The sequence below is a fragment of the Pseudomonas sp. FW305-E2 genome (assembly GCF_058782925.1).
Genome location: NZ_JBYSYE010000001.1, coordinates 404,103 through 517,678, shown reverse-complemented (window position 1 = coordinate 517,678; position 113,576 = coordinate 404,103). Strand labels below are relative to the sequence as shown.

Sequence of the window (113,576 nt, the reverse complement as noted above, 5' to 3'; positions counted from 1 at the left end):
GCACGACAGCCTGAACCCGCTGACCGGTATGGTGGCGATGATCAACATGATGGTCGGCGAGGTGATATTCGGCGGCGTCGGCGCGGGCCTCTACGGCATGCTGCTGTTCGTCCTTATCGCGGTGTTCCTGGCCGGGCTGATGATTGGCCGTACCCCGGAATACCTGGGCAAGAAGCTGCAGGCCCGTGAAGTGCAGCTTCTGGTGGCAACCCTGCTGGTGATGCCGGTCGGCGTGCTGGTACTTGGCGCCATCGCCGCCAGCCTGCCCGGCCCGGCCGGGGCGGTCACCAACCCGGGGGCGCATGGTTTCAGCCAGTTGCTGTACGCCTATACCTCGGGCTCGGCCAACAACGGCTCGGCCTTTGCCGGGTTTGGCGCCAACACCGTGTACCACAACCTGATGATCGGCCTGGCCATGCTCATCGGCCGCTTCGGCTACATCCTGCCGATACTGGCGTTGGCCGGCAGCCTGGCGGCGAAAAAAAGCGCGCCGCTGGGGCAGAACAGCTTCCCGACTCACGGCCCGCTGTTCACCGGCTTGCTGCTGGTGACCATCCTGCTGGTCGGTGGCCTGACCTTCCTGCCGACCCTGGCCCTTGGGCCAATCGCCGAACACCTTAGCCTGGGTTTTTGAGGACCGATCATGAACATGCCCATTCCTGAAGTGAATAGCCGGCACAATGCCAAGGACCAGACCCGCTTCGCCGCGCTGTGGCGCCCGGCGCTGGTGCAGGCGTTCGTCAAGCTCGACCCGCGTCAGCTCAAACGCTCCCCGGTAATGCTGGTGGTGGCCCTGACCGCGGTGCTGACCACCGTGCTGTGTTTCGCCCCCGGCGGCGGCGTGAGCACCGGCGTTGCGGTGCAGATTGCCCTGTGGCTGTGGTTCACCGTGTTGTTCGCCAACTTCGCCGAGGCGTTGGCCGAAGGCCGTGGCAAGGCCCGCGCCGACAGCCTCAAGGCCGGCAGCCAGGGCCTGACCGCCCAGCGTCGTCTGCGTGATGGCCGCTACGAGACGGTAGCTGCCAGCGCGCTGCGCAAGGACGACGTGGTACGCGTGGTCGCCGGCGAAATGATCCCCGGCGACGGCGAGGTGATTGAAGGCATTGCGGCCGTCAACGAGGCGGCCATTACCGGCGAGTCCGCGCCGGTCATACGCGAATCAGGTGGCGACCGCTCGGCGGTGACCGGCAATACGCGGCTGGTCTCCGACTGGCTGCTTGTCCGCATCACCAGCAACCCGGGCGAGTCGACCCTGGACCGCATGATCGCCCTGGTTGAAGGGGCCAAGCGGCAGAAGACCCCGAACGAAATCGCCCTCGACATCCTGCTGATCGGCCTGACCCTGATTTTCCTGATCGTGGTGGTGACCTTGCAGCCGTTCGCCCACTTCGTGGGTGGCAGCCTGCCGCTGATCTTCCTGGCCGCGCTGCTGGTGACGCTGATCCCGACTACCATCGGCGGCCTGCTGTCGGCCATCGGTATCGCCGGCATGGACAGGCTGGTACGGCTGAATGTCATTGCCCGCTCGGGCCGCGCCGTCGAGGCGGCCGGGGACGTGCATACGCTGATGCTCGACAAGACCGGCACCATCACCTTCGGTAACCGCCGCTGCAGCGCACTGCATGCTGCACCGGGCATTACCGCCAAGGAACTGGGGGAGGGCGCCTTGCTGGCGTCGCTGGCCGACGACACCGCTGAAGGCAAATCGATTGTCGAATACCTGCGCCAGTTGCACGACTTTGTCGACCCGCCTGCCGGGCAGTTCGAAGCGGTGGCGTTCAGTGCCGAGACACGCCTGTCGGGCATCGACTTCCAGCAGCACCGCTACCGCAAGGGCGCCGTCGATGCGGTGCTGGCATTCGTCGGTATGCAACGCCTGGAAATGCCGGCGGCGCTGGCCCGTGAAGTCGAACGCATCGCGCAGAGTGGCGGCACACCGTTGCTGGTGTGCGTCGACAAGCGTTTGCTGGGTGTGATCCACCTCAAGGACGTGGTCAAGCCTGGTATCCGCGAGCGCTTCGCCGAGCTGCGCAAGCTGGGCATCCGCACGGTCATGGTGACCGGCGACAACCCGTTGACTGCGGCCGCCATCGCCGCCGAAGCGGGGGTCGATGACGTGCTGGCCGAGGCCACGCCCGAGAAGAAGCTGGCGCGTATTCGCCAGGAGCAGAATGACGGCCGCCTGGTTGCCATGTGTGGCGACGGTGCCAACGACGCCCCGGCACTGGCCCAGGCTGACGTAGGCATGGCCATGAACGACGGCACTCAGGCTGCGCGGGAGGCCGCCAACATGGTCGACCTGGACAGCGACCCGACCAAGCTGCTGGACGTAGTCCAGGTCGGCAAGGAGCTGCTGGTCACCCGCGGTGCGTTGACAACGTTCTCCATTGCCAACGACGTGGCCAAATACTTCGCCATCCTGCCGGCGCTGTTCGCTGCCATCTACCCGCAACTGGGTGTGCTCAACCTGATGCAACTGGCCAGCCCGCAGAGCGCCATCCTGTCGGCGATCGTGTTCAACGCGCTGATCATCATCGTGCTGATCCCGCTGGCGCTGCGTGGGGTGCGCGTGCAGGCGGCCAGTGCGGCGCACCTGTTGCGGCGCAACCTGCTGATCTACGGGCTGGGCGGCATTGTGGTGCCGTTTGCCGGGATCAAGCTGATCGACCTGCTGCTCAACGCCCTGAACCTGGTCTGAGGAGGCCGCCATGACTGCTTATCTACGCCCGGCATTGAGCCTGGCTTTGTTGATGACCCTGGTGACGGGCGCCCTGTATCCGCTGGCGGTGACCGGTATTGCCCAAGTCGCTTTCCCGAACCAGGCCAACGGTAGCCTGGTACGCGATGCGCAAGGCCAGGTGCGGGGTTCGGCATTGATCGCCCAGGACTTCCAGGGCGATGGCTGGTTCCACTCGCGGCCCTCGGCAGGTGCCTACGCGACCGTGGCCAGCGGCGCCAGCAACCTGTCGCCGAGCAACCCGGCGCTGGCTGAGCGGGTAAAGGGCGATGCGGCTGCGTTGTATCAGGCGCAGCAGGGGCCAGTGCCGCAGGCGCTGCTGACCACCTCGGGCAGCGGCCTGGACCCGCACCTGCCACCGGAGGCGTTGGCCTATCAGATCCCGCGGGTGGCGGCGGCACGGCAGCTGCCGGTCGAGCGCTTGCAAGCCTTGCTGGAACAGGCCACCCTCCACCCATTGATCGGCCCGCCGGTGGTCAACGTGCTGGCGTTGAACCAGGCCTTGGAAAAGCTCGCCATTGTCAGGTAATCGAAGCGCTGGCAGGAAGCCTGTAGGAGCGGGTTCACCCGCGAATGCGGTGGTGGTGCCACTGACGTATTCGCGGGTAAACCCGCTCCTACACGTTAAGGGGGCTTTCCCTGAAGTGGCCGACTGCTGGAAAAAGCAAAGGATGAAACATGAGTGACTCCGCCCGCGCCGATGCGCTGTTGGCCAACCTTCCACGCACCGGCCGGGGCCGGCTGAAGGTGTTCCTCGGCGCTGCCCCCGGCGTCGGCAAGACCTTCGCCATGCTCCAGGCTGCACACGCCCAGCAACGCCAGGGCGTGCAGGTGTTGGCCGGGGTGGTCGAAACCCATGGCCGCGCCGAAACCGAAGCGTTGCTCGGAGGGCTGCATCAGCAGCCCTTACTGCGCAGCCAGTACCGTGGCGTCACCCTCGAGGAAATGGACCTTGACGGCCTGCTGCGTGCCGCGCCGGCGTTGGCCCTGGTGGACGAACTGGCCCACACGAACGCCCCCGGCAGCCGCCACGCCAAACGCTGGCAGGACGTACAAGAACTCTTGGCCGCGGGCATCGACGTGTACACCACGGTCAACGTCCAGCACCTGGAAAGCCTCAACGACAAGGTCCGTGACATTACCGGCGTACAAGTGCGCGAGACCCTGCCGGACTGGGTGCTGCAGGAGGCGTTCGAGCTGGTGCTGATCGACCTGCCTCCGCGAGAGCTGCTCGAACGCCTGCGTGAAGGCAAGGTGTACGTGCCCGAGCAGGCTCGGGCGGCCATCGATGCGTATTTTTCGCAAACCAACCTCACCGCCCTGCGCGAGCTGGCCATGCAGACCGCCGCTGCTCAGGTCGATGCCGACCTGGCCCACGGCTATCGTCAGCGCGGCCAGGAGGCGCCGGCCTTGCGCGGCCGGTTGCTGGTGGGCATAGACGGTGACGACCAGGCCGAACGCCTGGTGCGCCATGCCAGCCGCGTGGCCCAGCGCCGCCACCTGCCCTGGAGCCTGGTGCATGTGGACAACGGCCGCCTGCGTGACGAAACCGCACGGCATCGTTTGCAAGCCGCGCAGCAACTGGCCGAGCGACTGGGCGGGGAGGTGGTGCTGCTGCGGGCTGGGGAAGTGGCCCGCACGCTGATCCAGCATGCTGTCGAGCGGCGGGCCAGCCTGGTGCTGGTCGGGCAATCCCGCAACCGCCTGCGTCGGCGTTTGTTCGGCGCGGGTGTGGCGGCGCGGCTGCTGCGCGAAAGCCGTGGCCTGGAAATCAACGTGCTGGACCGCGACGTGCAGCCGCCAGCGCCGCGTTCAGCCGTGCGGCGGGTGTGGGTGTGGCGTCATTACCTGCTGGCGCTGCTGGCCACCGTGTTGGCTGCGGGTCTGGCCTGGGCGGTGTCCAGTGTGCTGGCGCTGCCCAATATCTCGCTGGTGTTCCTGGCGGCGGTGTTGCTGGTCGCAGTGCGCAGTAGCCTGGGACCTGCGCTGGCTTGCGCCGCGCTGTCGTTCCTGGCCTATGACTTCCTGTTCATACCGCCCAACTTCTCGTTCACCATCCAGCGCGAAGAAGACGTGCTGACCCTGGTGTTCTTTCTGTTGATGGCTGCGCTCACCGGCAACCTGGCCGCGCGCCAGCGTCGCCAGTTGCAGGCGCTGCGCGAGACCCAGGCGCAGACCAGCCAGTTGCTCGACCTGTCTCGCCGCTTGACGGTAGCCACCGACCGCCAAGCCATATTCAAGGCTGCCGGCCAGCACCTGGACGGCTGGCAGGACACCCAGGTGTGCTTGCTGGAGCGCAACGCCGAAGGCCAGTTGCAAGTGGCCAGCGGGGAAGCCTGCACCTTCAGCGACACCGAACGGGCGGCTGCCGATTGGGCCTGGCAGCACGGGCAGGCCGCCGGCCACGGCAGCGATACCCTGCCTAATGGCCGCTGGTGGTGGTGGCCATTGGCGGTGGACGATCAGCCGCTGGCGCTGCTGGGCGTGCGCCCGCGCAACGGGCAGCCGCTCAGCGACCCACGGCGGCGCCTGCTCACCGCCCTGGGCCAGCCCCTGGCCCAGGCCCTGGCCCGCGCACGCCTGGCCGAACAGCTGGAAGCCGCACGCCTGCACGGCGAAACCGAGCAACTGCGCAGCGCCCTGCTGGCTTCCGTATCCCATGACTTGCGCACGCCGTTGACCGCCATGCGTGGCAGCATCGACAGCCTGTTGGCGTTGGGCGATGCGATCCCGGCTGAAGACCGCCGCGAGCTGCTGGAGGGCACCCGAAACGAAGCCGAACGCCTCGATCGCTACATCCAGAACCTGCTGGACATGACCCGCCTGGGCCATGGCGGCCTCAAGCTGGCCCGCGACTGGGTGGCCCCGGCGGATATCGTCGGCAGTGCGCTCAACCGCCTGCGGGTGGTGCTGGCGCCGCTGCGTGTGCACACGGACGTGCCGGCCGAGCTGCCATTGCTGTTCGTGCATGCGGCGTTGATCGAGCAGGCACTGGTCAACGTGCTGGAAAACGCCGCACGCTTTTCGCCGGCCAATGGTCGGCTTGAGCTGCAGGTGGCGGTGCATGACGACCAGCTGCGCTTGACCGTCAGCGACCAGGGCCCCGGCATTCCCGAAGCCGACCGCGAGAAAATCTTCGACATGTTCTACACCGCCGCCCGTGGCGACCGCGGCGGGCAGGGTACCGGGCTGGGCCTGGCGATCTGCCAGGGCATGATCGGTGCCCATGGCGGGCAGATTCTGGTGGGCGAAGGCATTGATGGCCAAGGCACCAGCATCACTCTATGCTTGCCGCTGCCTCCTCAACCTGAAGCCGAAAGCGAAACCCCATGAGCCAGTCCGCCACCCTGTTGGTCATCGACGATGAACCGCAGATCCGCAAGTTCCTGCGTATCAGCCTGGCCTCGCAAGGCTACAAGGTGCTGGAGGCCGCCACCGGTGCCGAAGGGTTGGCCCAGGCGGCACTGGGCAAGCCGGACCTGGTGGTGCTCGACCTGGGGCTGCCGGACATGGACGGCCAGCAGGTACTGCGTGAGTTGCGCGAATGGAGTGCAGTGCCGGTGATGGTGTTGTCGGTGCGTGCCAGTGAAGTGCAGAAGGTCGATGCGCTGGATGGTGGTGCCAATGACTATGTGACCAAGCCGTTCGGTATCCAGGAGTTTCTCGCGCGCGTGCGGGCGTTGCTGCGCCAGGTGCCCCAAGCCGGCGGCTCGGAAGTGGCGGCCAGCTTTGGGCCGCTGACGGTGGATTTTGCCTTCCGCCGGGTGACGCTCGAGGGTGTTGAGGTGGCATTGACACGCAAGGAGTATGCTTTGCTGGCGCTGTTGGCCGGGCATCCCGGGCGGGTGATTACCCAGCAGCAGCTGCTCAAGGATATCTGGGGGCCGACCCATGCGGAGGATACCCACTACCTGCGCATCGTGGTCGGGCATCTGCGACAGAAGCTGGGCGATGACCCCACGGCGCCGCGGTTCATCATTACCGAGGCGGGGGTTGGCTACAGGCTGGTAGCGCCGACAGCATAACCCTCCCAAAGGCGATCGGCAGGGCCTGGACGTGCGCAAGGGTGTCAGGCCCTGGGGGGCTCCTTCTCGAACAGCTGGCGCATGACTTCCAGGTAGCGTCGCGCGCCCAGGCCCAACGGGCGCGACTTGATCCAGATGATGTCTACCCACAAGCGCAGGCGGCTGGCCATGTTGTCGAAGCGCACCTCGGCCAGTGCGCCCGAGGCAATCAGCGGTTCGACCAATGGCTGCGGCAGGTAGGCCCAGCCCAGCCCGGACTGCACCAGGTCCAGCGTGGCCAGGTAGCTGTCGGTCAGCCAGATGCGCCGGGACAGCACCATGCGTGGGTCCGATCCGGTGGCCTTGCCCGAAGCCACGATGATCTGCCGTTGTTCGGCAAAGGCCTCTTCAGGCAATGGCGTACCGCTGTTCTGCCCGGCCGGATGGCGCGGTGAGGCAACGGCCACCAGCAGTTGGCTGCCGGCTTCGAGGAAGGATTCGCGCTCATCGATGCCGGGCCGTTCGAACACCAATGCCAATTGCACACTGCCGTCATGCAGCAGGCGAATGGCCTCGGTCTGGGTGGCCGAACGTACCTCGACTTCCAGGCTGGGAAATGCCTGGGCGAGGATTTCCAACGGCTGGCTCCAGCGGCCGGTCTGCAACTCGGGCGCCATGGCGATGGTCAGGCGCTTTTCCAGGCCTTTGTGCAATTGCAGGGCCTGGGCATCCAGCAGGTTGAGTTGGCAGATGACCTGCCTGGCCTGAGGTTCCAGCGCCAGGGCGGCGTTGGTGGGCAAGGCTTTGCGCGTGGCCCGGTCGAACAGGGGCAGGTCCAGTTCCGCTTCCAGTTGGGCGATTGCCATGCTCACGGCTGAAGGCACACGGCCCAGCTTGCGGGCGGCGGCGGAGAACGAGCCGGCATCGAGCACCGCGAGGAAAATCGCCAGGGAGTCGCTGGTAAAGGCCATTGTCGAAAACCTGCTGACGGGAGCGTTGTGGCCGAAAAGTATGAACACTCATCGGCCAGCTTCACAATCCCTACAGCCCTTCACCCAGTACCTGATCAATACAATCGACAAAGTAGTCCACGCTCGCCCGGCTGGTGCACATCGGTGGCTTGATCTTGAGGATGTTCAGGTAGTCGCCGGTCGGCTGCATGAAGATGCCCAGGTCACGCAGGCGATCGCACAGCATCATGGTTTCTTCGGTGGCCGGCTCCAGGGTGGTGCGGTCGCGCACCAGTTCCAGCCCCAGGTAGAAGCCCGAACCATGTGCCGCTCCGGCCAGCGGGTGCTTGTCGACCAGCGCCTGCAGGCGTGCCTTGAAGTAGCGCCCGGTGTCACGGGCGTTGTCCCACAGGCCTTCCTCCTGCATGACATCCAGCACCGCCATGCCGATGCGGCAACTGACCGGGCTGCCACCGGCCGAGGAGAAGAAGTAGCCCTCGGCCTCCAGCGCCTCGGCGATTTCGCGACGGGTGATGACCACGCCCAGTGGCTGGCCGTTACCCATGCCCTTGGCCATGGTAATGATGTCCGGCACCACGCCCTGTTCCTCGAAGCCCCAGAAGTACTCGCCCAGGCGGCCATAGCCCACCTGCACTTCGTCGGCGATGCACACCCCGCCGCGGGCGCGGACTTTGGCATAGGCTGCACGCAGGTAGCCTGCGGGCAGTGAGATACCGCCGGCATTGCCGTACACCGGTTCGCAGATGATGCCCGCCAGCTGACGGCCACGGGCGTCGAGGTCAGCCAGCTTGGCGTCGACGTCTTGCAGGTAGTCGGCGGCGCTGTCGGCCCCGCGGAAGCGGCCGCGGAAGGTGTTCGGTGCTTCGACCGGGTGTACCCAGTCTGGGCGGGTTTCCAGGGCTTGCGGGTTGTCGGCGATCGACGTGGAGATGGCATCGGTGGCCACCGACCAGCCGTGGTAGGCCTCCAGCACACTGAGCAGATCGCGCCCGCCACTGTAGGCCCAGGCCAGACGAATCGCCAGGTCGTTGGCCTCGGTGCCGCTGTTGACCATGAACACCCGGTCGAAACCTTCGGGGGCCAGGTCCAGCAGGCGCTCGGAGAATTCGGTGATTGCTGCGTAATGGAAGCGCGAGTTGGTGTTCAGCAGCGACCACTGCCGCGCCGACTCGGCAACCATGCGTGGATGGCCATGGCCCAGCACCGCGACGTTGTTGAGCATGTCCAGATAGGAACGGCCCTGCATGTCGATCAGGTAGTTGCGCCAGCCACGTTCAATGTGCGGCGGTTGCGCGTAGTAGTGCTTCTGCGAGCGGGCGAAGCTGGCATCGCGGCGGGCCAGCAGCGCTTGCGGATCGGGTAGCGGCTCGGCATCGCAATCGAAGCCCAGCAGGGCGGCCGGTGACGGGCACAGGGCCAGCCAGGCGGCGGCTTGTGAAGGCGTGGCGAAGCGCGGCGGATGGATGCCATTGTCCAGGCACAACTGCACGCTGAGGAAGCCGCAGCTGCTGCCCAGGAACTGGCCCTTTTCCACGGCCTGGCCGTCTGCCGGTGCGTCTTCCAGGCCTTGCAGCCACAAAGCCCAATGCGGGGTGCGCAGGCAGCCCCGGCCGTCGCCGCGGTGCTGCCAGGTGCCGGCTGCCGGCGCTTGCACCGGGCTGCCGTTGGGCACATGCAGCTCGACGCCAAGGGCGCAGGTGGCGGGTTCGTCGGGGCGGTCGATATGGGTTTGCGACAGGCGATACTGCCCGTGCAGGCTGCAGGCCGGGGCAGGGTGCAGGGTTAATAGACGTTGGTCGAAGCCGGGTTGCTCCCAGTTGCCCGCTTCACAATGCTCGCTGAGCACGCCGAGGTCCACGCGCGTCACCGGTTGCCCCGCAAGTTCGGGCAGCAGCGGCGCGCAGCCGGTCAGGTCTGGCGTGGCGGGCTGCAGGCCGGCAGCTTGCAGGATGGCCGCTTGCATTAGCGCGAAAGGCACGGCGGTGGCGGTATCGAAGATTTCCCACTCATGGGCGACGTTGTCGCGGGTGTACTGGTTGCCCGGGTCCACGGCCAGTTGCTGCGCACTGCTCAGCACCAGCACTGCCGCGCGGTTCAGTACCAGAGGCCACAACGCACGCAGCTCGGCGTCGGTCAGCGGGTTGAGCGCCTGGTAGGCGCTGATCGCCGGCAGGATCCGCAGCGGGTCGCCTTCGGCGTGATGCAGCAGCGCCGCGCAGGTCACCGACAGGTCGGCGATGCGCCACGTGCGCAGCAGGTCGCCGAAGTCGATCACCCCTTGCAACTGCCACTGGCGCTCGCCATCACGGGCCCAGACGGTGTTGTCGTCGGTAATGTCCAGGTGCACGGCCTGGCTTGGCAGCCGATCAACCAGCGGTGCGAGGTGTTCGTCGGCGACGCGGGTGGCGTGTTCGATGCGGACGCGTTGCTCGGTGTTGTGCAGGACGGGCAGCAGATGCTGGATCAACGCCTGGGCGTGTTGCGGGTCCCACTGCAGGGTGCGCGCAAGGCCGGGGTGGTCGAAATCGGCCAGGGCGCTGTCGAGCCGCGCGCACAGCCTGCCCATTTCGGCCATCACCTGCGCTGGCATGTACTTGAGACGCGTCAACGGTTGACCGTCAATGTAGTCGAGCAGGCGTACCCGCAGCGGTTGGCCATCAACCTCCACGGCCAGCAAGTTTTCGCCGCTGTGCGCCGCACGTACTGCGGGCACCGACAGGCCGTGCTCACGCAGGTAGGCGAGGGCGGCATGCTGCGCCTCCAGCTCCACCTTGGCGTAGCTGTCATGACAGGCCTTGAGCACGAACTGCCCTCCAGCCGTGTCGACCCGGAAGTTCAGGTCCTGCTGACTGCCCAATGCCGACAACCCACCGGCAAGGCCGTAGTGCATCTGCAGCAAGGCATGCGCCTGGGCTTCGCTGAGCGTGGGGCCTGGCAGGCCGGCGCGCTGGATGAGCTGCTCGAGGGCAGGGGAGACGTTTTTTTGTTGTTGACTGGGCATGGGCTCTACCGTTGGAGCAGGGGTGACAGCAGCGACTGTATGCCCGATCTGGCTGATGATGAAAGACGATCGTGATCAGAAATCCTGATAAATGGCAGCCCTTTGCCACGTACCTGGGTTGATGTTTGTTTTTAGTAAGCATTACCATTTACATTTAGTTTCACTTCCTCAGCGCTGTCAGGAATTTACCAATGCCTTCCCGTATTCCCTCACGCCCCGCATTACTGGCGATCTGCTGTTCCGTAACTCTGATGGCGCAGGCTGCCGAGCCGATCCAGCTGGAGGCGACCGATGTCAGCGCCGATGCCTTGAAAGCGCGGCCCGACGCGTTACCGGACGAGTTTGCCGGAGGCCAGGTTGCCCGTGGCGGGCGAATGGGCGTGCTGGGTAACCAGGACTACATGGATGTGCCGTTTACCATGACCAGTTATACCGCCAAGGTGATCGAGGACCAGCAGGCGGAGGATATCGGTGACGTCTTGGCCAACGATCCTTCGGTGCGTGAATCATTCGGCTTCGGCAACCAGTCCAAGGTGTTCGTGATCCGTGGTTTGCCGTTGGCGGGCGACGATATTTCATTCAATGGCCTGTACGGCATCTTGCCGCGACAGATCATGTCCACCGACGGCGTCGAGCGGGTCGAAGTGTTCAAGGGGCCCAATGCCTTCCTCAATGGCGTAAGCCCGACTGGCACCGGCCTGGGCGGCAACGTCAACCTGCAGCCCAAGCGCGCCGGCGATGAGCCGACCCGCCGCTATACCCAGGACATCAGCTCTGATGGCCGCATTGGCGAGCACCTGGATATCGGCCAGCGCTTCGGTGAGGACAACCGCTTCGGCGCTCGCCTGAATCTCAGCCAGCGTGAAGGTGAAACCGCCGTCGACGACCAGGACCAGCGCACCAAGCTGTTCACCGCTGGCCTGGACTACCGCGGCGACAACTTCCGCGTGTCGGCTGATATCGGCTACCAGAAACAGCGCATCAACCACCTGCGCAATTCGGTGCGCCTGGGCAGCACCGCGACCAAGGCGCCGACCGCACCGGATGCCAGTCACAACTATGGCCAGAACTGGAGTTACAGTGAGTCGGAAGATACCTTCGGCATGGTGCGTGGCGACTGGGACCTGAGCGACAACTGGACCGCCTACCTCGCCGGCGGCGCCCGTCACACGCGCGAGCAGGGTACCTACGGCACGCCGGTACTGGTCGGCAACAGCGGCGCAGCGACGATGACCGCTTCGGACATCGTGCACGGCGAAGACAACACCAGCTTCAGTACCGGCCTGAATGGGCGGCTGCAGACCGGGCCGATCAGCCACCAGATCGCCGTGGGAGCCAATACCATGTGGACCCAGGCGGAAAACGCCTACATCTTCTATTCGCCAATCAACACCAACATTTACGACACCGTGCAGCAGGCCAAGCCGGGCACGGTCACCAGCACGGGTGGCGACATGGGTGACCCTGGTGTCACCGGCAAGACTCGCGCGCGGAGCATCGCCATTTCCGACACCATTGGCGTCTTCGATGACCGCCTGCTGCTGACTTACGGCTTGCGACGGCAGCAACTGCGGGTGGAAAGCTACACCTACGATGGCACTGTCTCCCAAGGGCAGCCCAACCTGGCGAATGACGGCAGCCGCAAAGGCGACCCGTACGAGGAGTCGATCACCACACCGGTCTATGGCATCGTTTTCAAGGCTACCGACAGCATTTCCTTGTATGCCAACCGCATCGAAGGCCTGGCGCAGGGGCCGACGGCGCCAGCCAATGTGTCGAACGCCAGCGAGATGTTCCCGCCAGGCCGCACCAAGCAGCTTGAGGCTGGTATCAAGTTCGACCGACAGACCTTTGGTGCGAACCTGGCCGTGTTCCGTATCGAGAAGCCTTCGGACGGCTACACCTTGAACAACGTCTTCGTTCGCGACGGCGAGCAGGTCAACAAAGGCCTGGAGTTGAGTCTGTTCGGCGAGCCAGTCCAGGGCTTGCGCCTGATGGCCGGCGGCACGCGCATGACCTCGGAACAGAAAAATACCGCCAACGGCAGCAACGATGGCAACCATGCCATCGGCGTGCCGACGTTCCAGCTCAATGCCAGCGTCGACTGGGACGTGCCCGGCGTGCCGGGGCTGGCGCTGAATGCGAGGATGCTGCGCACCGGTGGCCAGTTCGTCGATGCGGCGAACAATGTCAGCCTGCCGACCTGGAACCGTTTCGATGCCGGTGCCCGTTACAAGTTGAAGGTAGCGGAGAAAGACCTGACCTTGCGGGTGAACGTGGAGAACTTGACCGACAAGAACTACTGGGCCTCGGCTAACGGCGGTTACCTGACCCAGGGTGACCCGCGACTGGTGAAGTTCTCCGGGACCATTGATTTCTGATAACCCCGGACGTACGCAATCTCATCATTCCAGGTGTCCTACGCCCGATTGCGTCAGGGCGGCAGGGCGCCTGCCTTGGGTTTTGCGGTGTTGCGTAGATCGAGCGCCGCCCGCGCGGCGCTCGATCTCAAACACGCCGCAAGAATCAAGGCGAACACACACCCTTTCCCTAAGAAGCCTCAACCTCCAAAAACGCCGCCTCCAGCAACTGCCGCGTATAGGGATGCTGCGGCGCATGGAAGATTGCCTGCGCGTCCCCTTGCTCTACCACATGCCCATGCTTGATCACCATCAATTGATGGCTCAACGCCTTGACCACTGCCAGGTCATGGCTGATGAACAAGTAGGTCAGATTGTACTTTTGCTGCAGATTACGCAGCAGCTCGACCACTTGCCGCTGCACGGTACGGTCCAGCGCCGAGGTGGGCTCATCCAGCAGAATCAGCGCCGGCTTCAGCACCAGCGCCCGGGCAATCGCTATGCGCTGGCGCTGGCCACCCGAAAACTCATGGGGGTAGCGATGGCGCGTGCGGGGGTCCAGGCCTACTTCCTCCAGGGCCGCGATGATCGCCGCTTCCTGTTCCTGCGCGGTGCCAATGCCGTGGATGCGCAGCCCTTCGCCGACGATATCCGCTACGCACATGCGCGGGCTAAGGCTGCCAAACGGGTCCTGGAACACCACCTGCATTTCCCGCCGCAGGGGGCGCACGGCTTTCTGGTTCAGCCCTTCGAGGTTCTGCCCATGAAAGCGAATGCCGCCTTGGCTGGAAATCAGCCGCAAGATCGCCAGGCCCAATGTGGACTTGCCCGACCCGGATTCGCCCACAATGCCCAGCGTCTGGCCCTGGGGCAAGCTGAAGTTGACCCCGTCCACCGCCTTCACATGGTCGACCGTGCGCTGCAGAAAGCCCTTCTTGATCGGGAACCACACCTTGAGGTCATCCACCTCCAGCAACGGCGCGCCCACCGGATTGTGCGCCGGCAGCCCGCTAGGTTCGGCATTGATCAGCATCTGGGTGTAGTGGTGCTGTGGCGAGCTGAACAGCGTGGCGCATTCGGCTTGCTCGACAATTTGCCCGCGCTGCATCACGCACACGCGGTGGGCGATGCGGCGCACCAGGTTCAGGTCATGGCTGATCAGCAGCAGGGCCATGCCCATACGCGCCTGCAATTCCTTGAGCAGCTCGAGGATCTTCAGCTGCACGGTCACATCCAGCGCCGTGGTCGGCTCGTCGGCAATCAGCAGCTCGGGCTCGTTGGCCAGCGCCATGGCGATCATTACCCGCTGGCGCTGGCCGCCCGACAATTCGTGGGGCAGGGCCTTGAGGCGCTTGCGCGGCTCTGGAATGCCGACCATATCCAGCAACTCCAGGGTGCGCGCAGTCGCTTCCTTGCCCGTCAGGCCCTTGTGCAGCAGGAGGATTTCGTTGATCTGCTTCTCGATGCAATGCAGCGGGTTGAGCGAGGTCATCGGCTCCTGGAAGATCATCGCAATGCGGTTGCCGCGAATGCGCTGCAGGGTCTTCTCGCTCTGCTGCAGCAGGTCCTTGCCTTCGTAGCGAATGCTGCCGCCGGGGTGCCTGGCCAGGGGATAGGGCAGCAGGCGCAGGATCGAGTGCGCGGTGACCGATTTGCCCGAGCCACTTTCGCCCACCAGGGCCAGTGTCTCGCCTTTGCGAATATCGAAGCTGACGCCGTCCACCACCCGGTTGACCTGGTCCCCGGTCACGAACTCCACGGCCAGGTCCCGCACTTCGATCAGGTTCTGTTCACTCATGTCACTTCCTCGGGTCGAAGGCGTCGCGGGCGGATTCGCCGATGAACACCAGCAGGCTCAGCATCAGCGCCAGCACGGCAAAGGCGCTGATGCCCAGCCATGGCGCTTGCAGGTTGGACTTGCCCTGCGCCACCAGTTCGCCCAGCGAGGGCGAACCGGCGGGCAGGCCGAAGCCGAGGAAGTCCAGGGCGGTGAGGGTGCCGATGGCGCCGGTGAGAATGAATGGCATGAAGGTCATGGTCGAGATCATGGCGTTGGGCAGGATGTGCCGGTACATGATCGCGCCGTTGCGCATGCCCAGGGCGCGCGCGGCGCGCACGTATTCCAGGTTGCGCCCGCGCAGGAACTCGGCGCGTACCACGTCCACCAGGCTCATCCACGAGAACAGCAGCATGATGCCCAGCAGCCACCAGAAGTTGGGCTGCACGAAGCTGGCCAGGATGATCAGCAGGTACAACACAGGCAGGCCGGACCAGATTTCCAGAAAGCGTTGCCCGGCCAGGTCGACCCAACCCCCGTAGAACCCCTGCAGGGCGCCTGCGATGACGCCAACAATGGAGCTGGCCACGGTCAAGGTGAGGGCAAACAGAACCGAGATGCGGAAGCCGTAGATCACCCGCGCCAGCACGTCGCGGCCCTGGTCGTCGGTGCCCAGCCAGTTGTCCGCCGAAGGTGGGGCGGGGGCGGGGACGCGCAGGTCATAGTTGATGCTCTGGTAGCTGAACGGAATGGGCGCCCACAGCACGAAGCTGTCTTTCTTCGCCAGCAGTTCGCGGATGTAGGGGCTCTTGTAGTTGGCTTCCAGCGGGAATTCCCCGCCGAAGGTGGTTTCCGGGTAGCGCTTGAACGCCGGGAAGTACCATTGGCCGTCGTAACGTACGGCGATCGGTTTGTCGTTGGCGATCAGTTCGGCGCCCAGGCTCAGCCCGAACAGAATCAGGAACAGCCACAGCGACCACCAGCCACGGCGGTTGGCCTTGAAACGCTCGAAGCGCCGGCGGTTGAGGGGGGACAAGGCCATGTCAGTGCTCCCGGCTGGCAAAGTCGATGCGCGGATCGACCAAGGTGTAGGTCAGGTCGCCGATCAGTTTCACCACCAGCCCTAGCAGGGTGAAGATGAACAGGGTGCCGAAGACCACCGGGTAGTCGCGGTTGATGGCCGCTTCGAAACTCATCAGGCCCAGGCCGTCGAGGCTGAAGATCACCTCGATCAGCAAGGAGCCTGTGAAGAAGATGCCGATGAACGCCGAAGGGAAACCGGCGATCACCAGCAGCATGGCGTTGCGGAACACATGACCGTACAGCACCCGTGATCGGCTCAGGCCCTTGGCTTTGGCGGTGACCACGTATTGTTTGTTGATCTCGTCGAGGAAGCTGTTCTTGGTCAGCAGGGTCATGGTGGCGAAGTTGCCGATGACCAGCGCGGTGATTGGCAGCACCAGGTGCCAGAAGTAGTCCAGCACCTTGCCGGTGGTGCTCAGTTCGTCGAAGTTGTTGGAGGTGAGGCCGCGCAGGGGGAACCAGTCGAAGTAGCTGCCACCGGCGAACAGCACGATCAGCAGGATGGCGAACAGGAACGCCGGGATGGCGTAGCCGACGATGATCGCCGAACTGGTCCACACGTCGAAGTGGCTGCCGTGGCGCACGGCCTTGGCGATCCCCAGCGGGATCGACACCAGGTACATGATCAGCGTGCTCCACAGCCCCAGCGAGATCGAAACCGGCATCTTCTCGGCGATCAGGTCGATCACCTTGGCGTCGCGGAAGAAGCTGTCGCCGAAGTCCAGCCGGGCGTAGTTCTTGACCATGATCCACAGGCGCTCGGGCGGCGACTTGTCGAAGCCGTACATGCGCTCGATTTCAGCGATCAGGGCCGGGTCCAGGCCCTGGGCGCCGCGGTAGTTGGAGCCGGCCACGGAAACCTCGGCGCCGCCACCTGCAATGCGGCTGGTGGCGCCTTCGAAGCCTTCGAGTTTGGCGATCATTTGCTCGACCGGGCCACCGGGGGCGGCCTGGACGATGATGAAGTTGATGATGAGGATGCCGAACAGGGTCGGAATGATCAGCAGCAGGCGGCGCAGGATGTAGGCCAGCATCTTAATTGGCCTCGTCCGCAGGCGCTTCGCTGACCGCCGGGGTTACATCGGGCTTGATCCACCAGGTGTCGATGCCGATGTCGTACTTGGGCGACACGTTCGGGTGGCCGATGTGGTTCCAGTAGGCCACACGCCAGGTCTTGATGTGCCAGTTGGGGATCACGTAGTAGCCCCACAGCAACACGCGGTCGAGGGCACGGCAGTGGTCGACCAGGCTCTGGCGCGAGTCGGCGTTGATCAGCTGGTCCACCAGTTGGTCGATGGCCGGGTCGCGCAGGCCGATGAAGTTGCGGCTGCCGGGGTTGTCGGCGGCGGCGCTGGACCAGAACTCGCGCTGCTCGTTGCCTGGCGAGTTGGATTGCGGGTAGCCGCCCACGATCATGTCGTAGTCACGCGAGCGCAGGCGGGTGATGTACTGCGAAACGTCGACTCGGCGAATGTTCAGCTCGATACCGAGGTCGGCAAGGTTGCGCTTGAACGGCAGCAGAATGCGTTCGAACTCGGTCTGCGCCAGCAGGAACTCGATGCTTGCCGGCTTGCCTTGGGCGTCGACCATCTTGTCGTCGACGATTTTCCAGCCGGCTTCCTGCAACAGCTTGTAGGCCTGGCGCTGTTGCTCGCGGATCATGCCGCTGCCGTCACTGACCGGGTTGTGGAAGACCTCGGTAAATACTTGCTCGGGCACTTTGCCGCGCAGTGGTTCGAGGATTTTCAGCTCGTTGGGGCTGGGTAGGCCGCGGGCGGCCATTTCCGAGTTCTCGAAGTAGCTGCCGGTACGGGTGTAGGCGCCGTTGAACAGCTGCTTGTTGGTCCACTCGTAGTCCAGCAGCAGGCTCAGTGCCTGGCGCACGCGCACATCCTGGAACACCGGGCGGCGGATGTTGAAGATGAAGCCCTGCATGCCAGTGGGGTTGCCGTTGGGCAGCTCTTCCTTGATCAGGCGACCTTCGCGCACGGCGGGCACGTTGTAGGCGGTGGCCCAGTTCTTTGCACTGACTTCCAGGCCATAGTCGAATGCCCCGGCCTTGAGGGCCTCCAGGGCGACGGTGGTGTCGCGGTAGGCGTCGAAGGTCATGACATCGAAGTTGTAGAAGCCACGGTTGATGGGCAGGTCCTTGGCCCAGTAGTCCTTGACCCGCTCGTAGCGCACCGAGCGCCCGGCCTTGACCTCGGCGACCTTGTACGGGCCGCTGCCCAACGGGATTTCCAGGTTGCCGCGGTTGAACTCGCGGTTTTCGTACCAGTGCTTGGGCAGTACCGGCAGCTGGCCGAGAATCAATGGCAGCTCGCGGTTGTTCTTGTGCTTGAACTTGAACAGCACCTTGAGTGGATCTTCGGCGACCACTTCGGCGACGTCGGCGTAGTACTGGCGGTACAGCGGGGCGCCGTCCTTCATCAGGGCGTTGAAGGTGTACACCACGTCGTCGGCGCCCATCGGATGGCCGTCATGGAAGCGCGCTTCAGGGCGCAGGTAGAAGCGCACCCAGCTGTTGTCCGGGGCCTTTTCGATCTTGCCGGCCACCAGGCCGTATTCGGTGAACGGTTCATCCTGGCTCTGGCGCATCAGGGTGTCGTAGATAATGCCGATGTTCTCGGCCGCCACGCCTTTGTTGATGAACGGGTTGAGGCTGTCGAAGCCGCCGAAGCTGGACTGGCGGAAGGTGCCGCCCTTGGGCGCATCCGGGTTGACGTAGTCGAAGTGCTTGAAGTCGGCGGGGTACTTGGGTGGCTCGTCGTAAAGGGTGAGCGCGTGCTGCGGTGCGGCCAGCGCGGGAAGGCTCAGGCAGGCGAGCAACAGGCTGCCTGCCAGCCGGCGCAGACGGTGCGTTGGCGTCATTGGGCTTTCTCCGAAGTCTTGATCCACCAGCTGTTCAGCCCAAGGGTGTAGGGCGGCGTGGTGACGAAGGCGAACCGGTTGCGGTAGGCCAGGCGATGGTTGTCGAGGTACCAGTTGGGGATCATGTAGTAGTGCCATGAAAGCACGCGGTCCAGGGCGCGGGCAGCGGCGACCTGGTCATCGCGGGTGCGGGCGGCGAGCAGGGTGTCGAGCAGGTGGTCGACCACCGGGTCCTTGACCCCAGCATAGTTCTTGCTGCCCTTTGTCGCGGCCTGGCTGGAATGGAAATACAGCCACTGTTCGAGGCCGGGGCTGAGGGTCTGGTTCAGGGTCATCAGAATCATGTCGAAATCGAACTGGTCCAGGCGTTGTTTGTACTGGGCACGGTCCACGGTGCGCAAGCGCGCATCGATGCCGATGCTGGACAGGTTTTCGACATAAGGTTGCAGGATGCGTTCAAGGTTGGGGTTTACCAACAGCAGCTCCATGCGCAGCTGCTGGCCCTTGCTGTCGACCAGGCGCTGGCCGTTCAGCTTCCACCCGGCTTCAGCGAGCAGGCCCAAGGCCTGGCGCAGGGTCTGACGGCTAATGCCACGGCCATCGGTGTGGCTGACCTTGTACGGTTCGCTGAACAGCTTGGCCGGCAACTGGTCACGGAACGGCGCCAGCAGCAGCCACTCCTTGCCGGTGGGCAGGCCGCTGGCGGCGAACTCGCTGTTGGGGTAGTAGCTGGTCGAGCGGCGGTAGGCGCTGCTGAACAGCGCGCGGTTGGTCCACTCGAAGTCCAGCATCAGCCCCAGCGCCTGGCGTACCCGCGGGTCACTGAATGCGGCCCGGCGGCTGTTCATGAACAGGCCCTGTGTTTGCGTGGGAATGCTGTGCGGGATTTGTGCCTTGATCACTTCACCCCGGCGCACGGCAGGGAAGTTGTATCCGTTGGCCCAGTTTTTTGCCTGGTGCTCGATATAGATGTCGAACTCGCCGGCCTTGAAGGCTTCGAAGGCCACCGTCGCGTCGCGATAGAACTCGTATTCGACCCGATTGAAATTGTACTTGCCACGGTTGACCGCCAGGTCTTTGCCCCAGTAGTTCTTCACTCGCTCGAACACCAGGCGTCGTCCGGGTTGTACCTGGGTGATGCGGTAGGGGCCGCTGCCCAACGGGGGCTCGAAGGTGGTGGCCTTGAAGTCGCGCTTCTGCCAGTAGTGTTTGGGCAGCACCGGCATTTCGCCCAGACGCAGGATCAGCAGCGGGTTGCCGGCGCGTTTGAACACGAAGCGGATGCGTAGCGGGCCGAGGATGTCTACCCGCTGCACTTCCTGCAGGTTGGTGCGGTAGATCGGGTGGCCATCCTTGAGCAGCGTGCGGTACGAGAAGGCCACGTCAGCCGAGGTGATGGGCTGGCCGTCATGCCAGCGGGCTTCGGGGCGCAGGTTGAACACCACCCAGCTGCGGTCCTCGCTGTACTCCACCGAGCGGGCGATCAGGCCGTAGCTGGAGGTTGGCTCGTCACCGGACGGGTCGTACTGGCCAGTGCCGACCATCAGTGGCTCGTTCAGCTCACTGATGCCGTACTGCTGGAAATTGGGCGTGGTAATCGGGCTCGACCCTTTGAAGGTGTAGGGGTTGAGCGTGTCGAAGGTACCAAAAGCCATGGCCCGCAACGTGCCGCCCTTGGGCGCTTGCGGGTTGACCCAGTCGAAGTGGGTGAAGGTGGCTGGGTACTTGAGCGTGCCGAACTGCGCGTATCCGTGGCTTTCGCTCACCATCGCGGCTGCGGGAAAGCTCAAGGCCAGGCTGAGTGACAGCAGGAGGGGACGTATCAAGTCGGCATCCGATCCAGAGGCGTTGGGCTTTGATCGAGTACAGTAACAGCTTGGTGGGGTTGGAAAAAGAGAGGCTTTGAAGGTGCGGGCCCCAAGCCGGGGGCAACAGGTGCCACGGTACCTGTGGGAGCGGCCTTGTGTCGCGAAAGGGCTGCGCAGCAGCCCCGGCAGTTTATGCTGAAAAGTTGAAACACTGGGGCCGCTCCGCGCCCCTATCGCGACACCAGGCCGCTCCCACAAGGCCGCGTGAGGGCCCTGGTTGCGGGATCAATGCCCGAGGTAGACGGTCAGAGTCTGGCCTGGCTTGAGGGCATGGCCACTGCGTGGGTTCCAGCGCTTGAGGTGCTTCATTTCCACATTGAAGCGCTTGGCCACCAGGTACAGGGAATCGCCCTTGCGGACCTTGTATTGCGTGGAGCGCTTCCCGGAGGCGGCAACCCGGTTGCCTGCGGCGCTCGGTGCACTGCCACCGCGCAGGGCCAGAACCTGGCCAGCACGCAGACTGTTGCCGGACAAACGGTTCCAGCGCTTGATGTCCTTGACCGACACACGGTTGACCTTGGCGATGGCGCTCAGGTTATCGCCACGCTTGACCCGGTAGCTGCGCGCCCCCACCGGTGCCTTGGCTTCGGCCACAGCCCGGGCAAACGCTGCTTTCGGCGGTTGCAGGCTGACCAGTTGCTCCGGGTTGAGGTTGGACAGGCTGGCACTGAGCAACTGCGCCTTGGCGGTGGGCACCAGCAGCTGTTTCGGGCCATCGACGGTCATGCGTTTCTTGAATGCCGGGTTGAGCTGGATCAGCTCGTCCTCGTCGATGTTGGCAAAGGCCGCGACCCGGGTAAGGTCCAGGCGGTCATTGATCGCCACCGCTTCGAAGTACGGTTCGTTGGCGATCGGGGTGAGATTGACACCATAGGCTTCTGGCGTGGACACCACCTGCGACAGTGCCAGCAACTTGGGTACGTAGTCGCGGGTTTCCTGTGGCAGCGGCAGGTTCCAGTAGTCGGTCGGCAGGCCGAGCCTTTCGTTGCGCTCGATGGCTCGGCTGACGGTGCCTTCGCCGGCATTGTAGGCCGCCAGGGCCAACAGCCAGTCGCCGTTGAACATGTCGTGCAGGCGGGTCAGGTAGTCCAGCGCGGCGTTGGTCGACGCGGTGACATCGCGGCGGCCGTCATAGAAGTTGGTCTGGCGCAGGTTGAAGTGGCGACCGGTAGCCGGCATGAACTGCCACATGCCGGCAGCGCTGGCGCGTGAGTAGGCCATGGGGTTGTAGGCACTTTCGATGGCTGGCAGCAGGGCCAGTTCCAGCGGCATGTCGCGTTCTTCAAGGCGCTCGACGATGTAGTGCAGGTAGAGGCTGCCACGTTCCCCGGCGCTTTCGATGAAGGTCGGGTTGCTGGCGAACCACAAGCGCTGCTGTTCGATGCGCGGGTTGACGTCGATGCTGTCCTGCAGGGCGAAGCCCTGGCGCATGCGCTCCCAGACATCCTGCGGCGCCTGCTCGGCCGGCTTGACCAGCAGCGGGGAAGGCTTGTGCTTGATCCGCGCCTGGTAGTTGTGCGCGCGAACGCTATCGGATTCGTCGAGCTGACGGGTGCTCTGGCAGCCCACCAAAGTGGCGGCCAGGGCCAGCGCACTGATTTGGGCCAGGCGCGTCAGGGCGACGGAATGAGAGGTTCTGCGGCTACGGGAAGACATCGGCTGATACAGGTATCCGGGCGAAAAAGTTCGGCGATTCTAGAAACCGCTCCGGGCCTGGTCAACCTTTGACCATCACTTGCGATATATCTTGCGGTTATCAGAAGGTGTCCTTCCAAGACCTCAAGGCAGCAAAAACAGCGACATGCGTGGTGTTTGAATGTCCCTTCCATTCGTCTGCTTTTTGTTTAACTAATGTTTCAGAGGTACGCAGAAAGGGGTTGGTCAGGCGCTCCAGGCCGATCGTTGATGGCAAACTGATGCGATTTTCGGCGCGCAAACGGCTAACGTCCTCGAACCGTTGTTGAACGTGCGGGTTGGTCGGTTCCACCGCCTTGGCGAAACGCAGGTTGCTGAGGGTGTACTCATGGGCGCAGTACACTGCTGTCTGCTCTGGCAGGGCCGCCAGGCGGGCGAGGGCCGGCTGCATCTGTTCGGGTGTACCTTCGAACATGCGCCCGCAACCGGCGGCGAACAGGGTATCGCCACTGAACAGGATGGGCGTTGCTGGCTGGTCGCTGAAGAAGGCGATATGCCCCAGGGTGTGGCCGGGTACCGCCAGCACCTGGAAAGTCACACCCAGCACGTCCACCCTGTCGCCTTCGTCCAGTGCCAGGTCGCGGCCGGGAATGCGTTCGTTGGCGGGGCCACAGACCCGTGCGCCGGTCAATTGCCTGAGCCGCTCCACACCACCGACATGGTCATTGTGGTGGTGGGTGACGAGGATGTCGCTCAGCACCCATTCGGGGTTGGCAGCCAGCCAGCGCTCCACCGGGCCGGCATCGCCCGGGTCGACCACCGCACAACGGCGTTTGGCAGTATCCTGTAACAACCAGATGTAGTTGTCGGAGAAAGCGGGGAGAGCATCGATCTGTATCATGGTGCGGATCCGATTCGCCTAGCGTGGCACATGAGGGCATCTTAGCCGCGATGGCGCGGTGGGAGAACCTTCGAGGGAGAGCGCAATGACCGACCAAGCTTTTGCACAGGCCGACCCGGACTGGGTCGAGCTGATCAGCCTGGCCCGTGAGTGGTTCAACGGCCCACTTGGGCAACTGATGCTCAAGGAGGAGGACAAACTGCTGGAAGAAGAGCTCGGGCGCTTCTTTGGCGGCTATCTCGTGCATTACGGGCCCTGCGCCGAGCCACCGCCCAGAGCCCCCCAGGTGCAGCGTAACGTGCGCCTTGGTGCGCCCTTGCCGGGTGTGGAGATTGTCTGCGAAGAACAGGCCTGGCCGTTGAGCGAGCACGCTGCCGACGTGGTGGTGCTGCAGCATGGCCTGGACTTCTGCCTGTCGCCCCATGGCCTGCTGCGCGAGGCCGCCAGTGCCGTCCGCCCGGGCGGGCACCTGCTGATCGTGGGGATCAACCCCTGGAGCAGCTGGGGCATGCGCCATTTCTTCAGTCACGGTGCTCTGCGCAAGGCGCGCTGCATCTCGCCGTCCCGGGTGGGCGACTGGCTCAACCTGCTGGGCTTCGCGCTGGAGAAACGCCGCTTCGGGTGCTATCGTCCGCCGCTTGCCTCACCTGCCTGGCAGCAACGCCTGGAGGGCTGGGAACGACTGGCCGGCGGCTGGCAGGGCTCCGGTGGCGGGGTGTACCTGCTGGTGGCGCGCAAGATGGTGGTAGGCCTGCGGCCTTTGCGGCCGGAACGCCGCGAGCCAATGGGCAAGCTGCTGCCGCTGCCACTGGCGAAAGTCAACCGCACCGCAGCCAACCCCGAAACTGACAAGCACTGAATTCAAGAGTGGTACATGAGCGATAGCGTCGAGATGTTTACGGATGGTGCCTGCAAGGGCAACCCTGGCCCGGGTGGCTGGGGCGTGCTGATGATCTACAAGGGCGTCGAGAAGGAACTGTGGGGCGGCGAACGTGAGACCACCAACAACCGCATGGAGCTGATGGCCGCGATCCAGGGCCTGATGTCGCTCAAACGTGAATGCGAGGTGGTGCTGACCACCGACTCGCAGTACGTGATGAAGGGCATCAACGAATGGATGGTCAACTGGAAGAAGCGCGGCTGGAAGACCGCCGCCAAGGAGCCGGTGAAGAACGCTGACTTGTGGCAGCAGCTCGATGAGCAGGTCAACCGCCACAAGGTGACCTGGAAGTGGGTACGCGGCCATATCGGCCACCCCGGCAACGAACGCGCCGACCAGCTGGCCAACCGTGGGGTCGATGAGGTGCGCGCCCAGCGTTGAGCTGGGGTACAATCGCGGCCTTTGTAACGGATGCAAGTTGGAGCGCCCGCGTGGAGCAGCAGCAAGATAAACGGTTCGTCATTCTCGATACCGAAACCACGGGTATGCCGGTTGGCGAAGGCCACCGGATCATCGAGATCGGCTGTGTCGAGGTCATCGGCCGGCGCCTGACCGGGCGGCACTTCCACGTCTACCTGCAGCCCGACCGCGAGAGTGACGAGGGCGCGATCAACGTTCACGGCATCACGGATGCCTTCCTGGTCGGCAAGCCCCGCTTTGGTGATGTCGCCGAGGAGTTCTTCCAGTTCATCCAGGGCGCCACGCTGGTCATCCACAACGCGGCGTTCGACGTTGGCTTCATCAACAACGAATTCGCCTTGCTGGGCCAGCAGGACCGTGCCGACATTTCGCAGCACTGCACCATTCTGGACACCCTGCTGCTGGCACGTTCGCGCCACCCGGGGCAGCGCAACAGCCTGGATGCGCTGTGCAAACGCTACGACATCGACAACTCGGGCCGTGAGTTGCACGGCGCACTGCTCGACTCGGAACTGCTGGCCGACGTTTACCTGGCAATGACCGGTGGCCAGACCAGCCTGTCGTTGGCTGGGAATGGGGCAGATGCCGAAGAGGACGGGCAGGGCGCTGGCGGCAGTGAGATCCGCCGGATTGTCGGGCGTGCGCCAGGGCGGGTGATCATGGCCAGCGCTGAAGAGCTGGAGGCGCATGCCGAGCGGTTGGCGGCCATTGCCAAGTCGGCGGGTGGGCCTTCGCTGTGGCAGGCCCTGACTGAGACACCAGCCGGCTGATCTTTCGCCCTGCAACATGAAGTGGAGATCGTTGTAGGAGCGGGTTTACCTGCCGAATACGGTGGCGGCTGCGGCGGTGAATGGCGGGGGCAGATTGGCCAGCAGGCCCGGCCCTTTCGCGGGTAAACCCGCTCCTACGACGGCCTGTGTCCAATCACCGACCGGTGCCCAGTAGGAGCGGGTTCACCCGCGAAAGGGCCAGTACAGGCAATACAAGGCTCAACTACCCTGAAATGGACGCCATGTCCTTCGGAGGTAGCCACCTGATGTACAAGGACCTCAAGTTCCCGATCCTCATCGTCCACCGCGCCATCAAGGCCGACAGTGTTGCTGGCGAGCGTGTGCGCGGCATCGCCGAGGAATTGCGCCAGGATGGCTTTGCCATTCTCGCCGCCGCTGACCACGCCGAAGCGCGCCTGGTCGCCGCCACCCACCACGGCCTGGCCTGCATGCTCATCGCGGCCGAAGGCGCTGGCGAGAACACCCATCTGCTGCAGAACATGGCCGAGCTGATTGGCCTGGCCCGTCTGCGTGCACCCAACCTGCCGATCTTCGCCCTGGGCGAGCAGGTGACCCTGGAAAATGCTCCCGCCGAAGCCATGAGCGAGCTCAACCAGTTGCGTGGCATCCTTTACCTGTTCGAAGACACCGTGCCGTTTCTCGCCCGCCAGGTGGCGCGTGCCGCACACACCTACCTCGACGGCCTGCTGCCGCCGTTCTTCAAGGCGCTGGTGCAGCACACCGCGCAGTCCAACTATTCCTGGCACACCCCAGGCCATGGTGGCGGTGTGGCCTATCATAAAAGCCCGGTAGGCCAAGCCTTTCACCAGTTCTTTGGGGAAAATACCCTGCGCTCGGACCTGTCCGTTTCCGTGCCGGAGCTGGGTTCGCTGCTCGACCACACAGGCCCGCTGGCTGAAGCCGAGGTCAGGGCGGCGCGCAACTTCGGCGCCGACCACACCTTCTTCGTCATCAATGGTACCTCCACGGCCAACAAGATCGTCTGGCACGCCATGGTCGGCCGTGACGACCTGGTGCTGGTGGACCGCAACTGCCACAAGTCGGTGGTGCACGCGATCATCATGACGGGTGCCATACCGCTGTACCTGTGCCCGGAGCGCAACGAACTGGGCATCATCGGCCCGATCCCGCTCAGCGAGTTCAGCCCCGAGGCGATCGCCGCGAAGATTCAGGCCAACCCCCTTGCCCGTGATCGTGGGCAGCGTATCAAGCTGGCGGTAGTGACCAACTCCACCTACGACGGGCTGTGTTACCACGCCGGGCTGATCAAGCAGGCCCTGGGTGCCAGTGTCGAGGTGCTGCACTTCGACGAGGCCTGGTTTGCCTATGCTGCGTTCCACGACTTTTTCACCGGGCGCTACGCCATGGGCACCGCCTGCGCGGCAGACAGCCCGCTGGTGTTCAGTACCCATTCCACCCACAAGCTGCTCGCGGCGTTCAGCCAGGCTTCGATGATTCATGTGCAGGACGGGGCCAGGCGGCAGCTGGACCGGGACCGTTTCAACGAAGCGTTCATGATGCACATCTCTACCTCGCCGCAGTACAGCATTCTCGCCTCGCTGGATGTGGCTTCGGCCATGATGGAAGGGCCGGCCGGGCGCTCGCTGCTGCAGGAGATGTTCGACGAGGCGTTGAGTTTTCGTCGTGCCCTGGCCAACCTGCGTGAGCACATTGCCGCAGAGGACTGGTGGTTCAGCATCTGGCAGCCGCCAAGTGCCGAGGGCATCCCCCGTCTGGCCGCGCAGGACTGGTTGTTGCAGCCGGGGGCGCAATGGCATGGTTTTGGTGAAGTGGCGGCCGACTATGTGCTGCTCGACCCGCTGAAAGTGACTTTGGTGATGCCGGGCCTGAGCGCTGATGGTGTGCTGGGCGTGCACGGCATCCCGGCGGCAGTCGTCAGCAAGTTTCTCTGGGAGCGCGGGCTGGTGGTGGAAAAAACCGGCCTGTACAGCTTCCTGGTGCTGTTTTCCATGGGCATCACCAAGGGCAAGTGGAGCACCTTGCTCACCGAACTGCTGGAGTTCAAGCGCCACTATGACGGCAACACCCTGCTCAGCAATTGCCTGCCGAGTGTGGGGGCTGCCGACGCCCTCCGCTACCAGGGCATAGGCCTGCGCGACCTGTGCGACCAGTTACATGACTGCTACCGCGCCAATGCCACGGCCAAGCAGCTGAAGCGGCTGTTCACCCGTTTGCCGGAGGTGGCCGTCAGCCCGGCCCAGGCCTATGACAAGATGGTGCGTGGCGAAGTGGAGGCGGTGCCGATCGAGGCACTACTGGGGCGTGTGGCGGCGGTGATGCTGGTGCCGTACCCGCCTGGCATCCCGTTGATCATGCCAGGTGAGCGGTTCACCGAGGCGACCCGCTCGATCCTGGACTACCTGGCATTCGCCCGAGCATTCAACCAGGGCTTTCCCGGGTTTGTCGCCGATGTGCACGGCCTGCAGCACGAAGGGGGCCGCTACACGGTGGATTGCATCACGGAATGCGCGTGATCTCGACGCCGGAGCGTGCCAGTTCGAAACGGTTATCACCCAGGTGGTTGACCTTGTCGCCGATGGCCAGGCGGTAGGTGGTGATGGGGGCGCCCAGCGTGCTGCCGTCGAGTTGCAGGGTGGATTCCTGAAACTCGTGCACGGGGTAGATGCGGCCTTCGGCGTCACGGGCGTGGAATTGGCCGACCATTACTGCTGCCATTTGGGTGGAAACCTCTGAATTACGTAGGAAATGTATGAAGGCATAGACCGTGAAACAGACGCGGAAGTTTTCGCCCTGCGGAAAAAAAACTTAGGCACTGGAGAACGGTCATCTATAACTACAACGTCTATTTAACCCGCAAAGGTTGGAATTGCCATGAGCCAGGTGTATTCGGTAGCAGTCGTCGTGGGCAGCTTGCGCAAGGCGTCCTACAACCGCAAGGTCGCCCGCGCACTTTCGGAGCTGGCGCCGTCCAGCCTTGCGCTGAAGATCGTCGAGATTGGCGACCTGCCGCTGTACAACGAAGATGTCGAAGCCGAGGCACCGCCGGAAACCTGGAAGCGTTTTCGCGATGAAATCCGCCGCAGTGATGCGGTGTTGTTCGTCACCCCGGAATACAACCGCTCGGTGCCAGGCTGCCTGAAAAATGCCATCGATGTGGGTTCGCGTCCTTACGGGCAAAGTGCCTGGAGCGGCAAGCCGACGGCGGTGGTGAGTGTGTCGCCGGGGGCGATTGGTGGCTTTGGCGCCAACCATGCGGTGCGCCAGTCGCTGGTGTTTCTCGACATGCCCTGCATGCAGATGCCCGAGGCTTACCTTGGCGGTGCGGCGAGCTTGTTCGAGGATTCGGGCAAGCTCAACGACAAGACGCGACCGTTCTTGCAGGCGTTTGTCGACAGGTTTGCTTCATGGGTGAAGTTGAACAGGGCGGTCTGAGCCCCTAATCCTGCTGTGCAACGCCCCTGTGTAGGCGCGGGTTTACCCGTCAGCGGAAGCTGTAGGAAACCCCCGCGTATACGCCAAACCCTTCGCCCGGTGTCGAACGGGCATTGTCCTGGCCGGCGTCGTTGTAGGCCGGCGTCACGGTCGCTGCATAGCGCTGGTTGGTCAGGTTGCGCAGGTCCAGCCAGGTCTGCCAGTCCTGTTTCGGTGAGTCCCAGCCAACGCGTGCGCCGAGCAAGGCATATTCATCGGCGTGGTAGCTATTGGCGTAGTCCACCTGCACCTTCGAAGCCATTTGTGTGTTGACCCCGGCATAGAAGCCGCTCGGCCAGTCATAGCGCAGCTCGGCCTGGTAGTAGTGCATGGGGATGCCGGGCAGACGGTTGTCGCCAAACGTGTCGTCATCACGGTAGTGGAAGTCGCTGAAGGTGTAGGCCTGGCGCAAGCTCAGCTTGCCAGTGCCCGCGCGTTCCCACAGGGTGCTGTCGAGGCCGGCTTCCACGCCTTGGTGCACGGTAGCGCTGGCGTTGAATTCCGAGGTGAAGTTCGGCACTACCTCAACGGCCAGCAGTTCGTGGCGCACTTGCGAGTAGTACCAGGCCAGGTCCCAGCGGCCGAGCGCCGAGTCGCCACGGGCGCCCAGTTCCAGGGTGGTGGCTGTCTGGTTCTGCATCTCGATCGGCTGGATCTGCTTGCCGCCTGTGCTGGGCGCGCTCCAGATCAGCGACCACGGGTGTGGCGGCTCTACCGAGCGGCTCAGGTTGCCGTACACCTGCAAGTCCGGGCGGATGTCGTAGCGCAGCCCCAGGCGGGGTGCATAGTTCCAGTCATGCATGCTCACCTTGCCGCCTTCAGCGGGGTAGGTCACGTCACTTTCGCGGCGTGTGTAGATCATGGCCAGGCCGGTGCTCAGCCACAGGTTGGGGACCAGTTCCAGATCGTTGCCAACATGCAGCACGGTGTCCGAGCCCTGGTAGGTGAAGTCACGGGTGCGCTCGCCGAACACATCGCCATTGCGGGTAAATTGCGAAGCGCCGCTGTTGGGCAGGTGCTTGGTGGTACGCCAACCGACGGTGGTCTTGCTCTCGCGACCGAACAGTGTGTCGCGGCGGAAATAGTTCAGCGTACCGCTGACATCGGTATAGGCGACCTTCAGGCGCATGGGGCCTTCGCGCAGGTCCATCGGGTAGTCGTGATAGACCACGCCGGCTTCCAGGCGCGCCTCGTCGTCGAGGTAGAAGGTGGTCTTGTTGCCCACCCAGGTGCTGCCTGGTTGCGGGCGGCTGTCGTCGCGTGCCAGATAGTTGGGGTTGGCCGCGCGTGGGTGGTGCTTGATCTGGTCTTTGGTCAGGCGCCCAGGCAGTTCGTTTTCAGTTTCCCGGTAGCGCAGGTAGAAGCGGGTTTCCAGGTCGGGGTTGAAGCGGTAACCGACATTGGCGGCAATGCCCTTGGCGCTGCCGCTGCTGTGCGCCTGGTAGCCGTCATATTCCGTGTCGGTCAGGGCCACGTAATAGTCGAGATTGCCCAGCACCTGGCCCGAACTGATGTGCCGATGCTGGTAGCCGCGGCTACCGACCTCGTAGCGTACTTGCAGTGCAGGCGCGTCGTAGCCGGTGTGGGTGACGTAGTTGATGGCACCGCCCAAGGCCAGGGAGCCTTGGTCAAAGCCATTGGCGCCACGCAGCACTTCGGCACGGCTCAGCCACAGCGGTTCGAACAATTCGTAAGGCGTGCCGCCCGGGCCGGTCAGCGGCAGGCCGTCGAACATCGTGTAAACGCCGGAACCGTGCGCCCCCGGCGCGCGGTTGAGGCCCGAGCCGCGTATCGACAGCTTGATGCCGTCGTTGCCTGCCGATTGGGCGAACACCCCAGGCTGATAGGCCAGCACGTCCTGGTTGCTGGCCACCCGGCCTTGCCCCACGCGCTGCATGTCCACCAGGTTGCTGGCCCCCGGTATTTCACGCAGGCGCTCGCTGGCTGCCGTCAGCTCGTTCTGCTCCTCATCGGTGATCAGCACTCGGCCCAATTCGACCGAGGATGCCCCCAGAGCGGGCTGAGTAGCAGCCAAGGCCGCCAGCAGACCGAGGCAGGACGAGAGGGGTAAATCGGAACGCATTGTACGACTCCAGGCGAAAGGCGAATGGACAACGGCGTTGAGACGAGCGAAATGCGGCTTGGAGCACGCAGAAAGTCAGCAAATCGTGCGTAACCTTCGTCATACGGTCTTGTACGAAAGTTCTTTACAAACCACGGCGGTGGAGGTGGGTGGCCTGTGCTTCGTAAGGTGACTGCAGGTAGGCAGTAATGCCTCGCTCAATCACCCGTGGAGTTCAAACATGACTGACAACGCTCGACACTCGCAGCAACCCTTGGCGGACGCCCCGGTTCGCCTGACGCCACGTGAACAGCAAGTGCTGTTGTGGTGTGCTTATGGCAAGAGCTCGTGGGAGATCGGCCAGATCCTTGAATGCAAGGAGTCGACGGTGAACTTTCACGTGTCCAACATCCTGCGCAAATTTGAAGTGCCTACCCGAGTGGCAGCTGTGATCAAGGCCATTCGCTACGGCATGCTGGCCGAGCAGTAAGGGGGGTAGAGCATGAGCAACGATCCTCGGCTACCGCGCTTTGCCGATTGCCATGACCCGTTCTGGCCGCGGGTGGATTTGGGCAGTTTGCGTGAGCACCTGCAACTGCCGCGGTCTGTCAGTGATGCTGCTTTGGAAGTGGCCGCGCGCTGCGCTGCTATCGAGGCTGCACGCGAATTCGCCCGCTGGCGGTCAGTGCTGCGAGAGCGGGGCTACAAGCGCCTTGAGGATGTGGCCGGGCATGATCATGGGCGTGCCTTGCGGGTGTGCTACCTCCGTTTTGTCGAAGCGGCGGTCATGTATAGCCTGGGGTCAACCGCCTGCCTGCCTGTTCCGCGCGGAGGGCAAGCCCATGCGTGAGCGACCTGTTTTAGACAACTTGACCTCGGCATTGGTGGCGTTCCTGGGGGTGGATGGCGATGTGTTGTTCGCCGCGTTGCTGGGGGCATTGCTGGTGAGCGCGGCACGCGATCGATTGATCACCAGTGAGACCAGGCGCCTGACACTGGCCAAGAAACTCCTGCTGGTATTCGTGACCGTGGGCGTGGGTCATTTGTTTGAGCCACTGGTTTCGTCATTGGTGCCTTTGCTGACCCGGGGCATGGCGGCATTCGTGGCCGCTGTGGTGGTGATCCCCATCAGCCTCAAGGTTATGGTCTGGCTGGATACACTCGACCCGCGCGAGCTTATCCAGCGCTGGCGCCGTCGGGGTTAGCCATTGGTTGCGACGCCGAGCTCACTCAGTTGCTGTTCCAACTGCTGGATGCGCTGCTTGTCCTTGATGAACAGCAGGATGGCCTGGCGATCGCTGTGCGAGAGCGTGCGCAGCCGTTCGAGCATGTCGCACTCCCAACCCGCATCACTTGGTGCGGCGTTGTGCTCGGCATGGCCCAGCAATAGCCAGTCCAGAGAGCATGCATGCTTTTTGGCGATGTCTATGCAAAGTGAGTAAGGGATGCTTTCGCGAACCTTCCAGCTGCTCAGCGTTTGCGGGCTGACCGACAGTGCACGTGACAGCTCGGCATCAGTGTTTGCGCCAGTGAGAAGCTTAAGGCGGGTGAGCACCTCAGCAAGTATGTGAGTACTCATAACAAATATCCATGACTGGTTTAATGATATTCCATGGGCTTAAACTACTCGTTATGAATACAGCCCTGCGTTTTAAGGAGCACTTCTGCAATGAGAACCATCAAATTGAAGAATACACCCACAGTTGCAGCCAATACTGATACACAGGCTAGCCTGGGCAATGCTAGCAGGTACTTGCCGTGAGTACTTACAAGCTGGTTTGCCCGCATTGCCACAGCCGGATGCGCATACGTACTAGCGAAGGGCGCCATATTTTCCTGCGAATCGCTTATTTGCAATGCACCACCGAGGCGTGTGGCTGGTCAGTGCGCGCCGAATTCGAAATGACCCATGAACTCTCCCCCAGCGGCATGCCCAATCCGGAAGTGTACCTGCCTTCGGCCAATGGTGATTTGCGCAAGGCCGCCTTGCCGGGCGCAGGCCAGGGCTGCCCGAGTGAGTGAGGCACCCGTGGGCGCAGGTAGCAAAACGTGCAGATAAAAAAACACCCCGCCTAGGCGGGGTGTTTTCTGTTACCGGGGCTGCCGGGGTGATCAACCGATCAGTTGCAGGCCCGCTTGCTGAACCATTTCCAGCAGGGGCTGCGGGTACACACCCAGTACGAAAGCGAGAATGGCGATAGCCAGCAGCATGACACCGCCGGTGCGCTGTTCCCACTTCAGCGGGGCGTCGTGACGACGCAGGTTCGGCTCGACCAGGTACAGGGTAACCATGACGCGCAGGTAATAGTACACGCCGATGGCGCTACCGATCACCAGCGCACCGACCAACCACCACAGGTGCGATTCGACGCCGGTAGCGATGATGTAGAACTTGCCGATGAAGCCGGCGGTCAGCGGGATACCCGCCAGCGACAGCATCATCACGGTCAGTACCGCTGTCAGGTACGGGCGGCGCCAGAACAGGCCGCGGTACTCGTACAGGGCATCGGCGTCACGGCCGCCGTATGGCGAGGACATCAGGGTGATGACGCCGAAGGCGCCCAGGCTGGTGATCACGTAGGTGACCAGGTAAACGCCCATGGCTTCCAGGGCCAGGCCCTTGCTGGCGACCAACGCGATGACCAGGTAACCGAAGTGGGCGATGGACGAGTAACCCAGCAGACGCTTGAGGTTGCTCTGGGTCAGCGCCAGCAGGTTACCAATCAGGATCGAGGCTACGGCAATCACCGCCAGTACGGTGCTGAGCACGCCGCTGCTGGCAGCAGGGGAGAGCATGAACAGGCGTACGACAACGGCGAATACTGCCACCTTGCTGGCGGTTGCCAGGAACGCGGCGACCGGCGCCGGAGCGCCTTCGTACACGTCCGGGGTCCACAGATGGAACGGCACCAGCGACAGCTTGAAGGCCAGGCCGACCAGCATCATGCCCAGGCCCAGCTGGGCCACCAGGCTTGGCATGCTGGTGGTAGCCAGGGCTTTGCCGATCTGGTCGAAGCTCAGGCTGCCGGCGTCGGCGTACAGCAGGGCCATGCCGAACAGCAGGAAAGCCGAGCCTGCGGCCGACAGCACCATGTACTTGATGCCGGCTTCCAGCGATCGCTTGTTGAAGAAGGCATACGCCACCAGGCCGTAGACCGGTACCGACAGCAGCTCCAGGCCGATGAACAGGCCGGCCAGGTGGTTGGCGCTGACCAGCACCAGGCCACCGAGGGCCGACATTAGCAGCAACAGGTACAGTTCTTCACGGTTGCCCGGGAAACCCTTGGAGCCCTCGCCGAGGTAGGCGTGGGCAAGGGTGACGCAGGCCAGCGTCGCGATGAGGATGATCGCCATGTACAGGCAGGCGAATTTGTCGATGGTGATCAGCGAGGTGACCGCCAGCGGCGCGACCTTAAGCGCCGGCAGGAGCGACAGCAGGGCCAGGTTCAGGCCCACGGTGGACAGCAGGAAGGTCTGCGAGTGGTTGCGCTTCCAGGCGATCGCCAGCATCACCACCACCGTGGTGATGGTGGTGATCAGCATCGGCGCCAATGCGATGAAGTGTTGAGTGGTGAATTCCATAGCGCTCTTACCGGGCCGAAGCGAGTTGAGTGAAAGCGGATCCGAGCCACTGCTGCACACCACTCATGGTGGCGGCAGAGGTGTCGAGGAACGGCTGCGGATACACGCCCAGCAGGATCAGCAATACCGCCAGACCCAGAACCATGATCAGTTCGCGACCGTCCATGCCGGCCAGCACGGTGTCGGTCTTGGCCGGGCCGAAGTAGGCGCGGTGGATCATGATCAGCGAGTACACCGAACCGAACACCAGGCCGGTGGTGGCAATCACGGTGATCCACGGTACATGAACGAAGCTGCCGATCAGGATCAGGAACTCGCCGACGAAGTTGCCGGTGCCTGGCAGGCCCAGCGATGCCGCTGCGAAGAACAGGCTGATGGCCGGCAGGTACGCGATGCGGTGCCACAGGCCACCCATCTGGCGCATGTCACGGGTGTGCAGGCGCTCGTACAGCTGGCCGGACAGGATGAACAGTGCCGCAGCCGACAGGCCGTGGGCCAGCATCTGGATCACCGCACCTTGCAGGGCCTGCTGGCTGCCGGAGTAGATACCGATCAGCACGAAGCCCATGTGCGAGACGCTGGAGAAGGCGATCAGGCGCTTGATGTCGGTTTGTGCGAAGGCCAGGAAGGCACCGTAGAAGATACCGATCAGGCCCAGGGTCATGGCGATCGGCGCAAACTCGGCCGAGGCGTTCGGGAACAGCGGCAGGGCGAAGCGCAGCAGGCCGTAGGCCGCGGTCTTCAGCAAGATACCCGCCAGGTCCACCGAGCCTGCGGTCGGTGCCTGGGCGTGAGCGTCAGGCAGCCAGGAGTGGAACGGCACTACCGGCAGCTTCACCGCGAAGGCGATGAAGAAGCCCAGCATCAGCACGTACTCGACACCGGCTGGCAACTCGGCCTTGAGCAGGTCGCTGTAGTTGAAGGTGAGCACGCCAGTGGTGTTGTAGTTGACCAGCACCAGGCCCAGGATCGCCACCAGCATGATCAGGCCGCTGGCCTGGGTGAAGATGAAGAACTTGGTCGCCGCGTAGATCCGGGTCTTCTTGCCATCTGCCGAGCTGTGACCCCAGAGCGCGATGAGGAAATACATCGGCACCAGCATCATTTCCCAGAAGAAGAAGAACAGGAACAGGTCCAGGGCCAGGAACACACCGACCACGCCGCCGAGGATCCACATCAGGTTGAGGTGGAAGAAGCCGACGTGGCGCTGGATCTCTTTCCAGGAACACAGTACCGACAGCACACCGAGCAGGCCGGTGAGCAGGATCATCAGCAGCGACAGGCCATCAAGGGCCAGATGGATGCTGATGCCGAAGCGCTGGATCCACTGGACTTTGTATTCCAGGGCCCAGGCCGGTTCGGCGCCCGGGGCGGGAGCAAGGGTGTAGTCGCCGGTACCCCACAGCCACAGGCCGATGCCAAGCAGCAGGGACATGGTAAGCAGCGCGATCCAGCGCGGCAGGGTGGCGCCGAAGCGCTCACCCAGCCAGCACAGGAAGCCGCCGATGAAGGGGATCAGGATCAGCCAAGGCAAAATCATGACGGGTTGGTTTCCTTTGGCAAAGTCGCAAGATTCATAGTCATACCGCAGCCACTACCACGGCACCGAGCACCAGCACGGCACCCACGGCGATAGAGGCGGTGTACCAGCGCAGTTGGCCAGTCTCGGTCTTGCTCATGGCCACGTGGCCACCACGCGCCATCCGAGGAATCAGGCCGATGGTGCGGTCAACCGGGTCCTTGCGCAGGATGTGGCTGATCAGCAGGTACGGTTTGACGAAAAGCTTGTCGTAGATCCAGTCGAAGCCCCAGGCAGCGAACCACCAGGCCGACAGGACGCGACCGATGCCACTGTTGGCGACGGCGCTGACGAAGCGGCGCTTGCCCAGGAACAGCAGGGCGGCCAGCAGGATACCGGCGATGGCGATGGCACCCGAGGTGATCTCCAGCGCGTGCTTGGCTTCGCCACCGGCATGGCCGGCGCTTTCTGGCAGCACACCGGCCAGCGGCGGGGTGATCCAGGCGCCGACGAAGGTCGACAGCACGATCAGCACGCCCAGCGGCAGCCAGTGGCTGATGCCGTGGCCCGCGTGGGCTTCGGTCTTGGCTTCGCCATGGAAGGCGATGAAGATCAGGCGGAAGGTGTACAGCGAGGTCATGAACGCGCCTACCAGGCCGGCATACAGCAGGCCGGTGTTGCCGCTGGCGAAGGCTTCCCAGAGGATCTCGTCTTTGGAGTAGAAGCCTACGGTCACGATCGGCAGGGCCGCCAGTGCCGCACCACCGACCACGAAGCTGGCGTAGGCCAGCGGCAGCTTCTTCCACAGGCCGCCCATCTTGAAGATGTTCTGCTCGTGGTGGCAGGCAACGATCACCGCACCGGAGGCAAGGAACAGCAGGGCCTTGAAGAAGGCGTGGGTCATCAGGTGGAAGATCGCCGCGTCCCAGGCACCCACGCCCAGGGCCAGGAACATGTAGCCGATCTGGCTCATGGTCGAGTAGGCGAGGATACGCTTGATATCGGTCTGTACCAGCGCAGCGAAGCCTGCCAGTACCAGGGTCACGCCACCGACCACACCTACAAGGTGCAGGATGTCCGGCGCCAGCAGGAACAGGCCGTTGGTACGGGCGATCAGGTACACGCCCGCGGTCACCATGGTTGCGGCGTGGATCAGTGCCGAAACCGGAGTCGGGCCCGCCATGGCGTCGGCCAGCCAGGTCTGCAGTGGCAGCTGTGCCGATTTACCGACCGCACCACCCAGCAGCATCAGCGTGGCCAGCACCATCCAGGTGTCGCCAGCCTGGAACTTCTGCGGTGCCAGCACCAGCAGTTCCTGCACGTTCAGGGTGCCCAGCTGGGCAAACAGGATGAACAGGCCGATGGCCATGAACACGTCGCCGATACGGGTGACGATGAATGCCTTGAGTGCCGCGTTACCGTTGTTGCGGTTGCTGTAGTAGAAACCGATCAACAGGTACGAGCACAGGCCCACGCCTTCCCAGCCGAAGTAGATGAACAGCAGGTTATCGCCAAGGATCAGGAACAGCATGCTGGCGATGAACAGGTTGGTGTACGAGAAGAAGCGCGAGTAGCCGGCTTCGCCACGCATGTACCAGGATGCGAACAGGTGGATCAGGAAGCCGACACCGGTCACCACACCGAGCATGGTGACCGACAGGCCGTCCAGGTACAGGGTGAAGTTCGGCGCGAAGCCGTCCACCGACATCCACTGCCACAGCAGCTGGCTGTACGCGCCGCCCTCAGGCGGGGCGACGTTGAACTGCCAGATGACGTAAGCGGCCGTGGCGGCCGACAGGCCTACCGAGCCGACGCCGATCAGGGCGGACAGGTTCTCCGAGAACCGTCCGCGCGAGAACGACAGCAGCAGGAAGCCGATGAGGGGAAAGACGAAAGTCAGGAAGAGAAGGTTCATCCGCGCATCTCACTGGCAGCATCGATGTCGAGAGTGTGGAAGCGGCGATACAGCTGCAGCAGGATGGCCAGGCCAATGCTGGCCTCGGCGGCTGCCAGGCTGATCACCAGAATGAACATCACCTGGCCGTCGGGCTGGACCCAACGGGCACCGGCGACGACGAACGCCAGGGCAGAGGCGTTCATCATGACTTCCAGGCTCATGAGCACGAAGAGGATGTTGCGGCGGACCATCAGGCCAACCAGACCTAAGCAGAACAGGATGCCGGCGACCGCCAGACCATGCTCGAGAGGGATAGCACCCATGATTTACTCCTTCGCCTCGTTGCGGCCCAGGTGGAAGGCGGTGACGGCTGCAGCCAGCAGCAGCATCGACGCCAGTTCGACCACCAGCAGGTACGGGCCGAACAGGCTGATGCCCACGGCTTTCGGGCCCACGGTGGTACCGCTGATGCCGGCGCCGCTCGGGGCGACGAACAGGACGTACAGCAGCTCCGCCAGCAGCAGGGTGCCGAGGATCACTGGCCCTGCCCAGATACCGGGCTTGAGCCAGCCCCGTTCCTGGGCGACCGAAGCCGGCCCGAGGTTGAGCATCATCACCACGAACACGAACAGCACCATGATGGCGCCGGCGTAGGCGATCACTTCCAGGGCGCCGGCAAACGGCGCACCCAGGGCGAAGAAGATCATGGCCACGGAAATCAGCGAAATGATCAGGTAAAGCAATGCGTGCACGGGGTTGGTGCCAGTTACCACCCGAAGGGTGGAGACCACGGCGATCCCGGATGCGAAGTAGAAAGCGAATTCCATCTTTCTGTCCTTATGGGAGCAAGCTCTTCACGTTGATCGGCTCGGCTTCGTTCTGTGCAGAGCCCTTCGGCTTGCCAGCGATTGCCATACCCGCAACACGGTAGAAGTTGTAGTCAGGGTTCTTGCCGGGGCCGGAGATCAGCAGATCTTCTTTCTCGTACACCAGGTCCTGACGCTTGAACTCGGCCATTTCGAAATCCGGAGTCAGCTGGATCGCGGTGGTCGGGCACGCTTCTTCACACAGGCCGCAGAAAATGCAACGCGAGAAGTTGATGCGGAAGAACTCCGGGTACCAGCGGCCGTCCTCTGTCTCGGCCTTCTGCAGCGAAATGCAGCCAACCGGGCAGGCCACCGCGCAGAGGTTGCACGCTACGCAGCGCTCCTCGCCATCGGGGTCGCGGGTGAGGACGATGCGGCCGCGGTAGCGCGGCGGCAGGTACACGGGTTCTTCGGGGTACTGCAGGGTGTCGCGCTTGCGGAACCCGTGGGAGAACACCATTGCCAGGCTGCGCAGCTGGGTGCCGGTGCCCTTAACGATGTCGCCGATATACTTGAACATGGGTCAAATCCTCACTGGGCCGCGACGGCTGGCGTGTTGTAGAGCACGATCGCAGCGGTCACCAGCAAATTGATCAGGGTCAGCGGCAGGCAGAACTTCCAGCTGAAGTCCATCACCTGGTCATAGCGTGGGCGCGGGATCGAGGCGCGCAGCAGGATGAACAGCATGATGAAGAACGCGGTCTTCAGGGCGAACCACAGGAACGACAGTTGCGGCAGGATGCCGAACGGGCCGTGCCAGCCACCGAAGAACAGGGTTACCAGCAGCGCCGAGATGAGGATGATGCCGATGTACTCACCGACGAAGAACATGCCCCACTTCATGCCGGCATACTCGATGTGGTAGCCGTCGGCCAGTTCCTGTTCTGCTTCCGGCTGGTCGAACGGGTGACGGTGAGTCACGGCGACGCCAGCGATGAAGAAGGTACAGAAGCCGAAGAACTGCGGAATGATGAACCACAGGTTCTGCGCCTGGTACTCAACGATGTCGCGCATGTTGAACGAGCCCACCTGCACCACCACGCCCATCAGCGCCAGGCCCAGGAACACCTCGTACGACACGGTCTGTGCCGAAGCACGCAAGCTGCCCAGCAGGGCGTACTTGTTGTTCGACGACCAGCCGGCGAACAGCACCGCGTAGACCGACAGGCCGGCCATGGCGAAGAAGAACAGCAGGCCGATGTTCAGGTCGGCAACGCCCCAGGTCGGGGTGATCGGGATGACCACGAAGGCGATCAGCAGGGCGCTCATGGCCACTACCGGTGCCAGGGTGAAGATCACGCGGTCGACGAAGGGTGGGTTCCAGTCTTCCTTGAAGAACATCTTCAGCATGTCGGCAGCGATCTGGAACATGCCGAACGGGCCGACGCGGTTCGGACCGTAGCGGTCCTGCCACCAGCCCAGCAGGCGGCGCTCGACGAAGCTGAGCAGCGCACCGCAGACCACCACGGCCAGCAGGACCACGATGGCCCGCAGCACGGTGAGGATCACATCGATCACTTCGGGGGTGAACCAGCTCATTGTGCTGCCTCCTGCAGACCTTCGACGGATGCACCGAAGATGGCAGGCGGAATGCCAGCCAGGCCTTTCGGCAGCGCGACCAGGCCAGCGCCCAGCTCTTCATTGATACGCAGCGGCAGGCGCAGGGCCACACCGGCGACGTTGAGGCTCAGCAGGGCACCCTCGTTGACGCCCAGGCGGTCGGCTTCGGACTTGGCCAGGGCAACGTAGGCAGCCGGGATGCGTTCTTGAACCGGGGCGGCGCGCGAGGAGCTTTCTTCGCTGCCGAACAGGTGGAAGAACGGTACGGCAGTCCAGGTACCACGGGCCGGGTTGAAGGCCCCCGGAATGGCGTTGAACCAGTTCAGGCGGTCGCCTTGCGATTCGATCAGGCGTACGCCTGGGTCACCGGCACGCAGGTGGCCACCGACCTCGTCCTGAAACTTGTTCCAGGCTTGTGGGGAGTTCCAGCCCGGCGACCAGGCGAACGGCACCTGCTGGCGCGGTTCGGCCGAACCCGAGTAGCCTTCCATGGAGAAGGCGAACGCGGTGTCCTTGTCTTGCGGGGTGCGCGGCTCGTGCACGCTGATGTTGGCACGCATGGCGGTACGGCCGGAGTAGCGCAGCGGCTCACGGGCCAGCTTCATGCCCTTGATGCGGAACGCGGCGCTTGGCGCGGCGTTGACGATGCCGGCCAGTTGCGGGGCGGCTTCGGCGCAGGCGCTGGTGACGTGGTCCAGCTGGGTCCAGTCGACCGGCTTGTTCAGCAGGGTGGCACGCAGGGCGTGCATCCAGCGCCAGCCTTCGTGGATCTGGATGCTGCTGTCCAGGTACTGCGGGTCGAACACCTGGAAGAAGCGCTGGGCACGGCCTTCCTGGCTGACCAGGGTACCGTCACCCTCGGCGAACGAGGCGGCCGGCAGCACCAGGTGGGCGCGGTCGACGGTGGCGGTTTTGGAGTGGTCGGCAACGATCACCACCTTGGCTGCAGCCAGGGCTGCATCGACCTTGGCGGCCGGTACGCGGGCGTACAGGTCGTTTTCCAGCACGACGATGGCGTCAGCTTTGCCGCTGATGACTGCGTCCAGCGCGGCATCGACCGACTCGCCACCGAGCATGGCCAGGCCGAGGCTGTTGGCCTCAGGCACCACCAGGCTCAGCGAGCCGTTTTTCTCGCGCAGCTTCAGGGCCTTGGCGATGTTAGCGGCGGCTTCGATCAGCGCTGGGTCGGCCAGCGACGTACCGGCAACGACCAGTGGGCGCTTGGCGGCAACCAGGGCGTCGGCGATGCGCTGGGCCAGGGCCTTGGCTTCGTCGTCCAGGCCGGCGACGGCAGGGGCGCTCGGGTCGATGGCGTGGGCCACGGCGAAACCGATGCGGGCCAGGTCGGCCGGCGCGGCGTGTACGCACTCTTCGGCGACGTCGTCCAGCTTGGTTTCCGCCAGGGACGCGATGAACAGCGGGTACAGCGCGTGCTGGCCGATGTTCTTCACGGCAGCGTCGAGCCAAGGCTGCACTTTCATTGCTTCGGCCATGGCCTCGGCCTTGCCTTTGGTGGCCTGGCGCACGGCCAGGGCAACGCGGGCAGCGGTCTGGGTCAGGTCTTCACCGAGCACGAACACGGCGTCGTGATCTTCGATGTCGCGCAGGGTCGGCACGGGCAGCGGGCTGTTGTTCAGCACGTTCAGGGCCAGGCGTACGCGGGCCAGTTCGCCCGCTTCCATGCCCGAGTAGAAGTACTCGGCGCCGACCAGCTCACGCAGGCCGTAGTTGCTTTCGAGGCTGGCGCGTGGCGAGCCGATACCGACGATGGTACGGCCGCGCAGCAGGTCGGCGGCCTTGTCCAGGGCGGCGTCCAGGCCTAGCTTGGTACCGTCGGCCAGTTGTGGCTGGCGTGGGCGGTCCTTGCGGTTGACGTAGCCGTAGCCGAAGCGGCCGCGGTCGCACAGGAAGTACTGGTTGACCGAACCGTTGAAGCGGTTTTCGATACGGCGCAGTTCGCCGTAGCGCTCGCCCGGGCTGATGTTGCAGCCGCTGGAGCAGCCATGGCAGATGCTCGGGGCAAACTGCATGTCCCACTTGCGGTTGTAGCGCTCGGAGTGGGTCTTGTCGGTGAATACGCCGGTCGGGCAGACCTCGGTCAGGTTGCCGGAGAACTCGCTTTCCAGCACACCGTCTTCGACGCGGCCGAAGTACACGTTGTCGTGGGCGCCGTAGACGCCCAGGTCGGTACCACCGGCGTAGTCCTTGTAATAGCGCACGCAGCGGTAGCAGGCGATGCAGCGGTTCATCTCATGGGCGATGAACGGGCCGAGGTCCTGGTTCTGGTGGGTACGCTTGGTGAAACGGTAGCGGCGCTCGTTGTGGCCGGTCATTACCGTCATGTCCTGCAGGTGGCAGTGACCGCCTTCCTCGCACACCGGGCAGTCGTGCGGGTGGTTGGTCATCAGCCATTCGACGACGCTGGCGCGGAACGCCTTCGACTCTTCATCGTCGATGGAAATCCAGGTGCCGTCGGAAGCAGGGGTCATGCAGGACATGACGATACGACCACGGGTGTCGTTCTCGTCGGTGTACTGCTTGACTGCGCATTGCCGGCAGGCGCCAACGCTACCAAGCGCCGGGTGCCAGCAGAAATAAGGGATGTCGAGGCCGAGCGACAGACATGCCTGTAACAGGTTGTCTGCACCGTTGACTTCGAGCGCTTTGCCGTCTACGTGGATAGTGGCCATTGTTCAAAGTTCTTCGTTGGCCCGCGTGAGCGGGCGTGGCTAATGGAAATCGGTGAGCTTGCGACACGCCTCGATTGCTCGGGCCTGCCGGTAAGCTGGCGAGTGGCACGGACCACCCGCCTAATCATCTTGTTATGCGCCGACCACGATCGGCTTCGCCAGGTCGGGGCGCAGGGTGGCAGCGCTTTCTGGCGCCACACCGGCCTCGAACTCCGAGCGGAAGTATTTGATGGCACTGCCCAGCGGCTCGACGGCACCCGGTGCGTGAGCACAGAAGGTACGGCCCGGGCCGAGGAAGTTGACCAGCCCCAGCAGCGTCTCGATGTCCTCGGCGCGGCCTTGGCCGTTTTCCAGCGCGCGCAGCATCTTCACGCTCCACGGCAGGCCGTCACGGCATGGGGTGCACCAGCCGCACGATTCGCGGGCAAAGAACTCTTCCATGTTGCGCAGCAGCGACACCATGTTGATGCTGTCGTCGACCGCCATGGCCAGGCCAGTACCCATACGGGTGCCGACCTTGGCGATGCCACCGGCGTACATTTGCGCATCGAGGTGCTCAGGCAGCAGGAAGCCGGTACCGGCGCCGCCTGGCTGCCAGCACTTGAGCTTGAAGCCATCACGCATGCCACCGGCGTAGTCTTCGAACAATTCGCGTGCGGTAACGCCAAATGGCAGTTCCCACAGGCCTGGGTTCTTTACCTTGCCGGAGAAGCCCATCAGCTTGGTGCCATGGTCTTCGCTGCCTTCGCGGGCCAGCGACTTGTACCAGTCGTTGCCGTTGGCGACGATGGCCGGGACGTTGCACAGGGTCTCGACGTTGTTCACGCACGTCGGCTTGCCCCACACGCCAACGGCGGCAGGGAAGGGCGGCTTGGAGCGCGGGTTGGCGCGGCGGCCTTCCAGCGAGTTGATCAGCGCGGTTTCTTCACCGCAGATGTAGCGGCCGGCACCGGTGTGCACGAACAGCTCGAAATCGAAACCGCTGCCCAGGATGTTCTTGCCCAGCAGGCCGGCGGCCTTGGCTTCATCGATGGCGCGGTTGAGGTTTTTCGCTGCGGTGGTGTACTCGCCACGCAGGAAGATGTAGCCGCGGTAGGCCTTCAGGGCGCGGGCGCTGATCAGCATGCCCTCGACCAGCAGATGGGGCTGTTGCTCCATCAGCATGCGGTCCTTCCAGGTGTTCGGCTCCATTTCGTCCGCGTTGCACAGCAGGTAGCGGATGTTCATGGATTCGTCTTTGGGCATCAGGCCCCACTTCACGCCAGTGGGGAAGCCTGCGCCGCCACGGCCTTTGAGGCCGGAGTCCTTGACGCTCTGCACGATGTCGTCGGCGGACATTTGCGCCAGCGCCTTGCGGGCTGCGGCGTAGCCGTTCTTCGATTCGTACTCGGCCAGCCAGACCGGCTCGCCGTCGTCACGCAGGCGCCAGGTCAGCGGGTGGGTTTCGGCCGAGCGCGCGATGCGGTTGGCCGGGCCGAAGGAAGTAATGGTCATACGTAACCCTCCAGCAGTTTGGAAACGCCAGCCGGCTGCACGTCACCGAAGGTGTCGTCGTCGATCATCAGTGCCGGGGCCTTGTCGCAGTTGCCCAGGCAGCACACGGGCAGCAGGGTGAAACGGCCGTCGGCGGTGGTCTGGCCGAGGCCGATGCCCAGCTCGCTCTGGATCTGGTTGACGACCGACTCATGGCCGCCGATGTAGCAGACCATGCTGTCGCACACGCGGATGATGTGGCGGCCGACCGGTTGGCGGAAGATCTGGCTGTAGAAGGTGGCGACACCCTCGACGTCGCTGGCCGGAATGCCCAGCACTTCGCCGATGGCGTGAATGGCGCCGTCCGGCACCCAGCCACGCTCCTTCTGGACGATCTTCAGGGCTTCGATGGACGCCGCGCGCGGGTCCTCGTAGTGATGCATTTCGTGCTCGATGGCCGAGCGCTCGGTTTCGCTCAGGGCGAAACGGTCTGTCTGGATAAGCGTGCTGTTCATGCTTAGCGGTCCACGTCAGCCATAACGAAGTCGATACTGCCCAGGTACGCAATGAGGTCGGCAACCATGCTGCCTTTGATCACCGAAGGGATCTGCTGCAGGTGCGGGTAGCTCGGGGTGCGGATCCGGGTGCGGTAGCTCATGGTGCCGCCATCGCTCGTCAGGTAGTAACTGTTGATGCCCTTGGTCGCTTCGATCATCTGGAACGACTCGTTGGCCGGCATGACCGGGCCCCACGAGACTTGCAGGAAGTGCGTGATCAGGGTTTCGATGTGCTGCAGGGTGCGCTCTTTCGGCGGCGGCGTGGTCAGCGGGTGATCCGCCTTGTACGGGCCTTCCGGCATGTTGCGCAGGCACTGGTCGATGATGCGGATACTCTGACGCATCTCCTCGACACGGACCATGCAGCGATCGTAGGCATCGCCGTTGTGGGCCAGCGGTACTTCGAACTCGAAGTTTTCGTAGCCGGAGTAAGGACGGGCTTTACGCAGGTCGAAGTTGCAACCGGTGGCACGCAAGCCGGCACCGGTGGTGCCCCATTCCAGCGCTTCCTTGGTGTTGTACGCGGCAACGCCGATGGTACGGCCCTTGAGGATGCTGTTTTGCAGGGCGGCCTTGGTGTATTCGTCGAGGCGCTTGGGCAGCCACTCGACAAAGTCCTTGACCAGCTTGTCCCAGCCACGTGGCAGGTCGTGGGCGACGCCACCGATGCGGTACCAGGCCGGGTGCAGGCGGAAACCGGTGATCGCTTCGATCACGGTGTAGGCGCGCTGGCGGTCGGTGAAGGTGAAGAACACCGGGGTCATGGCGCCGACGTCCTGGATGTAGGTACCCAGGAACAGCAGGTGGCTGGTGATGCGGAAGAACTCGGCCAGCATGATGCGAATCACGTCGACCTTCTGCGGCACCTTGATGCCGGCCAGCTTCTCTACCGCAAGCACGTACGGCAGGTTGTTCATCACCCCGCCGAGGTAATCGATACGGTCGGTATAGGGGATGAAGCTGTGCCAGGACTGGCGCTCGGCCATTTTTTCGGCGCCACGGTGGTGGTAGCCGATGTCCGGTACGCAGTCGACGATTTCTTCACCGTCCAGCTGCAGGACGATACGGAACGCACCGTGCGCCGAAGGGTGGTTGGGGCCGAGGTTGAGGAACATGTAGTCCTCGTTGGCGCCCTGACGTTTCATGCCCCAGGCTTCCGGGTTGAAGCGTGCCGATTCCTCTTCAAGCTGCTGCTTGGCCAGGGTCAGGCTGTAGGGGTCGAACTCGGTCGCACGGGCAGGGTAGTCCTTGCGCAGCGGGTGACCTTCCCAGGTCGGCGGCATCATGATGCGGCTGAGGTGCGGGTGGCCGGCAAAGTCGATGCCGAACATGTCCCAGACTTCGCGCTCGTACCAGTTGGCGTTTGGCCAGATGCCCGTCACGGTCGGCAGGTTCAGGTCGCCTTCGCTGAGCGACACCTTGATCATCACATCGCTGTTACGCTCGATCGACAACAGGTGGTAGAACACGCTGAAATCGGCGGCTGGCAGGCCACGGCGCTGGGTGCGCAGGCGCTCGTCGACGCCATGCAGGTCGTACAGCATGCTGTAAGGCTTGGCGACGCCGCGCAGGAAGCTGAGCACCTCTTTGAGCTGGGCGCGTTTTACCCACAGCACGGGCATGCCGGTGCGGGTCTCCTGGGCGACGAATGCGTCGGCGCCAAAACGGTTGTTCAGTTCGACGACCACATCCTGGTCGTCAGCCTTGTAGGGCGGAATGAAAATAGCGTTGTCCGCTGTCATGGTCTCGGTCGCTTTGGGTCAACGTTAAGAATGAAGCCAGGCCGCCGGCTCCTTCGGGAGCGGGCGGCAGGTCGCTGGATCAGACTTCGTCGGGGCTGCGCAGGTTGGTTACTGCAATGCGCTGCTCACGACGCAGGTCTTTCTGGGCTGGCATCTCGGCACGGTAAATACCTTGATCACCAACAACCCAGGAAAGCGGGCGTCGTTCTTGGCCGATCGACTCCTGCAACAGCATCAAGCCTTGCAGGAAAGCCTCAGGGCGTGGCGGGCAGCCAGGCACATAGACGTCCACGGGGAGGAACTTGTCGACCCCCTGAACGACCGAGTAGATGTCGTACATGCCACCGGAGTTGGCGCACGAACCCATGGAAATGACCCATTTTGGTTCGAGCATCTGCTCGTACAGGCGCTGGATGATCGGCGCCATCTTCACGAAGCAGGTACCGGCAATGACCATGAAGTCGGCCTGACGCGGCGAGGCCCGGATGACTTCGGCGCCGAAGCGGGCGATGTCGTGGGGTGCCGTGAAGGCCGTGGTCATTTCCACGTAGCAGCAGGACAGGCCGAAGTTGTACGGCCAGAGGGAGTTCTTGCGACCCCAGTTGACCGCACCACGCAGCACATCTTCGAGTTTGCCCATGAAGATGTTCTTGTGGACCTGGTCCTCTAGCAGTTGATCGGTGACGGTTTCCCGTTCACCGACCGGGTACTGCTCGTTGGGCGCATCCGGATCGATTCTGGTGAGATTGTATTGCATGCCAAAGCCTCATTGTTTCAGCTTCGCTTGCCGCTTGCGGCGACCTTCGGGAGCCCAATCAAGTGCCCCGACGCGCCATAGGTAGACAAGACCTGCCAACAGAATTGCTATGAAAACGAGTGCTTCGACGAATCCGGTCCAGCCGCTTTCGCGGACGGACACAGACCATGCAAAGAGAAAGAGGGCTTCGATATCGAAGATCACGAACAGCATCGCGACCAGATAGAATTTGGCGGACAGGCGCAGGCGCGCGCTGCCTACGGGCAGCATGCCGGATTCGAAGGGTTCGTTCTTGGCGCGGCCCCAAGCCTTGCTACCGAGCAGGCTGGACAGGCCGAGCATGAAGGCGCACAGGCCGACGACACCCAGGAGGAAGATGGCAAAGCCCCAGTTGTGGGCGATGAGTCCTGCCGAATCGGACATGCTAGAAATCCTTATACAGAGACCCAGCTCTGCAGTCTGAAATAAGTGTAGAGCGGCGACTTGGCGTCGCACATGCAGTGACCAAATGTCGCAGCCGGATCAATCGCGCTGATTTTATGGGTAAACCTGGTGCAAGTAAAATTTCTGTCGCAAATTTATTCGTAGGATTAAGTACAAAAACCGTTCGTAACTGGCTGAGAGCCTTGAAATTCGGGCATTACGCGCGGTTTTGTTAATTATGTTTCTTGCTGCAGGTAACGAATTGCAACTCCTGTAATGATAATTAATATCATTTGAGCTGCTGCCGTTGAATTTGGCTCTTCTGTGCCTTGTAAAGTTCATCGGGCGATTCCCCCTACTTGCAATTGCAAAAAACCCTTGTTCTAGCAGCTCTCGGTCCTGCGTGCACCGCTCTGGGTCAATACTTTATCGGTTGAGCGATGACTGACTGATGAAGTGATGGCCCATTGGCCGAGCCAGTAGGCGAGGATGATCAGGTACGGTGCGGCGGCGAACGGGCTGACGAAGCGGTCGATGCCGATCAGGCTGTCGGAGAACACGAACAGGCCGGCACCCAGGGCTGCCACTCCCCCGCAGGCCAGTGCGCGCCAGAGCATGGCGCTGATGGCCAGGGCGTAGAGCGCTACCGGGATCAGCAACGGGCCGAGGCTGTGGCTGGCCAGTACACCGAGCAGCGCGATGCCCGTGATTGCGCTGAAGATCAGTGCGGGCAGGGCGGGGCGCAGGGTAATGCCGCAATAGCCGCGCAGGTAAGCAAGGTGGGCACAAAGGAAAGCAGCCAAGCCGAACACGAACAGGTCGGCGGGGATGGCCAGCAGGATGTCGCCGAGTACCGAGAAGGCCAGGCCGATCGAGATCCATGTGCGATAAGGCGAAACCGGGGTGCTGCGCAGCCAGGCAATCAAGGCCAGCACCGGGATGGGTTTGGTCATGAGGGCGAGCAGGGTGTTGTCGCTGGCCAGTGCATATAGATAGAGGGCAGCGGCGGTCAGGGCGAGAATCATCAGGTGGCTTGGACGAGGCATGGACGGTCCTTGCTGCTGGGCTGCCACAAGCATAGCCCTGATCCGGGGTTTTGCTGCGGCCTGTGCCGGCCCTTTCGGGGGTAAACCCGTTCCTGCAGCGGCCTGCGCCCAATCGCCGATGTGTGTCTCCTTCCGATTAGTGTAGGAGCGGGTTTACCCGCGAATACGGTAGCGGCGGCAACGGTGAACGGCTGGTAAAAATTGGCCAGCAGGCCCGGCCCTTTCTCGGGTAAAAACAAAGGCCCGGAGCTTTCACAAGCCCCGGGCCTTAGTTCAACCGCAACCCACTATCAGTGGAACTGCTCTTCCTCGGTCGAGCCGGTCAGTGCAGTCACCGACGAAGCGCCACCCTGGATCACGGTGGTCATGTCGTCGAAGTAGCCAGTGCCCACTTCCTGCTGGTGCGCCACGAAGGTGTAGCCCTTGCTGGCGTCAGCGAATTCCTGCTCCTGCAGCTTCACGTAGGCGGTCATGTCGTTGCGGGCGTAGTCGTGCGCCAGGTTGAACATGCCGTGCCACATGTTGTGGATGCCGGCCAGGGTGATGAACTGATGCTTGTAACCCATGGCCGACAGTTCGCGCTGGAACTTGGCGATGGTGGCGTCGTCCAGGTTTTTCTTCCAGTTGAAGGAAGGCGAGCAGTTGTACGACAGGATCTGGTCCGGGTACTCCTTCTTGATCGCCTCGGCGAAGCGACGGGCTTCGTCCAGGTCCGGCTTGGCGGTTTCACACCAGATCAGGTCGGCGTACGGGGCATAGGCCAGGCCGCGGGCAATGGCCTGATCGAGGCCGGCACGGACCTTGTAGAAGCCTTCGCGGGTGCGCTCGCCAACCACGAACGGCTGGTCGTACGGGTCGCAGTCGCTGGTCAGCAGGTCGGCGGCGTTGGCGTCGGTGCGGGCCAGAATGATGGTCGGTACACCCGACACGTCAGCGGCCAGGCGAGCGGCCACCAGCTTCTGTACGGCTTCCTGAGTCGGCACCAGCACCTTGCCGCCCATGTGGCCGCATTTTTTAACCGAGGCCAGCTGGTCTTCGAAGTGCACGCCGGCGGCGCCTGCTTCGATCATGTTCTTCATCAGCTCGTAGGCGTTCAGTACGCCACCGAAACCGGCTTCGGCGTCGGCCACGATGGGCGCGAAGTAGTCGATGTACCCTTCGTCGCCCGGGTTCTTGCCGGCTTTCCACTGGATCTGGTCGGCGCGGCGGAACGCGTTGTTGATGCGTTTGACCACGGTCGGTACCGAGTCGACCGGGTACAGCGACTGGTCAGGGTACATCGACTCGGCCGAGTTGTTGTCGGCGGCAACCTGCCAGCCGGACAGGTAGATGGCCTGGATGCCGGCCTTGACCTGCTGTACAGCCTGGCCGCCCGTCAGGGCGCCCATGCAGTTGACGAAATCTTTTTCGGGGCGGAAGGACGGGTGGGCACCTTCGGTGACCAGCTTCCACAGTTTTTCTGCGCCCTGACGCGCAAAGGTGTGCTCAGGTTGCACGGAGCCACGCAGGCGAACGACATCAGCGGCGGTGTAGGTACGGGTCACGCCTTTCCAGCGCGGGTTTTCGGCCCAGTCTTTCTCGAGGGCTGCAATTTGCTGTTCGCGTGTCAGTGCCATGGAAATAAACCTCGTCGCATCGATCTTGGGTTAATTGTGCTGATGCTCGGAGCAGATCAGGTGCCTGGCGGCTGTCCTGTTCGCAGGAATGCGGCGGCGAACGCGAAGGCTCGAAGGGGAAGGGTGGGCAGACCAGGCGAAGGTGTGCTCCGGCAGGTCGGCTCGTGGTTGCCTTGCTGCGGTGCGACGCGATTGCCAGTACTGCGGTGATGCGCTTCCGTCCCTCGGGACAACTTCTTCGTTGCAGTCGCAATCCCGTCGAACCGCCTTGTGGGCCGTATAGACACGAGGCGCCTCCAGGGGTGGGAGGAGCACGCCTCGAAGGCCCTTGCCAGGGCCCCTGATTAGCGGGAGCGAGGCCATCATGCCCTTGGGAAAAAGACCCTGTCAAATGTTTTGTAGTGCTTTTTTGTACTTACTACATCTTTGGTCTAATGCGACTTGGCAGTCAGTTTCAAGGCCTTTGGTCGAAGCCTTGAATTGCCTGGTATCAGTCAACAAGGTCGACTTTGACCCGCAATGTCATGTTTTCACCCCGTTGGGTGCTGTACGTATGGCTTGATGCGCTGCGATCGGCTTGGCTCTGCTGGTTGAACCCCGCCAGGGTGATCCACTCGCCGAGCTTGCCCGTGACTGTCGTGTCGGTACTTTGTACTTTCACTACATCTGCACGTTCATGGCTGATACGGTCATTATTGCTGCTTATTTGCAGACGAACCGTTTCGCCGCTCAGGCTGGGGGTCACGTAGAAGCCTTGGGTCACGTTGCGGTATTCGGTGTTGCTCTGAATGCGCCCATAGCCGTCTGTGCTGGTGCTGGTAATGGGGATGCTCTGGCCTACCTGGATCAGTGCCGGTTGCCCTTCGCTGGCTTGTACCTGCTGCATGCCGCCGTCGCGGTTGCTGGTGCCGTAGTGAATGACGCGTGCGTTGCCGCGGTTGTCCTGGAAGTTGCTGTCGTTGTTGTCGACGCTGATCAGCAGGCGCTTGGGCGCGGTATCCAGCTGTTGCAGCAGGGCGCGCAGGTCGTCGATGCGCTCGGGGCTGGCGTTGACGATCAGTTTGTTCTCGAAGGCGCTGACCGTGCCGTCCTTGCCGATGAACGCCTGCAGGGCGGGCAGCAGTTCGGCGCTGCTGCGATGCTGAAGTGGCACCACCTCGGTGGCGGCATGGGCGGTGAGGCTGGCGACCAGCAACAGGGAGGTGAAAAGGGGGCGTAGCGGCATGTCCATGATCTCCGCAGGTGGAATCAACATGATGGCAAATTTGCTGACTTTTTGCCGGATCTGGATCACGCCGGCACTGTTGCGGACGGTCGTATTATCCTGGTTTATCTTGTAGGCTATAAATTATAGTAGGCAAGATAATTGAGGTTAATTGCATGTCTCCCGTTCGCCCGCTCCTACGCCGTCATCAGTTGGCCACCGCACTGGCCCAAGACCTGGCCGGCGAGTCGTTGGTCGATTACAGCTCGGGCATGTTCCTGGCCGCGCCCCGGCGTACGGGCAAGAGCACCTTCCTCAACAACGACTTCATACCGGAATGCGTACAGCGCGGCTGGCTACCGGTTTACGTCGACCTGTGGTCGGATCGCAACGCCGCCCCTGCGCAGCTCATCAGCGGCGCCATCGGTACTGCGCTGGCCAGATTCGAAGGTGCGCTGGCCAGGACGGCGAAAAAGGCCGGTGTCGACAAGATCAACCTGCTGCGCACCCTGAGCTGGGATTTCACCCGCCCGCAACTGCCTGCGGGTACTACCCTGGCCCAGGCACTTGCCGTGTTGCATCAAGTGTCAGGGCAGTTGGTAGTACTGATCATCGACGAGGCTCAGCACGCCCTTAACAGCGAAGATGGCCTTAATGCGATGTTCGCGCTGAAAGCCGCGCGTGACCACCTTAACCGTGGCGACCGTCCGGACGGCTTGCGCCTAGTGTTCACGGGCTCTAGTCGCGACAAGCTGGCCAACCTGGTACTCAAGAGCAAGCAGCCATTCTTTGGTGCAAGCATCACGCCATTTCCGTTGCTGGGGCGTGAATATGTCGAATTCATCACCGCCTTGTGGAACCGTCGCCTGGCCGACAGTAACCAGTTCAAGGTAGAGGACCTGGCATACGCGTTCGAATTGGTCGGCCGGCGCCCGGAAATGCTCAACAAACTGTTGGCCGAAGTCAGTGTCGGCCTGGGTGAGGCGGGCAACCTGGGTGAACTGCTGCGCAATGGGGCGCTGAACCATCAAGCCGGGGTGTGGAGTGACTACGAAAGCGCTTGGAACGAACTTACGCCGTTGCAGCAGGCCGTGCTAGAGGTCATGGCCGAGCGCACGCTGGGCCGGCAGCCGTTTTCCCCGTTTACCGAGCAAACCCTGGTTGAGGTCAGCCGCAAGCTGGAGCAGGCCCAGGCGGTAGCCAACGTCAACACGGCAAACGTACAGAAGGCCCTCGATGCCCTGCGCGACAAGGAGCTGGTATGGAAGGCCAATCGTGGCGAGTACGCGTTGGAGGATACTTCCATGGCCGAATGGCTCGCCCGCGACCAGGCAGTCGCCGGCCACAGGTGAACCTTTGAGGTGCCCCGTAAGTCGCACTCACAGGGAGCGCGTGGGGTGATTGCATGAAGGGTGTCCTGATCTTGCTGTTATGGCTTTGCAGTCTTGGTGCACAGGCTGCAGCGGACACGCTGCGCATCAAGCAGCTGCAGCGTTGCGGCGACTTGTTCAGCGATAGCCAGCAGCGATGGTGCCTGCGTGTCGAAGGGCTCCGGGCAAATCTGCCAACGGTATGGCTCGGCGGTACGCGGCTGTCAGAAGCCGATATCGAGCGCCAGGGTGACCGGCTAACGCTGAAACTGGCGAGAAAAGCCCAGCGCAGCGCCCCGCTCTGGCTGGCCGATGGCGGCCGCACCAGCAACCCGGTATGGCTGACCCGCCAACGCAGTCATGTGATCGCCGCAGGGCCCGATGAAGTGGCGAAGAACATGGATGGCCTGACCACCTATGTCGATCTGGTCAGCCTGTTGATCGAAGAAAAATACGACGGCCTCGACGAGGCCCGGCGCATCGCCGGCAAATACGGCGCCCAGGTTGTCGGTGCCATACCGCCGCTGAATGTCTACCAGCTGCGCTTGCCGGTAGATGACCTGGTGCAGCGCGATGCGATGGTCCTGCGCATGGGCAGTGAAGTCAGCGTGGATGCCGTGATTGTCGAAGAGTCCGGCCCCGAGCGCGGGGAGGAGGGCAATGGGCGCAGCACCCGGGCCATCGACCAGGCGGACGAATGGGCCGCCAACCGCTTCATGGACGCGCTGTATTTCTACCGGCGCCGGATTGCCGCTTCTCGCTTGCCGGTGAAGCCCGTGCGGGTCGGGGTAATCGAGCGCGAAGTGGACTTTGACGCCCCGGGGTTCAGCCATTATCGAGGGGGCTGCGAACAAGGCCAGACATGCCTCTACGCTCGCGACGGTAATCGCCCGGCAAGCCACGGCAGCCATGTCGCAGGCATTCTCGCTGGGCAGGGTGAGGGCTTTTTGCCAGGGCTGGGCAAGCACAGCCCTGGCTTCGAGGTGGTGGTAGAGCGCAACTCGGATGCCGGTATCACCGCCAACATCGCTGCCTCGGTGAACCTGGTCGAAGATGGCGTGCGGGTGCTGAACTGGAGCTGGGGCATTCACCGGGTCGGGGCACGCAATGTGAAGGGTGATGAGGTCGATTCGCTGGTGCGCTCCGGGCTGGCAATGAGTGGCTACGAGGAGTTACTTGAGGAGTTCTTCCTCTGGCTGCGCAAGGAGCACCCTGATGTGGTCGTGGTGAATTCGGCGGGCAATGGTGCGTCCTGGTCGGGGACCGATGAATATCGCCTGCCTTCGTCATTCATCACCGAACAATTGCTGGTGGTGGGCGGGCATCAGCGCAGTGACAAGGCTACGGCAGTTGAAGCCCACGATCACGTGCGCAAGCGTCACAGTTCCAATATCGACATGCGCGTGGACGTCAGTGCTGCTGCTTGCATACGCCCAGTGTCTGCCGAGGCTGCGCATTGCGGCACGTCGTACGCAACACCCTTGGTGACTGCCACTGTGGCGACGATGCTGTCGATCAACCCGGCACTTACCCCGGAACAGGTGCGCATGCTGTTGCGGCGCAGTGCCTTGACCCTGGGCGCCGAGCAGGATTTTGAAGCGATGGATGCCGAAGACCTGACGGCGCCGATCCTGCCCTCAGAGCGTGGTGGCCGCCTGAACGACCCGGACCTGGGCCGTTCGGCGCGCCTGGACATGCAGCGTGCGCTGGACCTGGCCGTGCAGAGCCTGGAACGGGTGCGTTGAGCGGTGGCCGCTGTCAGACAAATTCCGTAACATCGCGCCCCTCGTTTTTCTAACGTCCGTCAGGACTGCACCACAGGAAGCCCATGAAGCCCGCCCGACTACGCGCCGACCTGCTCGCCGGCCTTACCACCTCGTTTGCCTTGGTCCCCGAGTGCATCGCCTTTGCCCTGGTGGCCCATCTCAACCCGCTGATGGGCCTGTATGGCGCGTTCATCATTTGTACCCTGACGGCGCTGTTCGGCGGGCGGCCGGGGATGATCTCAGGCGCTGCCGGCTCGATGGCGGTGGTGATCGTCGCCTTGGTGGTGCAGCACGGCGTGCAGTACCTGCTGGCCACGGTGCTGCTGGGCGGTGTGGTGATGATCCTGTTCGGCCTGCTGCGCCTGGGCAAACTGGTGCGCCTGGTGCCATACCCGGTCATGCTTGGCTTCGTGAACGGCCTGGCCATCGTCATCGCCATGGCTCAGCTGGAGCATTTCAAGGACGGCGAACACTGGCTCAGTGGCACGCCGCTGTACCTGATGATCGGCCTGGTCGCGCTGACCATGGCGGTGGTTTATGTGCTGCCGAAACTGACCCGTGCGGTGCCGCCGGCCTTGGTGGCGATCCTCGGTGTTGGCCTGCTGGTGTACGTGCTAGGGCTGCCTACCCGCACCCTGGGCGACATGGCGCATATCGCCGGTGGCCTGCCAGGGCTGGCGCTGCCGGAGGTGCCCTGGAATCTGGAAACCCTGAAGATCATCGCCCCCTACGCGGTGCTGATGGCCATGGTCGGCCTGCTGGAAACCCTGCTCACCCTCAACCTGACCGATGAGATCACCGAGAGCCGTGGCTTCCCGGACCGCGAGTGTGTGGCATTGGGCGCTGCGAACATGGTGTCGGGCCTGTGCGGCGGCATGGGCGGCTGCGCGATGATCGGGCAGACGGTGATCAACCTCAGCTCCAATGGCCGGGGCCGGTTGTCGGGGGTAGTGGCCGGGGTAATGATTCTGCTGTTCGTGCTGTTCCTGTCGCCGCTGATCGAGCGCATTCCCCTGGCGGCGCTGGTTGGGGTGATGTTCGTGGTGGCCCAGCAGACCTTTGCCTGGGCGTCGTTGCGGGTGTTGCACAAGGTGCCGGTGAATGATGTGCTGGCGATCGTGGCGGTGACCGTGGTCACGGTGCTGACCGACCTGGCCATGGCAGTGCTGTTCGGTATCATCATCGCGGCGCTCAACTTTGCCTGGCAGCATGCGCGGGAGCTGTATGCCGACACCCATGAGGACGCGGAGGGCGGCAAGCGTTATCAGCTGCATGGCACGCTGTTCTTTGCCTCGACCACCTCGTTCCTCAACCAGTTCGACACGGCCGGGGACCCGGCCCAGGTCACGCTGGATTGCCAGCATTTGAGCTTTGTCGACTATTCGGCGGTTGCGGCGCTGAAAACCCTGCGCGAGCGCTATGCCAAGGCGGGCAAGCATTTGCGCGTGGTGCATTTGTCCGAGCGGTGCAAGAAGCTGTTGAAGCGGGCGGGCGAGCAGCACTGAAAACTGTTGGTGTCTGTGTCGGTTTCTTCGCGGGTAAACCCGCGCCTACGGGGGATCGCATACCCCTGTAGGCGCGGGTTTACCCGCGAAGAGGCCGGCACAGGAGAACTGCTTACTCTCCGCGGCTCTTCTTGACGATGCCATCGGCAATGCTCGCCGGGGCCTCGGCATAGCGGGTGAACTCCATCGAGAAGCTGGCCCGGCCCTGGGTCATCGAGCGCATCGAGGTGGCGTAGCCGAACATTTCACCCAACGGCACTTCGGCACGTATCACCTTGCCAGCCGGTGTTTCATCACCGTCCTGGATCATGCCGCGACGTCGGCTCAAGTCGCCGAGGATGTCGCCCTGATATTCCTCGGGCGTCACCACCTCTACCTTCATCACCGGCTCCAGCAACACTGCGCCGCCTTTCTGCGACAACTGCTTGGTGGCCATTGACGCGGCGATCTTGTAGGCCATCTCGTTGGAGTCGACATCGTGGTACGAGCCGTCGAACACGGCGGCCTTGAGGTTGATCAGGGGGTAGCCGGCAAGCACGCCGTTCTTCATTTGCTCTTCGATACCCTTCTGGATTGCCGGGATGTACTCGCGGGGTACCACGCCGCCGACGATCTCGTTGATGAACTCCAGGCCTTCTTTGCCTTCATCACCGGGGGCGAAACGGATCCAGCAATGGCCGTATTGGCCACGGCCACCGGACTGGCGCACGAAACGCCCCTCGATCTCGCAGGTATTGCGGATTTTTTCCCGGTAGGCCACCTGCGGCTTGCCGATGTTGGCCTCGACGTTGAACTCGCGGCGCATGCGGTCGACGATGATGTCCAGGTGCAACTCGCCCATGCCCGAGATGATGGTCTGCCCGGTCTCTTCGTCGGTACGCACGCGGAATGACGGATCCTCCTGGGCCAGCTTGCCAAGGGCGATGCCCATTTTTTCCTGGTCGGCTTTGGTCTTCGGCTCCACGGCCACGGAAATTACCGGGTCAGGGAAGTCCATGCGTTCGAGGATGATCGGTTTGTCCATGTCGCACAGGGTATCGCCGGTGGTCACGTCCTTCATGCCGATCAGTGCGGCGATGTCGCCTGCGCACACGTCCTTGATTTCGGCACGCTGGTTGGCATGCATCTGCACCATGCGGCCGATGCGTTCCTTCTTGCCTTTGACCGAGTTGAGTACCGCATTGCCTGAACTGAGCACGCCGGAATAAACGCGGGCGAAGGTGAGGGTGCCGACGAACGGGTCGGTGGCGATCTTGAAAGCCAGTGCCGAGAACGGCTCTTTGTCGTCGGCGTGCCGTTCCAGGTGCTTTTCTTCATCGTCCGGGTCGGTGCCGCGGATGGCAGGAATTTCCGAGGGGGCGGGCAGGTAATCGATTACCGCATCGAGCATCAGCGGCACGCCCTTGTTCTTGAAAGAGGAGCCGAGGATGGTCGGCACGATTTCGTTGGCGATGGTGCGCTGGCGCAACCCGGCCTTGATCTCTTCGACGCTCAGCTCCTCGCCATCGAGAAACTTCATGGTCAGCTCGTCATTGGCCTCGGCCGCAGCTTCGATCATGTGCGCGCGCCATTCGTCGGCCAGAGCCTTCAGTTCGGCGGGGATTTCTTCTTCGCGGTAGCTGGTGCCCTGGTCGGCATCGTTCCAGTAGATGGCCTTCATCTTCACCAGGTCGATCTGGCCCATGAAGTTTTCTTCGCTGCCGATGGCCAGCTGGATGGGCACCGGGTGGTGCCCCAGGCGCTGATCGATCTGCTTGACCACGCGCAGGAAGTCGGCCCCCTGGCGGTCCATCTTGTTGATGTAGGCCAAGCGTGGCACGTGATACTTGTTGGCCTGGCGCCAGACTGTCTCGGACTGCGGCTCGACGCCGTCCGCGCCGCTGAATACCACGACCGCGCCATCGAGCACGCGCAATGAGCGCTCCACCTCGATGGTGAAATCGACGTGGCCTGGGGTGTCGATGATGTTGAAACGGTACTTGTGGGCGAACTGCTTGGTCGAGCCTTGCCAGAATGCTGTGGTCGCCGCCGAGGTGATGGTGATGCCGCGTTCCTGCTCCTGGGCCATCCAGTCCATGGTCGCCGCGCCATCGTGCACTTCGCCCATCTTGTGGTTGACCCCGGTGTAGAACAGGATCCGCTCGGTGGTCGTGGTCTTGCCGGCATCCACGTGGGCGACGATGCCGATATTGCGGTACAGCTCGATGGGCGTTGTGCGGGCCATGGCGGACTACCTGTGGGTGGACGGATTCCACCAAGTTAGCAGACCGGTGGAATCCTGCCCTGCCACCGGGCTGTCAGTCGGCCTGGGCTTGCAGCATCCACTGGCCATCTACTTCACGGGCCAGGCCGCTGGCCGGCAGCAAGGCCAGCAGGCGCGTGTGCAGGGCGGCCTCGGTGAAGGTCTTGAGGGTGGTCTGGTCCAGCGCGCCGACCAGGTTGAGATCAGCCTTGGTGTACGACAGCCAGGCTTTTTTCAACACCTGGGCGACGTCGCTGCCGGCGGTGGTGGCGAACCGGCGGTGCCACTGGCGGCCTTCGAAGGTGAAGTTGTGCGCGTGGCTGTAGGTGCTTTGGTCGGCGCCTTCCACGCAGCGGTGGCAGCGGCATGGGCCCTCGCCGAAGGCGTTGCGCAGGTAGCTGTTGAAGTCCACGACGGGCTTGAGGGACAGGCGTTTGTCGACTTCGAACAGGTCGGCGATCAGGGGTTCTTCGGCGCTCACTCGGGATCCTCGTGTGGTGTGGCGTGCATCGGCGGGCACCCTAACAGATCGGGGCATTCAGATCACCTGTTGCAGGCCCGGCTCTTCCCAGGCAGACCCGCCCCCCACAGGTGCCCTGCGTACCCTGAGCAACATGCGATCCCCGTGGGAGCGGGCGTGCCCGCGAAGAGGCCAGTAGAGACAACAGAGACGGCCTGCCGTACTCTACGCGCCCGTACGCCTATACACCCACTGAGGTAACCCCGTTTGAGCATCAAGTACCCGTACATCGCCACCGTGACCATCAGCGCTGAAGACCGTGGCGGAGATACCGAGGCTTCGGAAAACCCCAAGATGCGCGTGGGCCTGGAAGCGGTGACCGAAACCCTGAAGAAGGTGCATTTCGTCGGTACGCTCGCGGCCCCTGAGAAACCGGCAACGCACATTTGCGTAACCCTGGAGAACGGCCTGACCTATTACGGCCCGATCGTCAACGGCCATGCCGAACTGGAAGGCGGCTGGATCGCCTTCGAGTCCGACATGCTTACCCCGGAAGAACTCGGCCTGTAAGCCTCAGTTCAGTTCTGCCAGGCACTGCTCGAGGATATCCAGCCCTTCCTCGAGTACCTCGGCCTCGATGGTCAGCGGTGCCAGCAGGCGAATGATGTGCCGCGCCTTGCCGCTGGGCATCAGCAGCAGGCCCTTGGCGCGGGCCGCTTCCATCACCTTGGCCAGTTGTGCCGGTGCCGGGCTGCCATCGGTATTGGCGAACTCGATCCCTCGCATGGCGCCCACGCCGGTCAGGCGGCCGATGTACGGGCTCAGGCCCGAAGCCTTCCAGCGCTCATAACGGCTGACGATGGCCTGTTCCTGCCGTTCACCCCAGGTTGCTAGGTTTTCGTCGGTCATCTGCGCCAGGCTGGCCAAGGCCGCCGCACAGGCAATCGGGTTGCCTGAATAGGTGCCACCCAGGCCGCCCTTGGGCAGCGCCGCCATCAATTCCTTGCGCCCGACCACTGCACCCAGCGGCATACCGCCAGCGATGCTCTTGGCCAGCAGCAGCAGGTCGGGCTCGATACCCAGGCGCGGAAACGCGAAGCGCTGGCCGGTGCGGCCGAAGCCCGACTGGATCTCGTCGATGATGATCAGGATGCCACGCTCGTCGCAGAAGCGGCGCAGGGCCTGGGCGAAGGCCGGGTCCAGGGCAAGGAAGCCGCCTTCACCCTGCACCGGCTCGAAGATGAACGCCGCGACGTCCTCCACGGCCAGCTCGACGCTGAACAGGCGATCCATGGCCTTGAGTGCCTGTTCGCAGGTAACCCCGGTATCCGCGCCCGGGTAGGGCAGGTGGTACACCGGCCCGGGCAGTTCGCCGACCCGCTGCTTGTAGGGGGCGACCTTGCCATTGAGGTTCAGGGTGGCCAGGGTGCGGCCATGGAAGCCGCCGTCGAACGCGATGATGGCGCGTTTGCCGGTGGCGCCGCGGGCCACTTTCAGGGCGTTTTCCGCCGCTTCCGCGCCGCTGTTGGTGAGCATGCCGGCCAGTGGGTAGCTGACTGGCACAAACTGGCTCAGTTGCTCCATCAGGGCCAGGTACGGGCCGTGAGGGGCCGCGTTGAAGGCGTAGTGGGTCAGGCGGGTGGCCTGAGCCTGGATGGCCTCGACTACAGCGGGGTTGCAGTGGCCCAGGTTGAGCACGCCGATACCGCCGACGAAGTCGATGTAACGTTTGCCGTCAGTGTCCCAGACTTCGGCATTACGGCCATGGGAAAGTGTGATCGGGTGAACGATGGCAATGGATTGGCTGATACTTTCCTGGTTCATGGGGGCACGCGGACCTTGTTCGAGTTTCTTATTATCCAAGCGTGTCGGCGGGTTATTCCGCAAACGAATTATTCGATTGCGATCATTCCATGGATTCGTGATCTGGCCGGTTTTTTGGGTTGGCTGTGCCGGCCTCTTCGCGGGCAAGCCCGCTCCTACCAGAGGCCAGGGCAGGTCAAATCAATCGCCTTCAGCCACCCGCTCCCGGATCCACTGCACGAAGGCCCTGATCTTGGGCACTTCGGCCGCATGCTCGGCATGCGCAATGAAGTGCCTCCCGTTGCTTGCCACAGGGTGGTCCCAGGCCACCACCAGCTTGCCTTCGCTCAGCTCTTCGGCCACCAGATAGCGGGGAATCAGGGCTATGCCGCAGCCGGAGATGGCCGCGCGGATACACAGGTAGAACGTGTCGAAGCGCGGCCCGTGGTAGCTGTTCTGGCTATGCAACCCAAGCCCCAGGAACCACTCATGCCAGGCCTCCGGCCGCGACACGCATTGCAACAGGCGGTGCTCAGTCAATGCCTGGGCGCTGTCGAAACGGTGGCTGGCCAGCAGCTGCGGGCTGCACACCGGCACCACTTCTTCGCTGAACAACTCGATGCAGGTCGCCCCGGGCCAGGTGCCCTGGCCGAAGAAAAAGGCGACGTCAGCCTTGGCCTGTACCAGGTCGAATGGCTCCAGCTCGTTGCGCACATCCAGGTGAATGCGTGGGTAGCGGTCACCAAAACCCTTGAGCCGGGGCACCAGCCAGCGCGCGCCGAAGGTCGGCTGGGTGGCGATGCGCAGCACTTCGGTTTCGTCGCCGTAGCTGAGGATATAGCGGCTGGATATGTCGATCTGGGTGAGGATCTTGTTCACTTCGGTGAGGTACAGCGCGCCGGCCGGGGTCAGGTGCAGGCGCCGGCGAATGCGCTGGAACAGCGAGTGCGAGAGCATGTCTTCAAGCTGCGCGACCTGCTTGCTGACGGCGCTCTGGGTCAGGTGCAGTTCCTGGGCCGCGCGGGTGAAGCTGAGGTGGCGAGCGGCCGCTTCGAAGCACTGAAGGGCGGTGGTCGAAGGCATCAGGCGTTTGGACATGACGGGCAAATACCGAGCAAAAAAAGAAGGAGTTCATTCCATAAAGGAATTATGTGGTTCGAAAAGGTCGTTTGTTGACCCCGGCCTATAGATTAATACTGACCTGGATCAACGATTACAACCGGTCATGCGAAGAGGAGGTCAATACCCGCTTCGGTCATCTGCAAAAAACAACAACAACACACATCAGAAATTTATAAGAATTCTGCTCAGACCTTCAGCCGCTTTGCTGCGGCCGACCCATTCGAGGGTTCTCCATGGCTTCGCAAGACAACAAGAAACAGCGCTCACTGCAGCACGGCCTGACTTCCCGTCAGGTTTCCATGATCTCCATTGCCGGCATCATCGGCGCCGGGCTGTTCATCGGGTCCTCCAACGCCATTGCCACCGCCGGCCCGGCCATCCTCATCTCCTACGCCATGACTGGCCTGCTGGTCTTGCTGGTGATGCGCATGCTGGGTGAAATGGCCATCGCAAACCCCAACAGCGGCTCTTTTTCCACCTACGCCTCGGAGGCCATCGGGCCTTGGGCGGGCTTTACCATTGGCTGGCTGTACTGGTGGTTCTGGGTGTTGATCATTCCGGTGGAAGCCATTGCCGGTGCTGACATCCTGCATGCCTACTTCCCTGGCGTGCCGTCCTGGCTGTTCGCCTTCCTGATCATGCTGGTGCTGTCGGGCACCAACCTGGTCAGCGTGAAGAACTTCGGTGCTTTCGAGTACTGGTTCGCGTTGGTCAAGGTGGTCGCGATCATTGGCTTCATCGGGGTGTGCACCTTGGCGGTGTTCGGTTTCTGGCCGCTGGCCGAGGTCTCCGGGGTCAGCCGACTGTGGGACAGCGGTGGTTTCATGCCCAATGGGTTCGGGACGGTGCTTGGGGGCGTGCTGATCACCATCTTCTCGTTCTTCGGTGCCGAAATCGTCACCATCGCGGCGGACGAAACCGCCAACCCGAAAGACAAGATTCGCCGCGCCACCAACCTGGTGGTGTACCGCATCGCCATCTTCTACCTGGCGTCGATCTTCCTGGTGGTGTCGCTGGTGGCCTGGAACGACCCCGGGCTGAAAGCCGTAGGGTCGTTCCAGCGTGTACTGGAAGTGCTGAACGTGCCGGGCGCCAAGTTGCTGGTTGACCTGGTGGTGCTGGTGGCGGTGACAAGTTGCATGAACTCGGGGCTGTACACGGCGTCGCGCATGCTCTATTCGCTTGGTGCGCGTGGCCAGGCGCTGAGCGTGACCAAGCGCATCTCCGGTTCCGGCGTGCCGACCGTGGCAGTGATCTTCTCGACCCTGGCGGGTTTCGCTGGCTGCCTCGTCAACTATGTGTTCCCGGGCAAGGTGTTTGGCTTCCTGCTGTCGACCACTGGCGCCATCGCTTTGCTGGTGTACCTGGTCATTGCCGTGTCGCAGCTGCGCATGCGTGCCCGTGCCGAGCGTGAAGGGCGCCCGCTGGAACTGAAGATGTGGCTGTTCCCATGGCTGACCTGGCTGGTGATCGGCACCATCGTCATGGTGCTGGGCTACATGCTGTTCAGCGACGCCTACCGCTATGAGACGCTGATGACTGCCGGGGTGACCGCGTTCATCCTGCTGGTTTCACTGACCCAGCGGCGTACGAAGATGGTTGCCCAGACGGTCTGATGTTTCTGCTTTAATGGGGGCGTTGCGCGCCCCCATTCCAACAAGCACAGGAAGCGTATGACTGAGCACACCCTTTCCCTTCAAGCCCTCGCGGCCCCTGAGGGTACTTGCTATGGCTGCGGCTGTTCCCACCCCAGCGGCCTGCACCTGCAAAGCCACTGGGACGCCGACGGTGTTCACCTGGTGTGCCGGCACTCGCCCGACAGTACCTTCATTGGCTGGCCTGGCCTGGTTTACGGTGGCCTGCTGGCGATGCTGGTCGACTGCCACTCCAACTGGACGGCGATGGCCTACCACTACCGTAACGAAGGCCGAGAACCGGGCAGCCTGCCGCGTATCGACTGCGTTACCGGCACGCTCAACCTGACCTACCTGAAACCTACGCCGATGGGTGTCGAGCTGTTGCTCAAGGCGCGTGTCGAAGGCGAAGTGGGGCGCAAGAGCCGGGTCATCTGCGAAGTCTGGGCAGAGGATGTACTGACGGTGACGGCCGATTCCGTGTTTGTCCGCGTCGATACCGAAAAGCTCAAGCTCAAGGCCCACGGCCAGGCCTGAGCTGCCAACGCTGATGAGTGGTCGGTGATGGTCAGCGGCTGGGGATGTCTCTAGAGTGACAGGCTCATTCCCTTGGCAAGGTTGATCATGACCGAACTCAGTGCTTTCCCCATTACCCGCAAATGGCCCGCCAAACATCCCGAACGCCTGCAGTTGTACTCGCTGCCGACGCCCAACGGGGTGAAGGTGTCGATCATGCTCGAAGAGATTGGCTTGGCTTACGAGGCGCACAAGGTCAGCTTCGACAACGATGACCAATTGAGCCCCGAGTTCATCTCGCTCAGCGCGAACAACAAGATCCCCGCCATCCTCGACCCGAACGGGCCGGGCGGTCAGCCGCTGCCGCTGTTCGAGTCGGGTGCGATCTTGCAGTACCTGGCGGAGAAGAGCGGCCAGCTGCTCAGCCAGGACCCCGCCCAGCGCTACCAGACCCTGCAGTGGCTGATGTTCCAGATGGGCGGCATCGGGCCGATGTTCGGCCAGGTCGGGTTCTTCCATTTCTTTGCGGGCAAGGAATATGAAGACAAGCGCCCGCGCGACCGCTATGTCAACGAGTCCAAGCGGCTGCTGGGCGTGCTGGATCGGCATTTGAAAGGTCGGCAGTGGATGGCTGAGGAATACAGCATTGCCGACATCGCCATCTTCCCTTGGGTGCGCAACCTGGTGGAGCGCTACAACGCCCGTGACCTGGTGGGCTTCGACCAGTTCAAGGAAGTGCAGCGCGTGCTGGCGAATTTCCTCGAACGGCCAGCCGTGCAGCGTGGCCTGAAAATCCCGGGCTGATCAACCTGTGTAGGGACAACTGCCTTGTGCAAACGTTGAAAGGCCTGCGCGGTCGCCCGTAGGCGCGGGTTTACCCGCGAAAGGGCCGGCCCTGCTGGCCAATCTCCACCCGCCGTTCACGGTTGCCGCCGCTACCGTATTCGCGGGTAAACCCGCTCCTACAGAAGGCGGCGTACGGGTTCAGAAGATGTGGTTCAGCAGCCAGTACAGGCTGCCAGCCAACAGCATTGCCGCTGGCAGGGTCAGCACCCAGGCCATCAGCAGATTGAACAACGTGCGTTTCTGAATCCCCGACCCATTGGCGACCATGGCGCCGGCCACCCCCGAACTCAGCACATGCGTGGTCGACACCGGCAACCCGAACATATCCGCCGCGCCAATGGTGCACATCGCCACCACTTCAGCCGATGCGCCTTGGGCATAGCTGAGGTGGGTCTTGCCGATCTTCTCGCCAACGGTGACCACAATACGCCGCCAGCCAACCATGGTCCCCAGCCCGAGCGCGATGGCTACAGCCACCTTCACCCACAACGGAATATAGCGGGTGGCGTCGTCCAGCTGGGCCTTGAACAACTGCACTTGGCTGCGGGTGTCGGCATCGAATGTCACCAGGTGGTTTTTCTCCATGAGGCGGATGGCTTCACTGGTCAGGTACATGTCGTTGCGCACGTTGGCCATGGCTTCAGCCGGTACGCGTTTGAGCGAGCCATAGCCTTTGACCTCTTCGCCGATCATCCCGGTCAGCGCCGCCAATGCCGGTACCAGGTGCGGGCTGGCCTTGGGCTGGGCAATGAACAGGGTAAGCACCTGGCGCGGGTCATCCGGGGCCGCTTGCGGGTTGCTGCGCACCAGTGCCTGGCGGGTCACCTCGGCGACGGCGGAAAACTGCAGGGCCTGCGCGTTGGGCATGGTCTTGTTCAACGCATAAGCCATCGGCAGGGTGCCGACCAGAATCAGCATGATCAGCCCCATGCCTTTCTGGCCATCGTTGGAGCCGTGGGCAAAAGAGACCCCGGTGCAGGTCAGAATCAGTAGGCTGCGGATCCACCACGGTGGCGGTGTTTGGCCTTCCGGTGCCTGGTAAAGTGCCTTGCGTTTGACCAGCGCGCGCAGGACCAGCAGCAGCAGGGCTGCGCAAGCAAAACCGATCAGCGGTGAGAACAGCAGGGCATAACCCACCTTGCTGGCCTGGGCCCAGTCCACGCCGCTGGTGCCGTCACGCCCATGCATCAGCGCATTGGCCACGCCCACGCCGATGATCGAGCCAATCAGGGTGTGCGAGGACGATGCCGGCAGGCCCAGCCACCAAGTGCCAAGGTTCCAGATGATCGCCGCCAGCAGCAGGGCGAAGACCATGGCGAAGCCGGCCGAAGAACCCACCTGTAGAATCAGTTCTACCGGTAGCAGGGCGATGATGCCGAAGGCCACCGCGCCACTGGAAAAAAGCACGCCCAGGAAGTTGCACAACCCAGACCACACCACCGCTACCGGCGCCGGCAACGAATGGGTGTATATCACGGTGGCTACCGCGTTGGCAGTGTCGTGGAAGCCGTTGACGAACTCGAAGCCCAGGGCAATCACCAGCGCCAGGCCCAGCAGAAGGAACGGTGTGGTCGTGGTAATGACCGTACCGCTTGCGGTCACATCCTGCTTGAGGCTCCAGGCGGTGTAGGCGATACCCGCCAGCAGCAGGCTGAAGAACAACGTTAAGGTGGCACGCCCAGGTTTGTGGGAGAGCTGCGGGCGAGCGTCGTGTTTGGCCAGTAGTGGGCTGCTGGCCACTGACGGGGTTGCCATGGGGGCTCCGGTTGGCGTTGGGCGAAAGTGCCGAAGGCCTTGAGCATAGAAACAATTCGTAACCCGGCCGTGACCTCGATCAATGAATTATCTAGGCTCAAGACGGACGGTAATGGCAGGAGACGCCCATGATTCGCTGCAAACGTGTCTATGATGCGGTTGAGGATGAAGATGGCCAGCGTGTACTGGTCGACCGCCTTTGGCCGCGCAACAAGCGCAAGGATGACCTCCATGGGCAGTGGTTGCGCGAAGTGGCACCTTCGAATGAATTGCGTAAGGCGTTCCATCAGGGTGAAGTGGATTTCGCCGGTTTTACCCAGCGGTACCAGCAAGCGCTGGCGGCCCACCCCGAACACTGGTATCCGCTGCTGGACATGGCCAGGAAGGGGACGCTGACATTGCTTTATGCTGGCAAGGACAGCGAGCACAACAATGCCCGGGTGCTGGCCGACTGGTTGGAAAACGAACTGGACAGGTGTGGCCCTGGCAGTTCGCCAGTGTGTTATGCCCAATGAGCGCGATGCGATGCCCTTACAGTTGATTCCCGCCCAAGACATCCACTGCACCTTCGCCCGCAACCTTACGCGCCGCGCCATGTTGCCCTACTACCGTGAATTCGACCTGCTGTGGATCGAGGACGCCTTCGACGCGGCCTGGGGCTGGCGCGAGCAGTGGCTGGTGATCGAAGGCGACACGCTGTTGGGTTTTTGCAGCCTCAGCCAGGACCGCCAGGCGCTGTTCATCCGCGAGTTGCACCTGTTGCCTGAGTACCGTGGGCGAGGGGTCGGTAGCTGGGTGCTGGAAGAACTGGCGCTGTGGGCCAGGCAGCGGTGCCTTCCCCTGTTGCGGCTGATGGTGTTCCGCAGCAACCCGGCCCGCCTGCTGTACCAGCGCCATGGCTTCATCGAAATGGGTGAAGACGAATGCTTTGTGCGGATGCAGCGGGATATCAACGTAGTAGCTAAATGATGGCTTGTCGCGACCGCAGAGCATGGGCATAGTGGATCCACACCTTTACGGCTGCCTGCAGGCGGGCAGGCCGTACTTGAGAGGATAAGGGAAAAGGAGAAGCCCCTATGAACGGAATCGGTCCACGGCTGCGGGAAGAGCGTGAGCGGCTGGGTATGACCCAGCGTGTATTTGGCGATATCGGTGGGGTCGAGCCCAACGCTCAGGGTAAGTACGAAAGCGGTGAGCGCACGCCGCGGCTAGATTACCTGGCGGCATTGGCGACCCGGGGCGTGGATGCGTTGTATGTCCTCAGCGGCCTGCGCACCCCGGCAGCGCTCGAAGGTTTGAACACGGATGAGTCCGGTTTGCTGGGGGCTTTTCGGAAATTGCGGTCGGATGATCAGGCGGCGCTCTTGCACCTTTTGGGGCGGTTGGCCAACGACGCCAAGCCCCGGCAAATAGTGCGGCCTCTCACAGTCCAACGTCAGTCGTTTCTGACGGAAGCAATGCGTTAGGCCCACCGTGAAAAATTTTGTTAAGGTGGCGGGATCCAATCGCCCTGCTGACGAGGTGTGTGCTTGATTAGGGTCTTAGTGGTCGATGATCACGATCTGGTACGAACCGGTATTACACGCATGTTGGCCGACATCGACGGCCTGCAGGTGGTGGGTGAGGGAGATTCCGGCGAGTCGGCGCTGAAACTGGCCCGGGAGCTGAAACCGGACGTTGTGCTGATGGATGTGAAAATGCCCGGCATCGGCGGCCTGGAGGCCACCCGCAAGCTGCTGCGCAGCCACCCTGACATCAAGGTAGTGGCGGTGACGGTGTGCGAGGAAGACCCGTTCCCCACACGCTTGTTGCAGGCCGGCGCTGCCGGCTACCTGACCAAGGGTGCAGGCCTTGACGAAATGGTTCAGGCCATTCGTCTGGCCTTTGCCGGCCAGCGCTATATCAGCCCGCAGATCGCCCAGCAGTTGGCGCTGAAACCGTTCCAGCCGCAGGGCTCGCCGTTCGACGCGCTGTCCGAGCGGGAAATCCAGATTGCCCTGATGATCGTCGGCTGCCAGAAAGTGCAGATCATCTCCGACAAGTTGTGCCTCTCGCCCAAGACCGTCAATACTTACCGTTATCGGATCTTTGAAAAACTCTCGGTCACCAGCGACGTCGAATTGACCTTGCTGGCCGTTCGCCACGGTATGGTTGACGCAAGCCTGTAAAACCTCATGTCCCAAGTCTTTGATGCCAGCGCATTCCTGGCGACCTGCAGCGGTCGCCCGGGCGTTTACCGGATGTTCGACGGCGAAGCCCGGCTGCTTTACGTGGGCAAGGCCAAGAACCTGAAGAAACGCCTGGCCAGCTATTTCCGCAAGGCTGGCCTTGCGCCCAAGACCGCCGCGCTGGTTGCGCGCATCGCCCAGGTTGAAACCACCATCACCGCCAACGAAACCGAGGCGTTGCTGCTGGAGCAGAACCTGATCAAGGAGTGGCGGCCGCCTTACAACATCCTGCTGCGCGACGATAAGTCCTACCCCTACGTGTTTCTGTCCGATGGCGAGTTCCCGCGCCTGGGCATTCACCGTGGGGCGAAAAAGGCCAAGGGCCGTTACTTTGGCCCGTACCCCAGCGCCGGGGCCATTCGCGAAAGCCTCAGCCTGCTGCAAAAGGCCTTTTCTGTGCGTCAGTGCGAAGATAGCTACTACGCCAACCGCACCCGGCCATGCCTGCAGTACCAGATAAAGCGCTGCAAAGGGCCCTGCACCGACCTGGTGACTGCCGAGGAATACGCAGAAGACGTGCGCCATTCGGTGATGTTTCTGGAAGGGCGTAGCCAGCAACTGGGCAATGAGTTGAACGCCGAGATGGAGAAGGCCGCCATGGCCCTCGATTTCGAAAAAGCCGCCGAGCTGCGTGACCAGATCGCCTTGTTGCGCCGCGTGCAGGACCAGCAGTACATCGAGGGCGGCAGCGGCGATGTCGACGTCATCGCCGCCTTCGTCAACCCGGGTGGTGCCTGTGTGCACCTGATCAGCGTGCGCGGCGGCCGAGTACTGGGCAGCAAGAACTTCTTCCCGCAGGTGGGCATCGAGGAGGAGGTGGCCGAGGTCATGGCCGCTTTCCTGTCCCAGTACTATCTGGGCAACGCAGAGCGCGAGCTGCCCGGTGAGTTGATCGTCAATGTTGTTCACGAAGACTTCAACGCCATCACCGAAGCGCTGCACACGCTGCGTGGCCGCGAACTGACCATCAGCCACCGGGTGCGCGGCACCCGCGCCCGCTGGCAGCAACTGGCCGTGACCAATGCCGAGCAGGCGCTGAATGCCCGCCTGGCCAACCGTCAGCACATGGCTGCGCGCTTCGAAGCCCTGGCCGAAGTGCTGGGCCTGGATGAAGTGCCGCAACGCCTGGAATGCTACGACATCAGCCACTCCAGTGGTGAAGCGACCGTGGCCAGTTGCGTGGTGTTCGGCCCCGAAGGGCCGATCAAGTCCGACTACCGCCGCTTCAATATCGAAGGCGTCACCGCAGGTGACGATTACGCGGCCATGCATCAGGCCCTGACCCGCCGCTATGGGCGCATCAAGGACGGCGAGGGCAAGCTGCCCGACGTGCTGCTGGTGGACGGCGGCAAAGGCCAACTGAACATGGCCCGCGATGTGATGCAGGCGCTGGGCTTCACCGACCTGACCCTGCTGGGTGTGGCCAAGGGCGTTACACGCAAGGCGGGTTTCGAAACCCTGTACCTGAACGATGTGCATCACGAATTCACCCTCAAGGGCGATTCATCGGCGTTGCACCTGATCCAACAGATCCGCGACGAAGCCCACCGCTTCGCTATCACCGGCCACCGCGCCCGCCGTGGCAAGGCCCGTCGAGTCTCCAGCCTTGAAGATGTGGCCGGGGTAGGGCCCAAGCGCCGCCGCGACCTGCTGAAACATTTCGGCGGCCTGCAGGAGCTCAACCGCGCCAGTATCGATGAAATCGCCAAAGCCCCCGGCATCAGTAAAAAGCTTGCCGAGTCGATTTATGCCAGCCTGCATAGCGAGTAGAATGCCGGGCTCAACTTGCAGCCAGTCGTACCGATGAATATTCCAAACCTGCTCACCGTTCTACGCGTCCTGCTCATTCCGTGCTTCATTCTGCTGTTCTACATGCCCTATCAGTGGAGTTACATGGCCGCCAGCAGTGTATTCGCCGTTGCCGCCGCCACCGATTGGCTGGACGGCTACCTGGCGCGTCGACTGCAGCAGAGCACGCCGTTCGGCGCCTTCCTCGACCCGGTGGCCGACAAGCTGATGGTGGCAGTGGCCTTGGTGCTGCTGGTGCAGACCCACGCCAACTTCTGGCTGACCCTGCCCGCCGCGGTCATCATCGGCCGCGAGATCGTGGTGTCTGCGCTGCGCGAGTGGATGGCTGAGCTAGGCGCGCGGGCGCATGTGGCGGTGTCCAACCTCGGTAAGTGGAAGACTGCGGCGCAGATGCTGGCGCTGGTGATCCTGCTGGGCAACCCACCGGCGGTGACCTTCTGGGTGATCCTGGGCTACGGGCTGCTGCTGGTGGCAGCGGGGCTGACGCTGTGGTCGATGGTGCACTACCTGCTGGCCGCCTGGCCGCACCTGCGCGAAGGCTCGGAAAAAAAATAAAAGTTTTTTGAATCAAGGGGTTGACGCTGTTTTAGAAATCGCTAGAATGGCACCCATCACGACGCGGGAATAGCTCAGTTGGTAGAGCACGACCTTGCCAAGGTCGGGGTCGCGAGTTCGAGTCTCGTTTCCCGCTCCAAATAAAGATCTACAGGTTTCAGTCGAAGTCTGTAAGTCGTTGAAAAAAGGCCCTTCGGGGCCTTTTTTCGTTCCAGCGAAAATCACCGAAAACCGGTAGTAGCCGGGCATTTTAAGGCCAGATTTGAGGCCAGAATGGGATAGACCCCAATTCGGTTTTTCGATGGAGCAGGATCGGTGACGAGATGAGCATTTGGCTTCCAGCAGCTTCAGGAGGTCACCATGGCTCTTTCGGAAATGACGATTCGGCATGCCCGAGTCACCGGCAAGGACTATACGCTCGCCGACAGTGATGGACTGATTCTGCACGTCACCGCCCAGGGCGCAAAGCTCTGGCATTTTCGTTTCTACTGGGAAGGCAGGCAGAAGCGTATGTCGTTCGGCAGCTATCCGCAGGTGGGCCTGCGTGATGCGCGGATACGGCGGGATGAAGCGCGCACACTGCTTGCTCAAGGCACTAATCCCAGCGAGCAGCGCAAGCAGCAGCGACTCGCGGTGCGCCTTTCCACTGATCAGACCTTCGACGCAGTGTTCAATCAGTGGATTGCCTTTCGCCGGCTCAGCCTGAAAGAAGGCCGGCAGAGCACGCTGTCGCAGATCTTGCGCATTTTCGCCAAAGACATTCAGCCTTACATCGGCGAACAATCGATCCATGAGATCAACCGGCATGTGCTCATGGATCTGCTCGGCCGTATCGAATGTAGGAAGGCCTTCACTACTGCGGAGAAGTGCCGGACCTGGCTTAATCAGTTGTTCCGTTATGCGCTCGTACGCATAGCGGGCCTTGAGCACAATCCTGCCGCAGATCTCGATGTGGTGGCGGTGCCCAAGCCGCCGGTGGAGCACAATCCCTTCCTGCGCATGGAGGAGTTTCCACACTTCCTGGGTAAGCTGCGTGCGTTCCGCGGCTCGCAACAGACGCAGCTCGGTATACGCCTATTATTGCTTACCGGAGTCCGCACTGGTGAGTTGCGTCTGGCGACTCCCGATCAGTTCGATCTGGAGCGCCGGCTTTGGATTATCCCGCCTGAAGTGGTCAAGCAGCTCCAGCTCAAGATGCGCAAAACGCGGCGTCAAACCGCCAAGGTGCCGCCCTACATCGTTCCACTGTCTATCCAGGCGGCCGAAGTCGTGCGGCTGTTGCTGGATCAGGTGGTCCCGGCACAACGGCACTTGCTCGCTCATCGAAGTGATCTGAGTAAACGCATCAGCGAGAACACGCTGAACAGTGCGTTGCGACGTATGGGCTTTGCTGACCGACTGACCGGGCATGGCATGAGGGCGACGATCTCAACGGCACTGAACGAAATCGGTTACCCGAAAATCTGGATCGACGCGCAGCTTTCACATGCTGATCCTGACAAGGTGAGTTCGGCGTATAACCATGCGGAGTACGTCGAGCAACGCCGTACGATGATGCAGGATTGGGCCAATCGATTAGACCTCTGGACGCAAGGGCATACCAAAGCGGCGAGCTCATCACTGACCATTAGGTTGGAGGGGGCGTCCCAGATGTCGGTGGGGCAGATAAGCTTACCACCAGCGCCAGCGCATCAGTTGACGGTTGGTGGAAAGGTTGCGTCTGGTGTCGACAGAAAATGTGTCACGGATGTAGCCTGGTCGGTTGAGCCTCAGGGTGACTGGCAGCTTTCTGATATTCAGAGAGAGAGATCGCAAATGCTGGAGATCTTCGAAGCCCCGACCAACTTGCCGCTGCTTTCATTTGCGCGGTGACCGTGGGCGGTGCTACCCGTACAGGTTCGAACGAAAACCATGGCGACTATGTGATTGCCTACGCGCTGCCGGATGTAACCAGGTAACCTCCACCTCAGGCGGCAGGTCGATGACCTGTCGCCCTTCGAGCACCACCCATATTGAACAGAATTCCCACTGATAACGGTCATGTCACGTTTGCTGAACTGGAACTGGATCGCTCACGTCGTGAGCTGAGGTGCGGCCGCAATCCGCGATCATCAAAGCCACATCATGCAGGCTGTTGGAGACGTTGATGCGGAACCGTGAGCTAATAGTGTCGAGATCCGAATTGTTGGGTGCCGTATGGGGTGTTCACTTCGATCCTGGAACAAAGATACTGGAAGTACAGCTCAACTATCTGCGCAAGGTCCTCCTCGCCCTTGGCTGTAATGTACGCATTCATACCCATCGTGGGCTCGGGCTCAGGCTTTGTGCGCCATCCTGAGAAGCCCGTGTGCCGCTCCTCGAGAGCTGAGATTTCCAGAGACGTCATCACGAGTTCGCGTCAGGTCGTCTGGGTTTTCATTGCCTCTCATGACCGGCAAACGCACAAAAGCCCCCGGCGTTAACAGGGCCTGCTGCAGCTGCAGGAGCCTGCCCCTACGCCGCCGAAGAGAGCGTCCCGCGCATCTGCGCCACCAGTTCCAACAAAATGGCCTTTACTGCCTGTGCCGGCACCGACAAGGGTAGGTGCGCGGACAGGCACAGTGTCAGTGGCGCCTCGATCATCGGTTCGACGATACGGCTCAAATGCACGCCGCTCTGGGTACCCACTGCCCGCGCCGCCGATTCCGGCAGAATGGTCGCTGCAAAACGGTCGGCCACGGCGCTGCGCAGGGTACTGGCCGACTCCACCTCGGCGATTACTCTGGGGGCCAGTGCCAGGCGGGCGAAGGCCTCGTCCACCAGCCGGCGCACTACATTGTATTGCCGTGGCAACAGCAGATCCATCTGGGCAACACGTGCCAGCGGAAGTTGAGCACGGTTGGCCAGTTCATCGTCGGCGCTGACCAGGTACAGTATCTCGCGCAGCAGCGGGATGAAGTTCAACCCGTGGATTTCGCGCCCGCCGTAAAGCACAGCCATGTCCATGCGCCCGCTCATGATCAGCTCGCTGAGGGTGACGCCGTAGTTTTCGTTCAGGTAGAGGGTGATGCCAGGGTGAAGCTCGCGGACCCGCTTGAGCAAGGGCACCGCCAGGCTCGACGCGGCCGTGCCGGGGGCCAGGCCCACCGACACGCTACCGGTCAGCGCCTGGCTGCTGGAAGTGACATCGCTCAACGCCTGGTCGCATTGGCGCAGGATCAACTGGGCGTGGGCGTAGAGCACTTTGCCGGCCTCGGTAGGAGTTACCCCACGCTTGGTGCGGATCAGCAACTGCTGCTGCATTTCTGCCTCCAGCGTCACCAACTGCTGGCTCAGCGCCGGCTGGGCGATGTGCAGCACATCGGCGGCTTGGGTCATGCTGCCGATATCGACAATCTTCACGAAGTACTTGAGGCGGCGCAGGTTCATTGGCGGGTGCTCGGTCAATCAGTGTAGGCCTAGCTTTGCAAACACCGCGCCAAATGCACGCGGGGCCATAAGTACAGCCTATGACCGGAGTTTCGCTGGCGGCGAGGGGCGCGCATCGGCACTCCAAGCGTGCGCCTGCGCCAATCTGGTGCGGGGTCATAAGTCGGGCTTATTCGTACAGAGCGAAGTCGTCTTGGTCACACCTGGCCTGCGCCTTTACCTTGACACACAGCCTTCCCGTCCACCCCGTGAGTGCCCAGATGACCGCCCAACCCGCTGCATTGAGCTTCCGCCAGGCCTTGTTGGCCATGCTGGGTATTTCGCTGGTGCTGATGCTTTCGGCACTGGATCAGACAGTGATCGGCAACGCGCTGCCGAGCATTGTCGCGCAGTTGCATGGCTTTGACCTGTACGCCTGGGTGGCCACGGGCTACCTGCTGTCGTCCATCGTCACCATCCCGGTGTTTGGGCGCCTGGGCGACTATTACGGGCGCAAGCCGTTCGTGCTGGTGGCCACGGTAATTTTCATGCTCGCGTCGCTGACCTGCGCGCTGGCCCAGAGCATGCCCTGGCTGGTGGCCGGGCGGGTGCTGCAAGGTTTTGGTGGCGGCATGCTGGTCGGCACCGCGTTCGCCTGCGTACCGGAGTTGTTTCCCGACACCCGGCAACGCCTGCGCTGGCAGTTGTTGCTGAGTGCCATGTTCAGCGTGGTCAATGCCATTGGCCCAGGCCTGGGCGGTTACCTGACTGGCCAGTTTGGCTGGCGTTCGGTGTTCTGGCTTAACCTGCCGCTAGGGCTGCTGGCGTTGTTCTTCGCCTGGCGCTACCTGCCGTGGTACCGACCGCAGGTGCATGTGCCCGCCCGTCTGGACTGGCTGGGTGCGGCCCTGATCGTGCTGGCCCTTGGCGGGCTGCAACTTTTTGTCGAGGGCCTGGGGCGCAGCGCCCAGGGCGTGAGCGTGGGGCTTGGCCTGTCGTCACTGCTGGCATTGCTGGCACTGATCTACCAGGAGCGCCGCTGCAGCGCGCCATTGTTGCCTGGGGCACTGTTCACCCAGCGCAGCATGCGCCTGTTGTTCACCCTGGCGTTGCTGGCAGGCGGGGTGATGTTCACCTTGCTGTTCTACCTGCCGCTGCTGCTGCAAGGCGGGTACGGTTTTTCGCCGGAGCAGGCCGGCATGCTGATTACGCCGCTGGCGCTAAGCATCACGCTGGGAGCGATGGTCAACAGCCGGCTGATGACCCGCCTGGCCAACCCCAACTGGCTGCCCCTGGCCGGCTTCACCAGCTTGTGCTGCGCCTGCGCTGCGCTGGCGGCGGTGGGGCTGGGCAGCCGCATGCCGGCACTGGCAGCACTCATCCTGCTGGCCGGGCTGGGGCTTGGCTTCGTCTTGCTCAACCTGAGCGTGTTCACCCAGACCCTCGCTGAACGCCAGCACCTGGGCATCGCCACCGCCTTGCAGCAGTCGTTGCGCCTGGTGGGCGGGCTGGTCGGCACTGCGTTGATGGGCTCGCTGGTCAATGTGTTGTACGCCCAGCGCATGCGCCTTGCGCTGGATGCCGCTGGCCAGTCTGCGGCATTCGAGCGCCTGCGCGACCCGCAGGTGCTGATGAGTGGCGCCGCTTCGCTGCCGGCGGATTGGCTGGCGCTGGCCCGCACTGCATTGGCCCAGGCCATCGGCGCGGGGCTGCTGCTCTGCGCGCTGGCGGCGCTGCTGGCGATGTGGCTGACCTGGCGCCTGCCGCAGGTCGACCTGCAAGCCCGCCGCTGACCCTTACACCCTGTGACAGGAATTGCCAATGAACCAACCCTTGCAAGCGATGGAGCCGTTCACCGTTCACCTTGCCGAACCGGCGGCCCGCGTCTCGCTGATCGGCGCACGCGCCTACCTGCTAGAAGCCCCGGGCGAACTTACCCTTGAGGCGCAGCGGCGGATCTGGGCGCTGTCGCAGGCCCTGCTTGCACGCCCCGAGGTGGAAAGCGTTGTGCCGGGCATGACCAACCTGCTGGTGCTGTTCCGCCAGATTCCGCCCGAACCCGCGCCGGTCATCGAGCAACTGCAACACCTGTGGCGCACGGCCGACCCGCTGCATCGAGCCGGGCGCACCCACGAGATCGCCGTGCATTACGGCGGCGAGCACGCCATCGACCTGCCGGCGCTGTGTGACTACGCCGGGCTCAGCGACCAAGAAGTGGTGCGCCGTCATCACCAGTCGCGCTACAGCGTGTTTGCCGTGGCCAGTGCACCTGGCTTCGGCTACCTGGGTGGCCTCGACCCCGCCTTGTACATGCCGCGCAAGCAGGTGCCGTCGCTGCATATGCTCAAGGGCATGGTCACCATTGGCGGCATGCAGTCGGGCATCGCCGTGCTCGATGGGCCGAACGGCTGGAACTCGATCGGCTTTGCCGACACCGTGATGTTCGATGCCAGCGCTGCGCAACCTGCCTTGCTTGCCCCTGGCGATACCGTCTGTTTCCTGCCTGAGAGGATCGAATTGTGATTGAAGTCATCGCTACCGGCCCGCAGAACACCGTTCAGGACCTGGGCCGCGAAGGCCATCGGCACATTGGCGTGGCCACCGCTGGGGCCATGGACAGCTTGGCTTTGCGGACCGGCAACTTGATGCTGGCCAACGCCCCTGGTAGCGCTGCCGTGGAAGTGCAAACCTTCCCGCTGAAGGTGCGCTTCAGCGCTGACGGGGTGATCGCCCTGACCGGCGCCGATGGACGTGCCACCCTCGATGGCAGGGAGTTGTTGCCGTGGTGGGCATTGCCGGTCAAGGCCGGGCAGGTGCTGGAAATACGCCATCCGCGCCAAGGCGCCAGGGTGTATCTGTGCGTGGCCGGTGGTATCGATGTGCCGCAGTTGATGGGTTCGCGCAGCACGGCACTGCGTGGCGGCTTCGGTGGCCTCGAAGGCCGGGCGTTGCAGGCAGGGGATGAACTGGCGGTCGGGCAAGCCAACGCCTTGTCGATTGGCGCCGAAGGCTTCGGCGTTCGCCCACCGTCCTGCGCCATGGCCCAGGCCTTGCCGGTGCAAGCTGACGGTGCGCTTGCGTTACGCGCGATCCCTGCGGGGGAGGCGCACTGGTTCGGCAATGACCTGACACGGTTCTGGGCGCAGTCCTGGAAGATCTCGGCGCAGAGCAACCGTACCGGTTACCGTCTGGCAGGCGAACCGATCCAGGCAGAGCAAAGCCGCGAGATGCGCTCCTACGGCTTAGTGCCGGGGGTGGTGCAGGTGCCGCCGGGTGGCGAGCCGATCGTGCAGTTGAGCGATGCCAATACCGCCGGGGGTTATCCCAAGGTTGCCGGGGTGATCGAGGCAGACTTGTGGCGCCTGGGGCAGGCGGCGATTGGTAGCCGCATTCGCTTCGTCGAAGCGTCGCCGCGTGAGGCGATTGCCGCCGACGCAGCGATCGAGTGCTACCTGGCTGGGGTTGGCCGCGTGATCGAGATGCGCGGTTGAATCACTAGCCGGCATAGGCAAAAAAAAATGGGCTGCAATGCAGCCCATTTTGCTTTCTGGCAATCAGCGCATCGTCGCGCAGAACTCTGCGATGCGATCACAACCTTGCTCCAGCGTCGCAAGGCTGGTGGCATAGGAAAGGCGCACGAACGGGCTCAGGCCATACGCGGCACCCTGCACGGTCGCGACGTGATGTTCTTCCATCAGCGCCATGCAGAAGTCGGTGTCGCTGCTGATCTTGCGGCCCTTGGCTGTGGTGCGGCCGATAAAGGCGGCCACGTTCGGGAACAGGTAGAACGCACCTTCCGGCTTGTGGCAGGTCAGCCCCTGGATATCGGCCAGGCGGCCGAGCACGAAGTCGCGGCGTTCCTGGTAGATCGCTGCGCGCTCGCCGAGCAATTGCTGGGGGCCGTTGAGCACTGCCGTGGCAGCAGCCTGGGTCAGCGTGCAGACGCCCCCGCTGTTTTGCGTGTTGACGTTGCTCACGGCCTTGATCAGGTCCTTGGGGCCGCCGCAGTAACCCATGCGCCAGCCGGTCATGGCATAGGCCTTGGAGACGCCGTTGACCGTCAGCACGCGGTCATACAGGCGCGGCTCCACTTCGGCAATGGTGCAGAATTCGAACCCGTCGTAGATCAGGTGCTCGTACATGTCATCGGTCATGATCCAGACGTGTGGGTATTGCAGCATCACTTCGGCGATGGCGACCATTTCCTGGCGTGAGCAGGCCGAACCGGTGGGGTTGCTAGGGTAGTTGAGCAGCAGCCACTTGGTCCTGGGGGTGATGGCTGCGTCAAGGTCCTGGGCACCGAGCTTGAAGTTGTTGGCCTGGCTGCAGGGCACCGGTACCGGCACACCACCTGCGAACCTGACTATGTCGGCGTAGCTGATCCAGGCCGGGGTGGGGATGACCACTTCGTCACCGGGGTTGAGGGTGGCGAGCATGGCGTTGAAGATCACCTGCTTGCCACCGCCGGCCACGAGAATCTGCGAGGGCTCGTAATCGAGGTTGTTGTCGCGTTTGAACTTGCGCTGAATGGCAAGCTTCAGGGCTGGGGTACCCTCGATGGCCGGGTACTTGGTATCGCCGGCCAGGGCGGCGGCATGGGCAGCTTCGATGGCATGGGAAGGGGTTGGGAAGTCCGGTTCGCCGGAAGACAGGCTGATCACCTGGATGCCCTGTGCGGTGAGCTCGCGGGCTTTCTGGGTCATGGCGACGGAGGCGGAAACGGACACGTTGTTCAGGCGTTCGGCGATACTGGGCATGGCGTTGGCTTCACGGTAGGGAACACTACCTACAGCTTAAAAGTGCACCTGCTGGCTGCCCAAATAGCGCTTTGCTGTGGAGTCATAAGGGAATCGGATGGATAGGCTCCAGACGAAAAAAGCCCGGCTGATGGGCAGCCGGGCCAAGGAGCAAAGGGCTTATTCGAGGGCTTCGAACTTCATGTCAGTCAGCTTCTGCACACGCTCTTCCCGTACCAAATTGTATTCGGTCTGCGGGCCGATCCACTTGTTCCAGATTTGGTCGATCTGGCCGCTTTGGTCCATCGCGTAGAGTGCCTGGTTGACCTTGGCGAGCAATGCCGGCTGGTCCAGCTTCATGCCCACGCCAATGGGTTCGAGCGCCATCGGTTCGGCGGTAATGCCCAGGTCGACGCCGCCGGCCTTGGCCTGGCTGACGAGTTTGGTGGCAGACATGGTATTGGTCACCACCCCCAGCACCTTGTTTTGCTGCACCGCCAGGTAGGCGGAACCTGTGTCCTGGAACGTTACCGGGGTGGCCTTGGCCATGCGGATGGATTGCTCGGAGGTCGACCCTTTGGTGGCGCTGATGCGTTTGCCTTCGAAGAACGCGCGCGGTTTGTCGACCAGCGGTTTTTTCACCACCAGCACTTCCTTGGCCACGTAGTAGGGGTCGGAGAATTGGATTTGCTGGGCACGGGTCTTGGTGTACGCCAGGTTGGCCACCACCACGTCGACCCGGCCCATCTTCACCTCGGCGATACGCGCTTCACCGGACAGCGGTTTAAGTTCGAGCTTAACCCCCAGTTGCTGGGCCAGCGCCGTGCACAGGTCGACGTCCATGCCTTCGAGCTGGCGGGTCTGGGGGTTGGGGGAAGAAAACGGCGGCACGTCGGAGTAAACCCCGCAGCCCAGGGTCTGCCGGGCTTGTATGTCGGCCCATTGGTCGGCTTGGGCCGTGGCGGCCATCAGGGGGAACAGCATCAGTGCCAGACTGGCGTGCGCAATACGCATGGGAGTGATCCTCGAAAAATGGACGGTTTGGGCAAAATGGGTATCCGCAGGCCTCAATGGGCCCTCAGATCGCTGATGAACCGCTGGGCACGCGGATGCTGCGGTGTGCTGAAGAACTGCTCGGGGGTGGCCCGTTCGAGAATTTCGCCGGCATCCATGAACCAGATCGTGTCGGCCACTTCGCGGGCGAAGTTCATCTCGTGGGTCACGCACATCATGGTCATGCCGTCGCGCGCCAGGCTGCGCATTACCTGCAGCACCTCACCGACCATTTCCGGGTCCAGGGCGCTGGTCGGCTCATCGAACAGCATCACCGGCGGCTCCATCGCCAATGCCCGGGCAATCGCCACACGCTGCTGCTGGCCGCCGGACAGCTGGCCTGGGTAGGCGCCGGCCTTGTGCGCCATGCCGACACGGTCGAGCAGCTCCATGGCCTGCTTCCTTGCCGCGCCCTGGCGCAGACCACGCAGCTTTGTGGGGGACAGGGTGATGTTGTCCAGCACCGACATGTGCGGGAACAGGTTGAAACTCTGGAACACGAAACCGATGCGCGACCGCAGGCGGTTGAGGTTGGCGTCGGTGCCGTGGATGTCGTGGCCCTCGAACAGGATCTGGCCGCCCTGGATCGCTTCCAGACGGTTGACCGTGCGGATCAGGGTGGATTTGCCCGAGCCGGAGGGCCCGCACACCACCACCACTTCACCCTGGCGGATTTCGGCGTTGATGATGGTCAGGGCGCGATACTCGCCGTACCACTTGTCGACATTGGCAAACATGATCATGGGCTTCATGGCGGTCATCTCGAAGGTTCGGAAGCAGTCAGGGTAGGGCCGGTGGGGGAGCTGGGCGTGCTGGCGCGGTCACCCTGGCGCTTGCGCTCGATGCGATGCTCCACGGCGGTGGCCACGCGGGTGAGGCCGTAGCACAGCAGGTAGTAGGTGATTGCAAGGATCGCGTAAACTTGGAACGGCTGGGTCAGCAACTGGTTGTTGACCTGGTTGGCGGCGAAAGTCATCTCCTGCACGTTGATCATGTAGCCCAGGGTGGTTTCCTTGATGATGGAAATGAACTGGCTGATCAGGCTCGGCAGGGCGTTGAACAGCGCCTGGGGCAGGATCACCCACCCGAACGTACGGAAGTAGCCCAGCCCAAGGGCGCGGGCGGCTTCAGCCTGGCCGGCGGGCAAGCCCTGGATGCCGGCGCGCACGATCTCCGACAGGTAGGCGCTCTGGTAGATCACCAGGGTACAGAGCATGGTGGTGAAACCACTGATGTTGCGGCCGATGAGCAGCGGCACCAGGAAGTAGGTCCAGAAGATCACCATGATCAGCGGCACGCCGCGCAGCACATAGACCCATACCGTGGCCGGCCAGCGTACCCAGGCGAACGGTGAGATACGCGCCATGACCACCAGCAGCGACAGTGGAAAGGCAATCAGCAGTGCCAGCGCCGACAGGATCAGGGTGTTGACCAGCCCACCCAATGGGCCGTGGGGGTACTGCCCAAGCAGGAACAGTTCCCAGTTGTCGCGGATAATCACGAATACATCCAACATTGCTGTTTACCTCGCCCGCGCCTGGTTGAAATGACGCGCCAGCAATGCGCCGGCACCCATGAGCAGCAACGACACCGCCAGGTAACCCAAGGTCGCCACCAGGTAGCACTCGAACGTGCGGAAGGTGTAGTTCTCGAGTTCGCGGGCCGCGTAGGTCAGTTCGACCACGCCGATGGCCATGGCCAGGCTGGTGTTCTTGAACAGCAGCACCGTGTGGTTGATCAGTGAGGGCAGGGCGTTGCGTACCCCTTGCGGCAGGATCACGTAGCGCATCGAGCGGATGTAGCCCAGCCCAAGTGCCCGCGCCGCTTCGGTCTGGCCGGTGGGGATGGCGCGCAGGCCTGCCCGCAGGTCTTCGCAGAAGTACGCCGCCTGGCACAGGCCCAGGGCGATGACCGCGAAGATGAACTCGGTGCTGAAGTTGGCCAGCCACAGTTGCGTGCTTTCCGGCAGCAAGGTAGGCACGCCGAAGTACCAGAGCATCAGTTGCACCAGCGTTGGCACATTGCGGTGGTACGACACATAGCCCGCCACCAGGCGCTCGGCCATCGGCTTGCCGGTCAGGCGGACCACCACCAGTAACAGCGCCAAGGTCATGGCCAGGCTCCAGGCGTACAGCATCAACTGCGCGGTCAGGCCGGCGCCACGCAGCAACAGATCGGCGTATTCGCCGCTCAGGATCGGCCCCAGATCGAAGTCTTTGAACATGGGAATCACCCTATCGGGTCAAGGGGCAGCAAGTCGTTCGCAACCGGTGTGGGGGGCGGCTGGGTCATGGCCCGCCGCTCTTGTCCGGTGTAGGGTCAGTCGGTTTGCGGGCGGGTGGTCTGCAGCCCGCCGGGTACCTGCAGGGTGGGGGTGATTTCCATATGGCCGATGTTCATTGCTACCGGTGCGGCAATGGCAAAGGCAATTGCATCGGCGATGTCGCCTGCAACGGGCAGTTCGAACCCGTCGATGAATTTGGCCCGGGTTTCGGCAGCGTTGCCATGCACGTGTTCGAAGATGTCGGTGGCCACCCGGCCCGGGCAAATCTCGGTCACCCGCACGCGCTTGCCGAACAGGTCGATGCGCAGGTTGCGGGAGAGCATGCTCACTGCGGCCTTGGTGGCGTGATAGGTGCTATTGCCGCCGAAGTTGTAGGCACCGGCGATGGAGCTGATGTTGACCACGTGGCCACGGTCGCGGGCCACCATGCCCGGTACCAGCAGGCGGGTGAGGTGCAGCACGGCGCGCAGGTTGACGTCGATCAGCGCATCAATGCCTTCGGCGGTGGCATTGAGGATCGAGCCGGGGCGGTCGACACCGGCGTTGTTGATCAGGATATCGATGTCCAGGCCTTCGACTACCTGGGTGACTGCGGCCAGGTCGGCGACGTCCACGGCGTGCACGATGCAGCCGGTGCGCGCGGCCAGTTCGCCGAGCTTGTCGGCGCTGCGCGCCAGTGCATGAACGGTGATGCCTTCACGGCTCAGGCGCTCGACAGTGGCGGCGCCGATGCCGGAGGAAGCGCCGGTGACCAGCGCGGTTTTGTAATCGGAAAATGGCATGTGGCCGTCCCTCATCGAATGACACCCCCTGCAGCAGGTAGGCGTTGAATTGACTCTAAAGCCCCGGGCCGATTGTCGAACAAGACGGTTTGGCTCTCGGGTAATAAGCGTTTCTTATCTGTGCGCTGTTTTGGGGCGCGATTTAGTCGACAAGCTTGGAAAGCGGCACGATCTGCCCACCTCCCTGCTCGATTTCGCGGCGGATGGCCCAGGCCAGCTCCAGCGCATTGGCGTTGTCGCCGTGCAGCAGGATCGAACAGGCTGGTACTGCAATAACCTCGCCCGTGTAACAAGTGACCGTTCCGTCATCTAAAAACTGGCGAACCCGCTCGCGTACCAGCTCAGGGGCCTTGATCACCGAATCGGGCAGGGCGCGGGGCACCAGCAGGCCGTCCTTGTCGTAGGCGCGGTCGGCCAGGAAGGTGGTGGCAATGCGCAGCCTGTGCTTGTCGGCTGCGCGCTCCATGGCCTGGCTGGTGGAGGAACTGACAATCATCTGTGGGTCGAAGGCTTTCACCGCGCCAAGCAGCGCGTCGGCGAGTTCTGCGTCGGCGGCGACCCGGTTACCCAAGGCCCCGTGGAAACTCATGTGGGTCAGCCGGTGGCCATTGACCCTGGCAATGGCGGCCAGCGCACCGAGCTGGTAGGTGACGTAGGTCTGTAGCTCACGGGTATCCACTTGCATGGGGCGGCGCCCGAAACCGAGCAGGTCGGGGTAGCCCACGTGCCCGCCCAGGTCGATGCCCCTGGCCAGCGCCATGCGGGCGGTGTTGTCCATGATCAACGGGTCGCCGGCATGGAAGCCGCAGGCCACGTTGGCGGATGAGATGATATCCATCAGGGCTTCGTCTTCGCCCATTTTCCACGGGCCGAAGCCCTCGCCCAGGTCGGCGTTCAGGTCGATGCGCATGGGGTCAAGCTCCTGTTCCGGTCATTGCCAACAGCGGTTTGCCGTAGTCCACCAGTTGCCCTTCGGCGACCAGGTAGTCGCCGGCGGTGCCTTCGATATCCGCTGTCACCACCAACAACTGCTCGCCCACTGCCAGCACTCCGATCACGTCACCGGCGCGTACCGCCTGGCCAGGGCTGACCTGGGGCGTGTCGCGGCTGGGGTGGCGGGCGTGAAAGAACCCGCAGCCCTTGGCTGTGATGCTGGCCGCAGGCACGGCCGCTGGCGGCTGTGGCGCGATGGCCGCAGGTGGCGCGGGGGGCGGCGCGCCAACGCTGCGTTGCAGGCGGATTTCGAATGCCGGAGCCTTGAGCTCGATGCGGGCCAGCCCGGCCGCGCTCATCCAGCCGATCAACTGGCGGAGTTTGTCGATGTGCATGTTCAGTTCCCTGCCTGGCGGGTTTTGAGCCAGTGCTCCAGGTGATGGATGTCCACCGCACCCTCGATGAAGGCCGGGTCTTGCAGAATGTTGCGGTGCAACGGCAGGTTGCTGGCGATGCCTTCGATGCGAAACTGGGCCAACGCGGTGCGCATGCGCGCCATGGCCTGCTCGCGGGTGGCGCCATGGGTGATCAGCTTTGCGATCATCGAGTCGTAGTACGGCGGCACGCGGTAGCCGGTGGTGACGTGGGTGTCGACCCGCACTCCGATGCCGCCGGGTATGTCCCAACGGCTGACGGTGCCCGGTGTGGGGATGAAGGTGTGCGGGTCTTCGGCGTTGATCCGGCACTCCAGGGAGTGGCCGTGGGTGATGATCTGCTCCTGGCGCAGCTCCAGAACTTCGCCTCGGGCCACGCGTAGCTGCTGCTCGACGATGTCGATACCGGTGGTCAGCTCGGTGACCGGGTGCTCGACCTGCAGGCGCGTGTTCATCTCGATGAAGTAGAACTCACCGTCCTCGAAGAGGAATTCGAAGGTGCCCACGCCTTGATAGCCGATATGCCTGCAGGCCTGGACGCAGCGTTCACCCACCCGGGCCAGTACGTCAGGCTCGATCCCCGGCGCTGGCGCTTCTTCCAGCACCTTCTGGTGCCGGCGTTGCAGCGAGCAGTCGCGGCTGCCCAGCCACACACCGTTGCCGTGGCGGTCACACAGCACCTGTATTTCCACATGGCGCGGGTGGCCGAGGAACTTCTCCATGTACAGCTCGGGGTTGCCGAAGGCGCGGCGTGCCTCCTCGCGGGTGACGCTGACGGCCTGGCCCAGCTCCTGCTCGCTGTGCACCACGCGCATGCCACGCCCGCCACCTCCGCCGGCAGCCTTGATGATGACCGGGTAGCCGATTTCGGCGGCGATGCTGCAAACCGTATCGAGCTCCGCAGGCAATGCCCCCTCTGGCCCCGGCACGCAAGGGACGCCTGCTTCACGCATGGCGCGCTTGGCGGCAACCTTGTCGCCCATGCGGCGGATGCATTCGGCATCGGGCCCGATAAAGGTCAGGCCGGCGGCGCTGACGGCCTCGCTGAAGGCGGCATTTTCCGAAAGAAAGCCATAGCCTGGATGCACTGCCTGTGCGCCCGACGCCTGCGCAGCTTGCAGCAGCGCCGTGGCGTCCAGATAGCTTTGCGCCGGTGCGGCAGGGCCGATACACAGCGCCAGGTCGGCCTGCTCCAGGTATGCCGCGCCAGCATCTCCCTGGGAGTAGACCATGACCGTCTCAAGGCCTAGTTGATGGCAGGCGCGCTGGATGCGCAGGGCGATTTCGCCGCGGTTGGCGATCAATACGCGTTTGAACATACCTTCAGCCTCCAATGCGCACGACGGGCTGGCCCGCGTCGACTTCGCTGCCAGCTTCTGCCAGCAGGGCCTCGACCACCCCAGCGCGGGGAGCCTGGATCTGATGGAACATTTTCATGGCCTCGACGATGCACAGCACTGCGCCGGCTTCGACCTGTTGGCCGACTGTGACGAAGGACGCCTCTCCGGGGGCTGGAGTCAGGTGCAAGATGCCGTACAGCGGTGAGGGAATGTCCTGGCTGAGTGCGGCTGCCGGTGCTGGCGGTTTGGCCTGGGCCAGAGTCGTAGCTACGGTTAGCCCAGCGAGTGCCGGCGACGGGGTGTTCTGGACCATGTCCGCCTGGCGCGCCAGGGTCAGGGTGCTGCCTGCTTCGCTCAGGGTGAGCTCACTCAGGTCGCTGGCCTGAAGCAGATCTATCAAAGATTTGATGCGCTGTTGTTCCATTCGCAGGGCCTCTCACGGCAGGGCGTCGATTGCGTCTGGGCAAACTGTAAGAGCAGGCCGTGGTACTGCACCAAGAGGGTTTGTGAGTGGGGTAATAAGGGCGACTTATGACGCCTCGGTCATAAGGGAAAGTTATCCAGCCAGAACGAAGTTGTCTTGGCGACGCCGATTCCCGATTGCGTAGCGTGTATTGGCCGTCTGACAACAACGCCCGGGCCTCGATTAGAACGGGACGGCACCTTTGCTTCGCTTCTGCCTGCCGACATCCGATCAATTTGGGCTTGGGGAATTTGCTGATGATGAAGTACCCGTTGGGCGTACTTGGGCTGGTTGTGGCCCAAGGCGGCTATGCCGCCGGTTTTATCGACGACAGTCACGCGACGTTGCTGCTGCGCAACTTCTTCAGCCAGGCGGACAACCGCGACGGCGCCGCTGACCCGAACTACACCCAGGAGTGGGGCCAGGGGTTCGTGCTCAACTACAGCTCCGGTTTTACCGAAGGGCCAGTGGGCGTCGGCGTCGATGCGGTGGGCATGCTCGGCGTTCGCCTGGACTCGGGCAAGGGCCGGCACTACAACCCCACCAGCACCGCCAGCAACGGCAACATCTTCCCCACCGACAGCGACGGGCGCGCCGTCAGCGAGTTTTCCAGCCTGGGGCCGACGCTAAAGGCGCGGGTGGGCAATACCGTGTTGCGCTACGGGACATTGCAGCCGCAACTGCCGGTACTGTTCGCCAGCGATCGTTTGGTGTTCCAGACTTTCCGTGGTGTTCAGGTCGAGTCCAAGGACATCGACAACCTGACCCTCACCGCCGGACGTATCGACCGCGTCAAGGAGCGTGGGTCGACTGATTGGGAAGGCTTGTCTATCGCTGGTGCCAACGCCACTGCCGACCCGGTCAACCCGACCGTCAACACCACGCGCAGCACCCATGTGAACGAGTTCTGGTTTGGCGGTGGTCGCTACAAGGTTTCCGATGACCTGATGCTGCAGTACTACTACGCCAACCTTACGGACTTCTACAAACAGCACTTCCTGGGCGGGGTGTACGGCGTGAACCTCGGCCCCGGCCGGCTGACCACCGACGTCCGTTTCTGGGACAACCGTTCGGACGGGCGCAACAGCCACGATCCTGAATACTTCAGTAGCGGCTACTACGGTGATGGCCGTACCCGTGGCAAAGTCAACAGTCGCCTGAGCAGTGTGCTGTTCACCTATGCCGTAGGCGCCCACACGATTGCCACCGGCTACCAGCAGGTAGATGGCGACAGTGATGCGGTGTGGGTCAATGAAGGGGCCGGGACCACCAGTTATTTCTTCACCGAGACCATGTCGGGCAAGTTCCAGCGTTCGGGTGAACGCACCTGGCAGCTCCGCTACCAGTACAACCTCGCTGCCCTCGGTGTCCCCGGCGGGACCTTTAAGACCAATTTCTACAAGGGCGGCAACATCCAGACGGCCAGCGGCGACAAGCAGGAATGGGCCCGTGACATGACCCTCGGCTATGTCGTGCAGAGCGGGCCGGCCAAGGACTTGAGTGTGCAGCTGCGTTATGGCGTATTTCGAACCGACATGCAGCGTGATACCGACGAATATCGTGTGATTGTGGATTATCCGGTCGATCTGTTCTGATTATGCGGTTCAGCGAATGCTGACCAGCAGGCGTTCGAGGAGCATTGAGCTCGATAGGTAAGGCGGTTGCCTTGCGGCTGTGCCTATCTTGCCATCAGGCAGCAATGAGTCCAGAATCAAGGCTGTCCCTGTCTCAGGGATAGCTGAAAACCTATAGATTTCAACAGCTCGCAAGCCCGATGCGAGTCTCGTTTCCCGCTCCAAATAAAGATCTACAGGTTTCACTCGAAGTCTGTAAGTCGTTGAAAAAAGGCCCTTCGGGGCCTTTTTTCGTTCGAATGCATTCTGCCTCAATCCCCTCCCTCCACGAAATTCAAGTACAAACACCACAACGCGGCGCCCTGGCCGTGACGCCGTGGGCTACCTGGACATATCGCTGATCACGTCAGCGGGCATTTCAAAAATCTCGGGTGCGCTCAACAGGTCCACTGCGGACAGCAAGGCATCGGGATCGATTGGGTCTTCCAGGATCAGGGTGTGCTGGGTGTGATTGTCGGTCAGGCGCAGCGTGGGGGTGGCGTTGAATCCGTTCTCCAAGGCTTGCGCTTTTTGCGTGTCCACGACTTGGGCAGCCCGTTCGCCGGCCAGGCAGCGTTGCAGGGACGGGCCGATGTCCGGATAGTCGTGTCCAGCAGCCAACCCACGGCCGTTGCCTTGGGTATGCAGGTAGACCCAGAGCATCGCCCCCCAAACGCCTTCGCGACCCTCTCGCTGGCCCATGCATTCGATCAGTCGCGCTTCCCGACTGGCGGCCGGTTCATGCTGGGGGAGGGGCAGGTGATGCCAGGCCAGGTTGACGTGATCGTTGGTGACGATCCAGCGCTGCAATTGCGGCAGGTAGGCCTGGCAGTGCGGGCATTCAAGTTCGGCGTAGAGGGTGAGGGTGAAGCGCGCTTCGGGGTTGCCGTAGATCCGCGGCGGGCCATCATCGGCGGTGGAGCGAAAAGGTAGCGGCAGCCACCAGCACAGTGCCAAAACCGCGGCTGCGAGCCAGCCGCAGGCCCACTTTAGGTTGGTTGCACTCATCCGTTTGCGCATGTTGTTGCTCCTGGCAATTCCAGATCGAACGGCTCGAAACCGGTGCGCCGTCTCCATCCTGAGTCATGCGGATGGCGGCATCGAGTCCACTGATGCCGAGTTGCTGCATGAGGCTATGACGCTGGCTTGCTCTTCAGGTTCCGTCATCGCCAGTGCCAGATATGAACGGGTGGCACGGTGCGGAACAACGGCTCCACCTTTGTTTCAACGATGGACGCCGCGGGGTTAAACGCTTTCGATCGAAGTGGCGCCGCGGCGGTTTGGAAGTAAATTCACACAATCTCCCTCTACCCCTTGAAACGCATGGCCTGTAGGCAGCATGCGTCAGCGCAGGTGCAAGGCTGAACATGGAAGCCCTGCTCAATCAGCCAGCTTTTCTGAGCTTCGTTTTTGCTGGCGAGGGGATTCACGGTTTGATTCCTCAGGTAGGCCAAGGCGAAACGGGCAAGCGGCTGAAGCGTTACTCTCTGGTCCTGTTGCCTTGTCTTGCGTATCTGGATTGACGCACGAATCAACGGATTTTCCAGGCGATGACGGCGAGCAGATGATTGTGCAGGTTCTTAAGGAGCATGGCATTCTCGCTGATGTTTGCCATTTCCACTTTGGACCGCCCCCTATCCTGAGCGAGTTTACTGGGTGCAGTACGGACAGTCCGACTTGCCTAAGCGCTGATCAAGCCCAGAACCCAACCAGCACCAACGCCGCCACGCCCAGCCCGACCGCAACCGAGCAGCCGCCCAGCGACAGCGCCGCCCGGCCTTGCCGATACCAGCCGTCATGGCCCAATTGGCGTGCCGGCGCCAGCAGGCTGCGCCACCGCAGTTCCGTATCGTGAAACGCCTGCAAGTTCGCCGGATCCGCATCCAGCCAGCGGCGGAAGTCGATACGCTCGCACGCCGTCACCTGCGGGCTCTGCAAGCGCACATACCATTGCCCGGCCACGCTCGCCAGCACATCCCGGCGCGAGCGGCCAGCCTGCAGCGCCTGGCCCATGTTGCGCTCGATAGTCGCCAGTGGCAGGTCAAGGCGCGCAGCGATGCTGGCGAAGTCCAGCTGATCGAGGCGGTTGAGCAGAAATACTTGCTGTACGCGCCGTGGTAGCCGCTTCAGTGCATGCAGCAGGGCATCGTCGGCATCGTGCTCGGCAGCAGGAGTGGGGTGCTCAAGGGGCAGCAGCAGACGGGTCATGGACAGCTCCTTGCTCTGTAAAGGGGAGGAGGGGGCATCTTCCTTGATGCGGAAACAGCGTAGGTGAAACGAGATTGATTCTCAAGTGCTGATTCCGCAAAGTTTTGTAACGAGCGTTCACGCCCTGAAACACCTTTGCTATCATGCGCGCCATCACGATCTTCATTAGCCTGAAGAGCCAAAAAAAAGACCCGGCAAAAAAGCCGGGTCAAAAACCGTGATTAGCCTGATGAGGAGATAATCTGAGAGCGACCTAAGCTTTCAGGTTATCCAGCGGATCTCGCGATCAGCTGAGTGCAATAATAATCGTTATCATTTGCCAGTCAAATGAATTTTCGCTAATCCGGTAAAAAAGTTTTACCGGCGCGCTTCCTTGTCCCGGCAATCGGGGCCTTTGCCGTTACCTGGCCATCACGTTCTCTCCCTTCTTTTTTATCTATAAACCCGCTCACTCGGTGCGTTTGTGCTCCAGCAGTGCGCGAGCCATGTCCATCATGTGCATCAACGCGAACGTCAGTTCTCGCTGGCTGCCGTGCTGGTGAGTGGCGGTTTCCTGGGCGGTGGCCGCAGCGCAGCGCAGCAGGGCGATGGCGTGTTCCTGGGCCTGGTCGCCGGTTACGCCTTCGTGCAGGGTCCAGATTCTGTTGTCCAGGGTGGGCCGCGGTGGGTTGGGGTTGAGGTAATAGTCGAGCGCGCGGCGTGCGGCTTCGCTGTCGAGATCTGTTTCGTCGTTTTTCGGTAGTTTCATCCTGATACCTGCCGGAGCCAGTAGGGAAGGGGTCAGGTTGATGGTAATACCTACAGTATTTTTATTCTTCCCGATAAATAATACTGAATGTTTATTGAGCGCTTGAAGGCAGTCCGTATCGTGCCAGCGATGAATATGGATAAATGGATTGCCCTCGTCCGTGACCGGATGGAGGAGCTAGGGCTCACTCAAGAGCAGCTTGCCGAGCGCGTTGGTGTGTCTCAAGGCAGTGTCGGTCATTGGGTGAACAAGCGGCGTCAGCCGAAAATCGAATCGATGAACCGCACGTTCGTCGAGCTTGGCATGCCTCATTACAGCGTCAGCCTGCAGCTGCGTATCCAGGGGCAGGTTGGCGAGGAGCGTAGTGTTTACGAGATAGCAGACGATGATGAACTCGACCTCATGCGATACATCGTTTGCTTCCGTTACCCGGTGCTGGGTTGGAGTGAGTTAGAGGCTGCAACGGCTGTAGAGCCTGCTGTTTTCGAGCAGACTGACTACCTGGCACAGGGCAAGGCGTTCTGGCTAACCGTGGAAAACGATGCCATGAGCGCTGTCAGTGGCCGCAGTGTGCCGCAGGGCATGCGGATGCTGGTGGACCCAGGTGTAGAGGCTGAGGCGGGGCGTTTGGTTATCGCTCGTCAGCCCGGCAAGCCGGCGATTTTCCGCGAGCTGGCCGAGGAAGGTGGGCAGCGTTATCTGAAGGCATTGAACAGTAATTACCCGGCGCTGTTGTGCGAAGAGGGTTGCGAATTTCTTGGGGTGGTCGTGCGGGTGCATGGGGCCTTTTGAAAGGGTTTGAGTAGCGGCGGCAACGGTGAACGGCGGGTGGAAATTGGCCAGCAGGCACGGCCCTTTCGCGGGTAAACCCGCTCCTACACGACGGCCTGCGCCCAAATCACCGATGTGTGTCCACGAATATGGTAGCGGCGGCAACGGTGAACAGCGGGTGGAGATTGGCCAGCAGGGCCGGCCTCTTCGCGGGTGAACCCGCTCCTACACGACGGCCTGCGTACAACCTCCGGTGTGTGTCCGCCACCAATCTGTGTAGGAGCGGGTTTACCCGCGAATACGGTAGCGGTGGCAACGGTGAACAGCGGGTGGAGATTGGCCAGCAGGCCCGGCCCTTTCGCGGGTAAACCCGCTCCTACGGGCTGTTGCAGTGGCAGCCTTGTGTTGCGTTAGGGCCGCAAAGCGGCCCTCCGGCACCGTTATTCCACCAGTTCGACCAGCACAGTCCCTTCGCTGACCATGTCCCCCTCCAGGCAGAACAGCGCCTTCACTGTGCCGGCATGCGGCGCACGAATGCTGTGCTCCATCTTCATGGCCTCCAGTACCACCAGCGCAGTACCGGCTTCCACCACCTGCCCAGGTTCGACCAGCACCCGCACGATACTGCCGTTCATGGGCGCACCCAGCCCACCCTGATGGCTGTGGCTGGCTTCGGCCTCGGCAATCGGGTCGAAGGCTTCGATGGCATGCATTTCGCCATCCCAGTGCAGGTACAGCGTGCCACCCCGACGGATTGCCAGATGCTGGCGACGCACGCCGTTCTGGTCATGCACCAACTGCTCACCTTGCAGCTGCCAGGTAGAAGCAGCGCTTCGCTCCAGGGCCACTGCCTGATCGTGCCCAGCACTCACCAGATGCAAGCTGCTGCGTGCTGGCAGGCCCAAGCGCAGTCCATTACGCCCGCTCCACGGCGAATGGCGATCGTCTTCGCGCTGATGCCCCGCCTGGCCCTGCAGCCAGGCTTCGGCTGCCGCCTCCCAAAAGCCAGCCGGCAGCGCACGTGGCGCCGGCAGCAGCACATCCTGGTGGCGGGGAATGAAGCCGGTGTCCAGCTCTGCCGCCGCGAACGCAGGGTGCGCGAGAATGCGGCGCAGGAAGGCGATGTTGGTCTTCAATCCGCCAATGGCAAACTCGTCGAGCATGGCCAGCAAGCGCAGGCGTGCCTGTTCGCGGTTTTCACCCCAAGCAATCAGCTTACCCAGCATCGGGTCGTAGAACGGCGACACCACATCGCCTTCGCTGACCCCGCTGTCCACCCGCCGGCCTTCGCCAGGCGCCGATTCACGGTACAGCGCCAATTTGCCGGTCGCGGGTAAAAAATCGTTGGCCGGGTCTTCGGCATACAGGCGCACTTCGATGGCATGGCCGATCAGCGGCACCTGTTCCTGTGTAATCGGCAGGGCTTCGCCGCAGGCCACGCGAATTTGCCAGGCAACAAGGTCCAGGCCGGTGATGGCCTCGGTGACCGGGTGTTCCACCTGCAGGCGGGTGTTCATCTCCATGAAGAAGAATTCGCCACGTGCATCAAGCAGAAACTCCACGGTGCCAGCACCCACGTAACCGATAGCCTGGGCGGCACGCACCGCCGCTTCGCCCATGGCCCGGCGCAGTTCGGGCGACAGGCCGGGGGCAGGGGCCTCTTCCACCACCTTCTGATGGCGACGCTGAATGGAACAGTCGCGTTCGTTAAGGTACAGGCAGTTGCCGTGCTGGTCGGCAAACACCTGGATTTCGACATGGCGCGGCTTGAGCACGTACTTTTCCACCAGCATGCGCGCATCGCCGAACGATGACTGTGCCTCACGCTGGGCCGACGCCAGGGCGTCGGCCAACTGGCTTTCTTCCTCGACCACTTTCATGCCCTTGCCACCGCCGCCAGCGCTGGCCTTGAGCAGCACCGGGTAGCCGATGCGTTCGGCCGCGGCGCGGAAGGTGTCCAGGTCTTGGGCCTCGCCATGGTAGCCCGGTACCAACGGCACGCCGGCGGCCTCCATCAGCGCCTTGGCTGCCGATTTGCTGCCCATGGCGTCGATGGCGCTGGCCGGTGGGCCGAGGAAGATCAGCCCGGCCTGCTCGATGGCGCGGGCGAAACCTGCGTTCTCGGACAGAAAGCCATAACCTGGGTGGATGGCCTGGGCGCCGCTGGCCTTGGCGGCGGCCAGCAGCTTGTCGACCAGCAGGTAGCTTTCGGCAGCCTTGCTGCCGCCCAGGTCGACGCGGATGTCGGCTTCGCGGCTGTGACGGGCGTCACGGTCGGTGGCGCTGTGCACGGCGACAGTGGTCAGGCCCATGGCCTTGGCGGTGCGCATCACCCGGCAAGCGATTTCGCCGCGGTTGGCGACCAGCAGGGTGGTCAAAGCGGGGCGGCTCATGGGCGCGGCTCCTTCTTGTCAACGGTTTGCCAGGCAGGGCGGCGTTTTTCCAGGAAAGCGCGCAGGCCCTCCTGGCCTTCGGCGCTGACGCGGATACGGGCGATGGTGTTTTCGCAGTAACGGCGCAGGGCCGGGCTGAGTTCGCCGTCGTCCACTTCGCGCAGCAAGTCCTTGGTGGCGCGCAATGCTTGTGGGCTGTTCTGCAGCAGGTTGCTTACCCAGGCTTCGACGTGGTCGTCCAGTTCGCTGGCCGGGTACACCTCGGCCAGCAGGCCCAGCTCGCGGGCGCGCACGCCAGTGAAACGCTCGGCGGTGAGGGCGTAGCGGCGCGCGGCGCGTTCGCCAATGGCCTTGACCACGAACGGGCTGATGACCGCCGGTGCCAAGCCGATGCGCACTTCCGACAGGCACAGCTGGGCGTCTTCGGCGCCGATGGCCATGTCGCAGCAGCTGATCAGGCCCAGCGCGCCGCCAAAGGCTGCGCCTTGCACCACGGCCAGGGTCGGGGCCTTGAGGCGATGCAGGGCGTACATCAGCTCGCCCAGTTCGTGGGCATCATCCAGGTTGGTGTTGAAGTCCAGTTGCGCCGACTGCTGCATCCAGGCCAGGTCGGCACCGGCGCTGAAATGCCGGCCACGGCCACGCAGCAGCACAAAGCGCAGGCTGGCGTCTTCGGCCAACTGGTCGATGGCCACGATCAGCTCGCGGATCATCTGCGCGTTGAAGGCGTTGTTCTTGTCCTCGCGGCTTAACCACAGGGTGGCAAAGCCGCGCGGGTCGCGGATCACTTCAAGGGTGCTGAAATCGCTCATGGGTCACATCCGGAAAATGCCGAAGCGGCTCTGTTCGATCGGCGCGTTCAGCGCGGCAGACAACGCCAGGCCGAGGACGTCGCGGGTCTGTGCCGGGTCGATGACGCCGTCGTCCCACAGGCGGGCGCTGGAATAATAGGGGTGGCCCTGACGCTCGTACTGGTCGAGGATCGGCTGCTTGAGCCTGGCTTCGTCTTCGGCACTGAATGGCTGGCCGGTGCGTTCGCTCTGCTCGCGCTTGACCTGTGCCAGCACCCCGGCGGCCTGTTCGGCGCCCATCACGCCAATCCGTGCGTTGGGCCACATCCACAGGAAGCGCGGGTCGTAGGCGCGGCCGCACATGCCGTAGTTGCCGGCGCCAAAGCTGCCGCCGATGATCACCGTGAACTTCGGCACCTGGGCGCAGGCCACGGCGGTGACCAGTTTGGCGCCGTGCTTGGCGATGCCGCCTTCTTCGTATTTCTTGCCGACCATGAAACCGGTGATGTTCTGCAGGAACAGCAAAGGGATGCCGCGCTGGCAGGCCAGTTCGATGAAGTGCGCGCCTTTTTGCGCGGCTTCGGCGAACAGGATGCCGTTGTTGGCCAGGATGGCCACCGGGTAGCCGTGCAGGTGGGCGAAGCCGCACACCAGGGTGGTGCCGAACAGCGCCTTGAATTCATCGAACACCGAGCCATCGACCAAGCGGGCGATCACTTCGCGCACGTCGAACGGTTGCTTGGCATCCGCCGGTACCACGCCGTACAGCTCGTCGGCTGCATACAGCGGCGCCACTGGGGCCAATCGCTGCAGCTTGCCGAGCTTGTGCCAGTTGAGGTTGGCTACACTGCGTCGCGCGATGGCCAGGGCGTGTTCGTCGTTGTCGGCATAATGGTCGGCGACGCCGCTGGTGCGGCAATGCACATCGGCGCCCCCCAGGTCTTCGGCGCTCACCACTTCGCCGGTAGCGGCTTTTACCAGCGGCGGGCCGGCGAGGAAGATGGTCGCCTGCTGGCGCACCATGATCGCTTCGTCGGCCATAGCCGGCACGTAGGCGCCGCCAGCGGTGCACGAGCCCATCACCACGGCGATCTGCGGGATGCCTTGCGCGCTCATGTTGGCCTGGTTGAAGAAGATGCGCCCGAAATGCTCGCGGTCGGGGAACACTTCGTCCTGGCGTGGCAAGTTGGCGCCGCCGGAGTCCACCAGATAGATGCACGGCAGGCGGTTCTGCAGGGCGATGGTTTGTGCACGCAGGTGCTTCTTCACCGTCAGCGGGTAGTACGAACCGCCTTTTACCGTGGCGTCGTTGGCCACGATCATGCATTCCACGCCTTCCACGCGGCCGATGCCGGCAATCACGCCCGCCGCTGGCACGTCTTCGCCGTACACCTCATGGGCGGCCAACTGGCCGATTTCGAGGAACGGCGAGCCCGGGTCCAGCAGGCGGTCGATACGCTCGCGCGGCAGCAGTTTGCCACGCGAGGTATGCCGTTCCTGGGCCTTGGGCCCGCCGCCCTGGGCAACCTGGGCGAGCAAGCCGCGCAGGGCCTGGACCTGTTCGAGCATGGCCGCGCTGTTGACGGCAAATTCTGCCGAACGCGGGTTGATCTGGGTGTGCAAGGTAGCCATGTGCGCCCGTCCCTTATGTTCAGCGGGTTTCGTTGAACAGTTCGCGGCCGATCAGCATCCGGCGGATTTCGCTGGTGCCGGCACCGATTTCGTACAGCTTGGCGTCGCGCAACAGGCGGCCAGCCGGGAATTCGTTGATATAGCCGTTGCCGCCAAGAATCTGGATCGCCTCCAGGGCCATTTGCGTGGCGCGCTCGGCGGTGTACAGGATCACCCCGGCAGCATCCTTGCGGGTGGTCTCGCCACGGTCGCACGCCTGGGCCACGGCATACAGGTAGGCGCGGCTGGCATTGAGCTGGGTGTACATGTCGGCAATCTTGCCCTGGATCAGCTGGAACTCGCCGATGCTCTGGCCGAATTGCTTGCGGTCGTGGATATACGGCACCACCAGGTCCATGCAGCTTTGCATGATGCCGGTCGGGCCGCCGGACAGCACCACACGTTCGTAGTCCAGGCCGCTCATCAGGACGCGCACGCCGCCGTTGAGTTGGCCCAGAATGTTCTCTGCCGGCACTTCCACGCCGTCGAAGAACAACTCGCAGGTGTTGGACCCGCGCATGCCCAGCTTGTCGAACTTGTTGCTGCGGCTGAAGCCTTTCCAGTCACGCTCGACGATGAACGCGGTGATGCCGTGCGCACCCTTGTCCAGGTCGGTCTTGGCGTAAATCACGTAGGTGTTGGCGTCGGGACCGTTGGTGATCCAGGTCTTGCTGCCGTTGAGCACGTAGTGATCGCCGCGTTTTTCTGCGCGCAGTTTCATCGACACCACGTCGGAGCCGGCATTGGGCTCGCTCATGGCCAAGGCGCCGATGTGCTCGCCGCTGATCAGCTTGGGCAGGTACTTGAGCTTCTGCTCGTGGGTGCCGTTGCGGTTGATCTGGTTGACGCACAGGTTGGAATGGGCGCCGTAGGACAGCGCCACCGAGGCGGAGCCACGGCTGATTTCTTCCATCGACACCACATGGGCCAGGTAGCCCAGGCCAGCGCCGCCATACTCTTCCGGTACGGTGATGCCCAGCAGGCCCATGTCACCGAACTTGCGCCACATGTCGGCGGGGAACAGGTTGTCGTGGTCGATCTGCGCGGCCCTTGGGGCCAGTTCAGCGGCGACGAAGGTGCGCACCTGGTCGCGGAGCATGTCGATGGTCTCGCCCAGGGCGAAGTTCAGGGAGGGGTAATGCATGCTGGGGCACCTTCTTGTTCTTGGAAATTGGGTAACACCGTAGCTCAAAGCCTAACCGCCGACCCCTGTAGGAGCGGGCTTGCCCGCGAATGCGTCAGCAGGACCACCGTCATTGCCTGGGTGATCGCATTCGCGGGCAAGCCCGCTCCTGCAAGGGTCGGCGTCATGCCGGAGGTTCCGGTATCGTTCATCACCTTTACGTTAACGTAAACCTGCGGGAAGGCACTGTCAATCCACTCGTCACCTTTACGTAAACGTAAATCTGCGCCAGAGTATTCCCGCTTGCTTCAGCCGTGCCCAAAACAACCACAAGAAGGGACACCCATGAGTCAACCGAGCTATACCCGCGGTCGCCAGGACCGACCCTTGCTGACCCAGACCATCGGCCAGGCCTTTGATGCCACCGTGGCCCGCTGTTGCGACAGCGAGGCCCTGGTGTCCCGCCACCAGGGCTTGCGTTACAGCTGGCGGCAGTTGGCCGAACAGGTCGAAATACACGCCCGCGCGCTGATCGCACTGGGCGTGAACACCGGCGACCGTGTTGGCATCTGGTCGCCCAACTGCGCCCAGTGGTGCATCTTGCAGTTGGCCAGTGCCAAGGTCGGCGCCATCCTGGTCAACATCAACCCGGCCTACCGTGTGGGCGAACTGGAGTACGTGTTGCGTCAGTCCGGCTGCCGCTGGCTGGTCTGCGCTGAAGCCTTCAAGACGTCTGATTACCACGCCATGGTGCAGGCGCTGGTGCCTGAGCTGGCCAGCGCCCGGCCTGGTGAGCTGGCCAGTGAATGCCTGCCCCAGTTGCGTGGCGTCATCAGCCTGGCCACCAACCCGCCTGCCGGTTTCCTGCCCTGGCACGCACTGGCCGAGCGAGCAGGGCAGACGTCTGCCGAAGCCTGCACAGCCCGTCAGCAAAGCCTGCAATTCGATCAGCCGGTGAACATCCAGTACACCTCCGGCACCACCGGTGCGCCCAAAGGTGCCACGCTCAGTCACTACAACATCCTCAACAACGGTTTCATGGTGGGTGAAAGCCTAGGCCTGACGGCCCGCGACCGTATGGTGATCCCGGTGCCGCTGTACCATTGCTTCGGCATGGTCATGGCCAACCTCGGCTGCATCACCCACGGCAGCACCATGATCTACCCCAACGACGCCTTCGACGCCGAGCTCACCCTGCGCGCCGTGGCCGAGGAGCGTGCCAGCATCCTGTACGGCGTGCCGACCATGTTCATCGCCATGCTCGACCACCCGTCGCGCGCGCAGATGGACCTGTCGACCCTGCGCAGCGGCATCATGGCCGGCGCCACCTGCCCGATCGAGGTGATGCGCCGGGTCATCGACCAGATGCACATGGCTGAAGTGCAGATCGCCTACGGCATGACCGAAACCAGCCCGGTGTCACTGCAGACCGGCCCGGACGACGACCTGGAGCTGCGCGTGACCACCGTCGGGCGCACCCAGCCGCAGCTGGAAAACAAACTGGTGGACGCCGACGGCTGCATCATCGCCCGCGGCGAGATTGGCGAACTGTGCACCCGCGGCTACAGCGTGATGCTGGGCTACTGGGACAACCCCCAGGCCACGGCGGATGCCATCGACCCGGCCGGCTGGATGCATTCGGGCGACCTGGCGGTGATGGATGAGCAGGGCTATGTGCGAATCGTCGGGCGCAACAAGGACATGATCATTCGCGGCGGCGAGAACATTTACCCGCGTGAGCTGGAAGAGTTTTTCTACACCCACCCGGCGGTGGCCGATGCGCAGGTGATCGGCATTCCGTGCAGCCGCTATGGCGAAGAGATCGTCGCCTGGATCAAGCTGCACCCTGGGCACAGCGCCACGGCCGAGGAGCTGCAGGGCTGGTGCAAGGCGCGCATTGCCCACTTCAAGGTGCCGCGGTATATCCGTTTCGTTGACGAATACCCGATGACGGTGACAGGCAAGGTGCAAAAATTCAGGATGCGTGAGATCAGTGTCGCAGAAATTTCGGCTGTTTCTGCAGGTTGATGCACTGGGTTATCCGGCCTCTTCGCGGGTGAACCCACGATGAGGCCAAGCCATGCCAGCATCAGATTCCGGATCTATTACATTGGCTCGATATTGAGGTCACTGCATGCCAGGAAAATGGCGATGTTGCGCGTGCACCTGATGTAGAACTGGTTCGGTTACAGCGATCCTGCGATGGAGGAAGCGCCGTACGAAACCCCCATCCTCAACTTCCGTCGTCTGCTGGAGAACCATAAGTTGGCGTACGTAATTCTGGCCGTGATCAACGGCCACCTGGGGGATCGCGGCGAGGATTGTCAGAGAATGCGGCGCAGATGGTGACGCTGTTTGCCCTGTCGAATCTGTGGATGGCCCGCCGACATTTGCTGGCCAACGCAGCAGAGGTGTGCCTGGCGCTTTTGAAATCGGCAGATACTGCAGTCAGCCAGAAATGTATGACTACTTCAGACTATCCTTGACTCCGCGGTAAAGTGGTGAATCACCGACATCGAGCAATAATTTAGCGTCCCTTATTGCCCATTGTGCCAGCAACAGGGGTGTATCCCTTATCCCCTCAATATGGTACCCAGGGTGGTACCAGTGGCTCTGATGTTCCCGGTACGGAGCGTAGGCACGTATCAATGCTGAATCGAGGGTGCTCAGGTATTTTCTATGCGCATCGGTTAAAATAACATCATCAGCATACCGTCGCTTCTCGCCGACTAATACATTCTTCATATGGTCTGTAAACGCCTCAGTACTAGCCTTGATGAGCTTTTCCCGGACGAAGGGGTTTCTACGAACGGCGGTATTATCCAATTTTTTCAGATCCTTTGTCACGGCATTGAATAGATCAACTTCATGATTTAAGAGGCCCAGAGCGATATCGACTCCCTGCACCTTCTCATTCTCCCGCATTGCGTTCCTATAGGATTTTACTTGATGCGATGTGTTGCCAATACCAAATTGGCCTTTCGCGGTGACCCTCCCAGGACGAGGGGTGTTCCCAGTCCGCCCAATCGGCACTCCGGCTGTGCCCTGGGGGTCGCCGTAGTTAACAGGGTCGCCATTACAATAGGCATACGCGTTCAGTCCACCGAGCCCAAACGGGCTCAGGCTATCGGGGCTGGAGAATCGCATTAACCCGGGAAAGAATGCCCGATAGCCCTGGCCTAAGTGGTAGCAATTGGCGTGAATATCAAACGGAACACCATTGAAACCAGTGGCGATGGCCGCGTCGCCGATCCCCCCACTGTGGCCATAGGGGGTAAAGCATATCGGCAGAGGGCTTTGAGTGTGTGGCGTTGATGGGGGCATTCATGACTCCTTTGCTTCGCGCAGTTGTCGGCTTGCTTCTTGAAAGTGCTGTGATTTCGCCTCGGTCTATGTACGGCCAAGCCAAGCCGCTTTTAGTAGGGTAATCACGGGAAGCATGCTCTAAAGTAGAGCACCTGTGCTGCTGGCAGAAATGTCAGTTGTATTGAACTCTGTGTAAATCCTAGGCTAATGGATTTAATAGCTGTCGCGACTCAGTGATCCAGTAACGGTCATTCGTAGCGGCGAGCACAGTTAAACCGCGTCAACATGAATGATGTGCTGGGCTGTCCGGCCCCTATTTCGCGCAGGCAAGGCCAGCTTCCACGAGAAGACAGTTGCTCCTACAGGGCCCGCGCCGACCTATGATACGGCGCAGTACCTGTGGGCGCGGGCAAGCCCGCGAAAGGGCCGAAATGGTCAGCGCTCATCCAACGCCTTGTAGAGTTCGCCGGCAACCTCGGCAACGCTCAGGTAATCACGCCGCAAACGAACACTGTAACGCGCCTCCAGGCGCATCAACGCAAATTCGCATTTGTCCCTGTCCAGATGTGCCAGCACGGTACCTGGCCCCGAGTCGACCACACCTGCATCCTGAAGCATATCGACCACTTGTCGCTCATATTCCTCACGCTGCCGGCGGGTTGCGGTATCCACGATTAAGAGGCTCCTGGCTTGATATCTGGAGCCTCAATCTTCAGCACAACCCATCGGCACCGCTACTGGCAAAAATATCAGGTAGCGTGGTCTACCCTTAAGCCTTCACCGGTGGCTCCTGACTCGGCGGGTCACCAACCGTCGGCGGCACGGTCGGCTTGATCGGCAGCTCGTCCGGGTCTTCTTCCGGTACGGGTGGCGGCAAGCTCGGGTCGTCGATGTTGGGATCGGGTGTCTCCGGTGGAATGGGAATGTTCATGGCCTGACCTCGCGTGGGTGGGTGAAGAGGTGCTGTAGGCTCTGACCGCTGGCAGCTGCCGTTCGCTCAATTATTTTGAACCCCCCGCCTGTGCCCGGCTCTGAACCCTTACCGCCACCAGCCTGAGGGAGCAAGGTCGATGTCACGAAACGAGCCCTTTGAAAGCGTGCCCATGGCGAACGATCACCCCGACCAGGCCATTAGCCTGGCCCAGGCGCTGTTGGCGCCACGCATCGTGATCGAAGACACCCAACCCGTGCTCGACGCTGGCAGCTTCGCCGCCAAGGCCGTCAGCGGCCAGCCTGTGGCAGTCAGCACCAAGGCCTACAGCGACGGCCACGACCGCCTGGCGGTGATGCTCAACTGGCGCCAGGCGCACAGCAGGCGCTGGCATTGCGTGTCGATGCAGGCGGCGGGCAACGACCTGTGGCAGGCCGAATTCACCCCCACCGAGCTGGGCCCGCACCGGTTCAGTATCGAGGCCTGGATCGACCCGTTTGCCACCTATTGCCACGACCTGGAGAAGAAGTACCACGCCGGCGTCGAGGTGAAACTGGAGCTGGAAGAAGGCCGTTTGATGCTGGGCAAAGGCATCGAGCTGTGCAGCGGCGCCCTGCGCGAAGAGCTCGAGGCCGTGCAACACCGCCTGGCCACCCTCAGTACCGATGACCAGGTAGCCGTCTTTCTCGACCCGACCACCGCCCGCCTGATGGGCGAAGCCGAACACCGCAGCTACCTGACTCGCAGCCCTGAGTTTCCCCTTGATGTCGACCGCCCGGCCGCCCTGTTCGCCAGCTGGTACGAGCTGTTCCCGCGCTCGATGACCGACGACCCGCAGCGCCACGGCACCTTCAACGACGTGCACGAACGGCTGCCGATGATCCGCGACATGGGCTTCGACGTACTGTACTTCCCGCCCATCCACCCCATCGGCATGCAGCATCGCAAGGGCCGCAACAACGCCCTCAAGGCCGAGCCGGGCGACCCGGGCAGCCCTTATGCCATCGGCAGCCCGGAAGGCGGGCACGAGGCCATTCACCCGCAACTGGGCAGCCGCGATGACTTCCGCCGTCTGGTGGCCGCAGCGGCGGAACACGGCCTGGAAATTGCCCTCGATTTCGCCATCCAGTGCTCCCAGGACCACCCCTGGCTCAAGGAGCACCCGGGCTGGTTCAGCTGGCGCCCGGACGGCACCATCCGCTACGCTGAAAACCCGCCGAAAAAGTACCAGGACATCGTCAACGTCGATTTCTATGCGCCGGAGGCCGTGCCCTCGCTTTGGCTGGCCCTGCGCGATGTGGTGGTCGGCTGGGTCGAGGAGGGCGTAAAGACTTTCCGCGTCGACAACCCGCACACCAAGCCGCTGCCGTTCTGGCAATGGCTGATCGCCAATGTGCGCAGCCAGCACCCCGACGTCATCTTCCTTGCCGAAGCCTTTACCAAACCGGCGATGATGGCGCGCTTGGGCAAGGTCGGCTACGCACAAAGCTATACCTATTTCACCTGGCGCAACCACAAGCAGGAGCTGCGCGAATATTTCGAGCAGCTCAACCAGCCGCCGTGGAGCCAGTGCTACCGGCCCAACTTCTTCGTCAACACGCCGGACATCAACCCGTTCTTCCTGCACACCTCCGGCCGCGCAGGTTTCCTTATCCGTGCCGCGCTGGCGACCATGGGCTCAGGCTTGTGGGGCATGTATTCGGGCTTCGAGCTGTGTGAGGGCACGCCGTTGCCGGGCAAAGAGGAGTACCTGGATTCGGAGAAGTACGAAATCCGCCCACGCGACTTCACCCAGCCCGGCAACATCATCGCCGAGATCGCCCAGCTCAACCGCATCCGCCGGCAGAACCGCGCCTTGCAAACCCACCTGGGCGTGGCCTTCTTCAATTGCTGGAACGACAACATCCTGTACTTCGCCAAGCGTACGCCCGAGCGGGACAACTACATCCTGGTGGCCGTCAGCCTGGACCCGCACAACGCCCAGGAGGCGCACTTCGAGTTGCCCCTGTGGGAATTGGGGCTGGACGACAACGCCGAAACCCAGGGTGAAGACCTGATGAACGGCCACCGCTGGTCGTGGTACGGCAAGACCCAATGGATGCGCATAGAGCCCTGGCACCTGCCGTTCGGCATCTGGCGCATCGCGAAAGCCGGGTAAAACCGGTCTGTAGCCTTTTCCCCTGTGGGAGCGGGCACGCCCGCGAACACCGGCAGAGCCGGTGCCAAGCACCGCGGTGGCTGATTCGCGGGCACGCCCGCTCCCACAGCGATGGTGCAAGAAGGGGCAAACATGCAATTGAAAGGAGTCGCACATGGCCAAGCGTTCCCGCCCGGCAGCCTTCATCGACGACCCGCTGTGGTACAAGGACGCCGTCATCTACCAGCTGCACATCAAGTCGTTCTTCGACTCGAACAATGACGGCATCGGCGACTTCGCCGGGCTGATCAGCAAGCTCGACTATATCGCCGAGCTGGGCGTCAACACCCTGTGGCTGCTGCCGTTCTATCCCTCGCCACGCCGTGACGACGGCTACGACATCGCCGAATACAAGGCCGTGCACCCCGACTACGGCAGCATGGCCGACGCCCGCCGTTTCATCGCCGAGGCCCACAAGCGCGGCCTGCGGGTGATCACCGAGCTGGTCATCAACCACACCAGCGACCAGCACCCGTGGTTCCAGCGCGCCCGCCACGCCAAGCGTGGCAGCAAGGCGCGCGAGTTCTACGTGTGGTCGGACGATGACCAGAAGTACGACGGCACGCGCATCATCTTCCTCGACACCGAGAAGTCCAACTGGACCTGGGACCCGGTCGCCGGCCAGTACTTCTGGCACCGGTTCTACTCGCACCAGCCGGACCTCAACTTCGACAACCCGCAGGTGCTCAAGGCGGTGATCGGCGTCATGCGCTTCTGGCTCGACCTGGGTGTAGATGGCCTGCGGCTGGACGCGATCCCTTACCTGATCGAGCGCGACGGCACCAACAACGAAAACCTCGCCGAAACCCACGACGTGCTCAAGGCGATCCGCGCCGAGATCGACGCCAACTACCCCGATCGCATGCTGCTGGCCGAAGCCAACCAGTGGCCGGAAGACACGCGCCCGTACTTCGGTGAAGGCGACGGCGACGAATGCCATATGGCCTTCCACTTTCCGTTGATGCCGCGCATGTACATGGCCCTGGCCATGGAAGACCGCTTCCCGATCACCGATATTCTGCGCCAGACCCCGGAAATCCCGGCCAACTGCCAGTGGGCGATCTTTTTGCGCAACCATGATGAACTGACCCTGGAAATGGTCACCGACCGCGAGCGCGATTACCTGTGGAACTATTACGCCGAAGACCGCCGCGCGCGCATCAACCTGGGCATTCGCCGGCGCCTGGCGCCCCTGCTGCAGCGTGACCGTCGGCGCATAGAGCTGCTGACCAGCCTGCTGTTGTCGATGCCCGGCACGCCAACCCTGTATTACGGCGACGAACTGGGTATGGGCGACAATATCTATCTGGGTGACCGCGATGGCGTTCGCACACCTATGCAGTGGTCGCCAGACCGCAACGGCGGTTTTTCCCGCGCCGACCCGCAGCGCCTGGTGCTGCCGCCGATCATGGACCCGCTCTACGGTTACCAGACCGTCAACGTCGAGGCGCAAAGCCACGATCCGCATTCGCTGCTGAACTGGACCCGGCGCATGCTGGCGGTGCGCAAGCAGCAGAAGGCCTTTGGCCGCGGCAGCCTGCGCACCCTCACGCCCAGCAACCGGCGCATCCTTGCCTATATCCGCGAGTACACCGACGTCGACGGCAATACCGAGGTCATCCTCTGCGTGGCCAACGTGTCCCGCGCCGCCCAGGCTGCCGAACTCGAATTGTCACAATACGCCGACAAAGTACCGGTGGAGATGCTGGGCGGCAGCGCGTTCCCGCCAATCGGCCAACTGCCGTTTCTGCTGACCTTGCCACCTTATGCGTTCTACTGGTTCCTGCTGGCCAGCCGCGATCGCATGCCCAGCTGGCACATCCAGCCCACCGAGGGGTTACCCGAATTGACCACATTGGTACTGCGCAAGCGCATGGAAGAACTGCTGCAAGCCCCCGCAAGCGATACGCTGCAAAGCACCATCCTGCCGCAGTACCTGCCCAAACGCCGCTGGTTCGCCGGCAAGGAAGGGCCGATCGATGCCGTGCGCCTGTGTTACGGCGTGCGTTTCGGCACCGCCACCACGCCGGTGTTGCTCAGCGAAATCGAGGTACTCAGTGACGGCACGGCCACCCGCTACCAGCTGCCGTTCGGCCTGCTGCGTGAGGAACAGATCCACACCGCGCTGCCGCAGCAGCTGGCGTTGTCGCGGGTGCGCCGTACCCACCAGGTTGGCTTGATCACAGACGCCTTCGTCCTTGAGCCGTTCATTCACGCTGTGATGCAAGCCTGCCAGGATGGACTGCGTCTGCCGTGCGGCGACGGTGAGGGTGAATTGCGCTTTGAATGCACAGAGCAGCTGGCCGGCCTGGCGCTCGACGAGGAGAGCGAAGTGCGCTACCTCAGCGCCGAGCAGTCCAACAGTTCGGTGGTCATCGGCGATCGCGTGGTGCTTAAACTGATCCGCCGGGTCAACCCGGGTATCCATCCAGAGCTGGAAATGAGTGCCTACCTGACCGCCGCCGGCTTTGCCAACATCTCGCCGCTGCTGGCCTGGGTCAGCCGGGTGGACGAGCAACACGCGCCGCACCTGCTGATGATTGCTCAGGGTTACCTGAGCAACCAGGGCGATGCCTGGGGCTGGACCCAGAACACGCTGGAACGGGCCATCCGCGACCAGATGGAGCCCACCCGCAACGACGCCGAAGCGCACACTGACGCATTGGCCGAACTCAGCGGCTTTGCCGCCTTGCTTGGCCAGCGCCTGGGCGAGATGCACCTGCTGCTGGCCGCACCTACCGAAGACCCGGCCTTCCAGCCGCGCCCCAGCGATGCGCAGGACAGCGAGCGCTGGTGTGCACAGATCAGCACTGAACTGACCCACGCCCTCGACCTGCTGGCGCAGCATCGCGACGCACTGGACAGCGATAGCCAGTCCTTGGTCGACGACCTGCAGCAACAGCGTGACGGTCTGGCCCAGCACATCGACACCCTGAGCAAGCAGGCTCAGGGTGGCCTACTGATGCGTGTGCACGGCGACCTGCACCTGGGCCAGGTGCTCGTGGTGCAGGGGGATGCCTACCTCATCGATTTTGAAGGTGAACCCGCCCGGCCCCTTGAAGAGCGCCGGGCAAAACACAGCCCCTACAAGGATGTCAGCGGCGTGCTGCGTTCCTTCGACTATGCTGCTGCGATGATCTTGCGCAGCGCGTCTGCGGTGGACCTTTCCGAGCCGGCGCGGCAAGCCCGGCAGCGGGTTGCCCGGCAGTACCTGCACCAGTCCCGGCATGCCTTTGTCGAAGCCTATGGGCTGGCCACCGCCGCCATGCCTCACGCCTGGCAGCACGCCGAGGGTGAGCGCGCGGCGCTGGAATTGTTCTGCCTGGAAAAAGCCGCCTACGAGATTACATACGAAGCCGAAAACCGTCCGAGCTGGCTGGCCGTGCCTTTGCATGGTCTGCATGGACTGATCAGTACCTGGGGAGAGTCAGAATGAACGTTACAACGCGTGAAAACGGTGGCCTTCGGCAACGGGACCTCGACGCCCTGGCCCGCGCCGAACACGCCGATCCTTTTGCGGTACTCGGCCCCCACGGCGACGGCGCAGGCGGGCAGGTGGTCCGCGCCTTTCTGCCCAATGCCCTGAAAGTGCGCGTTCAGGCCCGGGATGACGGGCGGGTCCTTGCCGAAATGGAGCAGGGCAGCCTACCTGGGTTGTTCAGCGCGCACCTTGATGAGGCACAGCCCTACCAGTTTCATATCGTCTGGGCCGGTGGCGAACAGGTTACCGAAGACCCCTACAGTTTCGGCCCGCAACTGGGTGACATGGACCTTCACTTGTTCGCGGAAGGCAATCACCGCGATTTGTCCGGGCGCTTCGGTGCCCAGCCGACTCAGGTCGATGGCATCGACGGCGTGTGTTTCTCGGTCTGGGCGCCGAATGCCCGGCGGGTGTCGGTGGTGGGTGATTTCAACAACTGGGATGGCCGCCGCCACCCCATGCGCCTGCGGCATGGCGCGGGAGTGTGGGAGCTGTTCATTCCGCGCCTGGGCGTGGGCGAAACCTACAAGTTCGAAGTGCTTGGCAAGGACGGCATACTGCCGCTGAAGGCCGATCCGCTGGCCCGTGCCACCGAGCTGCCGCCGAGCACGGCGTCCAAGGTAGCCGGTGAACTCAGCCACGCCTGGCAGGACCATGACTGGATGGCGCAACGCGCCCAGCGCCATGCCTACAACGCGCCGTTGTCGATCTACGAGCTGCACCCAGGGTCATGGCGCTGCGAGCTGGACGAAGCGGGCGAAGTCGGGCGTTTCTACAACTGGCGCGAACTGGCCGAGCGGCTGGTGCCCTATGTGCAGGAACTGGGCTTTACCCATATCGAATTGCTGCCGATCATGGAACACCCGTTCGGCGGCTCCTGGGGCTATCAACCATTGTCGATGTTCGCGCCCACCTCGCGCTACGGCAGTGCCGAGGATTTCGCCGCGTTCATCGACGCCTGCCACCAGGGAGGCATCGGTGTACTGCTGGACTGGGTGCCGGCGCATTTTCCCACCGACGAACATGGCCTGGCGCGCTTCGATGGCACTGCGCTGTACGAATACGACAACCCCCTGGAGGGCTACCACCAGGACTGGAACACGCTGATCTACAACCTCGGGCGCAATGAAGTGCGCGGCTTCATGATGGCTTCGGCGCTGCACTGGTTGAAGCATTTCCACATCGACGGCCTGCGCGTCGATGCGGTGGCCTCAATGCTGTACCGCGACTACTCGCGCAAGGCTGGCGAATGGGTACCCAACCGCCACGGCGGGCGCGAGAACCTGGAAGCCATCGACTTCATCCGCCACCTTAACGGCGTGGCTGCCCACGAGGCCCCGGGTGCGCTGATCATCGCCGAAGAGTCCACCGCCTGGCCTGGGGTCAGCCAGCCTACCCAACAGGGCGGCCTGGGTTTTGCCTACAAGTGGAACATGGGCTGGATGCACGACACCCTGCACTACATCCAGAACGACCCGGTGCACCGCACCTACCACCACAACGAGATGAGTTTCGGGCTGATCTATGCCTATTCCGAGCACTTCATCCTGCCCATTTCCCATGATGAGGTGGTGCACGGCAAGCACTCGCTGATCGACAAGATGCCCGGCGACCGCTGGCAGAAGTTCGCCAACCTGCGCGCCTACCTCACCTTCATGTGGGCACATCCGGGCAAGAAGCTGCTGTTCATGGGCTGCGAGTTCGGCCAGTGGCGTGAGTGGAACCACGACAGCGAACTGGACTGGTACCTGCTGCAGTATCCCGAGCACCAGGGCGTGCAGCGCCTGGTGGGCGACCTCAACCGCCTGTACCGCGAAGTGCCGGCGCTGCACGAGCAGGATTGCCAGCCGCAGGGCTTCCAGTGGCTGATCGGTGACGACGCGCAAAACAGCGTGTACGCCTGGCTGCGCTGGAGCAGCAGCGGCGAGCCGGTGCTGGTGGTAGCCAACTTCACCCCGGTACCCCGTGAGGGTTACCGCATTGGCGTGCCGTTCGGCGAGCGTTGGCAGGAGCTGCTGAACAGCGATGCCGAGCTGTATGCCGGGTCGAACGTGGGTAATCTGGGGGCGGTGGCCAGTGAGGCAGTGGCCAGCCACGGGCAGCCATTATCGCTGGCCCTGAACCTGCCGCCGCTGGGGGTGTTGATCATGAAGCCCGCCTGATCGGTTGGCTGTACGGGCCCCTTCGCGGGTAAACCCGCTCCTACACAGGTACCGAACCCGGCGGTGATCGTTGTAGGAGCGGGTTTACCCGCGAAGAGGCCGGCCCTGCCTACCACCGCATCCGTACCCCAAGGCTGCCAATCAACCCGTTCAGGTCATTGTCATCCACATCACTGCTGTAATCGGCGCTGACGAACATGGCCACCGAAGGCGTCACCCGCGCCACCAACCCCAACCCTAACTCCACGGTAGTCGAGTAGCGCGAGCTGGAAATCTTGTCGACCTGGTCCAGCTTCACCTCATCGGCATTGCTGAAGTCATACCACACGTTGGTCCGCACATAGGGTTCGATGGGCATGCCGCGCACTTCGTAGCGCCCGGACAACTTGGCACCGACCCGGCCGCTCCAGCTCGGCTGGCTGTCGAAGGCTTGCAAGGTCTCCTCCTGCACCTGGTTGCCAGGGAAGAACTGCTGGTTGATCAACTGTGCCTGGGGTTCGATGACCCAGTTGCCACCCAGGCGGATCGGGTAACCGCCCTCTACCGAGAAGGTCATTGCATGGCCACTGTCGTCCAGGCGCTGGCCGTTTTCGCCACGGCCCATCACGTCGATCCGCGAGCCCATGGCCACGGCATCCAGGTGCCAACCCTGTTCATGGGTCATGCTCCAGTACACCCCCAGGCTTTCTCCGCTCAAGTTCACCGCTTTGCGCTGCTTGTCGCCCAGCAGAGGGCGCATGCCTTTGAAGCTGCTTTGCAGGTTGTTGTGCCCCACGAAAATCCCTGCGCGGTGCACATCGCCCGCTGCTGTTTCACGCACGAACAGGTCCGGGCCGATCATCAGTTGCTGGCTGGGCGCCTCCAGCTGTGCCGGGGGCAGCGCGCGGCCGCGCGCACTGGTGGGGAAGAACTGCGCCCATTGACTGGCAATCAGGTCAGGTGGCGCCTGCCGGTGGCGTTCGCTCATTTGCTGCGAAAACGCATTGAGGGTGCCGAGACTCAACCCGCTGGCACTGAGCGGGTCGAGCGACAGTTGCGCCGCTAAAGGTTGCTGCAGAAAGCCGGGGGAGGTGGGGTCACCCTGCAGTTCGTACGCGATCGTTTCCACCGGGGTTGCCAGAAGCAGCGACGTGGAAACCGCGTAGAAAATGCTGTCGAAGCGCAAGGGGTTCGAGGTGCTTTTCATGGCGGATCTCCTTTGTTTTTGTGGTGCAGCCCGAGAAATCTGGCCTGTTGTCACGAGCTGTACGGCAAAAACAGTGGGCGACCCAAACCAGTACGCCAGTTATCGCAAACGCGCACGAAGGCGCGAGCTAGAGGCCCGGCGCAAGTTTTTTACAGCTTGGTATTGTTCAGCTAAGGAGAGGTCGCCGCTTGCGTCAAGAAAGCGTGAAGGAAGTGTTCAAGGTACGTCGTAACGCTCAACCTGTTGTTTTATTGGTAAAAACAGCAGGGTATAGCGGGGATCGCTATTTGCTTTGCCGTGGCTATGAAGAATGATTGCTAAAGCCGCACTTCAACTGCCAGCGGCAGGTGATCTGACAGGTGCGACCAAGGTTTGTGCCCCAGAATCCGCGGCCCATGGCTTTCGGCATTACGCAGGTAAATGCGGTCCAGTCGCAGCAGTGGCAGGCGGGCAGGATAGGTGCGGGCGAGGTGGCCGTGGTGGCGTTCGAAGGCTTCGTGCAAGTCACGTTGCAGGCCAAGGGTGCGGTTGCCGTGGCTTTTCCAGTCGTTGAAGTCGCCGGCGATGATCACCGGGGCGTTGGCCGGCAGGGCGTCCAGCAGTTTACGCAGCAACTGCAGCTGCTTTTGCCGGTGGCTTTCCAGCAGCGACAGGTGCACGCAGACCGCATGCACCTGGCCTTGCCCCGGTACCTCCAGCACACAGTGCAACAGGCCGCGGCGTTCGGGGCCGGTGATCGACACGTCCAGGTTGCGGTGCTCGATGATCGGGTATTTGGACAGCAGCGCATTGCCGTGGTGGCCGTCAGGGTAGACCGCATTGCGGCCGTAGGCAAAGTCGCTCCACATGCTGTCGGCGAGGAATTCATACTGCGAGGTCTGTGGCCAGCCGGGGTAGCGCGCGGCGTGGCGGTCGTGGCTGCCGAGCACTTCCTGAAGGAAGACAATGTCGGCCTGGGTGCTGCGCACGGCCTCGCGCAGCTCTGGCAAGATAAAGCGCCGGTTGAAGGCGGTGAAGCCCTTGTGGGTGTTCACCGTCAGTACCCGCAGGCGTTTCACGGCTGGGGCCTGGCTGACGCTGGCGAAACCATTACTGCCGGCTTCGAGGCTCACAAATCCTCCTGAAGTTAACCCTGCCTTACTGTCGCCGCTAAAACCTGTGGCAGCGGGCAAACCCGCTCCCACAGGTATGGCGTAGCGATCAAAACGTAAGACCTGCCTGGGTTATCACGGTTCACTCCTCGTCGCGCTGCAACACCATTAGCAGCATCGACCGGCCCTTCACCTCGAAGGTACTGTCGAATTGCAGGTGCTGCCCCTTGCGCAACTCCGGCCGGTCGGTATCGACCAAGCAGCTCCAGTAATCGCCTTCGGGCACGGCCGGCAGCTTGAATGGCACCACGTCATGGTGGGCATTGACGATCAGCAGCACGGTGGCCTCGGCACCTGGCCGGGCGATACCGCTGACCTGTGCCCGACCATCTATCAGCATGCCCAGGCAACGCCCGTGTGGGTCTTCCCATTGCTCAACACTCATCTCGTTGCCATCGGGTGCCAGCCAGGTCACGTCCTTGACCCCAATTGCCTCATTGTAGTCACCCACCAGGAAGCGTGAGCGGCGCAGCACCGGGTAGGCCAGGCGCAGACGCGTCAGGCGCTTGACGAAGGCCAGCAGCTCCTGGCCTTCCTCGTCCAGGTCCCAGTTCACCCAGCCGATCTCGCTGTCCTGGCAGTAGGCATTGTTGTTGCCGTGCTGGGTGCGGCTGAACTCGTCGCCGGCAACGATCATTGGCGTGCCCTGGGCCAGCAGCAGGGTGGCGAAGTAGTTGCGCATCTGGCGCATGCGCAGGGCATTGATCCCCGGGTCGTCGGTCGGCCCTTCGACGCCGCAGTTCCAGGACAGGTTGTTGTCGGTGCCGTCCTGGTTGTTTTCGTCGTTGTCTTCGTTGTGCTTGTGGTTGTAGGACACCAGGTCGCGCAGGGTGAAACCATCGTGGGCGGTGATGAAGTTGACCGAGGAATAGGGTCGGCGCCCGCGGTTGTTGAACATGTCGCCCGAGGCGGTCAAGCGGGCGGCAAAATCGGCCAACTGGCCTTCGTCGCCTTTCCAGAAGGCGCGTGCGGTATCGCGGAAGCGGTCGTTCCATTCCGCCCAGCCCGGGGCGAA

The 113,576-nt window shown here is 62.8% G+C and carries 98 protein-coding genes, 1 tRNA gene and 2 pseudogenes (2 of these 101 cut by a window edge); 44 read left to right on the top strand and 57 right to left on the bottom strand.

Annotated elements, in window-relative coordinates; all coding sequences use genetic code 11:
- From kdpA to AC3WLP_RS02565, 5 genes are all read left to right on the top strand, one after another.
- Positions 1–634 carry the 3' portion of a potassium-transporting ATPase subunit KdpA gene (gene kdpA / locus AC3WLP_RS02585; protein ID WP_088512526.1) on the top strand. The gene continues 1,061 nt to the left of window position 1, outside the view, so the window shows 634 of its 1,695 coding nt (coding positions 1,062–1,695); its start codon lies off the left edge, out of view; the stop codon is at positions 632–634.
- A 9-nt stretch (positions 635–643) separates the two neighbouring features.
- Positions 644–2,698 (top strand): potassium-transporting ATPase subunit KdpB, encoded by a 2,055-nt coding sequence (gene kdpB, locus AC3WLP_RS02580; RefSeq protein WP_012051751.1) that lies wholly within the window; start codon positions 644–646, stop codon positions 2,696–2,698.
- 10 nt (positions 2,699–2,708) lie between these two features.
- On the top strand, positions 2,709–3,266 hold the full coding sequence (gene kdpC / locus AC3WLP_RS02575; protein ID WP_019750856.1) for a potassium-transporting ATPase subunit KdpC: 558 nt from the start codon (positions 2,709–2,711) through the stop codon (positions 3,264–3,266).
- A gap of 149 nt (positions 3,267–3,415) precedes the next feature.
- Positions 3,416–6,070, top strand: coding sequence for a DUF4118 domain-containing protein (locus tag AC3WLP_RS02570; protein ID WP_088512525.1), 2,655 nt, complete (start codon positions 3,416–3,418; stop codon positions 6,068–6,070).
- Positions 6,067–6,762 (top strand): response regulator, encoded by a 696-nt coding sequence (locus AC3WLP_RS02565; protein ID WP_014590291.1) that lies wholly within the window; start codon positions 6,067–6,069, stop codon positions 6,760–6,762. Before AC3WLP_RS02570 ends, AC3WLP_RS02565 begins: the two co-directional genes overlap by 4 nt.
- Positions 6,763–6,806: 44 nt before the next feature.
- On the opposite strand, the gene AC3WLP_RS02560 is transcribed toward AC3WLP_RS02565, so the two are convergent.
- Both AC3WLP_RS02560 and AC3WLP_RS02555 read right to left on the bottom strand, forming a co-directional pair.
- Positions 6,807–7,712 carry a LysR family transcriptional regulator gene (locus tag AC3WLP_RS02560; RefSeq protein ID WP_012051754.1) on the bottom strand — a complete coding sequence of 302 codons (906 nt, stop codon included), beginning with the start codon at positions 7,710–7,712 and terminating at the stop codon, positions 6,807–6,809.
- 70 nt (positions 7,713–7,782) lie between these two features.
- Positions 7,783–10,713, bottom strand: coding sequence for an aminotransferase (locus AC3WLP_RS02555; protein ID WP_088512524.1), 2,931 nt, complete (start codon positions 10,711–10,713; stop codon positions 7,783–7,785).
- A gap of 191 nt (positions 10,714–10,904) precedes the next feature.
- On the opposite strand from AC3WLP_RS02555, the gene AC3WLP_RS02550 reads away from it, so the two are divergent.
- Positions 10,905–13,094 (top strand): TonB-dependent receptor, encoded by a 2,190-nt coding sequence (locus AC3WLP_RS02550; RefSeq protein WP_088512523.1) that lies wholly within the window; start codon positions 10,905–10,907, stop codon positions 13,092–13,094.
- Positions 13,095–13,263: 169 nt separating this feature from the next.
- Here AC3WLP_RS02550 and AC3WLP_RS02545 read toward each other — a convergent pair whose 3' ends face one another.
- The 7 genes from AC3WLP_RS02545 to gloB all read right to left on the bottom strand — a co-directional run bounded on the left by AC3WLP_RS02545 (position 13,264) and on the right by gloB (position 23,208).
- Positions 13,264–14,871: an ABC transporter ATP-binding protein gene (locus tag AC3WLP_RS02545; protein WP_088512522.1), complete on the bottom strand. Its 1,608-nt coding sequence runs from the start codon at positions 14,869–14,871 to the stop codon at positions 13,264–13,266.
- A 1-nt stretch (position 14,872) separates the two neighbouring features.
- A complete protein-coding gene (locus tag AC3WLP_RS02540; RefSeq protein WP_010954919.1) occupies positions 14,873–15,892 on the bottom strand; it encodes an ABC transporter permease in 1,020 nt (339 codons plus the stop codon).
- Between the two features lies 1 nt (position 15,893).
- Positions 15,894–16,967 (bottom strand): microcin C ABC transporter permease YejB, encoded by a 1,074-nt coding sequence (locus AC3WLP_RS02535; RefSeq protein WP_003251466.1) that lies wholly within the window; start codon positions 16,965–16,967, stop codon positions 15,894–15,896.
- 1 nt (position 16,968) lies between these two features.
- Positions 16,969–18,804, bottom strand: a complete 1,836-nt coding sequence (locus AC3WLP_RS02530) for an extracellular solute-binding protein (RefSeq protein ID WP_088512521.1) — start codon at positions 18,802–18,804, stop codon at positions 16,969–16,971.
- On the bottom strand, positions 18,801–20,630 hold the full coding sequence (locus tag AC3WLP_RS02525; protein WP_041168382.1) for an extracellular solute-binding protein: 1,830 nt from the start codon (positions 20,628–20,630) through the stop codon (positions 18,801–18,803). The genes AC3WLP_RS02530 and AC3WLP_RS02525 overlap by 4 nt, the downstream gene beginning before the upstream one ends.
- Before the next feature lie 267 nt (positions 20,631–20,897).
- A complete protein-coding gene (locus AC3WLP_RS02520) occupies positions 20,898–22,328 on the bottom strand; it encodes a lytic transglycosylase domain-containing protein (RefSeq protein ID WP_003251463.1) in 1,431 nt (476 codons plus the stop codon).
- A 100-nt stretch (positions 22,329–22,428) separates the two neighbouring features.
- Complete coding sequence (gene gloB / locus AC3WLP_RS02515; RefSeq protein ID WP_004576947.1) at positions 22,429–23,208, bottom strand: hydroxyacylglutathione hydrolase; 780 nt, start codon at positions 23,206–23,208, stop codon at positions 22,429–22,431.
- Positions 23,209–23,293: 85 nt separating this feature from the next.
- On the opposite strand from gloB, the gene AC3WLP_RS02510 reads away from it, so the two are divergent.
- The 4 genes from AC3WLP_RS02510 to AC3WLP_RS02495 all read left to right on the top strand — a co-directional run bounded on the left by AC3WLP_RS02510 (position 23,294) and on the right by AC3WLP_RS02495 (position 27,854).
- Complete coding sequence (locus AC3WLP_RS02510) at positions 23,294–24,067, top strand: class I SAM-dependent methyltransferase (RefSeq protein ID WP_003251461.1); 774 nt, start codon at positions 23,294–23,296, stop codon at positions 24,065–24,067.
- A 15-nt stretch (positions 24,068–24,082) separates the two neighbouring features.
- Positions 24,083–24,529: a ribonuclease HI gene (gene rnhA, locus AC3WLP_RS02505; RefSeq protein WP_003251460.1), complete on the top strand. Its 447-nt coding sequence runs from the start codon at positions 24,083–24,085 to the stop codon at positions 24,527–24,529.
- A gap of 50 nt (positions 24,530–24,579) precedes the next feature.
- Positions 24,580–25,338 carry a DNA polymerase III subunit epsilon gene (gene dnaQ, locus AC3WLP_RS02500; protein ID WP_003251459.1) on the top strand — a complete coding sequence of 253 codons (759 nt, stop codon included), beginning with the start codon at positions 24,580–24,582 and terminating at the stop codon, positions 25,336–25,338.
- Between the two features lie 266 nt (positions 25,339–25,604).
- Complete coding sequence (locus AC3WLP_RS02495; protein ID WP_088512520.1) at positions 25,605–27,854, top strand: Orn/Lys/Arg family decarboxylase; 2,250 nt, start codon at positions 25,605–25,607, stop codon at positions 27,852–27,854.
- On the opposite strand, the gene AC3WLP_RS02490 is transcribed toward AC3WLP_RS02495, so the two are convergent.
- Positions 27,838–28,056: a hypothetical protein gene (locus AC3WLP_RS02490; RefSeq protein ID WP_003251457.1), complete on the bottom strand. Its 219-nt coding sequence runs from the start codon at positions 28,054–28,056 to the stop codon at positions 27,838–27,840. The two genes, AC3WLP_RS02495 and AC3WLP_RS02490, sit on opposite strands and share 17 nt — an antisense overlap.
- Before the next feature lie 156 nt (positions 28,057–28,212).
- Here AC3WLP_RS02490 and chrR point away from each other — a divergent pair, with 156 nt between their 5' ends.
- Complete coding sequence (gene chrR / locus AC3WLP_RS02485) at positions 28,213–28,773, top strand: class I chromate reductase ChrR (RefSeq protein ID WP_012051762.1); 561 nt, start codon at positions 28,213–28,215, stop codon at positions 28,771–28,773.
- Positions 28,774–28,822: 49 nt separating this feature from the next.
- Here chrR and AC3WLP_RS02480 read toward each other — a convergent pair whose 3' ends face one another.
- Positions 28,823–30,895, bottom strand: coding sequence for a TonB-dependent receptor family protein (locus tag AC3WLP_RS02480; RefSeq protein WP_088512519.1), 2,073 nt, complete (start codon positions 30,893–30,895; stop codon positions 28,823–28,825).
- Positions 30,896–31,115: 220 nt separating this feature from the next.
- Between AC3WLP_RS02480 and AC3WLP_RS02475 the strand changes: the two genes are divergently transcribed.
- From AC3WLP_RS02475 to AC3WLP_RS02465, 3 genes are read left to right on the top strand one after another with little or no spacing between them, the layout of a single operon-like run.
- Positions 31,116–31,364 carry a helix-turn-helix domain-containing protein gene (locus AC3WLP_RS02475; RefSeq protein ID WP_003251454.1) on the top strand — a complete coding sequence of 83 codons (249 nt, stop codon included), beginning with the start codon at positions 31,116–31,118 and terminating at the stop codon, positions 31,362–31,364.
- A gap of 12 nt (positions 31,365–31,376) precedes the next feature.
- Positions 31,377–31,724 carry a head completion/stabilization protein gene (locus AC3WLP_RS02470; protein ID WP_088512518.1) on the top strand — a complete coding sequence of 116 codons (348 nt, stop codon included), beginning with the start codon at positions 31,377–31,379 and terminating at the stop codon, positions 31,722–31,724.
- Positions 31,717–32,079: a hypothetical protein gene (locus tag AC3WLP_RS02465; RefSeq protein ID WP_019750867.1), complete on the top strand. Its 363-nt coding sequence runs from the start codon at positions 31,717–31,719 to the stop codon at positions 32,077–32,079. The genes AC3WLP_RS02470 and AC3WLP_RS02465 overlap by 8 nt, the downstream gene beginning before the upstream one ends.
- On the opposite strand, the gene AC3WLP_RS02460 is transcribed toward AC3WLP_RS02465, so the two are convergent.
- A complete protein-coding gene (locus AC3WLP_RS02460; RefSeq protein ID WP_012051766.1) occupies positions 32,076–32,453 on the bottom strand; it encodes a helix-turn-helix domain-containing protein in 378 nt (125 codons plus the stop codon). The two genes, AC3WLP_RS02465 and AC3WLP_RS02460, sit on opposite strands and share 4 nt — an antisense overlap.
- 179 nt (positions 32,454–32,632) lie before the next feature.
- Between AC3WLP_RS02460 and AC3WLP_RS02455 the strand changes: the two genes are divergently transcribed.
- Complete coding sequence (locus AC3WLP_RS02455) at positions 32,633–32,896, top strand: Ogr/Delta-like zinc finger protein (protein ID WP_004576942.1); 264 nt, start codon at positions 32,633–32,635, stop codon at positions 32,894–32,896.
- Positions 32,897–32,986: 90 nt separating this feature from the next.
- On the opposite strand, the gene nuoN is transcribed toward AC3WLP_RS02455, so the two are convergent.
- From nuoN to AC3WLP_RS02375, 16 genes are all read right to left on the bottom strand, one after another.
- The gene (gene nuoN / locus AC3WLP_RS02450) at positions 32,987–34,456 is read right to left on the bottom strand and encodes an NADH-quinone oxidoreductase subunit NuoN (protein ID WP_014861246.1); all 1,470 of its coding nucleotides are present in this window, start codon (positions 34,454–34,456) and stop codon (positions 32,987–32,989) included.
- Between the two features lie 7 nt (positions 34,457–34,463).
- Positions 34,464–35,996: an NADH-quinone oxidoreductase subunit M gene (gene nuoM / locus AC3WLP_RS02445; protein WP_003251448.1), complete on the bottom strand. Its 1,533-nt coding sequence runs from the start codon at positions 35,994–35,996 to the stop codon at positions 34,464–34,466.
- 40 nt (positions 35,997–36,036) lie between these two features.
- On the bottom strand, positions 36,037–37,890 hold the full coding sequence (gene nuoL, locus AC3WLP_RS02440) for an NADH-quinone oxidoreductase subunit L (RefSeq protein WP_003251447.1): 1,854 nt from the start codon (positions 37,888–37,890) through the stop codon (positions 36,037–36,039).
- A complete protein-coding gene (gene nuoK, locus AC3WLP_RS02435) occupies positions 37,887–38,195 on the bottom strand; it encodes an NADH-quinone oxidoreductase subunit NuoK (RefSeq protein ID WP_003251446.1) in 309 nt (102 codons plus the stop codon). The genes nuoL and nuoK overlap by 4 nt, the downstream gene beginning before the upstream one ends.
- Before the next feature lie 3 nt (positions 38,196–38,198).
- On the bottom strand, positions 38,199–38,699 hold the full coding sequence (nuoJ, locus tag AC3WLP_RS02430; RefSeq protein ID WP_003251444.1) for an NADH-quinone oxidoreductase subunit J: 501 nt from the start codon (positions 38,697–38,699) through the stop codon (positions 38,199–38,201).
- Positions 38,700–38,709: 10 nt separating this feature from the next.
- The gene (nuoI, locus tag AC3WLP_RS02425) at positions 38,710–39,258 is read right to left on the bottom strand and encodes an NADH-quinone oxidoreductase subunit NuoI (protein ID WP_003251442.1); all 549 of its coding nucleotides are present in this window, start codon (positions 39,256–39,258) and stop codon (positions 38,710–38,712) included.
- A gap of 11 nt (positions 39,259–39,269) precedes the next feature.
- Positions 39,270–40,277, bottom strand: a complete 1,008-nt coding sequence (gene nuoH / locus AC3WLP_RS02420; protein ID WP_003251440.1) for an NADH-quinone oxidoreductase subunit NuoH — start codon at positions 40,275–40,277, stop codon at positions 39,270–39,272.
- Positions 40,274–42,988 (bottom strand): NADH-quinone oxidoreductase subunit NuoG, encoded by a 2,715-nt coding sequence (nuoG, locus tag AC3WLP_RS02415; RefSeq protein WP_012051769.1) that lies wholly within the window; start codon positions 42,986–42,988, stop codon positions 40,274–40,276. The genes nuoH and nuoG overlap by 4 nt, the downstream gene beginning before the upstream one ends.
- A 132-nt stretch (positions 42,989–43,120) precedes the next feature.
- Positions 43,121–44,482 (bottom strand): NADH-quinone oxidoreductase subunit NuoF, encoded by a 1,362-nt coding sequence (gene nuoF / locus AC3WLP_RS02410; RefSeq protein WP_010954901.1) that lies wholly within the window; start codon positions 44,480–44,482, stop codon positions 43,121–43,123.
- On the bottom strand, positions 44,479–44,976 hold the full coding sequence (nuoE, locus tag AC3WLP_RS02405; protein ID WP_012051770.1) for an NADH-quinone oxidoreductase subunit NuoE: 498 nt from the start codon (positions 44,974–44,976) through the stop codon (positions 44,479–44,481). Before nuoE ends, nuoF begins: the two co-directional genes overlap by 4 nt.
- Positions 44,977–44,978: 2 nt before the next feature.
- On the bottom strand, positions 44,979–46,760 hold the full coding sequence (nuoC, locus tag AC3WLP_RS02400; protein WP_010954900.1) for an NADH-quinone oxidoreductase subunit C/D: 1,782 nt from the start codon (positions 46,758–46,760) through the stop codon (positions 44,979–44,981).
- 79 nt (positions 46,761–46,839) lie between these two features.
- Entirely contained in the window at positions 46,840–47,517 is a 678-nt protein-coding gene (locus AC3WLP_RS02395) for a NuoB/complex I 20 kDa subunit family protein (RefSeq protein WP_003251429.1), read from the bottom strand.
- A 9-nt stretch (positions 47,518–47,526) separates the two neighbouring features.
- Positions 47,527–47,940, bottom strand: a complete 414-nt coding sequence (locus tag AC3WLP_RS02390) for an NADH-quinone oxidoreductase subunit A (RefSeq protein ID WP_003251427.1) — start codon at positions 47,938–47,940, stop codon at positions 47,527–47,529.
- A gap of 383 nt (positions 47,941–48,323) precedes the next feature.
- Positions 48,324–48,986 carry a lysoplasmalogenase gene (locus tag AC3WLP_RS02385; RefSeq protein WP_178085880.1) on the bottom strand — a complete coding sequence of 221 codons (663 nt, stop codon included), beginning with the start codon at positions 48,984–48,986 and terminating at the stop codon, positions 48,324–48,326.
- A 290-nt stretch (positions 48,987–49,276) separates the two neighbouring features.
- Positions 49,277–50,602: an isocitrate lyase gene (gene aceA, locus AC3WLP_RS02380; protein ID WP_012051772.1), complete on the bottom strand. Its 1,326-nt coding sequence runs from the start codon at positions 50,600–50,602 to the stop codon at positions 49,277–49,279.
- 490 nt (positions 50,603–51,092) lie between these two features.
- Positions 51,093–51,857: a secretin N-terminal domain-containing protein gene (locus AC3WLP_RS02375; protein ID WP_173879731.1), complete on the bottom strand. Its 765-nt coding sequence runs from the start codon at positions 51,855–51,857 to the stop codon at positions 51,093–51,095.
- Positions 51,858–51,982: 125 nt separating this feature from the next.
- Here AC3WLP_RS02375 and AC3WLP_RS02370 point away from each other — a divergent pair, with 125 nt between their 5' ends.
- The 3 genes from AC3WLP_RS02370 to AC3WLP_RS02360 all read left to right on the top strand — a co-directional run bounded on the left by AC3WLP_RS02370 (position 51,983) and on the right by AC3WLP_RS02360 (position 56,447).
- Positions 51,983–53,158 (top strand): ATP-binding protein, encoded by a 1,176-nt coding sequence (locus AC3WLP_RS02370; protein ID WP_088512516.1) that lies wholly within the window; start codon positions 51,983–51,985, stop codon positions 53,156–53,158.
- A 53-nt stretch (positions 53,159–53,211) separates the two neighbouring features.
- Positions 53,212–54,921, top strand: a complete 1,710-nt coding sequence (locus AC3WLP_RS02365) for a S8/S53 family peptidase (protein WP_088512515.1) — start codon at positions 53,212–53,214, stop codon at positions 54,919–54,921.
- Between the two features lie 83 nt (positions 54,922–55,004).
- Positions 55,005–56,447 (top strand): SulP family inorganic anion transporter, encoded by a 1,443-nt coding sequence (locus AC3WLP_RS02360; RefSeq protein WP_003251409.1) that lies wholly within the window; start codon positions 55,005–55,007, stop codon positions 56,445–56,447.
- A 112-nt stretch (positions 56,448–56,559) separates the two neighbouring features.
- On the opposite strand, the gene fusA is transcribed toward AC3WLP_RS02360, so the two are convergent.
- A complete protein-coding gene (gene fusA, locus AC3WLP_RS02355) occupies positions 56,560–58,671 on the bottom strand; it encodes an elongation factor G (RefSeq protein ID WP_014755922.1) in 2,112 nt (703 codons plus the stop codon).
- Between the two features lie 73 nt (positions 58,672–58,744).
- Positions 58,745–59,170: a hypothetical protein gene (locus tag AC3WLP_RS02350; protein WP_088512514.1), complete on the bottom strand. Its 426-nt coding sequence runs from the start codon at positions 59,168–59,170 to the stop codon at positions 58,745–58,747.
- A gap of 246 nt (positions 59,171–59,416) precedes the next feature.
- Here AC3WLP_RS02350 and AC3WLP_RS02345 point away from each other — a divergent pair, with 246 nt between their 5' ends.
- Entirely contained in the window at positions 59,417–59,719 is a 303-nt protein-coding gene (locus tag AC3WLP_RS02345; protein WP_014590324.1) for a hypothetical protein, read from the top strand.
- 3 nt (positions 59,720–59,722) lie between these two features.
- On the opposite strand, the gene AC3WLP_RS02340 is transcribed toward AC3WLP_RS02345, so the two are convergent.
- Positions 59,723–60,973 carry a 2-aminoadipate transaminase gene (locus tag AC3WLP_RS02340; RefSeq protein ID WP_088512513.1) on the bottom strand — a complete coding sequence of 417 codons (1,251 nt, stop codon included), beginning with the start codon at positions 60,971–60,973 and terminating at the stop codon, positions 59,723–59,725.
- A 180-nt stretch (positions 60,974–61,153) separates the two neighbouring features.
- A complete protein-coding gene (gcvA, locus tag AC3WLP_RS02335; protein WP_003251398.1) occupies positions 61,154–62,050 on the bottom strand; it encodes a transcriptional regulator GcvA in 897 nt (298 codons plus the stop codon).
- A gap of 257 nt (positions 62,051–62,307) precedes the next feature.
- Between gcvA and AC3WLP_RS02330 the strand changes: the two genes are divergently transcribed.
- The 3 genes from AC3WLP_RS02330 to AC3WLP_RS02320 all read left to right on the top strand — a co-directional run bounded on the left by AC3WLP_RS02330 (position 62,308) and on the right by AC3WLP_RS02320 (position 65,028).
- Positions 62,308–63,690 carry an amino acid permease gene (locus AC3WLP_RS02330; protein ID WP_003251396.1) on the top strand — a complete coding sequence of 461 codons (1,383 nt, stop codon included), beginning with the start codon at positions 62,308–62,310 and terminating at the stop codon, positions 63,688–63,690.
- Between the two features lie 57 nt (positions 63,691–63,747).
- On the top strand, positions 63,748–64,245 hold the full coding sequence (locus AC3WLP_RS02325) for a PaaI family thioesterase (RefSeq protein WP_014755926.1): 498 nt from the start codon (positions 63,748–63,750) through the stop codon (positions 64,243–64,245).
- A gap of 87 nt (positions 64,246–64,332) precedes the next feature.
- Complete coding sequence (locus tag AC3WLP_RS02320) at positions 64,333–65,028, top strand: glutathione S-transferase N-terminal domain-containing protein (protein ID WP_003251392.1); 696 nt, start codon at positions 64,333–64,335, stop codon at positions 65,026–65,028.
- A gap of 180 nt (positions 65,029–65,208) precedes the next feature.
- Here AC3WLP_RS02320 and AC3WLP_RS02315 read toward each other — a convergent pair whose 3' ends face one another.
- Positions 65,209–66,825: an inorganic phosphate transporter gene (locus AC3WLP_RS02315; protein WP_088512512.1), complete on the bottom strand. Its 1,617-nt coding sequence runs from the start codon at positions 66,823–66,825 to the stop codon at positions 65,209–65,211.
- 128 nt (positions 66,826–66,953) lie between these two features.
- Between AC3WLP_RS02315 and AC3WLP_RS02310 the strand changes: the two genes are divergently transcribed.
- From AC3WLP_RS02310 to AC3WLP_RS02270, 9 genes are all read left to right on the top strand, one after another.
- A complete protein-coding gene (locus AC3WLP_RS02310; RefSeq protein WP_012051781.1) occupies positions 66,954–67,340 on the top strand; it encodes a DUF488 domain-containing protein in 387 nt (128 codons plus the stop codon).
- Positions 67,341–67,350: 10 nt separating this feature from the next.
- Positions 67,351–67,794, top strand: a complete 444-nt coding sequence (locus AC3WLP_RS02305) for a GNAT family N-acetyltransferase (protein WP_014859042.1) — start codon at positions 67,351–67,353, stop codon at positions 67,792–67,794.
- A 107-nt stretch (positions 67,795–67,901) separates the two neighbouring features.
- Entirely contained in the window at positions 67,902–68,291 is a 390-nt protein-coding gene (locus AC3WLP_RS02300; protein WP_064493177.1) for a helix-turn-helix domain-containing protein, read from the top strand.
- A 63-nt stretch (positions 68,292–68,354) separates the two neighbouring features.
- The gene (gene gacA, locus AC3WLP_RS02295; protein WP_003251380.1) at positions 68,355–68,993 is read left to right on the top strand and encodes a response regulator transcription factor GacA; all 639 of its coding nucleotides are present in this window, start codon (positions 68,355–68,357) and stop codon (positions 68,991–68,993) included.
- A gap of 6 nt (positions 68,994–68,999) precedes the next feature.
- The gene (uvrC, locus tag AC3WLP_RS02290; protein WP_003251376.1) at positions 69,000–70,823 is read left to right on the top strand and encodes an excinuclease ABC subunit UvrC; all 1,824 of its coding nucleotides are present in this window, start codon (positions 69,000–69,002) and stop codon (positions 70,821–70,823) included.
- 33 nt (positions 70,824–70,856) lie between these two features.
- Positions 70,857–71,417, top strand: coding sequence for a CDP-diacylglycerol--glycerol-3-phosphate 3-phosphatidyltransferase (gene pgsA, locus AC3WLP_RS02285; RefSeq protein WP_003251374.1), 561 nt, complete (start codon positions 70,857–70,859; stop codon positions 71,415–71,417).
- 63 nt (positions 71,418–71,480) lie between these two features.
- Positions 71,481–71,556, top strand: a tRNA-Gly gene (locus AC3WLP_RS02280).
- Between the two features lie 221 nt (positions 71,557–71,777).
- Entirely contained in the window at positions 71,778–73,289 is a 1,512-nt protein-coding gene (locus tag AC3WLP_RS02275) for a tyrosine-type recombinase/integrase (protein WP_256596038.1), read from the top strand.
- 217 nt (positions 73,290–73,506) lie between these two features.
- Complete coding sequence (locus AC3WLP_RS02270; protein ID WP_227743107.1) at positions 73,507–73,755, top strand: winged helix-turn-helix domain-containing protein; 249 nt, start codon at positions 73,507–73,509, stop codon at positions 73,753–73,755.
- A 155-nt stretch (positions 73,756–73,910) separates the two neighbouring features.
- Here the strand turns inward: AC3WLP_RS02270 and nac are convergent, their stop codons facing one another.
- Complete coding sequence (gene nac, locus AC3WLP_RS02265) at positions 73,911–74,825, bottom strand: nitrogen assimilation transcriptional regulator NAC (protein ID WP_054888920.1); 915 nt, start codon at positions 74,823–74,825, stop codon at positions 73,911–73,913.
- Positions 74,826–75,085: 260 nt separating this feature from the next.
- Here nac and AC3WLP_RS02260 point away from each other — a divergent pair, with 260 nt between their 5' ends.
- The 3 genes from AC3WLP_RS02260 to AC3WLP_RS02250 are packed head-to-tail and all read left to right on the top strand — an operon-like array spanning position 75,086 to position 78,295.
- Positions 75,086–76,597: an MFS transporter gene (locus tag AC3WLP_RS02260; protein ID WP_054888921.1), complete on the top strand. Its 1,512-nt coding sequence runs from the start codon at positions 75,086–75,088 to the stop codon at positions 76,595–76,597.
- A gap of 28 nt (positions 76,598–76,625) precedes the next feature.
- A complete protein-coding gene (pxpB, locus tag AC3WLP_RS02255) occupies positions 76,626–77,327 on the top strand; it encodes a 5-oxoprolinase subunit PxpB (RefSeq protein ID WP_054888922.1) in 702 nt (233 codons plus the stop codon).
- The gene (locus AC3WLP_RS02250; protein WP_054888923.1) at positions 77,324–78,295 is read left to right on the top strand and encodes a 5-oxoprolinase subunit C family protein; all 972 of its coding nucleotides are present in this window, start codon (positions 77,324–77,326) and stop codon (positions 78,293–78,295) included. The genes pxpB and AC3WLP_RS02250 overlap by 4 nt, the downstream gene beginning before the upstream one ends.
- A 63-nt stretch (positions 78,296–78,358) precedes the next feature.
- Here AC3WLP_RS02250 and AC3WLP_RS02245 read toward each other — a convergent pair whose 3' ends face one another.
- From AC3WLP_RS02245 to AC3WLP_RS02200, 10 genes are all read right to left on the bottom strand, one after another.
- Complete coding sequence (locus AC3WLP_RS02245) at positions 78,359–79,561, bottom strand: pyridoxal phosphate-dependent aminotransferase (protein ID WP_054888924.1); 1,203 nt, start codon at positions 79,559–79,561, stop codon at positions 78,359–78,361.
- Positions 79,562–79,720: 159 nt separating this feature from the next.
- On the bottom strand, positions 79,721–80,554 hold the full coding sequence (locus tag AC3WLP_RS02240; RefSeq protein WP_054888925.1) for an ABC transporter substrate-binding protein: 834 nt from the start codon (positions 80,552–80,554) through the stop codon (positions 79,721–79,723).
- Between the two features lie 53 nt (positions 80,555–80,607).
- The gene (locus tag AC3WLP_RS02235) at positions 80,608–81,336 is read right to left on the bottom strand and encodes an amino acid ABC transporter ATP-binding protein (RefSeq protein WP_178085887.1); all 729 of its coding nucleotides are present in this window, start codon (positions 81,334–81,336) and stop codon (positions 80,608–80,610) included.
- A 14-nt stretch (positions 81,337–81,350) separates the two neighbouring features.
- Positions 81,351–82,109 (bottom strand): amino acid ABC transporter permease, encoded by a 759-nt coding sequence (locus AC3WLP_RS02230; RefSeq protein ID WP_054888926.1) that lies wholly within the window; start codon positions 82,107–82,109, stop codon positions 81,351–81,353.
- Positions 82,110–82,115: 6 nt separating this feature from the next.
- Positions 82,116–82,817, bottom strand: coding sequence for an amino acid ABC transporter permease (locus tag AC3WLP_RS02225; protein WP_088512510.1), 702 nt, complete (start codon positions 82,815–82,817; stop codon positions 82,116–82,118).
- Positions 82,818–82,912: 95 nt separating this feature from the next.
- Positions 82,913–83,659, bottom strand: a complete 747-nt coding sequence (locus AC3WLP_RS02220; RefSeq protein ID WP_088512509.1) for an SDR family oxidoreductase — start codon at positions 83,657–83,659, stop codon at positions 82,913–82,915.
- A gap of 142 nt (positions 83,660–83,801) precedes the next feature.
- The gene (locus tag AC3WLP_RS02215) at positions 83,802–84,569 is read right to left on the bottom strand and encodes a LamB/YcsF family protein (RefSeq protein ID WP_054888929.1); all 768 of its coding nucleotides are present in this window, start codon (positions 84,567–84,569) and stop codon (positions 83,802–83,804) included.
- Between the two features lie 4 nt (positions 84,570–84,573).
- Entirely contained in the window at positions 84,574–84,987 is a 414-nt protein-coding gene (locus AC3WLP_RS02210; RefSeq protein ID WP_054888930.1) for a biotin/lipoyl attachment domain-containing protein, read from the bottom strand.
- A gap of 2 nt (positions 84,988–84,989) precedes the next feature.
- Entirely contained in the window at positions 84,990–86,345 is a 1,356-nt protein-coding gene (gene accC / locus AC3WLP_RS02205) for an acetyl-CoA carboxylase biotin carboxylase subunit (protein WP_054888931.1), read from the bottom strand.
- 4 nt (positions 86,346–86,349) lie between these two features.
- Entirely contained in the window at positions 86,350–86,790 is a 441-nt protein-coding gene (locus AC3WLP_RS02200) for an acetyl-CoA carboxylase biotin carboxyl carrier protein (RefSeq protein ID WP_054888932.1), read from the bottom strand.
- 296 nt (positions 86,791–87,086) lie between these two features.
- Here AC3WLP_RS02200 and AC3WLP_RS02195 point away from each other — a divergent pair, with 296 nt between their 5' ends.
- On the top strand, positions 87,087–88,424 hold the full coding sequence (locus AC3WLP_RS02195) for an OprD family porin (RefSeq protein WP_088512508.1): 1,338 nt from the start codon (positions 87,087–87,089) through the stop codon (positions 88,422–88,424).
- A 360-nt stretch (positions 88,425–88,784) separates the two neighbouring features.
- On the opposite strand, the gene AC3WLP_RS02190 is transcribed toward AC3WLP_RS02195, so the two are convergent.
- Positions 88,785–89,462 carry a DsbA family protein gene (locus tag AC3WLP_RS02190; RefSeq protein WP_004576451.1) on the bottom strand — a complete coding sequence of 226 codons (678 nt, stop codon included), beginning with the start codon at positions 89,460–89,462 and terminating at the stop codon, positions 88,785–88,787.
- 347 nt (positions 89,463–89,809) lie between these two features.
- On the opposite strand from AC3WLP_RS02190, the gene AC3WLP_RS02185 reads away from it, so the two are divergent.
- A complete protein-coding gene (locus AC3WLP_RS02185) occupies positions 89,810–89,965 on the top strand; it encodes a hypothetical protein (RefSeq protein WP_158249194.1) in 156 nt (51 codons plus the stop codon).
- A gap of 169 nt (positions 89,966–90,134) precedes the next feature.
- Here the strand turns inward: AC3WLP_RS02185 and AC3WLP_RS02180 are convergent, their stop codons facing one another.
- Positions 90,135–90,650 carry a DUF4880 domain-containing protein gene (locus tag AC3WLP_RS02180; RefSeq protein WP_088512506.1) on the bottom strand — a complete coding sequence of 172 codons (516 nt, stop codon included), beginning with the start codon at positions 90,648–90,650 and terminating at the stop codon, positions 90,135–90,137.
- 448 nt (positions 90,651–91,098) lie between these two features.
- Positions 91,099–91,398 carry a DUF6124 family protein gene (locus AC3WLP_RS02175; protein WP_014590335.1) on the bottom strand — a complete coding sequence of 100 codons (300 nt, stop codon included), beginning with the start codon at positions 91,396–91,398 and terminating at the stop codon, positions 91,099–91,101.
- A gap of 87 nt (positions 91,399–91,485) precedes the next feature.
- Here AC3WLP_RS02175 and AC3WLP_RS02170 point away from each other — a divergent pair, with 87 nt between their 5' ends.
- On the top strand, positions 91,486–92,190 hold the full coding sequence (locus AC3WLP_RS02170; RefSeq protein WP_088512505.1) for a LexA family transcriptional regulator: 705 nt from the start codon (positions 91,486–91,488) through the stop codon (positions 92,188–92,190).
- Positions 92,191–92,609: 419 nt separating this feature from the next.
- On the opposite strand, the gene AC3WLP_RS02165 is transcribed toward AC3WLP_RS02170, so the two are convergent.
- The 4 genes from AC3WLP_RS02165 to AC3WLP_RS02150 are packed head-to-tail and all read right to left on the bottom strand — an operon-like array spanning position 92,610 to position 98,168.
- A complete protein-coding gene (locus AC3WLP_RS02165) occupies positions 92,610–94,562 on the bottom strand; it encodes an acetyl/propionyl/methylcrotonyl-CoA carboxylase subunit alpha (protein WP_088512503.1) in 1,953 nt (650 codons plus the stop codon).
- Positions 94,559–95,374: a gamma-carboxygeranoyl-CoA hydratase gene (locus AC3WLP_RS02160; RefSeq protein ID WP_003251320.1), complete on the bottom strand. Its 816-nt coding sequence runs from the start codon at positions 95,372–95,374 to the stop codon at positions 94,559–94,561. Before AC3WLP_RS02160 ends, AC3WLP_RS02165 begins: the two co-directional genes overlap by 4 nt.
- A 3-nt stretch (positions 95,375–95,377) precedes the next feature.
- Positions 95,378–96,985 (bottom strand): carboxyl transferase domain-containing protein, encoded by a 1,608-nt coding sequence (locus tag AC3WLP_RS02155; RefSeq protein WP_088512502.1) that lies wholly within the window; start codon positions 96,983–96,985, stop codon positions 95,378–95,380.
- A gap of 19 nt (positions 96,986–97,004) precedes the next feature.
- Complete coding sequence (locus AC3WLP_RS02150; RefSeq protein ID WP_003251317.1) at positions 97,005–98,168, bottom strand: isovaleryl-CoA dehydrogenase; 1,164 nt, start codon at positions 98,166–98,168, stop codon at positions 97,005–97,007.
- Between the two features lie 324 nt (positions 98,169–98,492).
- Between AC3WLP_RS02150 and AC3WLP_RS02145 the strand changes: the two genes are divergently transcribed.
- The 3 genes and pseudogenes from AC3WLP_RS02145 to AC3WLP_RS02135 form a co-directional block, all read left to right on the top strand.
- Positions 98,493–100,175 (top strand): AMP-binding protein, encoded by a 1,683-nt coding sequence (locus AC3WLP_RS02145; protein WP_012051788.1) that lies wholly within the window; start codon positions 98,493–98,495, stop codon positions 100,173–100,175.
- A gap of 117 nt (positions 100,176–100,292) precedes the next feature.
- Positions 100,293–100,463, top strand: a pseudogene (locus AC3WLP_RS02140) (IS5/IS1182 family transposase); the annotation flags it as partial.
- A pseudogene (locus AC3WLP_RS02135) lies at positions 100,463–100,567 on the top strand (IS5/IS1182 family transposase); the annotation flags it as partial. The pseudogenes AC3WLP_RS02140 and AC3WLP_RS02135, both read left to right, overlap by 1 nt.
- Positions 100,568–100,613: 46 nt before the next feature.
- Here AC3WLP_RS02135 and AC3WLP_RS02130 read toward each other — a convergent pair.
- The 3 genes from AC3WLP_RS02130 to AC3WLP_RS02120 all read right to left on the bottom strand — a co-directional run bounded on the left by AC3WLP_RS02130 (position 100,614) and on the right by AC3WLP_RS02120 (position 102,384).
- Entirely contained in the window at positions 100,614–101,471 is an 858-nt protein-coding gene (locus tag AC3WLP_RS02130; protein ID WP_012051789.1) for an RHS repeat-associated core domain-containing protein, read from the bottom strand.
- Between the two features lie 417 nt (positions 101,472–101,888).
- Positions 101,889–102,125 carry a hypothetical protein gene (locus AC3WLP_RS02125; RefSeq protein ID WP_088512501.1) on the bottom strand — a complete coding sequence of 79 codons (237 nt, stop codon included), beginning with the start codon at positions 102,123–102,125 and terminating at the stop codon, positions 101,889–101,891.
- A 97-nt stretch (positions 102,126–102,222) separates the two neighbouring features.
- A complete protein-coding gene (locus AC3WLP_RS02120; RefSeq protein WP_003251307.1) occupies positions 102,223–102,384 on the bottom strand; it encodes a hypothetical protein in 162 nt (53 codons plus the stop codon).
- A 139-nt stretch (positions 102,385–102,523) separates the two neighbouring features.
- Here AC3WLP_RS02120 and AC3WLP_RS02115 point away from each other — a divergent pair, with 139 nt between their 5' ends.
- The 3 genes from AC3WLP_RS02115 (at position 102,524) to glgB (ending at position 110,224) form a co-directional block, all read left to right on the top strand.
- Positions 102,524–104,542 carry an alpha-1,4-glucan--maltose-1-phosphate maltosyltransferase gene (locus AC3WLP_RS02115; protein WP_088512500.1) on the top strand — a complete coding sequence of 673 codons (2,019 nt, stop codon included), beginning with the start codon at positions 102,524–102,526 and terminating at the stop codon, positions 104,540–104,542.
- 154 nt (positions 104,543–104,696) lie between these two features.
- On the top strand, positions 104,697–108,017 hold the full coding sequence (treS, locus tag AC3WLP_RS02110) for a maltose alpha-D-glucosyltransferase (protein ID WP_088512499.1): 3,321 nt from the start codon (positions 104,697–104,699) through the stop codon (positions 108,015–108,017).
- The gene (gene glgB / locus AC3WLP_RS02105) at positions 108,014–110,224 is read left to right on the top strand and encodes a 1,4-alpha-glucan branching protein GlgB (protein ID WP_003251302.1); all 2,211 of its coding nucleotides are present in this window, start codon (positions 108,014–108,016) and stop codon (positions 110,222–110,224) included. The genes treS and glgB overlap by 4 nt, the downstream gene beginning before the upstream one ends.
- 109 nt (positions 110,225–110,333) lie before the next feature.
- Here glgB and AC3WLP_RS02100 read toward each other — a convergent pair whose 3' ends face one another.
- Positions 110,334–111,410 (bottom strand): autotransporter domain-containing protein, encoded by a 1,077-nt coding sequence (locus AC3WLP_RS02100; RefSeq protein ID WP_012051794.1) that lies wholly within the window; start codon positions 111,408–111,410, stop codon positions 110,334–110,336.
- Positions 111,411–111,598: 188 nt separating this feature from the next.
- On the opposite strand from AC3WLP_RS02100, the gene AC3WLP_RS02095 reads away from it, so the two are divergent.
- Complete coding sequence (locus AC3WLP_RS02095; protein ID WP_256596039.1) at positions 111,599–111,724, top strand: hypothetical protein; 126 nt, start codon at positions 111,599–111,601, stop codon at positions 111,722–111,724.
- A gap of 3 nt (positions 111,725–111,727) precedes the next feature.
- Here AC3WLP_RS02095 and AC3WLP_RS02090 read toward each other — a convergent pair whose 3' ends face one another.
- Together AC3WLP_RS02090 and glgX are read right to left on the bottom strand one after the other, a co-directional pair.
- Positions 111,728–112,522 (bottom strand): endonuclease/exonuclease/phosphatase family protein, encoded by a 795-nt coding sequence (locus tag AC3WLP_RS02090; protein ID WP_003251297.1) that lies wholly within the window; start codon positions 112,520–112,522, stop codon positions 111,728–111,730.
- Between the two features lie 121 nt (positions 112,523–112,643).
- A protein-coding gene (gene glgX, locus AC3WLP_RS02085) for a glycogen debranching protein GlgX (protein ID WP_088512498.1) crosses the window boundary here: on the bottom strand, positions 112,644–113,576 show its end. It continues 1,221 nt past the right edge of the window; 933 of the gene's 2,154 nt are visible here — the last part of the coding sequence; its start codon lies off the right edge, out of view; it ends in the stop codon at positions 112,644–112,646.

What these genes read in the sequence shown, in the direction of transcription:
- kdpB (WP_012051751.1), top strand. Translation starts at nt 644, where the DNA reads ATGAACATGCCCATTCCTGAAGTGAATAGCCGGCACAATGCCAAGGAC.
- kdpC (WP_019750856.1), top strand. Translation starts at nt 2,709, where the DNA reads ATGACTGCTTATCTACGCCCGGCATTGAGCCTGGCTTTGTTGATGACC.
- AC3WLP_RS02570 (WP_088512525.1), top strand. Translation starts at nt 3,416, where the DNA reads ATGAGTGACTCCGCCCGCGCCGATGCGCTGTTGGCCAACCTTCCACGC.
- AC3WLP_RS02565 (WP_014590291.1), top strand. Translation starts at nt 6,067, where the DNA reads ATGAGCCAGTCCGCCACCCTGTTGGTCATCGACGATGAACCGCAGATC.
- AC3WLP_RS02560 (WP_012051754.1), bottom strand. Translation starts at nt 7,712, where the DNA reads ATGGCCTTTACCAGCGACTCCCTGGCGATTTTCCTCGCGGTGCTCGAT.
- AC3WLP_RS02555 (WP_088512524.1), bottom strand. Translation starts at nt 10,713, where the DNA reads ATGCCCAGTCAACAACAAAAAAACGTCTCCCCTGCCCTCGAGCAGCTC.
- AC3WLP_RS02550 (WP_088512523.1), top strand. Translation starts at nt 10,905, where the DNA reads ATGCCTTCCCGTATTCCCTCACGCCCCGCATTACTGGCGATCTGCTGT.
- AC3WLP_RS02545 (WP_088512522.1), bottom strand. Translation starts at nt 14,871, where the DNA reads ATGAGTGAACAGAACCTGATCGAAGTGCGGGACCTGGCCGTGGAGTTC.
- AC3WLP_RS02540 (WP_010954919.1), bottom strand. Translation starts at nt 15,892, where the DNA reads ATGGCCTTGTCCCCCCTCAACCGCCGGCGCTTCGAGCGTTTCAAGGCC.
- AC3WLP_RS02535 (WP_003251466.1), bottom strand. Translation starts at nt 16,967, where the DNA reads ATGCTGGCCTACATCCTGCGCCGCCTGCTGCTGATCATTCCGACCCTG.
- AC3WLP_RS02530 (WP_088512521.1), bottom strand. Translation starts at nt 18,804, where the DNA reads ATGACGCCAACGCACCGTCTGCGCCGGCTGGCAGGCAGCCTGTTGCTC.
- AC3WLP_RS02520 (WP_003251463.1), bottom strand. Translation starts at nt 22,328, where the DNA reads ATGTCTTCCCGTAGCCGCAGAACCTCTCATTCCGTCGCCCTGACGCGC.
- gloB (WP_004576947.1), bottom strand. Translation starts at nt 23,208, where the DNA reads ATGATACAGATCGATGCTCTCCCCGCTTTCTCCGACAACTACATCTGG.
- AC3WLP_RS02510 (WP_003251461.1), top strand. Translation starts at nt 23,294, where the DNA reads ATGACCGACCAAGCTTTTGCACAGGCCGACCCGGACTGGGTCGAGCTG.
- rnhA (WP_003251460.1), top strand. Translation starts at nt 24,083, where the DNA reads ATGAGCGATAGCGTCGAGATGTTTACGGATGGTGCCTGCAAGGGCAAC.
- AC3WLP_RS02495 (WP_088512520.1), top strand. Translation starts at nt 25,605, where the DNA reads ATGTACAAGGACCTCAAGTTCCCGATCCTCATCGTCCACCGCGCCATC.
- AC3WLP_RS02490 (WP_003251457.1), bottom strand. Translation starts at nt 28,056, where the DNA reads ATGGCAGCAGTAATGGTCGGCCAATTCCACGCCCGTGACGCCGAAGGC.
- chrR (WP_012051762.1), top strand. Translation starts at nt 28,213, where the DNA reads ATGAGCCAGGTGTATTCGGTAGCAGTCGTCGTGGGCAGCTTGCGCAAG.
- AC3WLP_RS02480 (WP_088512519.1), bottom strand. Translation starts at nt 30,895, where the DNA reads ATGCGTTCCGATTTACCCCTCTCGTCCTGCCTCGGTCTGCTGGCGGCC.
- AC3WLP_RS02475 (WP_003251454.1), top strand. Translation starts at nt 31,116, where the DNA reads ATGACTGACAACGCTCGACACTCGCAGCAACCCTTGGCGGACGCCCCG.
- AC3WLP_RS02470 (WP_088512518.1), top strand. Translation starts at nt 31,377, where the DNA reads ATGAGCAACGATCCTCGGCTACCGCGCTTTGCCGATTGCCATGACCCG.
- AC3WLP_RS02465 (WP_019750867.1), top strand. Translation starts at nt 31,717, where the DNA reads ATGCGTGAGCGACCTGTTTTAGACAACTTGACCTCGGCATTGGTGGCG.
- AC3WLP_RS02460 (WP_012051766.1), bottom strand. Translation starts at nt 32,453, where the DNA reads ATGAGTACTCACATACTTGCTGAGGTGCTCACCCGCCTTAAGCTTCTC.
- nuoN (WP_014861246.1), bottom strand. Translation starts at nt 34,456, where the DNA reads ATGGAATTCACCACTCAACACTTCATCGCATTGGCGCCGATGCTGATC.
- nuoM (WP_003251448.1), bottom strand. Translation starts at nt 35,996, where the DNA reads ATGATTTTGCCTTGGCTGATCCTGATCCCCTTCATCGGCGGCTTCCTG.
- nuoL (WP_003251447.1), bottom strand. Translation starts at nt 37,890, where the DNA reads ATGAACCTTCTCTTCCTGACTTTCGTCTTTCCCCTCATCGGCTTCCTG.
- nuoK (WP_003251446.1), bottom strand. Translation starts at nt 38,195, where the DNA reads ATGGGTGCTATCCCTCTCGAGCATGGTCTGGCGGTCGCCGGCATCCTG.
- nuoJ (WP_003251444.1), bottom strand. Translation starts at nt 38,699, where the DNA reads ATGGAATTCGCTTTCTACTTCGCATCCGGGATCGCCGTGGTCTCCACC.
- nuoI (WP_003251442.1), bottom strand. Translation starts at nt 39,258, where the DNA reads ATGTTCAAGTATATCGGCGACATCGTTAAGGGCACCGGCACCCAGCTG.
- nuoH (WP_003251440.1), bottom strand. Translation starts at nt 40,277, where the DNA reads ATGAGCTGGTTCACCCCCGAAGTGATCGATGTGATCCTCACCGTGCTG.
- nuoG (WP_012051769.1), bottom strand. Translation starts at nt 42,988, where the DNA reads ATGGCCACTATCCACGTAGACGGCAAAGCGCTCGAAGTCAACGGTGCA.
- nuoF (WP_010954901.1), bottom strand. Translation starts at nt 44,482, where the DNA reads ATGACCATTACTTCCTTCGGCCCGGCCAACCGCATCGCGCGCTCGGCC.
- nuoE (WP_012051770.1), bottom strand. Translation starts at nt 44,976, where the DNA reads ATGAACAGCACGCTTATCCAGACAGACCGTTTCGCCCTGAGCGAAACC.
- nuoC (WP_010954900.1), bottom strand. Translation starts at nt 46,760, where the DNA reads ATGACAGCGGACAACGCTATTTTCATTCCGCCCTACAAGGCTGACGAC.
- AC3WLP_RS02395 (WP_003251429.1), bottom strand. Translation starts at nt 47,517, where the DNA reads ATGCAATACAATCTCACCAGAATCGATCCGGATGCGCCCAACGAGCAG.
- AC3WLP_RS02390 (WP_003251427.1), bottom strand. Translation starts at nt 47,940, where the DNA reads ATGTCCGATTCGGCAGGACTCATCGCCCACAACTGGGGCTTTGCCATC.
- AC3WLP_RS02385 (WP_178085880.1), bottom strand. Translation starts at nt 48,986, where the DNA reads ATGCCTCGTCCAAGCCACCTGATGATTCTCGCCCTGACCGCCGCTGCC.
- aceA (WP_012051772.1), bottom strand. Translation starts at nt 50,602, where the DNA reads ATGGCACTGACACGCGAACAGCAAATTGCAGCCCTCGAGAAAGACTGG.
- AC3WLP_RS02375 (WP_173879731.1), bottom strand. Translation starts at nt 51,857, where the DNA reads ATGTTGATTCCACCTGCGGAGATCATGGACATGCCGCTACGCCCCCTT.
- AC3WLP_RS02370 (WP_088512516.1), top strand. Translation starts at nt 51,983, where the DNA reads ATGTCTCCCGTTCGCCCGCTCCTACGCCGTCATCAGTTGGCCACCGCA.
- AC3WLP_RS02365 (WP_088512515.1), top strand. Translation starts at nt 53,212, where the DNA reads ATGAAGGGTGTCCTGATCTTGCTGTTATGGCTTTGCAGTCTTGGTGCA.
- AC3WLP_RS02360 (WP_003251409.1), top strand. Translation starts at nt 55,005, where the DNA reads ATGAAGCCCGCCCGACTACGCGCCGACCTGCTCGCCGGCCTTACCACC.
- fusA (WP_014755922.1), bottom strand. Translation starts at nt 58,671, where the DNA reads ATGGCCCGCACAACGCCCATCGAGCTGTACCGCAATATCGGCATCGTC.
- AC3WLP_RS02340 (WP_088512513.1), bottom strand. Translation starts at nt 60,973, where the DNA reads ATGAACCAGGAAAGTATCAGCCAATCCATTGCCATCGTTCACCCGATC.
- gcvA (WP_003251398.1), bottom strand. Translation starts at nt 62,050, where the DNA reads ATGTCCAAACGCCTGATGCCTTCGACCACCGCCCTTCAGTGCTTCGAA.
- AC3WLP_RS02330 (WP_003251396.1), top strand. Translation starts at nt 62,308, where the DNA reads ATGGCTTCGCAAGACAACAAGAAACAGCGCTCACTGCAGCACGGCCTG.
- AC3WLP_RS02325 (WP_014755926.1), top strand. Translation starts at nt 63,748, where the DNA reads ATGACTGAGCACACCCTTTCCCTTCAAGCCCTCGCGGCCCCTGAGGGT.
- AC3WLP_RS02320 (WP_003251392.1), top strand. Translation starts at nt 64,333, where the DNA reads ATGACCGAACTCAGTGCTTTCCCCATTACCCGCAAATGGCCCGCCAAA.
- AC3WLP_RS02315 (WP_088512512.1), bottom strand. Translation starts at nt 66,825, where the DNA reads ATGGCAACCCCGTCAGTGGCCAGCAGCCCACTACTGGCCAAACACGAC.
- AC3WLP_RS02310 (WP_012051781.1), top strand. Translation starts at nt 66,954, where the DNA reads ATGATTCGCTGCAAACGTGTCTATGATGCGGTTGAGGATGAAGATGGC.
- AC3WLP_RS02305 (WP_014859042.1), top strand. Translation starts at nt 67,351, where the DNA reads ATGCCCTTACAGTTGATTCCCGCCCAAGACATCCACTGCACCTTCGCC.
- AC3WLP_RS02300 (WP_064493177.1), top strand. Translation starts at nt 67,902, where the DNA reads ATGAACGGAATCGGTCCACGGCTGCGGGAAGAGCGTGAGCGGCTGGGT.
- uvrC (WP_003251376.1), top strand. Translation starts at nt 69,000, where the DNA reads ATGTCCCAAGTCTTTGATGCCAGCGCATTCCTGGCGACCTGCAGCGGT.
- pgsA (WP_003251374.1), top strand. Translation starts at nt 70,857, where the DNA reads ATGAATATTCCAAACCTGCTCACCGTTCTACGCGTCCTGCTCATTCCG.
- AC3WLP_RS02275 (WP_256596038.1), top strand. Translation starts at nt 71,778, where the DNA reads ATGGCTCTTTCGGAAATGACGATTCGGCATGCCCGAGTCACCGGCAAG.
- nac (WP_054888920.1), bottom strand. Translation starts at nt 74,825, where the DNA reads ATGAACCTGCGCCGCCTCAAGTACTTCGTGAAGATTGTCGATATCGGC.
- AC3WLP_RS02260 (WP_054888921.1), top strand. Translation starts at nt 75,086, where the DNA reads ATGACCGCCCAACCCGCTGCATTGAGCTTCCGCCAGGCCTTGTTGGCC.
- pxpB (WP_054888922.1), top strand. Translation starts at nt 76,626, where the DNA reads ATGAACCAACCCTTGCAAGCGATGGAGCCGTTCACCGTTCACCTTGCC.
- AC3WLP_RS02245 (WP_054888924.1), bottom strand. Translation starts at nt 79,561, where the DNA reads ATGCCCAGTATCGCCGAACGCCTGAACAACGTGTCCGTTTCCGCCTCC.
- AC3WLP_RS02240 (WP_054888925.1), bottom strand. Translation starts at nt 80,554, where the DNA reads ATGCGTATTGCGCACGCCAGTCTGGCACTGATGCTGTTCCCCCTGATG.
- AC3WLP_RS02235 (WP_178085887.1), bottom strand. Translation starts at nt 81,336, where the DNA reads ATGATCATGTTTGCCAATGTCGACAAGTGGTACGGCGAGTATCGCGCC.
- AC3WLP_RS02230 (WP_054888926.1), bottom strand. Translation starts at nt 82,109, where the DNA reads ATGTTGGATGTATTCGTGATTATCCGCGACAACTGGGAACTGTTCCTG.
- AC3WLP_RS02225 (WP_088512510.1), bottom strand. Translation starts at nt 82,817, where the DNA reads ATGTTCAAAGACTTCGATCTGGGGCCGATCCTGAGCGGCGAATACGCC.
- AC3WLP_RS02220 (WP_088512509.1), bottom strand. Translation starts at nt 83,659, where the DNA reads ATGCCATTTTCCGATTACAAAACCGCGCTGGTCACCGGCGCTTCCTCC.
- AC3WLP_RS02215 (WP_054888929.1), bottom strand. Translation starts at nt 84,569, where the DNA reads ATGCGCATCGACCTGAACGCCGACCTGGGCGAGGGCTTCGGCCCGTGG.
- AC3WLP_RS02210 (WP_054888930.1), bottom strand. Translation starts at nt 84,987, where the DNA reads ATGCACATCGACAAACTCCGCCAGTTGATCGGCTGGATGAGCGCGGCC.
- accC (WP_054888931.1), bottom strand. Translation starts at nt 86,345, where the DNA reads ATGTTCAAACGCGTATTGATCGCCAACCGCGGCGAAATCGCCCTGCGC.
- AC3WLP_RS02200 (WP_054888932.1), bottom strand. Translation starts at nt 86,790, where the DNA reads ATGGAACAACAGCGCATCAAATCTTTGATAGATCTGCTTCAGGCCAGC.
- AC3WLP_RS02195 (WP_088512508.1), top strand. Translation starts at nt 87,087, where the DNA reads ATGATGAAGTACCCGTTGGGCGTACTTGGGCTGGTTGTGGCCCAAGGC.
- AC3WLP_RS02190 (WP_004576451.1), bottom strand. Translation starts at nt 89,462, where the DNA reads ATGCGCAAACGGATGAGTGCAACCAACCTAAAGTGGGCCTGCGGCTGG.
- AC3WLP_RS02185 (WP_158249194.1), top strand. Translation starts at nt 89,810, where the DNA reads ATGGAAGCCCTGCTCAATCAGCCAGCTTTTCTGAGCTTCGTTTTTGCT.
- AC3WLP_RS02180 (WP_088512506.1), bottom strand. Translation starts at nt 90,650, where the DNA reads ATGACCCGTCTGCTGCTGCCCCTTGAGCACCCCACTCCTGCTGCCGAG.
- AC3WLP_RS02175 (WP_014590335.1), bottom strand. Translation starts at nt 91,398, where the DNA reads ATGAAACTACCGAAAAACGACGAAACAGATCTCGACAGCGAAGCCGCA.
- AC3WLP_RS02170 (WP_088512505.1), top strand. Translation starts at nt 91,486, where the DNA reads ATGTTTATTGAGCGCTTGAAGGCAGTCCGTATCGTGCCAGCGATGAAT.
- AC3WLP_RS02165 (WP_088512503.1), bottom strand. Translation starts at nt 94,562, where the DNA reads ATGAGCCGCCCCGCTTTGACCACCCTGCTGGTCGCCAACCGCGGCGAA.
- AC3WLP_RS02160 (WP_003251320.1), bottom strand. Translation starts at nt 95,374, where the DNA reads ATGAGCGATTTCAGCACCCTTGAAGTGATCCGCGACCCGCGCGGCTTT.
- AC3WLP_RS02155 (WP_088512502.1), bottom strand. Translation starts at nt 96,985, where the DNA reads ATGGCTACCTTGCACACCCAGATCAACCCGCGTTCGGCAGAATTTGCC.
- AC3WLP_RS02150 (WP_003251317.1), bottom strand. Translation starts at nt 98,168, where the DNA reads ATGCATTACCCCTCCCTGAACTTCGCCCTGGGCGAGACCATCGACATG.
- AC3WLP_RS02145 (WP_012051788.1), top strand. Translation starts at nt 98,493, where the DNA reads ATGAGTCAACCGAGCTATACCCGCGGTCGCCAGGACCGACCCTTGCTG.
- AC3WLP_RS02130 (WP_012051789.1), bottom strand. Translation starts at nt 101,471, where the DNA reads ATGCCCCCATCAACGCCACACACTCAAAGCCCTCTGCCGATATGCTTT.
- AC3WLP_RS02120 (WP_003251307.1), bottom strand. Translation starts at nt 102,384, where the DNA reads ATGAACATTCCCATTCCACCGGAGACACCCGATCCCAACATCGACGAC.
- AC3WLP_RS02115 (WP_088512500.1), top strand. Translation starts at nt 102,524, where the DNA reads ATGTCACGAAACGAGCCCTTTGAAAGCGTGCCCATGGCGAACGATCAC.
- treS (WP_088512499.1), top strand. Translation starts at nt 104,697, where the DNA reads ATGGCCAAGCGTTCCCGCCCGGCAGCCTTCATCGACGACCCGCTGTGG.
- glgB (WP_003251302.1), top strand. Translation starts at nt 108,014, where the DNA reads ATGAACGTTACAACGCGTGAAAACGGTGGCCTTCGGCAACGGGACCTC.
- AC3WLP_RS02100 (WP_012051794.1), bottom strand. Translation starts at nt 111,410, where the DNA reads ATGAAAAGCACCTCGAACCCCTTGCGCTTCGACAGCATTTTCTACGCG.